Raw genomic sequence first — 113,336 nt, 5'->3', positions numbered from 1 at the left:
CGCAGCGTGAAACTGGATCTGCAGCCGTTCACGCTAGTCGGCGCGACCACGCGCGCGGGCATGCTGACGAACCCGCTGCGCGACCGCTTCGGCATCGTGTCGCGGCTGGAGTTCTATAACGCGAGCGAACTGGCGCGCATCGTGTCGCGATCGGCGTCGTTGTTGAAGGCGGAGATCGTGCCGGAAGGCGCGCTGGAAATCGCAAAGCGCTCGCGCGGCACGCCGCGTATCGCGAACCGGCTGCTGCGCCGCGTGCGCGATTACGCCGAAGTAAAGGCGAACGGCATGATCACCGCCGACGTCGCCGACAAAGCGCTGAAAATGCTCGACGTCGATCCCGTCGGCTTCGATCTGATGGACCGCAAGCTGCTCGAAGCCATCCTGCACAAGTTCGATGGCGGGCCGGTCGGCGTGGATAACCTCGCTGCGGCTATCGGCGAGGAGCGCGACACGATCGAGGACGTGCTGGAGCCGTATCTGATTCAGCAGGGCTTTTTGCAGCGCACGCCACGCGGACGGGTCGCGACGATGCTCACGTATCGGCACTTCGGTCTTGCTGCGCCGGATGCGGGGCCGATTCGGGATCTTTGGGATACGAACAACGGCTAGGCCCGCTTGCGCAGATTGTCGTCGTCCGTGTCCGTCGACAGATGCGCGATATCGCCCCACGACGCGACCTTCGCGCCGCCATCGGCATAGTCCACCACGTTCACGCTGCAATTGAGCAGCGGCCAGTTGCGCGGCTCCTGCAACGGCAGGTTCATCGCGAACCTGTACACACAATCGAGCACGCCGCCATGCGCGACGACCGCGATGCGCCCGCCCGCGTGCGCCGCGACGATCGGTTCCATCGCATGCACGATGCGGTGATAAAACACGCGCTGCGATTCACCGTCGCCGGGTGGCGAGAAGCCGGGGTCGCGCGTCTGCCATTCGATATATTCGGCGGGAAACTTGTCGTTGATCTCGTCGCTGTCGTGGCCTTGGAACGCGCCATAGAAACGCTCGCGCAAGTTCTCCGATAACCGCACGTCGAGCCCGAGCGCATCCGCGAACGGACGCGCCGTCTGCTGCGCGCGTTGCAGATCGCTCGAATAGACCGCGTCGATGCGCCCGTCGTGCGCCAGACGCCGGCCGAGCTGTTCCGCCTGCAGAAAGCCATGTTCGGACAACGGGATGTCAATATGCCCTTGAATGCGCTTGATGCGGTTCCAGTCGGTTTCGCCGTGTCGAATAAAGAGAACCTGAGTCGTCATGGTCGTACCTGAAGCCAGAAAGTGACTGGCCCGTCGTTCACGAGCGACACCTGCATTTCCGCGCCGAACTCGCCCGTTTCGACGACGGGATGCTTCGCGCGCGCTTGCGTCACGAAATAATCGAAGAGCCGCTTGCCTTCGTCGGGCGGCGCGGCGGGCGTGAAGCTCGGGCGCAAGCCGCTGTTCGTGTCGGCGGCAAGCGTGAACTGCGAGACGAGCAGCAAGCCGCCGGCAACGCCTTGCACCGAGAGATTCATCTTGCCCGCTGCATCGCTGAACACGCGGTAGCCGAGCATCTTCGCGAGCAGCTTGTCGGCGGCGGCTTCGTTGTCGCCGCGCTCGGCGCAGACCAGCGCGAGCAGGCCCGCGTCGATCGCGCCGGTCACGCGCTCGCCCACGCGCACATCGGCGCGCTTCACACGCTGAATGAGCGCGATCATCGGCTTACGCCGTCAGCGTGACGCGCGCGAAGCGGCGCTTGCCCACCTGCACGACGAACTCGCCCGCTTCGACCTTCAGCCCCTTGTCGGAGACCGTCGCGCCGTCGATCTTCACGCCGCCCTGCTCGATGTTGCGCAGCGCTTCGCTCGTCGACGGCACGAGTCCCGCCTGCTTGAGCAGCTGGCCGATCGCGACCGGCGCGCCTGCGAGCGTGACCGTCGGAATGTCGTCGGGCACGCCGCCCTTTGCGCGATGATTGAAGTCTTCGAGCGCACGCTCGGCATCCGCCGGCGAGTGAAAGCGCGCGACGATTTCCTGCGCCAGCATCACCTTGAAGTCGCGCGGATTGCGGCCGCCTGAGGCTTCGCGCTTGTAGCCTTCGATTTCGCTCATCGGGCGGAACGACAGCAGTTCGAAGTAACGCCACATGAGCACGTCCGAAATGCTCATCAGCTTGCCGAACATCTCGGTCGGCTTCTCGCTGATGCCGACGTAGTTGTTCTTCGACTTCGACATCTTTTCGACGCCGTCGAGACCTTCGAGCAGCGGCATCGTCAGAATGCACTGCTGTTCCTGGCCGTACTGCTTCTGCAACTCGCGGCCGACGAGCAGATTGAACTTCTGGTCCGTGCCGCCGAGTTCGAGATCCGCGTTGAGCGCGACGGAATCGTAGCCCTGCATCAGCGGATAGAGGAATTCGTGGATCGAAATGGGCACGCCGCCCTGGAAGCGCTTCGTGAAGTCCTCGCGCTCAAGAATGCGCGCGACCGTGTAGCGCGATGCGAGCTTGATCATGCCGTCGGCGCCGAGCGGCATCGACCATTCGCTGTTGTAGCGGATTTCGGTCTTTTCGCGATCCAGCACGAGCGCCGCCTGCTCGAAGTACGTCTTCGCGTTCATCTCGATCTGCTCGCGCGTGAGCGGCGGGCGCGTCGCGTTGCGGCCAGACGGATCGCCGATCAGCGACGTGAAATCGCCGATCAGAAAAATGACCTGGTGGCCGAGATCCTGCAACTGGCGCATCTTGTTCAGCACGACCGTATGGCCGATGTGAATGTCGGGCGCGGTCGGATCGAGGCCGAGCTTGATACGCAGCGGCTTGCCCGTCGCGGCGCTTCGCGCGAGCTTCTGCGCGAATTCGTCTTCGATCAGCAGTTCGTCGCAGCCGCGCTTGGCGATGGCGAGCGCGCTTTTGACATCTTCGGTGATCGGGAAGCTGGGCGCGTTGGAATCAGTGGTCATGCTTGCGGCTTGTGAAGTCAAAAGGGTTCGATGACCGGCGATGCGGTGGCGTGGCCTGCGCAGATGCCGCGTCGAGAAGTGGGGCGCGGAAAATGACGAAATCGCGCGCAATTGCTTGTTCAGGCTCACGATTTTACGCGATGACGCGGGCATTCGCGCCCTTTCGTGTCTGATCGCGCGGTTTTGCGCGGCATTCGGCGCTCAGGAGTGTGGAATCGCGTCTTAACGATTCGCCCCGTAACGCGGATAATCGCCGCTGATTGGCAACATCGGCATCGACGAGGAGATCAGCGTGGGAAAGAAAACCGAAGCAATCGAAACCGGCAAGGCGGACGGCGTGTACTTCGGTTTGATGTCCGGAACCAGCATGGACGGCGTCGATGGTGTCGCGGTCCAGTTCGCGACGGGCAAGCCGCCCGTCGTGCTCGGCGAGGCGCATGTCTCCTTTTCCAAAGGCTTGCGCGATGCGCTGTTCGAATTGCAGTCGCCCGGCGACAACGAACTCGAACGCGAAGCGCTCGCCGCGAATGCGCTCGCGACACGCTATGCCGTCTGCTGCCACGAACTGCAGAGCATGAGCGGATGCTCGGCGACGAAGGTGCGCGCGATCGGCGTGCACGGCCAGACGGTGCGGCATCGGCCTGACAAAGGCTACACACGGCAGATCAACAATCCGGCGTTGCTCGCGGAGATGACCAGCATCGACGTGGTCGCCGATTTCCGCAGCCGCGATGTCGCCGCGGGCGGCCAGGGCGCGCCGCTCGTGCCGGCGTTCCACACGACCGTGTTCGGCGAAAAGAACGAGACGCGCGTCGTGTGCAACCTCGGCGGCATCAGCAACATCACGATTCTCGCGGCGAACGGAGACGTGCGCGGCTTCGATTGCGGCCCGGCCAACGCGCTGATCGACGAATGGGCTTTGCGCCACACACAGCGCGCCTATGACGACGGCGGGCAGTTCGCAGCCAAAGGCCGAATCGATCAATCGCTTCTCGACGCGCTGCTCGACGAACCGTTTTTCGACCTCGCGCCGCCGAAGAGCACAGGGCGCGATCTGTTCAATCCGGCGTGGATGGACGCGAAGCTCGCAGCCTTCGCGAACCTCGCTCCCGCCGATGTCCAGGCGACGCTCACGGCCCTCACCGCGACGACCGTCGCGCGCGAGATCGCGCGACACGCGCCGGACACGCGCGCCGTGTACGTGTGCGGCGGCGGCGCACGCAATCCTGTGTTGATGAAGATGCTCCAGCAGGCGCTCGAAGACAGCAAAATCGCAGGCGTTCCCGTGATGACGACCGAGGCGCTCGGCGTGCCGCCGCAACAAGTGGAAGCGCTTGCTTTCGCGTGGCTCGCGATGCGCTGTGTCGCGCGCGAGCCGGGCAATCTGCCCGCGGTGACCGGCGCGGCGGGCGAGCGCGTGCTCGGCGCGATTTATCCGCGTTAACAAAAAACGGAGCCGCTGAGGCTCCGTTTTCTTCAGCGTCAGAAATGCACGCTTAGACCGAGAACGACGAACCGCAACCGCAAGTCGTCGTGGCGTTCGGATTCTTGATGACGAACTGGGCGCCGTTGATGTCGTCCTTATAGTCGATCTCCGCACCGACGAGATACTGATAGCTCATCGAATCGACGAGCAACTGCACGCCAGCCTTGTCCATGACGGTGTCGTCTTCGTTCACTTCTTCGTCGAACGTGAAACCGTACTGGAAACCCGAGCAGCCGCCGCCTTGCACGAACACGCGCAGCTTCAGATCCGGATTGCCTTCTTCATCGATCAATGACTTGACCTTTTCCGCGGCCGCGTCGGTGAAGACGAACGGCATCGGCATTTCGGTCGTGGGGGTGTCGCTGACAGCGCTCATTCGAATTCTCCAATTAAGCTTCTAGCCGCTATTGTAGGGCTGATCTCAATATCGTGCCGAATGTCCATGGAATCAATGGGCTATATGAAAATTCGACATGGTCCAGCCCAAACGCGCCAAAACGAAAAAAGCCGCCTGCACAGGGCGTGCGGGCGGCTTTTGCAGCTTCGCCGGAACCCGTCCGGCAAGAAGCGCTTAACGCTTCGAGAACTGCTTGCGGCGGCGTGCCTTGTGGAAACCGACCTTCTTACGTTCCACTTCACGCGCGTCACGCGTGACGAAGCCTGCGTTCGACAGTTGCGACTTGAGCGTAGCGTCGTAGTCCATCAGCGCGCGGGTGATGCCGTGGCGAACCGCACCGGCTTGACCCGTCTCGCCGCCACCGTTGACGTTGACCTTGATGTCGAACGTGGTGGCGTGGTTCGTGAGTTCGAGCGGCTGGCGCACGATCATCAGCGACGTTTCACGCGAGAAGTAGTCGGCGATGGGCTTGCCATTGACGATGATTTCGCCCTTGCCCGACTTGATGAAGACACGAGCGACGGCGCTCTTGCGGCGGCCCGTACCGTAGTTCCAGTTACCGATCATGTGGGCTCCCCTTAGATCTCGAGCGCTTTAGGCTGTTGAGCCGTATGCGGATGCGTTGCTTCGGCGTAGACCTTCAGCTTCTTGATCATCGCGTAGCCGAGCGGACCCTTCGGAAGCATGCCCTTGACAGCCTTCTCGAGCGCGCGGCCCGGGAAACGCTCTTGCATCTTGCCGAACGTCGTTTCGTAGATGCCGCCCGGGTAGCCCGAGTGACGATAGTACTTCTTGTCCGTGGTCTTGTTGCCGGTGACCTTCAACTTGCCGGCATTGACGACGATGATGAAATCACCGGTGTCGACGTGCGGAGTGAATTCAGGCTTGTGCTTGCCGCGAAGACGGCGTGCCACTTCGCTGGCGACACGGCCGAGAACCTTATCCGTCGCGTCAATCACGTACCATTCGCGCGTCACCTCTTCGGCTTTTGCGGAAAACGTCTTCATGATCGATCCAAAAAATTGATCTGCCCTTGAACTGTGTCTTGTTCGGCCCTGCTTATATGAGTGCGCTCAGGTCGAAACCGGGCGCGTGCAGGCTCTCACAAGCCTCTCTCCGCGGGCGTGTGGCGAAGAGAACTTTGAATTATAAAGGGAATTTGGTCGCCGCGTCAAAAGAATGCTTCGACAGGCGCGAGGACGAAAAAAAGCCCGAGCAGCTTGGCTCGGGCTTAATCCACCAAAGGAGGAGGTGGAGGAGACAGGAACGAGTATAGGCACGGTCATGCTGCAAAGCAAGAAGATTTGCATTGTGGAAGACGATTTCATAATATGGAATCTGAGCACAGTGGACAGGTCCCCCGAAGCCCTTTATTTTCAGATGTTTACGGGCCGCGACTGCTTGGACGCCGTCGCGATGAGCCTTTAGAGCCCGTCCTCGACTGGCGCGCTCACGGCCAGCATCAGAATCGCCGCGCCGATTTACGCTTCGTCAACCGGTAGATGCTCGTAAGCAGCGACCGGTGGAAAAATTCCGAACCGCTACAATGTAGCCTCTGTAACGACGCGCTGAACAGCTGGAGCCTGAGCATGGAATGCAAAGTTAGCTGGATGGGACAAGACGGCATGGCCTTCGCCGCCGAAACGGGAAGCGGCCATCTCGTAAACATGGACGGCGCACCGGAAGGCGGCGGCCGCAATCTCGCGCCGCGCCCGATGGAAATGGTGCTGCTCGGCACCGGCGGATGCACCGCCTACGACGTCGTGATGATCCTGAAAAAGAGCCGTCAGGAAATCCAGGGCTGCTCGGTCACGCTGAAGGCCGACCGCGCGAGCGAAGACCCGAAAGTCTTCACGAAGATCCACTTTCACTTCACCGTGACGGGCAAGAACCTGAACCCGGCGACCGTCGAGCGCGCGATCAACCTGTCGCACGACAAATATTGCTCCGCGTCGATCATGCTGGCGAAATCGGCGGAGCTGACGCATTCGTTCGAGATCGTCGAAGCGTAAGTTTCATCGGAAGCAAAAACGAAAAGAGCCGACGTCGCGAGACGCCGGCTCTTCTCTTTTGAATGACGACAAAGCGGGCCGATAAGCCGGATTCTGTGCACGCGCCGCCCGAAAGCGACGCGCGTGGCAATCATTCCTCTAGACGCGTCATTACTGACGCGCTCAAGCTTCCTACCCGCAGACGAACGGGGGCCCCGTCCTGCATCGCGAAGATGCGCGCCTGCCTATTTGGAATTGCTCCGGGTGGAGGTTACCGTGCCGGAACGTCTCGCGACGTCCGCGGTGCGCTCTTACCGCACCGTTTCACCCTTACCTGATCTCCGGACTTGCGCCCGGAGCCATCGGCGGTTTGCTTTCTGTTGCCCTGTTCCGCGTGTCGCCACGGATGGCCGTTAGCCATCACCCTGCCCTGTGGAGTCCGGACTTTCCTCGCCCTCTTCGGCTTTCACCTCGGAGGCCGCGATTGCCTGGCCCGCTTTGCAACTCGTCATTTTAGCATCCGCGCGATCGGCGGCCCGGTCGAAAGACGGAAACGTCGTCGTAGAAATCGGGCGATGCATTCGCGTCCCACCAGCCCGGCACGCCCAGCACCGGCAGCGGCGCGAACGCGCGGCTGTCGATCGGCGCGGCGTTCAGCCGTTCGGACACGCATCCGTCGATGAACGCGCGGCGCGCGGCATCGTCGAGCGAAAAATAGTCGGCGGGAACATCGACGATCCACGCGTGCCCCGTACACGCCTTGTACGGCGCGACGAGCTTTTCCAGCAACGCGTGCCCGAAAATGCGCGCCTCGCAGCGCGTGCCCCACGCCGCGCGCTCGCCGACGAAGAGCGTGCGCCAGCCGAAACCGCGCAGCGCGCGTCCAAGCGATGCATCGGCGCAGGCGAAGAACGCCGCGTTTTCATCGAAGAGCGTGAGCGCGTCGCGCACGCCGCCGCGCGTCGGTCCGATGCCGAGCGTATCGATCTGCTCGGCCTGCCGCGCGTTGAGCGCCGCCTTGATGCGCGGATACGCGAACCACATCGAGGCGTTGAAGAAATCGTGGAGATTGTGGCGCGTCGGCACGCAGCCGGTCTGCGCGATGTGACCTTCGTACGACGCACCCGAAGGCAGCGCTTCCTGCGCGATGAATGCAAGCGGCTTGCCGCGGCCCGTGACCTGCGCGGCGGCCGTGGCGTCGTCGTTCAATGTCGCGAGATAGTTGTCGTAACCCGCGAGCGCCGCCGTCTGCCAGCGCCTGCCGCGCGCTTCGATGGACGCGAGCCAAGGCCGCGCCCAGTCGATATCGGCGAAACCCGCGCTCACGTCGGCGTGCTTACTGCGCGTCCACGAAACGCCAGCCGATCGATTCGCCGCCACGCAGCGGCACGACGGTCGAATCGCCGGCGGTGAATTCGGCGGGCAACGTCCACGAACCGCGCTCGATCGTCACCGATTCCTTGCTGCGCGGCAGACCGTAGAAGTCCGCGCCGTGGAAGCTCGCGAAGCCTTCGAGCTTGTCGAGCGCGCCGGCTTTGTCGAAGGTTTCCGCATAGAGTTCGAGCGCGTGCAGCGCCGTGTAGCAACCCGCGCAACCGCACGCGTGCTCCTTCAAGCCCTTCGGATGCGGCGCGCTGTCCGTGCCGAGGAAAAAGCGCGGATTGCCCGACGTCGCCGCTTCGACGAGCGCCACGCGATGCGTCTCGCGCTTCAGCACCGGCAGGCAGTAGTAATGCGGACGCATGCCGCCGACCAGCATGATGTTGCGGTTGTACAGCAGGTGATGCGCGGTGATCGTCGCGCCGATCTCGCCGTCCGCGTCGCGCACGTAATCGGCGGCGTCCTTCGTCGTGATGTGCTCGAACACGACTTTCAGCGCGGGAAAATCGCGGCGCAGCGGCGTCATCACGCGGTCGATGAACACTTTCTCGCGATCGAACACGTCGATGTCGCTATCGGTCACTTCGCCGTGAGTCAGCAAGGGCATGCCGACTTCCTGCATCGCTTCGAGCGTTTTCGCACATTTGCCGAGCAGATCCGTCACGCCTGCGTCGGAATTGGTCGTCGCGCCCGCCGGATACAGCTTCACGCCATGCACGAAGCCGCTTTCCTTCGCGCGGCGGATTTCGTCGGGCGGCGTGTTGTCGGTGAGATAGAGCGTCATCAACGGCTCGAAGCGCGCGCCCTTCGGAAGCGCCGCCAGAATGCGCTCGCGATAGGCCGCGGCCATTTCCGTCGTCGTCACGGGCGGCTTCAGATTCGGCATGATGATTGCGCGGCCGAACTGGCGCGCCGTGTGCGGCAGGACGGCCGCGAGCGTCGCGCCGTCGCGCACGTGCAGATGCCAGTCGTCGGGACGCGCGATCGTGAGCGAATTGGGCGAGGATGAAGTAGCGGACATGGCGAGATGACGGGGAACGTTGGAATGGCGCAAGTCCACGCAAGGACCGGAAAAAATCGCCGTGGAATTTCCACAACGCGCGCATCGACGAGCGTTTGCGCGTTTTTTTCGATTCGGTCTCGGTGATATGCTTGTCGGACGTATTGTAACAACAGGCCAAAAGCCGACCGCCTCAGCATCATGTGCCAACTTCTCGGAATGAACTGCGCCGAACCGACCGACGTGACGTTCTCGTTCACCGGTTTCGCGGCGCGCGGCGGCGTCACCGATCATCATGCCGACGGCTGGGGCATCGCGTTTTTCGAGGACAAGGCGTGCCGGCTTTTCATCGATCATCAGTCGTCCGCCAGTTCGCCGCTCGCGGACATGGTGAAGCGCTATCCGATCAAGTCGAAGAACACGATCGCGCATATCCGCAAGGCGACGCAGGGGCATATCCTGCTCGAGAACTGCCATCCGTTCATGCGCGAACTGTGGGGCCGGCACTGGATCTTCGCGCACAACGGCGACCTCAAAGGCCACGCACCCGAACTCACCGGCGTATATCAGCCGGTCGGCACGACGGACAGCGAGCTTGCCTTCTGCGCGCTCCTGCAAGGCTTGCGGCGCGCGTTTCCGTGCTCGCAGCCGCCGCTCGACGAACTGTTCGACGCGCTCGCCGAACTCACCCGCGACATCACGCAATACGGCGTCTTCAACTTTCTGATGTCGAACGGGCAGGCGCTCTTCTCGCACTGCTCGACGCATTTGTACTACCTGGTGCGTAGCTGGCCGTTCTCGACCGCGCATCTGATCGATGCCGACATGTCGATCGATTTCGCCAAGTACACGACGCCGGAAGACCGCGTCGCCGTGATCGCGACGTCGCCGCTCACCGACAACGAAATCTGGACGCGCTTCGCCCCCGGCGATCTCGCGATGTTCCAGTGCGGCGATCTCGCCCGCGCGACGAATATTCCGGTGCCGGAGGAAGTGGCGAGGAAAGCGGCCGAGCCGCTCGCGAAGGCGTGCATCGGATCCGCGCTGAAGATCGACGAGATACGGACGACAGCGGCGATGGAATCGGAACTCGGGATCGAATAAAAAACGGCGCTTCTTTTCGGAAGCGCCGTTTTGCTTTGCCGAGCCGAGACTCAGTGCAGGATCTTCGCGAGGAAATCCTTCGCACGATCCGACTTCGGATTCGCGAAGAACGCTTCCTTCTGGTCGTCCTCGACGATGAGCCCGCGATCCATGAAGATCACGCGATTCGCCACCTTCTTCGCAAAGCCCATTTCGTGCGTCACGCACATCATGGTCATGCCTTCCTGCGCGAGTTCGACCATCACGTCGAGCACTTCGTTGATCATCTCCGGATCGAGCGCGGACGTCGGCTCGTCGAAGAGCATCGCGATCGGGTCCATCGACAGCGCGCGCGCAATCGCCACGCGCTGCTGCTGACCGCCGGACAACTGGCCCGGAAACTTGTCCGCATGCGCGCGCAGGCCGACGCGATCCAGCAGCTTCATGCCCTTCTGCGTGGCTTCGTCGCTCGAACGGCCGAGCACCTTGATCTGCGCGAGCGTCAGGTTCTGCGTGATCGTCAGATGCGGAAACAGCTCGAAGTGCTGGAACACCATGCCGACCTTCGAACGCAGCTTCGACAGATTCGTCTTCTTGTCCGTCAGCGACTGGCCGTTGATCGTGATTTCGCCCTTCTGGAACGGCTCCAGGCCGTTCACGGTCTTGATGAGCGTCGACTTGCCCGAACCCGACGGGCCGCACACCACGACGACCTCGCCCTTCTTCACTTCGGTCGTGCAGTCGGTGAGCACCTGGAACTGCCCGTACCACTTGGAAACATTCTTGATAGAGATCATCTTGCGACCTTTTTCTGAAGACTTTTGACGAGCGCCGACGCCACCACGCAAATCACGAAATAGCACGCGCCCGCGAACAGAACCATTTCGACGGACGTGCCGTCTCGATCCCCGATGTTCGTCGCCGTGCGGAAGAAGTCCGCGAGACTGATGACGTAGACGAGCGACGTATCCTGAAACAGGACGATCGCCTGCGTGAGCAAGAGCGGCACCATCGCGCGGAAGGCCTGCGGCAGCACGACGAGCTTCATCGCCTGGCCGTAGGTCATGCCGAGCGCGAACGCCGCGTTCACCTGACCGCGCGGCACCGCTTGAATGCCGGCGCGGATGATTTCCGAATAGTACGCGGCTTCGAAGAGCGAGAACGCGACCATCGCCGAGGCAAGACGGATGTCGATGTCGGCCGACAGTCCGAGCACGTTTTGCAACAGCTGCGGCACGATCAGGAAGAACCACAGCAGCACCATCACGAGCGGAATCGAGCGGAACAGCGTCACGTACGCGCTCGCGAACCATTGCAGCGGCTTCACGCCCGAAAGGCGGAACAGCGCGAGAATCGTGCCCCAGATGATGCCGACCACGATGGCGAGCACGGTGATCTGCAGCGTGATCTTCGCGCCCGTCATCAGCGTGGGCCACGACGCGAGCACACCGCTCCAGTTGAACTGATGCATTTATTTGCCTCCGATGTAGCCAGGCAACCGCGTCTTCGCCTCGACCCAGCGCATCAGTTGCATCACGACGAGGTTGATGAGCATGTAGGCGATCGTCACCGCGATGAACGATTCATACGTCTGCGCCGTGTAATCGACGAGCTGGCGCGCCTGAGCGGACAGATCCAGCAGACCGATGGTCGACGCGACCGCCGAGTTCTTGAACACGTTGAGGAACTCGGACGTGAGCGGCGGCACGATGATGCGGTACGCGACCGGCATCAGCACGTAGCGATACGTCTGCCATTGCGTGAAGCCCATCGCGAGACCCGCGTTGCGCTGTCCGCGCGGCAGCGCGTTGATGCCCGAGCGCACCTGCTCGCACACGCGTGCGCCAGTGAAAAGCCCGAGACAGATGATCGACGACGAAAAGAACTGCGCGGTGGGCGGCAGTTGCTTGAACCAGTTGCCGATGGAAGGCGGCAGCAATTCCGGTATCACGAGATACCAGACGAAGAACTGCACGATCAGCGGAATGTTGCGGAAGATCGCGACGTAGACGGTGCCGATGCCCGCCAGCGTGCGATTCGGGACCGTGCGCAAGATGCCGAACAACGAGCCGACCACGAGCGCGATCACCCAGGCCGCGAGCGACACGGTGATCGTCACCCAGAAGCCGGAAATCAGCCAGCCGAGATAGGTGGTGGGCTCGCCGGTCGAAACCGGACTCAGCAGGATGCCCCAGTTCCAGTGATAAGACATGGACTCACTCCAAAAAGAAACGGAAGAAGCAAGCTCCTTCCGTTTCGTCTGTTCGATTACCGAACCGGTTAGTCGATTGCCTTGTCATTCGGGCTCTTGTAGAGAGCCTTCATGTCTTCACTTTCGGGGAAGTTGAGGTTGAGACCCTTCGGCGGAATCGGGCTTTCGAACCACTTCTTGTAGATCTTGTCCGCTTCGCCCGAGGTTTCGACCTTGGCGATCGCGTCGTCGACGACCTTCTTGAACTCCGGATCGTTCTTGCGGATCATGCAGCCGTACGCTTCATGCGATTGCGGCGCACCGACGATCACGAAATCGTTCGGGTTGTTCGACTTCGCGCGCTCGCCCGCGAGCAGCGCATCGTCCATCATGAACGCGACGGCGCGGCCGGTCGACAGCGTCAGGAACGACTCGCCGTGATCCTTCGCGCTGATGATGTTCATGCCCATGTTCTTGTCCTGATTCATCTTGCGAAGCAGGCGCTCGGACGTGGTGCCGGCGGTCGTCACGACGGTCTTGCCCTTCAGGTCGGCCCAGTCCTTCACGCCCGAATCCTTCTTGGTCATGAGGCGCGTGCCGATCACGAAGATCGTGTTCGAGAAGGAAACTTGCTGCTGACGCTCGGCGTTGTTCGTCGTCGAGCCGCACTCGATATCGACGGTACCGTTCTGCACGAGCGGAATGCGGTTCTGCGAAGTGATCGGCGTGAGCTTCACCTTCAGGTCGGACATGCCGAGCTTCTGCTTGACCGCGTCCACGACCTTCAGCGCGAACTCATGCGAGTAGCCGACGACTTGCTGCTTGTCGTCATAGTAGGAAAACGGAATGGACGATTCGCGATGCCCCAGCGAGATCACGCCCGTGTCCTTGATTTTCTTCAGCGTGCCGGCGTCTTGAGCGTATGCGCCGGTGGCGAGAAACCCGAGCGCGGCGACGAGCAGCGCAGCCTTTTTAACCTTCATGTGTTCGATCTCCTGTGGCGAAAAACCGGGGCAAGTTTAGCAGGGTAATTATTCTGAAAGAATGATTGTTAACCCACGACCGTCTTATTTCTGAGACGCTGTCGCCGTAAGGGTGCAACCCGGTGCGACCGCGCATATTACTGGCGTTTTTGTGACCATGCTTGACCGAATGCAGCGAGTCGGCCGACTTGTCGCTTTCATGCAAATGCGGGCGGCATTCCGAATGAAATGCCGCCCGCAATCAATTAAAGGGCACGACCGCCTGACACCGAATCAGGGATACAGCCCGCGCATCTCGCGCGCCTGCAGAATGCGCGTACACGCGACGATGAACGCCGCCGTGCGCACCGATACCTTGTGCTCGCTCGCGACCTGCCACACGCCCGCGAACGCTTCGCGCATCACGCGCTCGAGACGCTGATTGATCTCGTCCTCGGTCCAGAAGAAGCTCGAGAAGTCCTGCACCCATTCGAAGTACGACACGGTCACGCCGCCCGCATTCGCGATCACGTCCGGGATCACGAGGATACCCTTGTCGTTGAGGATGTCGTCGGCCGCGGTCGTGGTCGGGCCGTTCGCGCCTTCGACGACGATCTTCGTGCGGATCTTCGACGCGTTCTTCTCGGTGATCTGGTTTTCCAGCGCGGCCGGAATGAGGATGTCGCTTTCGATCATCCAGAATTCTTCCGCCTGTACCGGATCCGCGCCCGCGAAGCCGCCCACGCCGCCGTTCTTCGCGACGTGATCGAGCAGCGCGACGGTATCGATGCCCTTCGAGTTATGAATCGTTCCCGTGTGATCCTGCACGGCGATGACCTTCGCGCCCGCTTCCTGGAACAGCTTGGCCGCGATGCCGCCGACGTTGCCGAAGCCCTGCACCGCGATGCGCGCGCCTTCGATCTCCATGCCGATGCGCCGCGCCGCTTCCGTGCCGACGACGAACACGCCGCGCCCCGTCGCTTCCTTGCGGCCGAGCGAGCCGCCGAGCGAAATCGGCTTGCCGGTCACGACGCCGGTTGCCGTCTGGCCCTGGTTCATGGAGTAGGTGTCCATCATCCACGCCATGATCTGCTCGTTCGTGTTCACGTCCGGCGCGGGAATGTCCGTGTTCGGCCCGATGATGATGCCGATCTCGCTCGTATAGCGACGCGTCACGCGTTCCAGTTCGCCACGCGACAGCGTGCGCGGATCGACACGAATGCCGCCCTTCGCGCCGCCGTACGGCACGTTTACCGCCGCGTTCTTCACCGACATCCACGCGGACAGCGCCATCACTTCGGAGAGCGTCACGTCCTGGTGGTAACGCACGCCACCCTTGCCGGGACCGCGCGACGTGTTGTGCTGCACGCGATAACCCTCGAAATGCGCGACGGTGCCGTTATCCAGCTCGATCGGGCAATCGACGACGAGAATGCGCTTCGGGCGCTTGAGGGTTTCGAGCCAGCGGGAGAGAGAACCGAGATACGGGGCAACGCGATCGACCTGTTGCAGATAGTTTCCCCAGGGACCGAGATCATCGGCATGGAGATACGACGGGATAGCGTGTTTTGCGTCCGGCGCTTGCACAGGTTGCTTCGAGGCAGACATTGATGCTCCAGCGGTGAAGGAATTCGCTCATTGTCGAAAAACGTCGTTTCCAAATCCAATGCCGTTTCCTTATCCCGTCATGCAAAACTTGCATAACGTCGCCGAGCCTTATGCCGCGGGCTTCTCCGGCTGCGCCTTCAGCAATTCCTCACCGACCGCGTCCCATAGCGCGCGCATCAATGCCTGTCGCGGCTCTTCGCCCTGCGCTGCGAGCTTGTCGCGATAAAGGCGGATTTCCATCGTCAGCGTGAACTGGCCGGCGGGCGTGCCGCGCGTGCCGCGATCGAGGCGCACGAGCCGCCCTTCTTCCACTGCATCCTCGACAGCGCTGTGCGGCAGGAACGCGACGCCATGACCGGCGAGCGCCATCGCTTTCAGACCTTCGGCCATGTCGGTTTCATAGACCTTGTCGAGATAGAGGCGCGTCGGCGCGGTCGCGATGATGACTTCCGTCATGCGCCCGAGATACGCATTAGGCGTGTACGACAGATACGGCACCGGCGATTCGGCCGTCGCGGGCAGCGTGAAGCGCGCGCGTCCGCCTTTGGTCACGGCGGAAAACGGGCTGATCGGTTCGGCGCCGAGCGTGAGCATGTCGTAGCGCGCGGGATCGAGCGCAACCGGATGACTCGGATGGTGATAGCCCATCACGAGATCGACACCGCCTTCGACGAGCGACAGCACCGCATCGTGCACATTGAGCGCGCGCAGCCGCGTGCGGATGCGTCCGAGCCGCGCCTCGATGTGTTCGAGCCAGCGCGGAAAATACGTGAGCGAAAGCGTGTGCGGCACGGCGAATTCGATGGTCGCCGACGGCACGCCGCCTTGTCCGCGCAATAGCGTGCGCGCTTCGTGGAACTGCGAGAGCATCGCGAGCGCCTGCTCGTAGAACACGTTGCCGGCTTGCGTGAGGCGCGTCGGATACACCGACCGGTCGATGAGTTCCGTGCCGAGCCACGCTTCGAGCGCCTGAATGCGTCGCGAGAACGCGGGCTGCGTGATGTGCCGAAGCTCGGCGGATCGACTGAAGCTGCGCGTCTCCGCGAGCGACACGAAGTCTTCCAGCCATTTCAGTTCCATGCGTTTCTCGGGCGCGCGCGGCGCTTCCTTGGCAAAGAACGCATTCTAGCCGGCGCATGAGCCGTGCGAAGGCGCGGCGCACCATTCGCATGCGGTCACGCACGGACGCGGTGCTGTCGGTTTGCGGGACGCGGAACCTCACGCGTGCTCTGATCCCTCGCCGACCCTTGCGCTACCCGGCGCATCGGTAAATATGCATTCCATTGGCATGATGCTTGCAATTTTCGGGGCCGTCGCGTGCTCATTCGGCAGCACGCGCATATACGGAACCCGCAATGTCCAATCTGATCGCATCGCTCAAGAGCGGCAACTGGCGCTCGCTCCTCGCCTGCTTCCTCTACTTCGATACGGGCTTTACCGTCTGGGTACTGTTTGGGCCGCTCGCGCCGTTCATCGGACGCGACGTGACGATGTCCGCCGCGCAGCAAGGCTTTCTCGTCGCGGTGCCGGTGCTGGCCGCCGCCATTCTGCGCGTGACGCTCGGCAACCTCTATCAATCGACCGATGGACGGCGCGTCGCGCTGATGGGCGTCCTGCTCTCGTCGATTCCGTCGATCGTGCTGCCGCTCATGCCCGGCGTGCCGTCGTATGCGGTGTTGCTTGTGCTCGGCGTGTTCCTCGGCATGGGCGGCGCGAGCTTCGCCGTCGCGTTGCCGATGGCTGGCAGCAACTATCCGCCGAAGGTGCAGGGCCTCGTGCTCGGACTCGCCGCGGCAGGCAACATCGGCGCGGTGCTCGACGGCTTCCTGTTCCCGCATCTCGCCGATGCCTTCGGCTGGCAGATGTCGACCGCCGCCGCGCTGCCGCTGCTCGCGATTACGGGCGTCGCGCTCTTCGCATGGGCGTCCGATGCCGGCGTGAAAACCGGCAGCACGATGCGCGCGCTGTCGAGCTTCGCGGTGACGCTCGTGAGCCTGATCGTGCTGGTGCTCGCGGTCAACGCGGGCGTGTTCGGCGGCGGCAAGGCGGGCGTGCTGCTCTTGCCGGTGATCGGCGCGCTCATTGCGATCGCGGTGCTGCCGCGGCATTATCGGTCGGTGCTCGGCGAGCGCGATACGTGGGTCATCATGCTCATTTACAGCATCACGTTCGGCGGTTTCGTCGGCATGTCGTCGTATGTGACGCTGCTGCTTACCTCGCTTTATCAGATGCCGAAGCTCGAAGCCGGCCTCTTCATGTCGCTGCTCGCGTTTCTCGGCGCGATCGTGCGTCCGTTCGGCGGTTATGTCGCCGATCGCGTGACCGGCGTGCGTGCGCTGCTCGTGCTGCTCGCGGCCATCGCCATCGGCGACTTCGCGTTCGCGATCTGGATGCCGCCGGTCGCGGGCGGTCTCGCGATTCTCATCTGCCTGTATATCGCGTTCGGCCTGGGCAACGGCTCGACGTTCCAGCTCGTCCCGCATCGCTGGAAGGGCAAGACGGGATTGCTGTCGGGAATCGTCGGCGCAGCGGGCGGTATCGGCGGGTTCTATCTGCCGGTCATCATGGGCATCGCGAAGGAAAGCACGGGCAGCTATCAAATGGGCTTCGCCACGTTCGGCGTGCTCGCAACGTGCGCGTTCGGCGCGCTCTTCGCGCTGCGCGGTCAGTGGCTGCGCTGGTCGTCGACGGCTTCGCAATCGCACGATGGCGTCGCCATCGGCGGCGCGCACGCGATGGAGTGAGGACAGCGCGTCATTCGCCCAGTGTCGCCAGCGCCGCCTCTCCTTCGCCGGAGCTGGCGGCGCGCTGTTGCTGAAGCGCCCACATCTGCGCGAACAGCCCGCCCGCACGCAGCAACTCCGCATGCGTGCCACGCTCGACGATGCGCCCGTGATCCATCACGATGATCTGCTGCGCATGCACGACCGTCGATAGCCGATGCGCGATGATGAGTGTCGTCCGCTCGCGCGCGATCGAGTCGAGTTCGTGCTGAATCGCGCGCTCGGACTTCGAATCGAGCGCGGACGTGGCTTCGTCGAAGATCAAAATCGGCGGATTCTTGAGCAGCGTGCGCGCGATCGCGACGCGCTGCTTCTCGCCACCCGACAGCTTTAATCCACGCTCGCCGACGGCCGTGTCATAGCCCGCCGGCAACGCCTCGATGAAATCGTGGATATGCGCCGCGCGCGCCGCCGCGATCACTTCGTCGCGGCTCGCCGAAGGACGCCCGTACGCGATGTTGTAATAGATCGAATCGTTGAAGAGCACGGTGTCCTGCGGCACGATGCCGATCGCCGCGCGCAACGAATCCTGTGTGACGTCGCGAATGTCCTGCCCGTCGATGCGAATGCTGCCGCCCTGCGCGCGATCGAGATCGTAGAAGCGAAAGAGCAGCCGGCCGAGCGTCGATTTGCCCGAGCCGCTGTGTCCGACGACCGCCGTCGTCGTGCCCGCGGGAATCGTGAAATCGACGCCATGCAGGATCGGCCGCGCCTTCTCATACGCGAAGCTCACGTTCTCGAAGCGCACTTCGCCGCCGCGCACGGCAAGCGCGGGCGCGTTCGGCGCATCGGGCACTTCGCGGCCCGCGCCGAGCAGCGTGAACATGCGATCCATGTCGGTCAGCGCCTGCTTCAGTTCGCGATACACGACGCCGAGAAAATTCAGCGGAATGTACAACTGCAACATGAAGGTGTTGATGAGCACGAGATCGCCGAGCGTCAGACGCCCCGCCATCACGCCCTGCGTCGCGCGCCAGAGGATGAAAACAAGCCCCACGCCGATGATCGTCTGCTGCCCGAAGTTGAGCATCGACAGCGAGCGCTGCGACTTGATCGCGGCCGCGCGATAGCGCTGAAGATTTTCATCGTAACGGCGCGTTTCCCACTCTTCGTTGCCGAAGTATTTCACGGTCTCGTAGTTGAGCAGCGAATCGATCGCGCGCGAATTCGCTTTCGAATCGAGATCGTTCATCGTGCGGCGAAAGTGCGTGCGCCACTCCGTCACCTTCACCGTGAACACGATATACGTGACGAGCGCGATGAACGTGACGATCGCGTAATACGCCTCGTACTTCGTCACGAAGAACGCGAGCACGAGCCCGACCTCGACGAGCGTCGGCAGAATGCTGTAGAGCGAATACGAAACGAGCTGCTGGATGCCGCGCGTGCCGCGTTCGATATCGCGCGACATGCCGCCCGTCTGTCGCTCCAGATGAAAGCGCAGCGACAGCGAATGCAGATGCCGGAACACTTGCAGCGCGAGTTGCCGCACGGCGCTTTCCGTGACCTTGGCGAAGAGCAGTTCGCGCAACTCGGTGAAGAGCGACGTAGAAAGCCGCGCGGCCGCATACGCGACGACGAGCAGCCCGATTCCGCCGATCAGCACGATGCCCGGCGAATCGTTCGCGCGTCCGAGCGCGGTGAGATGCTGCACGGAAGCGAGGCCGTCGACGATGCGCTTCATCACGATCGGCACGCCGAGGTTCGCGACCTTCGCGCCGATGAGGCACGTCAGCGCGAACGCGACGCGCCATTTGTACGTCGTGAGATAAGGCAGCAGCGAGCGGATCGTCTGCCAGTCGTTGCGCGGGCCTTGCTGCGCGGGCCCGGGCTCTGCGTTCGGGAAGCGGCGCATGAGTTCGTATCGTTCGAGCGCGTCGCGCGAATGGAGTCGGGCGCGGCGTGGGGAAGGTTTTTATCGTCGAAACGGGCGCAACTTCGTCTGGATGCTTTCCCGTACAATTTGCTGCAAGCCCCTGGCGCGACGTCGCGCGCAATCGGGCTCATTCATAAATAGGCATTGTCGCAGAAGGTTCAAGAGGCCGCTCACGCGCGCCAGCCTTCGCGCCGCCTTGCAAACCGGAACGCCTCCCATGACCGACCATCCCAATCTTCCTGAGAAACACGTCGCGCTGCGCGTCGTGCCGCAGCCCGCCGACGCCAATGTCCACGGCGACGTGTTCGGCGGATGGATCATGGCGCAGGTCGATATCGCCGGCTCCATTCCGGCGAGCCGCCGCGCGAACGGCCGCGTCGCGACCGTCGCCGTGAATTCGTTCCTGTTCAAGCACCCGGTTTTCGTCGGCGATCTGCTGAGCTTTTACGCCGACATCGTCAAGACGGGCAACACGTCCATCACGGTGTCGGTCGAAGTCTGGGCGCAGCGCATGAGCCTCGCCGAAGAAGTCGTCAAGGTGACGGAAGCGACGCTCACCTACGTCGCGACTGACCGCGATCGCCGCCCGCGCGTGCTGCCGTCGCTGGACTGATAAAAATCGATTAGTGGGGCAGCACGCCCTGCTGCAAAAGGCCCGGAATCGCCTCGTGCGGCATCGGGCGCGAGAAAAGGTAGCCCTGCATTTCGTCGCAATCGCGCTCGCGCAGGAAATCGTGCTGCGCGTGCGTTTCGACGCCCTCCGCGATCACCTGCATCTCGAGCGAATGCGCGAGCGCGATGATCGCCGACGTGATGGTTTCATCGTCGCCCGACGAGCCGATATCCGCGACGAACGAGCGATCGATCTTCAGCCGATGCACCGGAAAGCGCTTGAGATACGACAGGCTCGAATAGCCGGTGCCGAAGTCGTCGATTGCAATACCGATGCCGAGCGCCGATAGCTCCGAGAGCATCGTGATCGCTTCCTCGGCGTTGCGCATGATCGCGCTTTCGGTGAGTTCGAGTTCGAGATAGCGCGGCGCAAGGCCCGTCTCTTCGAGCACCGAAGTCACGAGCCGGGCGATGTCACGCTGCTGGAAATGCCGCGCCGACAAGTTCACCGACACGCGCGCCGGCGGCAGCCCCGCATCCTGCCACGCCTTGTTCTGCCGGCACGCTTCGCGCAGCACCCATTCGGAAAGCGGTCCGATCAGCCCGCTCTCCTCCGCCACCGGAATGAACGACGCCGGCGACACGAGCCCTTGCTCGGGGTCGTGCCAGCGCACGAGCGCTTCGATGCCGACGATCTGACGCGTCGACATGTCGACCTGCGGCTGATAGTGCAGCAGGAATTCGCCGTCGCGCAGCGCGCGCCGCAAGCGCCGTTCGAGATTCATGCGCGCGCCGACGCTCGCGTTCATCTCCGGCTGATAAAACTGATAGTTGTTGCGGCCCATGTCCTTCGCGCGATACATCGCGAGGTCGGCCTTCTTCATCACGGTTTCGGCGTCGTCGCCGTCTTGCGGATAAAGACTCGCGCCCATGCTGCAGCCGACATACAGCTCGGTGTCGTCGATCCACACCGGTTCGGAGATCGCCGCGCGCGTGCGCTCCATCCACACGATGAGACCGGCTTCGTCGGTGATGTCCGGCAGCACGACGACGAACTCGTCGCCGCCGTGACGCGCGACCGTATCGCTCGTACGCGCCGAGCGCGCGAGCCGCTCCGCGATCACCGCAAGCAGACGGTCGCCGACGCTGTGGCCGAGACTGTCGTTGACGTTCTTGAAGCCGTCGAGATCCATGAACACGACTGCGATCTTCGCATCGCGCCGCCGCGCCGTTTCTATCGCGTGCTGCAGGCGATCTTTCAGCAGATTGCGATTCGGCAGGCGCGTGAGCGTGTCGTAATTCGCCTGATATTCGAGCTCTTCCTGATAGCGCATCAGATCGGTCACGTCGTTGATGATGCCGATGTGATGCGTGGTCATGCCCTGCGCGTTCGGCACCGGCGCGACGAAGAGCTGGTTCCAGAAGAGCGCGCCGTCCTTGCGATAGTTGCGCACGACGACGCTCGCTTCCATGTTCGCATCGAGGGCGCGGCGGATCGACGTGAGCCCTTCCTGATCTCCGTCCGGGCCGTGCAGGAAGCGGCAATCCTGGCCGATGACCTCGCTCGGGTCATAACCCGTGATGCGCTTGAACGCCGGATTCGCATACTCGATCACGTTCGCGCCATCGACGACGCCGGTGATCAGAATCGCGTTCACGCTCGCGTCCAGCGCGCGGCTTTGCAGACGCAGCGCGAGTTCGGCGCGCTTGTGATCGGTGACGTCGTGATACGAACCGAGCACGCCGATGGTCTGCCCTTCGCCGTCGAGCAACGGCAGCTTGCTCGAAACGACGGTGCGCAACTGGTCGCCCATCACGATGTCGCGCTCGTGATGCATCTTCGGCACGGTCGTGACGATGACCTCTTCGTCGTCCGCGCGCACCAGATCCGCGAGCGCGCTCCACGGCAAGTCGAAATCCGTCTTGCCGATGACCTGCTCGTTGTACGCGAGACCCGCGTCGCGCGCGAACGCATTGTTGCAGCCGAGATAGCGCAGTTCGCGGTCCTTCCAGAACACGCGCTGCGGAATGTTGTCGATGACCGCTTCGAGCATCTCGTTCGAGCGGCGCGCTTCGGCTTCCGCGTTGATGCGGTCGGTCACGTCGTTCGCCAGCATGAAGATGCCCGGCCGGCTCGAGTAGATGAGCGAGTGATGCGACACGTCCGCGCCCACGATCGATCCGTCCTTGCAGCGATAGCGCCAGACGCCCGCCGAACCTCGTCCCGACTGAGCGCGCTCGCCCCGCTCGCCGCCTTCGCCGCCGCTGCGCGCAAGACGCGCGGCGAAGCTGTCGAAGTCGTCCGCATGATGCAGATCGCGCAGCGTCATGTTCATGAACTCCGGCTCGTTGAAGCCGAAGTGTTCGATCGCGGCCTGATTCACGGCAACGAAGCGCATCGTCTCGCTATCGACGATCCACATCGGCACCGGATGCGCCTCGAACATGCCGCGAAAGCGCTCGTTGCTGCGCTGTCGCGCGCGCGCCGCGCCGAGCTTCTCGCGCGATTGCCGCTCGCGGCTCGCGAAGAGCCAGATCAGCACGGCGCTGCCCGCGAGCATCGTGAAGACGAGCAGCAGCATGGCGCCGCTCGACGCCCGCGCGGACTGATCGAGCGCGCCGATCGTCGCGTTGTCGATGCGCGAGCGCACCGCCGCGAGCTCGTCGTCGACGCCTTGCTGATCCTCGCCGAGCGTAACGAACGCCGCATCGGCCCATGCGCGGGACGCGTCGGGGCTCGCGTTCTTCGCGCGCTCGAAGGCGACGTCGGCGTCGTGCCGCATGACGGCGGCGCGGGCGGCGAGCGCATCGAATGCGCCCATCATGCCGGGCTCCATTTCGAACTGCGCGCGCAGGCCGCTTTCGAGCGCGTCGAGATGCGCCACGCGTTCCTGATGGCCCGCTGCGGTTTCCGCGATGCCGGTGGCTTCGAAGCGGCTCAGTTGCGTCAGCGATTCGCCGAGCGTGCTGCGATAGTTCGCGAGGTCGCGCAGCAGGCTCATCGAGCGCAAGGTGCGCGCGTCGCTTTCACGCAGACCGCCGATCCGCTCGCAGGCGACGAACGCGTTGGCGCCGAGCGCGGCCAGCACGACGGCAATGTTGACGAGCAAACCTCTGGAGAGGAATCGAGTCATGAAGAGCGGGCTAATCCCTTTGATGCGCGCACATCGAACGCAATGCGCGGCGTGGCGAACGGCTCCACGCCCGATTAATGGATAACGTCCATTAACGGCGCCTCTCGCCCGACATTTAGGGCTCACCCGCAAATAATCTGATTAAAGCGGTTGCTTAACGTTTGCGAGCCGCGTGCTCACTCCGTGAGACCGAACTCTTTCATCGCGGGAAGGAAATCGTGATTGACCTTGTCCGTGTTGCGCGAGAGTTTCGCGAGCGCGTAACGCTGGAAACGATCGAGTTGGCCCCAGCGATCGAGACTCGGCGCGCTGATCCCGGAGAGGCTGCTTTGACGGATCACGGTTTCCGGCACGGCATCGGCGTGCATCCACACCGGATCGGGGTCGCGTTCGATCTTTTCGGGCGCGGCATTGGCGTGCGTCTTCAGCATCTCTTCAAGCGCGAGGTCGAAGTTCTTCTCGAGCTCGGCCTCTTCTTCGATCGGAAAGCGCGCCAGCAACGCGCGATCTTCGTAAGGAAGCTGCTGCCATTGGTCAAGCGAGATGCGCATGCCGAAGCGGTCGAGATTGAAGCGCACGGCAAGCGGAATGAAGCGCAGATTGTCAGAGGATTCGACTTCGAATCCGAAGAGACGCGCGGCGTCGTAAAGTCCCATAGCGAAGCCTCGTTGGATTGAAGCGGGCGGCGCGGCGCGCGATGCCCGCTTAAGTTATTGTAGGGCCTTGGATCTGGCTGGAACCATTGCAATCTAGCCGCTGTTCGCGTCGCGATGCGTGCGGACAGCAACTTTTGGCAGCAAGTCACATACCCGACTTTACTCGAAGTGAGCGGTCAGGAGCATTGAAGTGGAACAACTCGAAACCGACGACCAACCCGGCTTCGTCGAGCGCCAGGTGCGCAGGCATCGCAAGAACGAAGTTGCGATCGCCGCTGACAACGTCGGTCAGGAATGGCCCGTCGCGCTGGTTTTCAACGGCATTTCGCACGCGGTGATGATGTGCACGCCACGCGATCTCGAAGCGTTCGCAGTGGGCTTTTCGATGACGGAAGGCATAGTTGAGCGCGGCAGCGATATCCACGATATCGAGGTTTATTTGCGGGATGACGGCGTCGCGTTGCCGCATGCGGAAGTGCATCTGCAGGTCGTGCAGCAGGCTTTCGCGTCGCTGAAGGACAAGCGGCGCGCGCTCGCCGGGCGCACCGGATGCGGCGTGTGCGGCATCGAAAGCATCGACTTGCTCGATCTTCAGCCGGAACGCGTGCCGGAGACCGGCTTTCTGAATCGTCTCGCGTCCGATGCGATCGAACGCGCCGCGCGCGAATTGCCCGCGCATCAGCAATTGACGAAGCTGACGGGCGGTCTGCACGCCGCCGCGTGGTGCGACGAAAACGGCGCGGTGCGCTACGCCTTCGAGGACGTCGGGCGGCATAACGCGCTCGACAAGCTCATCGGCCAGTTGATCCTGCGCCGCGAGGACACGACGCAAGGTTTCGTGTTCCTGTCGAGCCGCGCGAGCTATGAACTCGTGCGCAAATCGGCGCGCGTCGGCGTGCCGATGATCGCGACGATTTCCGCGCCGACCTCGCTCGCCATTTCGATCGCGAAGCAGGCGGGCCTGCGGCTCGTCAGCTTCGCGCGCGAGAACAGCTTCGTCGAATACGATGTCGAGTGAAGCGCGCTATTCGAACTATCCGAGCTATTCGAACTTACTGAAGTCCGGCTTGCGCTTCTCGAAGAACGCCTGAAACGCCTCGCGCGCTTCGGGCGCGACGAGCATCCGCGAGAAATGCGCGGCTTCGTCTTCCATGCGCGCGGTCACTTCCTGCGCGTGCGCGCCTTTCATCAGCGACTTGGTCACGCGCAGCGACGACGCCGGCAGGAGCGCGAGCCGCTTCGCCTTGTCGAACGCGTAGGCGTCGAGTTCGGCGGCATCGATCGCGCCGTTGAGGAAGCCCATGCCGATCGCTTCGTTCACGTCGAACGCTTCGCCCAGCAAGAGCTTTTCCGCCGCGCGCTGATAACCCGCCGTGCGCGGCAGCAGCAGGCTCGACGCCGCTTCCGGACACAGCCCCAGTTGCGAAAACGGCAGCGAGAACTTCGCGTTCGGGCTCGCGTAGACGATGTCGCAATGCAGGAGCATCGTCGTGCCGATGCCGACCGCCGTGCCCGCGACCGCCGCGACGATCGGCTTCGGAAAGCCGGCGATGCGCCGCAGGAACTGGAAGACGGGCGCGTCGAGTCCCTTCGGCGGATCGTTCAGGAAGTCATCGAGGTCGTTGCCGGCGGAGAACGTCGTGCCGTTCGCGCGGATCAGCACCGCGCGCACGGTCGGGTCCATCTCGGCTTCGTAGAGGCCGTCGGCCATTTCCTGATACATCGCCGCGGTGATCGCGTTCTTCTTTTCCGGACGATTGAGCACGATGCTCAGCACGCCGTCCGCGCGTTCGATCTGAATCTCCATCCGCTGTCTCCTTCGTGTCGGTCCGCGAGCTTTCGGCACTCGCGGACCGTTTGCGTCAAAGCCGCTCGATGATGCCCGCCGCGCCCATGCCGGTGCCGACGCACATCGTCACCATGCCGTACTTCAGGTTGCGGCGACGCAGGCCGTGCACGACCGTCGACGCGCGGATCGCGCCCGTCGCGCCGAGCGGATGGCCGAGCGCGATCGCGCCGCCGAGCGGATTGACCTTGGACGTATCGAGTCCGAGATCGCCGATCACCGCGAGCGCCTGCGCCGCGAACGCTTCGTTCAGCTCGATCCAGTCGAGATCGTCCTGCTTCAGGCCCGCCGCCTTCAACGCGGCCGGAATCGCTTCCTTCGGCCCGATGCCCATGATCTCGGGCGGCACGCCGCGCACCGCGAAGCTCACGAAGCGCGCGAGCGGCGTGAGGTTGAACTGCTTCAGGATCTTTTCCGACACGACGATCAGCGCGCCGGCGCCGTCCGACGTCTGCGAGCTGTTGCCCGCCGTCACCGAGCCTTTGTTCGCGAACACGGGACGCAGCTTCGCGAGACCTTCGACCGACGTATCCGCGCGCGGACCTTCGTCGAGCGCGATCTCGCGCGCGTTCACGCGAACTTCGCCCGATGCGAGATCGGGGAAGCGCTCGTTCAACGTGTATGCGGCGATTTCATCGGCGAATTCGCCCGCTTGCTGCGCGGCCAACGCCTTGCGATGCGACTCCGCGGCGAACGCGTCCTGCGCCTCGCGGCTCACCTTCCAGCGTTCCGCGACGCGCTCCGCCGTCAGCCCCATGCCGTACGCGATGCCGACATCTTCGTTGCGATCGAAGATATGCGGCGACAGCGAAGGCTTGTTGCCCATCATCGGCACCATGCTCATCGACTCGCAGCCGCCGGCGATCATCGCATCGGCTTCGCCGACGCGGATGCGGTCCGCCGCCATCGCGAGCGCCGTCAGGCCCGACGCGCAGAAGCGGTTCACCGTGACGCCGCCGACGGTGTTCGGCAAGCCCGCGAGCAACGCGCCCATGCGCGCGACGTTCAGTCCTTGCTCGGCCTCGGGAATCGCGCAGCCGACGATCGCGTCCTCGATCACGTTCGTATCGAGCCCCGGCACCTGCGCGACGGCCGACCTGATCGCGTGGACGAGCAGCTCGTCCGGGCGCGTGTTCCTGAACACGCCGCGCGGCGCCTTGCCGATCGGCGTGCGGCTCGCGGCGACGATGTATGCGTCTTGAAGTTGTTTGCTCATCTTATGCAGCTCCGCTTAGTTACGCACCGGCTTGCCGGTCTGCAACATGCCCATGATTCGCTCTTGCGTCTTTTGCGTGCCGAGCAGCTCGACGAACGCGCGGCGCTCCAGCGCCAGCAGCCATTCTTCGTCGACGAGACTGCCCGCTTCGACATCGCCGCCGCACACGGCTTCGGCGATACGGCTCGCGATCAGATAGTCGTGATCGCTGATGAAGCGCCCGTCGCGCATGTTGACGAGCGACGCCTTGATCGTCGAGATCGCCGAGCGGCCCGCGACCGGCACCTGCTTCACGCGCAACGGCGGACGATAGCCCGATGCGCTCAATGCGCGCGCTTCCTTCTTCGCGATGTCGAGCAGTTCGTGCACGTTGAAGACGATCGTGTCGGACGGCTTCAGATAGCCCATCGCGCGGGCATCGAATGCGGAGGACGACACTTTCGCCATCGCCGCGTTTTCGAAGGACTTCTGCAGGAACTTGAGCAGATCGCTGGTCGCGTTGACGGCGCTCGCCGCTTCCGCCGCGCGCAGTGCCGCTTCCTTGAGACCGCCGCCCGCCGGCACGAGACCGACGCCCACTTCGACGAGACCGATATAACTCTCGACATGCGCAACGCGCTTCGCCGAATGCAGCAGCAGCTCGCAACCGCCGCCGAGCGCAATGCCCGAAACCGCCGACACGACCGGCACGTTCGCGTATTTCACGCGCATCATGCCTTGCTGGAACTTTTTCACGAACGGCTCGATGCCCTTCGCGCCGCCCATCATGAACGCGGGCATCGCTTCTTCGAGATTCGCGCCCGCCGAGAACGGACCGCCCGGCGCGCCGAGTTGCAGCGAAGTCGGCTGCCAGATCACGACGCCACGGTATTCCTTCTCCGCGAGTTCGATGGCTTGCGTGAGGCCCTCGATCACGCCCGGACCGATGGTGTTCATCTTCGACTTGAACGACACGATCACGACATCGCTTTGATCGTCGTCGAGCCACGCGCGCACGTTTTCGGTTTCGAAGAGCGTCTTGCCGTAGGTCTTCGGATCGGCGCCCGTCTCACCGACGAGCGGCGCGCGGAACACCTGCTTCTCGTACACGGGCAGCGTCGAGCGCGGCTCGAAACGGCGCGCGGCGGGCGACCACGAACCTTCGTCCGTGTGCACGCCGTTCTTCTCGGCGACGGGACCATCGAGCACCCACGCGGGCAGCGGCGCGTTCGAGAGCGCCTTGCCTGCATCGATGTCTTCCTGGACCCACTTCGCGATCTGCTGCCAGCCCGCGGCTTGCCAGCTTTCGAACGGTCCCTGGTTCCAGCCGAAGCCCCAGCGGATCGCGAGATCGACGTCGCGCGCGTTGTCCGCGATCGATTCCAGATGGACCGCGATGTAATGGAACACGTCGCGGAAGATCGCCCAGAGGAACTGCGCCTGCTTGTTGTCGGTTTCGCGCAAGAGCTTGAAACGCTCGGCTGGCGGACGCTTCAGAATGCGGCCGATGAGTTCGTCGGCTTTCGCCCCGCCATCGACATAAGAAGCCGTCTTCGGATCGAGAACCTTGATCGCCTTGCCTTCCTTGCGATAGAAACCCGCGCCCGTCTTCTGGCCGAACGCGCCGTTCTTGACGAGCGCGTCGAGCACGGGCGGCGTCTTGTAGACGGCGAAGAACGGATCGTCGGGCAGGTTGTCCTGCATCGTCTTGATGACGTGCGCCATCGTGTCGAGACCGACGACATCGGCTGTGCGGAACGTCGCGGACTTCGCGCGGCCGAGGCGCGAGCCGGTGAGATCGTCGACTTCGTCGAAGCGCAGGCCGAACTTTTCGGCTTCGGCGATGACCGCGAGAATCGAGAACACACCGACGCGATTCGCGATGAAGTTCGGCGTGTCTTTTGCGCGCACGACGCCCTTGCCGATCACGCTCGTCAGGAACGTTTCGAGTTGATCGAGGATCTCGGGCTTCGTGGATGCGGTCGGGATCAGCTCGACCAGATGCATGTAGCGCGGCGGATTGAAGAAGTGCACGCCGCAGAAGCGCGATTTGAGTTCATCGGAGAAGCCGTTCGACAGCTCCGTGATCGACAGGCCCGACGTGTTGCTCGCGAAGATCGCGTGCGGCGCGATGTGCGGTGCGACCTTCTTGTAGAGATCGTGCTTCCAGTCCATGCGCTCGGCGATGGCTTCGATCACGAGATCGCATTCTTTCAGTTTCTCGATGTCGTCGTCGTAGTTCGCGGGTTCGATGTACTGAGCGTCGTCTTTCACGCCGAACGGGGCGGGCGACAGCTTCTTGAGGTTCTCGATGGCCTTCAGCGCAATGGCGTTCTTCGGGCCTTCCTTGGCCGGAAGGTCGAAGAGCATGACCGGGACGCGGGCATTGATCAGATGGGCGGCGATCTGCGCGCCCATCACGCCCGCGCCGAGCACGGCGACTTTTTTGACGTTCACGGTGGGGTCACTCCGGGGTTCGTGAATGTTTGGGGTTTCGTCTTGCTGCGGCTTTCGCTTTTTTGTTCGCTTTCGCTTTCGCTCGGGTTCGCTTCCGCCTTCGTGCAATCCTGTTTTCGCGTCGGTCCATTAGCACTGCCGCCCCGCACAGGGGCAACGCTAATAGACCGACACGAAAACGGGATCACCCGAAAGCGAAAGCAGAAGCGAAAGCAAAAACATCAAAACAACGCTTCGTCGTAATCCATCATAGGCTTGGCACCGGCCCGAGCAGCGCGAATCGTAGAAGCGGTCTCAGGCAGCAGCTTGGCGAAATAGAACCGCGCGGTGGCCAGCTTGGCCTTATAGAAAGCATCACCGCCAGAGGCACGATCGAGCGCAACCCTCGCCATCCGCGCCCAGAAATAAGAAAACACGAGATGCCCGACAGTGCGCAGATAGGGCACAGCAGCAGCCCCGACCTCATCGGGATTCTGCATGGCCTTCATGCCGATCTCCATCGTGAGCTTCTGCACCTTCTCGCCGATATCCGCGAGCGGATTGATGAACTCCTGCATCTCCGGCTTCACGCCTTCCTGCTCGACGAAGTCCGCAACCAGCTTGCCGAAGCGCTTCAGCTTCGCGCCCATGTCGCCGAGAATCTTGCGGCCCAGCAGGTCCAGCGCCTGAATGGAATTCGTGCCCTCGTAGATCATGTTGATGCGCGCATCGCGGACGTATTGCTCCATGCCCCATTCGGAGATGAAGCCATGTCCGCCGTAGATCTGCATCGCCATGTTCGTGCCTTCGAACGCGTTATCGGTCAGGAAAGCCTTGATGACCGGCGTCAGCAGCGCGACAAAATCGGCGGCTTCGGCGCGCACGGCTTCATCCGCATGCGACAGTTCCTTGTCGATATTCAACGCCGCCCAGTACGTGAACGCGCGGCCCGCCTCGGCATAGGCCTTCTGCGTGAGCAGCATGCGACGCACATCCGGATGCACGATGATCGGATCGGCGGCCTTCTCCGGCGCCTTCGGGCCGGTCAGCGAGCGCATCTGCAGACGCTCTTTCGCGTACACGAGCGAGTTCTGATACGCGACTTCAGTCAGCCCGAGACCCTGCATGCCAACGCCCAGACGCGCGGCGTTCATCATCACGAACATCGCGTTCAAGCCCTTGTTCGACTCGCCGACGAGCCAGCCCTTCGCGCCGTCGAGGTTCATCACGCAGGTCGCGTTGCCGTGAATGCCCATCTTGTGCTCGATCGAGCCGCACTTGATGTCGTTGCGCGCACCGACCGCACCGTTCGTGTCCGGTACGAACTTCGGCACGATGAAAAGCGAGATGCCCTTGGTGCCCATCGGCGCGCCGGGCAGACGCGCGAGCACCAGATGAACGATGTTCTCGGCCATGTCGTGCTCGCCGCTCGAAACGAAGATCTTCGTGCCGGTGAGCGCGTACGAGCCGTCGGTATTCGGCTCGGCCTTCGTGCGCAGAATGCCGAGGTCCGTTCCGCAATGCGGTTCCGTGAGGCACATGGTGCCGGTCCACTCGCCCGAGACGAGCTTCGAGAGATACGTCGACTTCTGCTCCGGCGTGCCGTGCGCATGCAGGCATTCGTAGGCGCCGTGCGACAGGCCCGGATACATCGTCCAGGCCTGATTCGCCGAGTTGAGCATTTCGTAGAGCGCGTTGTTCACGAACGCGGGCAAGCCCTGGCCGCCGTACTCGGGATCGCATCCGAGCGCGGGCCAGCCTGCATCGATGTACTGCCGATAAGCTTCCTTGAAGCCGGCAGGCGTCTTCACGACGCCATCGCCCCCGTAAGTGCAGCCTTCGCGGTCGCCGCTCTGATTGAGCGGGAACACGACTTCGGAGCAGAACTTCCCGGCTTCCTCGAGCACCTGATTGATGGTGTCGGCGTCGAGGTCGGCATGCTTCGGCATGCTCTTCAATTCGGCTTCCACGTTCAGCACTTCGTGCAGCACGAACTGCATGTCGCGAAGGGGGGCGGCGTACTGTCCCATGAGTCTCTCCAGTTTCTTCAAGCGTCTGGTTGCGCGCCGCCGAACCCTTTGTCGATTCGAACGGCGCCGCTAACGGCTGTCGGTCTGTTGCGATGTCAGATTCGTGGCCGGGATCGGAGTCGGCTGCGCAACGCTTCCATTCGCGCCCGCACTCGACGTCTGATACGACTGAATCGTCTTTTCCAGCGCGTCCCGCGTCAGTTGCACGGCTTCCGGCAGATGCAGGAAGCGCGCGTCGTGATGCAGGCCGAGCGTAAAGCTGTACAGCTCGAACAGCATCAGATGCGGATCGGTTTCCGCCTTCAGATGCCCTTCGTCCTTCGACTGGCGGATCGCGCGCAGCAGCGCCTCGCGCCACATGCTCACGCTATGCACGAGCTGCTCGCGCACGGCGCTCGCGGCGCGGTCGTCGTACTCCACCGCTCCGCTGATATAGATACAACCCGTGGTCACTTCCTGGATGCGTTTCTCCATCCAGCGATTCATCATCGCGCGCAATCGCGGCAGGCCTCGCACCTCACGCAGGCTCGGAAAGAACACCTCATCTTCGAAGCGCCTGTGGTACTCGCGCACCACTTCCACCTGCAAGTCCTCGCGCGACCCGAAATGCGCAAACACACCGCTCTTGCTCATTTGCATCCGTTCGGCCAACAGGCCGATCGTCAGCCCTTCCAGCCCGTCCCGACTTGCCAACTCCAGCGCTGCGTCGAGAATCGCGGCCCGCGTCTGTTCGCCTTTTCGCATGATGTCCCTACCGTTCTTATGTGACCCGTAAAATCGAACGGCCGTTCTATTATTATGGCCGAACGTTGGTGATACAAGCAGATTTTTAGACACGCATTTCTAAAACGCCAAGCCTTGTCTATAGGATAAATCTCAACAATGTCCGGGTTCATTGTCGCGTTTTATGTACGGACTGCCTGTAAGTGACTGCCCGAATCTCCCGATTCGTGGGAAGCCTTCTCCAGCGCTGCTTGTCGGTATGTATTTTTGCGCAATCGCTGCTAAAAGGCAGGTTAATCGTACTGCCCGATGGTGATCACCTTCATCATCAACCGGTACGTGTTATAAGCCAGCCAATTAAGCGTGCGCTCCGTAACGGGCCGCGCCGCATAGTGTTTTTCATCGATGGGGCGGCCTTCGTCAAAAGCCTGAAGAATGGCGTCGTGCAACCCCGCGATCTCGGAATGATTGACGAGCACCATGTTGGCCTCGTTGTTGAGCACGAGCGAAAGCGCATCGAGATTGGATGAGCCGATGGTCGCCCAGTCCGCGTCCACTACCGCGACCTTGCCGTGAAGCATCGTCTTCTCATACTCGGCGATCCTCACGCCATGCTTGAGCAGATTGCCGTAGAGAAACGGCGTCGCGTAATCGAGCGCGACGAACTCCTTACGACCGATGACGAGGGACACGCGCACGCCGCGCTCCGCCGCGTTGACAAGCGCGCGCCGCAGTTTGCGACCCGGCATGAAGTAAGGATTCGCCAGCAGGACTTCGCTCTCGGCGTTCGCGATCGCCCGCAGATACGCCTTTTCGATCGCGCGCCGGTTGAGCAGATTGTCGCGCGCGACGAACGCGACGCACGGGCGATCGACCGCGTGAATCTCGCCGAGACGCGCGCGCCGGCGTGCCAGCATGGCGCGACGGGCGTTCCATCGGCCGGGCGCGCGATCGCTCTCTTGCGTTTCACAACCCGGCTGCGACGGCTGACGCGGCTTCACGCCGAGCCGGATGCGCTGCCATTGGAGATCGAACGCTTCGCGCACGTCCTTGACGACGGGGCCTTGCGCCTCCATCGCGAAATCCCAGCGCGGACGCTCCAGACGCGTGCCGTTCTGGTCGTAGTCGTCGACGATATTGATGCCGCCGCAGAACGCAAAGGTTTCGTCGATCAGCGCGAGCTTGCGATGCGTGCGCGACCAGCCTTGCGGACCGAACAGCAGATGCGGGTTATAGATGCGATGCTCGACGCCGCGCGCCTTCCAGAGCTCGAACATCGGCAGATTGCTTTCCGTGCCGATGCCATCCGTGATCACGCGCACCGTGACGCCGCGCTCGGCGGCGCGCACGAGCGCATCGGAGACGGCGCGACCGATGTCGTCGTTGGCGAAGATGTAGGTTTCGAGCGACACCGATTTGCGCGCGTTGTCGATCCGCTCGATCAACGCCGGAAAGAACTGCACGCCACCTTTGAAGAGCCTGACGTGATTGCCCGTCGTGAAGCATAAGCGCGGCGGCCGGCGGCCGGAGAACAGCGCCTGGCGCAGCCGCTTGAAACTGCGCCGGGGACGCAGTCCGATCATCGGTTATGCGCCGCGAGGCGCTCGGGCAATTGCAGGATCGCTTCCCGGTTCGACCACGAGAAGCATCGGTCGGCGGCCTCGCGAAACGGCAGCCAGAGATGCGCGGTGTGTTCGCGCGGCGCGAGCGTCACTTCGAGACAATGTGGCACGAGCAGGCTGAACTGATGCTCAGTGTTGCGCATGATCCCTTCCGCGTAGCGATGCCGCCATTGCGGATAAATCTCGTACTGAATGCTGTGATGCCAGTCGAGCAGCGCGTTCTCGGGCACGAGCGCGCTGCCTATCACGATGCCCGTCTCTTCCTGCACCTCGCGCGCGGCGGTCTCGATGAGCGGCTCGTCGATGTGATCCTTCGAGCCCGTCACCGATTGCCAGAAGCCCTTGTGATCCGCGCGTTCGATGATGAGCACGTCGAGCTCGGGCGTATGAATGACGACGAGGACGGATTCGGGAATTTTGGGCGGCTTCTGCATGAGCTTTTGAACGCGCGTTTCTTTATCTGTTTATGCCCAAAGACTGTAACGCAAAAAACGAAAAAGGCGCACCCGGCGCCTTTTTCATCACATCGACAACGAAAGCTGCTTATTGCGCTTTCTGCTCCGGCTGACGCAGACGGATGTGCAACTCGCGCAACTGGCGCTCGTCCACTTCGCTCGGGGCCTGCGTGAGCAGATCCTGCGCGCGCTGCGTCTTCGGGAACGCGATCGTGTCGCGGATCGAATCGGCGCCGGACATCAGCGTGACGATGCGGTCCAGACCGAACGCGATGCCGCCATGCGGCGGCGCGCCGTACTGCAGCGCGTCGAGCAAAAAGCCAAACTTCAGGCGGGCTTCTTCAGCGCCGATCTTCAGCGCGCGGAACACCTTGCTCTGCACGTCTTCCTGGAAGATACGCACGGAACCGCCGCCGATTTCCCAGCCGTTCAGCACCATGTCGTACGCCTTCGCAAGGCAGCGGCCCGGGTCCGTTTCCAGATACTCGAGGTGCTCGTCCTTCGGGCTCGTGAACGGGTGATGCGCGGCCACGTAGCGGTTCTCTTCCTCGTCGTACTCGAACATCGGGAAGTCGATGACCCAGAGCGGCTTCCAGCCGGTTTCCAGCAGGCCGTTCGCCTTGCCGAATTCCGAATGACCGATCTTGAGACGCAGCGCGCCGAGGCTGTCGTTCACGACCTTCGCGCGATCCGCCGCGAAGAAGATGATGTCGCCGTCTTCCGCCGCCGTGCGCTCCATGATCGCCGCGAGCGCCGCGTCATGCAGATTCTTGACGATCGGGCTTTGCAGGCCGTCGCGGCCCTTGGTCTTGTCGTTGACCTTGATCCACGCGAGCCCCTTCGCACCGTAGATGCGCACGAATTCCGTGTAGCCGTCGATGTCGCCGCGCGACAACTCGCCGCCCTTCGGCACGCGCAGCGCCGCGACGCGGCCGTCCTTCGAGTTGGCCGGCATGCTGAACACCTTGAAGTCGACGTCCTTCACGGCATCCGTCAGGTCGGCGAATTCGAGCTTCACGCGCAGATCCGGCTTGTCGGAGCCGAAGCGGCGCATCGCTTCCGAGTACAGCATGACCGGGAATTTCTCGGGCAGCGCGACTTCCATCGTCTCCTTGAAGACGTGGCGGATCATGTTCTCGAACAGATCGCGGATTTCCTGCTCGGTGAGGAACGAGGTTTCGCAGTCGATCTGCGTGAATTCCGGCTGACGGTCGGCGCGCAGGTCTTCGTCGCGGAAGCACTTGGTGATCTGGTAGTAACGGTCGAAGTTCGCGACCATCAACAATTGCTTGAACAATTGCGGCGACTGCGGCAGCGCGAAGAACTGACCCGCGTTCACGCGCGACGGCACGAGGTAGTCGCGCGCGCCTTCCGGTGTGCTCTTGGTCAGCATCGGCGTTTCGATGTCGATGAAGCCCTGCGCGTCGAGATACTTGCGCACTTCCATCGCGACGCGATAGCGCAGGCGCAGATTCTTCTGCATCTGCGGACGGCGCAGGTCGAGCACGCGATGCGTGAGGCGCGTGGTCTCCGACAGGTTGTCGTCGTCGAGCTGGAACGGCGGCGTCACCGATGCGTTCAGCACCACGAGTTCGTGGCATAGCACTTCGATCTTGCCGCTCGTGAGGTTCGCATTGACGGTGCCTTCCGGACGGTTGCGCACGACGCCCTTCACCTGCACGCAGAACTCGTTGCGCACGCCTTCGGCCACCTTGAACATCTCGGCGCGGTCCGGGTCGCAGACGACTTGAACGAGGCCTTCGCGGTCGCGCAAGTCGATGAAGATAACGCCGCCGTGATCGCGCCGGCGATGCACCCAGCCGCACAGCGAGACGGTTTCGCCCAGTCGGGCCTCGGTCACCAGACCGCAGTATTCAGATCGCATCGACATGATGTTGTGTCTTTCGTTGTTCGTTAATCAACGGCTCGCGCGCTCGGGTCATGCTCTCTCGCGGCTGACTCTCGCTGCGCGCGCGCCGGCATTACATCGGCGGCTCGGTGGGGCGGCGGGCTGGCGCGACCGGTGTCGGTGCGCTCGGCGAAGGGGCCACCACGCCCATCGAGACGATGTACTTCAGTGCGGCGTCGACGGTCATGTCCAGTTCGACGACTTCGCTTTTCGGCATCATCAGGAAGAAGCCGGACGTCGGGTTCGGCGTCGTCGGCACATAGACGCTCACGTGCTCTTCATCGAGATGATTCAGCACGTCGCCGCCCGGAATGCCCGTGAGAAATCCGATGGTGTACGAGCCTTTGCGCGGATACTCGATCAGGAGCGCCTTGCGAAACGCGTTGCCGCTCGAAGACAGCAACGTGTCCGACACCTGTTTCACGCTCGTGTACAACGGGCCGACGACCGGAATGTGACGAAGGATGGCGTCCCACCATTTCACGAGCTTCTGGCCGACGAAGTTCTGCGTCAACAGCCCGACGATGAAAATGAACGCAAGCGTCAGCACCGCGCCCACGCCCGGCAGATGAAAACCGACGATCCGCTCGGGCTGCCACGATTGCGGCAGCAGAAGCAGCGTCTGGTCCATCGTTCCGATCACGAGCCCGAGCACCCACAAGGTGATGGCGAGCGGCACCAGCACGAGCAGGCCGGTGAGGAACACGGTTTTCAGCGTAGTCTTTTTCGTGGTCATTTACACGGGGCGAAGGCTGCGCCGGCTCTCGAGTGCGTCGGAGATTCGGCTTGGCAGGCGGGTCGCGCTCGGCTGAGCGCGGTCTACGAGGTCATCGGCGCGGCATGTGGCCGGCCGCGCCGGCCGTCTGGCGCTCAGGCGGCGCTCGACGACGCGGACGCGCCCGCGGCGGGTTTGGCGGCATCCGAGGATGATGGCGTGCTCGCCGGCGTCGCGCTATCGCTCGAATTCGAGTTGCCGGAACCGGCCGAAGCGGCATCGTCCGATTTCGCCGCCGATGCGTCAGACGCGGCCGCGTTGCTCTTGTTGCCGGCATTGCTGTTTCCGCCACGGAAGTCGGTGACATACCAGCCTGAACCCTTCAACTGGAATCCGGCGGCAGTCACCTGCTTCGAAAAAGTGTCCTTCCCGCAGGCGGGACACTGCGTGAGCGGCGCATCGCTCAGTTTCTGAAGCACGTCTTTTTCGTGGCCGCAGTCGGCGCAACGGTACGCGTAAATCGGCATGGCACTCTTCCTACAATGATCTGTCGACGCTTGCAAAGCCTTGAATTATAGCCGCAAACCGATATTGGCCCGCCATTTTCGGGACCGCGGGCGCAAGATTAACCGCGCAATATTTCAGGGCGTCGGCGGCGAATTTCAAGCCGGCTGGCTCAGATTCGCCGCCACGTCATCCAGCGCTCGCGGCCGGCGAATACGGGTATCGAGTGGCTCACCTCGCGGTCTTCGATCAATTCGAAGTGCGGCGACAGCAGTGCATCCAGTTCGGCGCGCTCGATTCCGAAAGGCGGCCCTTTCGGCGTCGCTCCGATGAAAAAGAAGCCCGCCAGCAGCGCGCCGGGCGCAAGCAACGCCGCCATCCGGCTGGCGTAATCCTGCCAGCGGGTCTTCGGCAGCGCGCAGAGAAACGCGCGCTCGTAGATCCAATCCGGCGAAAACGGCGGCACATACGCAAAAAAATCCGCCTCTTCGACGACGCCCGCATGCGCGCCGAGTTGCGCGCGCGCCGCCTCGACAGCGGCCGGCGAGAAGTCGATTGCGCGGACCGGCCAGCCGCGTTCGGCAAGATGGAGCGCTTCGTACGCGCTGCCACAGCCCGGAATCAGCACACTCTGCGCACTGCGCGACGCGACGAAACTCTTGAACCTCTCCGGAACGCCGGCCTGATCCCACGGCGTGAAGTGCTGACCGAAACGTTCATCCCAGAAACCCGGAGAGTTCGGATCGCGGTTTTCGAAATCGGGAACGTTTGAGTTCGTCGGATCGCTCATGCTGCGCGCCCTCAGGGATGGAGCCAGAACTGCGCGATTACGAAGCCCGCGCCCGCCATCGCGACGACACCGGCAACGAGCACCGCGACGAGCAGGCGGTTCGTGCGCTTCTGCTCCGCAAGGAGCATTCGCATCAGTTCGTCGCTGCCGCTTTTCGGCGCGTCGTGGCGCTCCGCCAGAATATGGTGAATCAACCGCGGCAGCTGCGGAATCGTCTTGCTCCACTGCGGCGCTTCCATTTGAAGCCGCTCGTACCAGCCGCGCCAGCCGATCTGCTCGTTCATCCAGCGCTCGAGATACGGCTTGGCCGTTTTCCACAGATCCAGCTCCGGATCGAGCGAGCGCCCGAGTCCTTCGACGTTGAGCATCGTCTTTTGCAGAAGCACGAGTTGAGGCTGAATCTCGACATTGAAGCGTCGCGACGTCGAGAAAAGGCGCATCAGCACCTGCCCGAGCGAAATGTCCTTCAGCGCGCGATCGAAATAGGGCTCGCAGACCGCGCGGATCGCGCTTTCCAGTTCCTCGACGCGCGTGCTCGGCGGCACCCAGCCGGATTCGAGGTGCAGCGTCGCGACGCGGTGATAGTCGCGCTTGAAGAAGGCGAGGAAGTTCTGCGCGAGGTAGTTCTTGTCGAAGTCCGAAAGCGCCCCGACGATGCCGAAATCCAGCGCGATATAGCGCCCGAACGTCGCCGGATCGAGGCTCACCTGAATGTTGCCGGGATGCATGTCGGCGTGAAAGAAGCCGTCGCGGAACACTTGTGTGAAGAAAATCTCGACGCCTTCGCGCGCCAGCTTGGGAATATCGACGCCCGCGGCGCGCAAGGTCTCCACCTGGCTGATCGGCACGCCGACCATGCGCTCCATGACGAGCACCGTCGGCGCGGACAAGTCCCAGTACATCTCCGGCACGAGCAGCAGATCGAGCCCCTGGAAATTGCGGCGCAACTGGCTGCCGTTGGCGGCCTCGCGCATCAGATCGAGCTCGTCGTGCAGATATTTGTCGAACTCCGCGACCACTTCGCGCGGTTTCAGACGCCGGCCGTCCGCCCAGAGGCGCTCGGCCCACGTCGCGATGTCGCGCAGCAGGGCGAGGTCGGAGTCGATCACGGGCAGCATGCCCGGGCGCAACACCTTCACCGCGACGGCCTTTCCCGCGTGCTCGCCGTTCCTGATCTTCGCGAAATGCACCTGCGCGATCGACGCGCTCGCCACCGGCACGCGCTCGAAATCGTCGAACAATTCGTCGATGGGCGCACCGAGCGATTTCTCGATGATCGACACGGCCACCGCCGAATCGAACGGCGGCACCTGATCCTGAAGCTTGGCGAGCTCGTCGGCGACATCGACGGGCAGAAGATCGCGCCGCGTCGACAGCACTTGCCCGAACTTCACGAAGATGGGCCCGAGGCTTTCCAGCGCGAGCCGCAAGCGGATGCCGCGCTCGACGTCGAACCTGCGGCCGAACGTCGTGATACGCATGAGGTAGCGCACGCGACGATCGTCGATGCCGCTCATCACCAGCTCATCGAGACCGAATCGGACGATCGTGAAAAAAATCTTGAGGAAACGCAGAAAACGCATGGTTCGAATTTGCTTCAGCTCGTTATTCGTGCGAGTCGCGCACAGACTCGCCGCCGGATCGCGCTGAGGCGCCGCTCGCCGGCCGGGATTGTTCGGTTTGCCGTTCGATTCTTTCGATGCGCTTTTCGACGCGCGCCAGTGCATCGCGCGCTTTCGAAAGCTCGGCATTGAATGCGTCGAGCGCGCTCTTGCGCACGAGTTGCGGGCGCTCGTCGAGGAAATACTCGGTGAAGGTGTCAAGAAGATTGCGCCCGGTGCGCTGCGCCTGCTCCTGCACCGCCCGCGCGATGATGCCAACGCGATGCGCGGGCGCGTCGCCGATTACGCGCGCCAGTTCCTCTTCCGGATCCCAGCGCAGATGTTCGGCCAGCTTGGCGAGCGTCGTCGCGAATTCGGCGTCGCCCTCGATGCGAACGTGTTTCATCACCGCCGCCTGGCCGCCTTGCAGGAACGCGGGCAGCGCGTCGAGCGGCACGGCGATCGTCACGTCGAATGCGCCCGCTTCCGCTTCCGTGGTTGCCGCGAAGAGACCGTCCGGCTGCACGACGAGCGCGATCGAAACCGGCCCGCACGACAGCTTCACGCGCTTGCCTGCATAAGGCTTGAGCCGCTCGAGCGCCCAGGGCTCGCGCACGAGCAGATGGTTCACGGCGGCCGCGAATCCACTGGACGCGGTCTTCAAGGCGGGATTTGCTGCGGGACGGGCGGATTCGTCTGCGTTCGTCATCGGCTGTGAGATGAAAAAACCCGCGCGGGACACTTCTCGCGCGGGTTTCTATTCTACCTTCGCAACCGGCCATCACACCGACGGTTGCCGGCGCCCTGGCCATTCGGCCAAGGGCATGGTCAAGCTCAACTGACCTGCTGAATGCCCGCCAGCAGCCAGCCTTCGTTGCCCGACTTCTGCTTCGACAGGTTCCAGACCTCGACGAACGGTTCCGCCGCCGCCCCTTCCGACTCGCGGATCAGGCCGTGGAAGCGCACGCTCGCGAGATACTCGGACGCGCGGTCCTCGACACCGAGCACATCGGCGTTGAGCTGAACCACGTCGGTACGGTTCGGCGCGCTGCCGCGTGCGTCGACGTCGAGTTTCACCTCGGCGAACATCTCGGGCGTCGTGAACTCGCGGATGTCGTTGACGTTGCCGCGATCCCACGCGTCCTGCAAACGCACGAAGTAGACCTTCGCGTTACGCACGAATGCTTCGGTGTCGAAGCCCGCCGGCACGTTGGGATTCGCGACCGCTTGCGTCGCCGGCGATTCGATGTAGTTGGCACCGAAACCGGTCGGCTGCTGCGGCATTTGCGGCGGTTCCTGATTCAGGCTCTGGCGCGCGGCCGCGCCGTACGGCGAACCCGAAGCAGATCCGGCACCCGCGTATGCCGGCGTGTTGTTGCCCTGACGCTTGCGCATGATGAAGCGGAACAGCATGACGGCCGCCAGCACGATCAACGCGATCATGATCATGTTGGCCATCGCGCCGGCGAACGCCTCGCCCAGCCCGAAGTGCGACAGGAGCGCCGCGATGCCGAGACCCGCCGCGAGACCGGCGATCGGCCCGAGCCAGCGATTGCGCGCGGGTTGCGCCGCGGCGGGTGCGGCCGGCGCGGCCGGCGCGCGTTGTGCCTGCGCTGCGTTGTTCTGCTGCATCGATTGAGACTGCGAAGGCGGCGTCGCCTGATGCTGCTGCGTTGCCGTGGCCGACTGACGGCCCATGCTGCGGCCGCCGCCCATGCGCTTGGCTTCCGCCGTTTCCGCGAAGATTGCGCCGGCCGCAATAACGCCAGCCAGCGCCAAGATTCCGGCCTTCCTGAAGAAGAGGTTCAGGAAACCCCGGGATTGGGGTTTGCGCGAATCGAACATATCGAATCCTTAAGAGAGTGGAACATCAAAATTTGGTCCCGACGTGTAACGCTACCACGCCACCTGACAAATTGTAATATTCGACTCGATCCAGGCCCGCTTGTTCCATCATTGTTTTGAGAGTTTCCTGGTCCGGGTGCATGCGGATGGACTCGGCCAAGTACCGATAGCTATCCGCATCTTTGGCCACTTTTTCGCCAAGCCACGGCAAAATCTTGAAACTGTAGACATCGTACGGCTTCTTTAGCGGCTCCCATACTTTCGAAAATTCCAGCACGAGCAGCTTTCCACCGGGTTTCAGCACGCGCGTCATTTCGGCCAACGCGCGATCCTTGTGCGTCATGTTACGAAGACCGAAGGCAACTGTAACCACATTGAAATAATTGGCCGGGAACGGAATCTTTTCGGCGTCGCAGAGCAGCGCGGGCGTCAGCACGCCTTTGTCGATCAGCCGGTCGCGGCCTACGCGCAGCATCGATTCGTTGATGTCCGTGTGCCAGACTTCGCCGGTCTCGCCGGCCTGCTTGGCAAACGCCATCGCGAGATCGCCCGTGCCGCCGGCGATGTCCAGCACCTTGTAGCCCGGCCGCACCTTGGCCTGCCCGATCGTGAAGTGTTTCCAGATCCGATGCAGTCCGCCGGACATCAGGTCGTTCATCAAGTCGTAGTTGCCCGCGACGGAATGAAACACGCCCGCCACTTTCTTCGCCTTGTCCTGCTCTTCGACCGTTTCGTATCCGAAGTGGGTCTTGCTCATCGCGCGTTTTCCTCGCCTGTTGTTCGTTCTATGTCTGCGCAAAACTCGCGCCGGCTACGCGGCGTTATGCCGCAGCCCTATTGCTCAGTGACAGTGTCCGCCGGATGGTTTTGCGGCCATCGGCGCGTCTCGGTCCACGCCGGCGGCTTCCAGCTTCGCCAGATACTCGCGCCACAGTTCGTCCTGACGCGTCGCCAGGTCGTGCAGGATGTCCCAGGAATAGATGCCGGTATTGTGACCGTCCGAAAAATTGAGTTGCAGCGCATAGTGCCCGACCGGATCGACGCCGATGATCGTCACCTCGCGCTTGCCCGTCTGCAGCGTTTCCTGTCCGGGGCCGTGGCCCTGCACTTCGGCGGACGGCGAATAGACGCGCAGAAGCTCGAACGGCACGCGATACGACTCGTCGCCGTATTGCAGCTCCAGCACGCGCGATTTCGAATGCACGACGACGCCGGTGGGAATCGGCGTCGTGGAAGTGAGTCCGCTCATGATCTCGTCTTATTGATGGCCGAAGGCCTGGTTCAGCTCGTTGCGCACCTGTTCGCGCAAAAGCGTGGCCTGCGCGCGGCGCTTCGATAGCTGCGATTCGGACACCGTGCGCTGGCGCGGCGCCCAGATCGGCAGAGGAAAGCGGGAATCGTTGGAAAAGCGTGGAATGACGTGCCAGTGGACGTGCGGCACCTGATTGCCGAGACTTGCCAGATTGATCTTTTCCGGCACGAGCACGCGGCGCATCGCGCGCTCGACGCCGTTGACGGCGGTCATCACGCGCACGCGGTCGGCATCCGGCAAATCGGACATTTCGGCGACGTGCGCGCCCCAGATCACGCGACACAAGCCCGGCCAGTCGGGCTCATCGGCAAGGACGACGCGCAACGTGTCGTCCGACCACAGCACTTCGCCGCCGTCTTCACGGCAAAACACACAGTCCATCTCATACCTCTAGCGAATCAAACCTCGATTTCGCTATTACACCAGCACGCGCTCGATACCGCCATTGTTCGCGCGTTCGACGTACTGTTCCATCCAGTTTTCGCCGAGCACCTTGCGCGCCATTTCCACGACGATATAGTCCGCCTCGACGTTGGCGTCCTCGTTGTAGCGCGACAGACCTTGCAGGCACGACGGGCAGCTGGTCAGGATTTTCACGTCCGTGCCGTTGGTCTGCGCGCCATCGCCTGCGGAGAGCACCGAACCGGGCGCCGCGCCGGCCGAGCCCGCAGACGCGTTCATCGGATTGATCGCGTTCGAGCCCGCTTCCGCGACGAGCGGAATGCCGCGCAACTTGGCCGCGCCCTTGCGAATCTCTTCTTCCTTGCGGAAGCGCACTTGCGTCGAGATGTCCGGACGCGTGACCGCCAGCGTGCCCGATTCGCCGCAGCATCGATCGTTCTTCTCGATCTTGTAGCCGTCGTTCTGCGAACCCATCAGATCGTTGACGAGCTTGACCGGGTCCATCGTCTTGATCGGCGAGTGACACGGATCGTGATACATGTAGCGCGTGCCGGTCACGCCGTCGAGCTTCATGTTCTTCTCGAGCAGGAACTCGTGAATGTCGATGATCCGGCAGCCCGGGAAGATCTTCTCGAATTCATAGCCCGCGAGCTGGTCGTAGCACGTTCCGCACGACACGACCACGGTCTTGATATCGAGATAGTTCAGCGTATTCGCGACGCGATGGAACAGCACGCGATTGTCGGTGACGATCTTCTCGGCCTTGTCGTACTGGCCGGAACCGCGCTGCGGATAGCCGCAGCACAGATAGCCCGGCGGCAGCACGGTCTGCACGCCCGCTTCCCACAACATCGCTTGCGTCGCGAGCCCGACTTGCGAGAAGAGACGTTCCGAGCCGCAGCCGGGGAAATAGAACACGGCTTCCGAATCGACGGTGGTCGTCTGCGGATTGCGGATGATCGGAACGATCTTGTTGTCCTCGATATCCAGCAGCGCGCGCGCCGTCTTCTTCGGCAAATTGCCCGGCATCTTCTTGTTGACGAAGTGGATCACCTGCGTCACGACCGGCGGCTTGCCGACCGTCGCGGGCGGCTGCGCCGTCTGCTTCTTGACGATCTTCTTCAGCACATCGTTGCCGAAACGCTGCGCCTTGTAGCCGAAGTCCATCATCACGTTGCGCGCGAGATTGATGGTCTGCGGATTGGTCGCGTTCAGGAAGAACATGCCCGCCGCGTTGCCGGCGTTGAACTTCTTCTTGCCCATCTTGCGCAGCAGATTGCGCATGTTCATCGACACGTCGCCGAAATCGATCTTCACCGGACACGGCGTCACGCACTTGTGACAGACCGTGCAGTGATCGGCGACGTCGTTGAACTCGTCCCAGTGCTTGATCGACACGCCGCGGCGCGTCTGCTCTTCGTACAGGAACGCTTCGACGAGCAGCGACGTCGCGAGAATCTTGTTGCGCGGGCTGTAGAGCAGGTTCGCGCGCGGCACGTGCGTCGCGCAGACCGGCTTGCACTTGCCGCAGCGCAGGCAGTCCTTGATCGACTCGGAAATCGCGCCGATATCCGACTGCTGCATGATGATCGACTCGTAGCCCATCAGCCCGAACGACGGCGTGTAGGCGTTGCGCAGATCGGCGCCGTCGAACAGCTTGCCCTTGTTGAAGCGGCCATGCGGATCGACGCGCTGCTTGTACGCGCGGAAATCGCCGATTTCGTCTTCGGTCAGGAATTCCAGCTTCGTGATGCCGATGCCGTGCTCGCCCGAGATCACGCCGTCCAGCGAACGCGCGAGCTTCATGATGCGCGCGACCGCGTGATGCGCGTCCTGCAGCATCGCGTAGTTGTCGGAGTTGACGGGAATGTTCGTGTGCACGTTGCCATCGCCCGCATGCATGTGCAGCGCGACGAAGACGCGCCCGCGCAGCACTTGCTTGTGGATGGCCTGCGCTTCGTCGAGGATCGGCTTGAACTCGCCGCCGTTGAAGATCTGGCGCAGTTCCGCGCGGATTTCCTGCTTCCACGACACGCGCACCGTACGGTCCTGCGCGACATGGAACACGTTGGCGTCAGGCTGAATGTCGACGCGATCCGCGAACTTTTCCGCGAGCGCTTCGTAGCCCAGATTGACGAGATAGTGCTGCGCCTCGCGCAAGGACATGTCGAGCTTGTCGCCGACGAACGTCCAGCGCTCACGCACGCGCTTCAGCAGATCGAGCGCCTGCTGCACGCGGTCTTCGAGCAGTTCGGCGCTCGGAATTTCGTTCGCGTCGTCGGACTTGCCGAGCGGCAGCTTGCCGTTGCGGAAGAACGCTTCGAGCGCGTCGACGAGTTGCAGCTTGTTCTTCAGCGACAACTCGATGTTGATGCGCTCGATGCCGTCCGTGTACTCGCCCATGCGATTGAGCGGAATCACGACGTCTTCGTTGATCTTGAACGCGTTCGTGTGCTTCGCGATGGCGGCCGTGCGCGAGCGGTCGAGCCAGAAACGCTTGCGCGCCTCGGCGTTCACCGCGACGAAGCCTTCGCCGCTCTTGCCGTTCGCCATGCGCACGACTTCCGATGTGGCGGCGGCGACGGCATCGGCGTCATTGCCGACGATATCGCCGATCAGCACCATCTTCGGAAACGCGTTGCGCTTGCTCTTGGTCGCGTAGCCGACCGCGCGCAGATAGCGTTCGTCGAGATGTTCGAGGCCGGCGAGGATCGCGCCGCCCTGCTTCGACGTCTCGAACAGATAGTCCTTGATTTCGACGATGCTCGGAATCGCATCGCGCGCCTGGCCGAAGAATTCGAGGCAGACGGTGCGCGTATGCGCGGGCATCTTGTGCAAAATCCAGCGCGCGGACGTAATGAGACCGTCGCAGCCTTCCTTCTGCACGCCGGGCAGCCCGGCGAGGAATTTATCGGTGACGTCCTTGCCGAGCCCTTCCTTGCGGAACGTGCGCCCGGCGATGTCGAGGCTTTCGGTGCGCAGCAGCTTCTCGCCCGGCGGACGATTGCCGTCGAACCAGTCGAGCCGGAAACGCGCCACTTCGACGTCGTGAATCTTGCCGCAGTTGTGATCGAGACGCGTGACTTCGAGCCAGTTGCCTTCCGGATCGACCATGCGCCACCACGCGAGGTTGTCGAGCGCCGTGCCCCACAACACCGCCTTCTTGCCGCCCGCGTTCATCGCGACATTGCCGCCGACGCACGACGCATCGAGCGAAGTCGGATCGACGGCGAACACGAAGCCCGCCTGCTCCGCCGCTTCGGTGACGCGCCGCGTGACCACGCCCGCGCCGGAGAAAATCGTCGCGACCTTGTGATCGACGCCCGGCAGATCCGTCATTTCGACGGGACCGAGCTGTTCCAGCTTTTCCGTGTTGATGACCGCCGAAAACGGCGTGAGCGGAATCGCGCCGCCGGTGTAGCCGGTGCCGCCGCCGCGCGGAATAACGGTGAGCCCGAGTTCGAAGCACGCCTTGATGAGTCCGGCGATTTCGGCTTCGGTGTCCGGCGTCAGCACGACGAACGGGTATTCGACGCGCCAGTCGGTTGCATCGGTGACGTGCGCGACGCGCGACAGGCCGTCGAACTTGATGTTGTCCTTCTGCGTTTCCTTGCCCAGAACACGCGACGCGCGGCGGCGCAAGTCGGCCATGCGGCCGAACTCGGCGGCGAAATCATCGACGGCGCGGCGCGCGGCGGCGACCAGCAACTGCACGCGCTCGGCGCGTTCGCGGCTGCCGGCTTCGTCGCTATGCGCGGTGAGATCGGCGCTGCGGCGCTTTTCGATTTCGGCGAGACGGTGATTCAGCGCTTCGACGAGCAGCGCCCGGCGTTTCGGATTGTCGAGCAGGTCATCCTGCAGATACGGATTGCGCCGCACGACCCAGATGTCGCCGAGCACTTCGTACAGCATGCGCGCCGAACGGCCGGTGCGGCGCTCGTTGCGCAGTTCGTCGAGCACGGCCCAGGCTTCGTCGCCGAGGAGCCGCATGACGATTTCACGATCGGAAAACGACGTGTAGTTATAGGGAATTTCGCGGAGACGCGGCTCGATATCGAGCGCCAAGGCGGCATGGGCGCCGTTCGGATCGAAGGCTTGAGGTGCGTTCATGTTCGACGGTTCGGTGTGCCGGCGCTCGCGCTAGAAAAGCGGAAATGCCGGCGATGCGCGTGGGGGCGCAAATTTTCGAATGAAACTTCTCTTGGCGAAGGCCGCCGGGCTCGTCACAGCGCCTTCGGTGTGCCCTGGATCAACGCCACGATCGCGCGTGGCGCGCATGCCTTTCCGCCGCGGGATGCGACTCGCGGGAAACATGCGCCAGAAAATCGATCCGAAGCTGCCGGTGCATCTGCCGATCCTGATTGCTGATTCGTAAAAGGAAATTCTAACCCATCGGGCAAACGCGCGTTTGCGGGCGCTAGCAGCGAGAAGGGGCTTTTGCGTGCGGATTCGCGACGCGTTCATGTCATTTTCGACGCTTTTTTACACGACCGTCCGGACGGTCGAAGCACACGGCGCGCCCGGAACGCGCGCGGATGGCGCTATCATTGATGCTTTCGCTCTCAAAAACCTGCGCGCATCGCGGCCGCCTGACGATTTCTCGCATGACACATCCCGACTACCTGAAAAAAGTGCTGACCGCGCGCGTGTACGACGTCGCGCGTGAAAGCGAGCTCGAACCCGCGCGCAACCTGTCCGCGCGCCTGCGCAACTCCGTGTTCCTCAAGCGCGAGGACAATCAGCCGGTTTTCTCGTTCAAGATTCGGGGCGCCTATAACAAGATGGCGCAGCTCCCGGCAGATGTGCTCGCACGCGGCGTGATTACGGCGTCGGCGGGCAACCACGCGCAGGGCGTGGCGCTGTCGGCGGCGCGGCTCGGCTGCCGCGCGGTGATCGCCGTGCCGACGACGACGCCTCAAGTGAAGATCGACGCTATTCGCGCGCACGGCGGCCCGACGGTCGAAATCGTGCTCGCGGGCGAGTCGTACAGCGACGCCTACGCGCGCGCCGTGCAGCTTCAGGAAGAGCGCGGCCTGACCTTCGTGCATCCGTTCGACGATCCGGACGTGATCGCCGGACAAGGCACGGTGGCGATGGAAATCCTGCGCCAGCATCAGGGTCCGATCCACGCGATCTTCTGCCCGATCGGCGGCGGCGGGCTGGCTGCGGGCGTCGCGGCGTACATCAAGGCGGTGCGCCCGGAGATCAAGGTGATCGGCGTGCAGACCGAGGATTCCTGCGCGATGGCGCAGTCGATCAAGGCGGGCGAGCGCGTGACGCTCTCCGAAGTCGGCCTGTTTTCGGACGGCACGGCGGTGAAGCTCGTCGGCGAGGAAACGTTCCGGCTGTGCAACGAGTTGCTCGATGAAGTCATCACCGTCGATACCGATGCCCTTTGCGCCGCGATCAAGGATGTCTTCCAGGACACGCGGAGCGTGCTCGAACCCGCCGGCTCGCTCGCGGTCGCGGGCGCGAAGCTGTACGCGGAGCGCGAGGGCATCGAGGGCAAGACGCTCATCGCGGTGACGTCGGGCGCGAACATGAACTTCGACCGCATGCGCTTCGTCGCGGAGCGCGCGGAAGTCGGCGAGGCGCGCGAGGCCGTGTTCGCCGTGACGATTCCCGAAGAGCGCGGCAGCTTCCGGCGCTTCTGCGAGCTCGTCGGCACACGCAGCGTGACCGAGTTCAATTACCGCATCGCCGATGAAAGAGCCGCGCATATCTTCGTCGGCGTGCAGATCAAGTCGCGCAAGGAAACCGCGCAGATGATGTCGTCGTTCATCGAGCATGGTTTCGCGACCGTCGACCTTTCGCACGATGAGCTCTCGAAGCAGCACATTCGCTACATGGTCGGCGGACATTCGCCGCTCGCGCGCGACGAACGTCTGTTGCGCTTCGAGTTTCCGGAACGTCCGGGCGCGCTGATGAAGTTCCTTTCGTCGATGGCGCCCGACTGGAACATCAGCCTGTTCCATTACCGGAATCAGGGCGCGGATTACAGCTCGATTCTCGTCGGCATTCAGGTGCCGCAGTCGGACAACGCGGAGTTCGAGCGCTTCCTCGCGACGCTCGGCTATCCGTGGTGGGACGAAGGCGCGAATCCGGTCTACAAGCTGTTTCTGGCGTAAATCGAAATGCCGAAGTTCACGCTCGAAGACAAGCTCGTCGTCGCGATTTCGTCGCGCGCGCTGTTCGATTTCGAGGAAGAGAACCGCGTCTTCGAGACCGGCGATCTCGCGCAATACGAAGCGCTGCAACGCTCGCGGCTCGACACGCCCGCGAAACCCGGCGTCGCGTTCGGGCTGATCCGCAAGCTGCTCGCGCTGAACGCGGATGAACAGCGCGTCGAAGTGGTGATCCTGTCGCGCAGCGATCCGATCAGCGGGCTGCGCGCGTTTCATTCGTGCCGCGAACACGGACTTGCGATCGAGCGCGGCGTGTTCACGCGCGGCCGTTCGCCGTTTGCGTATCTGAAACCGTTGCGGGCGTCGCTGTTTCTATCGGCGAATCCGGACGATGTGCGCGACGCGCTCGCCGCCGGTTTTCCCGCCGCGCGCGTGCTGCCGGAAACGCCGCGCGCCGCGAGCCGTTACGCGGACGAGATCCGCATCGCGTTCGATGGCGACGCCGTGCTCTTTTCCGACGAAGCCGAGCGCGTGTTTCAAAGCGATGGTTTACATGCGTTCGTCGGGCATGAATTGGACAAACGCGAGTCGCCGCTGCCGGACGGTCCGCTTAAGCCGCTGCTCGCCGCGCTCAACAAATTGCAGCGCATCGCCGACGATCACGACGATCAGCCGATGCACATCCGCACGGCGCTCGTCACCGCGCGGTCCGCGCCGGCGCACGAGCGCGCGATCCGCACGCTGATGGCGTGGAACATCGAAATCGACGAAGCGATGTTTCTCGGCGGACTCGACAAGGGAGAATTCCTGCGCGAATTCGAGCCCGACTTTTTCTTCGACGATCAAATTCGCCACTGCGAATCGGCTCGCGTCGTCACCGCGACGGGGCACGTTCTCAGCGGCATAGCGAACGCATCATGACACCCGATCAATCTCCGCTCGGCAAGCCCGTCCATTACACCGAACAGTACGATGCGTCGCTGCTGTTTCCGATCGACCGCAAGCGCGCGCGCGATGCGATCGCCGTGCCCGCGCGTCTGCCGTTCTTCGGCACGGATATCTGGAACGCGTATGAGCTGTCATGGCTGAACAAGCGCGGCAAGCCGCAGATCGCGGTCGCGACGTTCTTCGTGCCGGCGGATTCGCCGAACATCGTGGAATCGAAGTCGTTCAAGCTGTATCTCGGCTCGTTCGCGCAGACGCAATTCGATTCGATCGACGACGTGCGCGCGGCAATCAAGCGCGATGTGTCCGCCGTCTGCGGCGCGACCGTTTCGGTGCAACTCGCCGCGCCGGCCGATTTCGGCAAGCTCACGATGGAAGAGTTCGATGGTTTGTCGCTCGACCGGCTCGATCTCGATTGCGATGTTTTCTCGCCGGATCCTTCGTTATTGAAGGCCGCGCACGATGAAGCGCCCGTCGACGAGACGTTGTTTTCGAACCTGTTGAAATCGAATTGCCCGGTTACGGGACAGCCGGACTGGGGCAGCGTGCAGATCCGCTATTACGGCGGGCAGATCGATCACGCGGGATTGCTGCGGTATATCGTGTCTTACCGCGAACATACGGGGTTTCATGAGCAATGCGTCGAGCGCATCTTCATGGACATCATGCGGGAGTGCAAACCGGAACGGCTCGCGGTGTATGCGCGTTATACGAGGCGCGGCGGGCTGGATATCAATCCGTTCAGAACGAATTTCAACTTGCCGATGCCGGATAATGCGCGGCTGGCGCGGCAGTGAATAACGACGCGGCTCTGCTTCACAGGCATCAGAGCCGCGATCGCATGTTCGCCTTCTTACGCCTTCTTATAAGCCACGCAATCCACCTCGACCTTGCAGTCGATCACCATCGACGACACCACGCAAGCCCGCGCCGGCGGATTCGCGCCGAAGTACTCCTTGAACACCTTGTTGAACGACGCGAAATCGCGCGGATCGTCCAGCCACACGCCGCAGCGCACGACGTGCTCGGTGCCGTAACCCGCCTCCTTCAGAATCGCGATGACGTTCTGAATCGCCTTGTGCGATTGCTCGACGATGCCGCCGTTGATCACTTCGCCATCTTCCATCGGCGTCTGGCCCGACACGAACAGCCAGCCATCGGCCTCGACCGCGCGTGCGAACGGCATATGCGCGCCGCCTTGTCCCTTGCCACCTTCCACGCCATAACGCTTCATCTTTCAGACTCCTTTTCCTGACTCGAATCAGTGCTCAAAACGCGCCGGCCGCATCCAGCTTGGATGCCGAACCGCGCGCCACGAAACGTCCCGCTCGCGCGCCGGTCACGGCCTGCTCGCGATACGTCAAAACGCCATTCACCCACACCGCGTCGATGCCGTCCGCCGCCTGCTGCGGATTCGCGAACGTCGCCGAATCGATCACGCGCTCCGGATCGAACACGACCAGATCCGCGTGATAGCCGACCTTCACTTCGCCGCGCTCCGCGATGCTGAAACGCCGCGCCGACAGGCTCGTCATCTTGCGCACGGCTTCTTCGAGCGTCAGCACGCCTTCGTCGCGCGCATAGTGGCCGAGCACGCGCGGAAACGCGCCCCACAAACGCGGATGCGGCAGCGGATCGTTCGGCAAACCGTCCGAACCGACCATCGTCGCGGGATGCGAAAGAATGCGCCGCACGTCGTCTTCCGACATGTTGTGATACACCGCGCCCGCCGGCTGCAAGCGCTTCGCCGCTTCCTGCTGCGTCACCTTCCATTCGTCGGCGACTTCGCGGATCAGCTTGCCGGCCATCTCCGGATGCGGCGTCGACCAGGTGATCGTGATGTCGATATCGCCCGTCACCTGCTTCAAGTCCAGCGTCGATGAACTGCGGTTATACGGATAACAATCGCATCCGACCGGCTGCCCGTCGCGCGTCGCTTCGATCGACTTGAGCACTTCCGCGCTGCGTCCCCAGTTCGACGGCCCCGCGCACTTCAGATGCGAAATCACCACCGGCACGCGTGCATGACGCCCGACGCGATACGCCTCGTCCATCGCGTCGAGAATGGCGTCGAACTCGGTTCGCATGTGCGTCGTGTAGAGCGCGCCCGCTTTCGCGAGCGGCTCGGCGAGCGCCTGCACTTCCTCGGGCGGCGCGCTGAACGCCGAGCCATACGCCAATCCGCTCGACAATCCGAGCGCGCCGTTACCCAGCGCTTCTTCGAGCTGCGCGCGCATCGCGGCGACTTCATCGGCGGACGCGCCGCGATCCAGCCGGTCCATATGATTGTTGCGCAGCGCCGTATGGCCGATGAGCGCGCCGACATTCACCGTCGGGCGCGCGGCATTCACGGCATCGACGTAAGACGCGAAAGTCGGGTACGCGAACGCGGCGGCGTCACCGAGCAGGTTCATCGGATCGGGCGGATCGCCCTTCAGCGTCACCGGCGACGCGCTGATCCCGCAATTGCCGACGATCACCGTCGTCACGCCCTGCGTGATCTTCGGCATCATCTGCGGCGAGCGGATCACGTGCGTGTCGTCGTGCGTGTGGACGTCGATGAAACCGGGCGCGAGCACTTTGCCTTGCGCGTCGAACACGTCGTCGGCGGTCCAGTCCGCGAGACCGCCCGGCGCCTCGATCGCAACGATGCGTCCGTCGCGCACGGCGACATCGCGTTCGACGGCGGGCGCGCCCGTGCCGTCGATCACGCGCGCGCCGACGATCAGCGTGTCGGCCTTCAACGATTCCATGATCAGTCTCCCAAGGGTTGACGCTCGCCGCCGCCGCGATGCGAATCGAGCGCGTGCTTCATGCGGCGCAACAGTTCGCGGCTGTGATCGGCCTGCTTGACGGCCAGTTCGGTGACGAGCAAATCGAGCGCCATCATCATCGCGTAACGCGACGACGAGGGCTTGTAGATGAAATCCGTTTCGATCGCGATGACCGGAACCAGCCAGTCCGCGAGCGCGCCGAGCGGCGATGCGGGCGCGGTCAGCGCGATCACGCGCGCGCCGTACTGCCTCGCCAGCGCGCAGCTTTCGACGATCTCGGGCGTCTGCCCCGTCACCGAAAGCGCGACGACCACATGTTCCTTCGATAACGTCGACGCCACCATGCGCTGCAACAGCCCGTCCTGATACGACGCGACCGGCCGCCCGAGCCGCACGAGGCGAAAGCGCATTTCGTCGGCGAGCGCCGTGGAGCCGCCGCCCATGCCGAACACGTAGATCATCGACGCGGCCGCGAGCGCATCCGCGGCTTCGGCGATCGGCGCGGCGGCGAGCGCGCCCTGATTCTGCGCGAGCGTCGCCTGCACTTCCTCGAAGATGCGCGCGGCGAGCGAATCGGGCACGGCGTCCGCGTCGCGCCGGAAGAAACGCTGTCCGACGCCCGCCGCCTGCGCGAGCCGCAGCTTCAGTTCGCGCACGTCCTCGCAACCGACGGCTTTCGCGAAACGCGTCACCGTCGCGACGCTGACCTCGGCCTTGTCCGCCAGCGCGCCGATGCTCGCGCGCGACGCGCTCACGATGTCGTCGAGAATCAGCGCGGCTACCTTGCGCTCGGCCCCGCGCAACTCGGGCGCCCGCTCCGCGATGCGTGCGACGATGTCGAAACTGAGCGTGTCGGCGTGGCCGTTCATGGTTTACGATGAGCCCGTGTTACTAAATAACATTTCCTTCCCGGATGCTACTTTGGTTAACATGGCACCGTCAACCTTGACGCACATCGCACTGCGCGCGGGGTTTATTTAAACGGACGATGGAGTGGCAGCACATGAAAGTTACAAACTATCAGAACGCGACGATCGACCCGTTCGGCAAGGGCCTCGGCATGGTGCCCGGCACGGGCATCCAATTGAACGACGCGTCGCGCCTGCAATGGAATCTGCTCGAAGAGGACGTGAGCCTGCCCGCCGCCGTCCTCTATTCGGATCGCATCGAACACAATCTGAAGTGGATGCAGGATTTTGTCGGCGAATACGGTGTGAAGCTCGCGCCGCACGGCAAGACGACGATGGCGCCGCAACTTTTCCGCCGTCAGCTCGACACCGGCGCGTGGGGCATTACGCTCGCGACCGCGCATCAGGTGCGCGCGGCGTATCGCGGCGGCGTGCATCGCGTCCTGATGGCGAATCAGCTCGTCGGCAAACGCAACATGGGCATGATCGCCGAATTGCTCACGGACGCGAGTTTCGAGTTCTTCTGTCTCGTCGATTCAGCCGATGGCGTCGATCAGCTCGGCGAATTTTTCAGCTCGGTGCGCAAGAAGCTGAACGTGCTGATCGAACTCGGGGTGCCGGGCGGACGCACCGGCGTGCGCGATGACGCGCAGCGCGATGCCGTGCTCGCCGCGATCGCGCGCTGGAACGGCACGATCGAACTCGCGGGCATCGAGTTGTATGAAGGCGTGCTGCAGGACGAAACCAAGGTGCGCGAGTTTCTGAAGAGCGCGGTCGATGTCACGCGCAAGCTGATCGGCGAAGGCAAGATCGCGCGCAAGCCGGCGATTCTGTCGGGAGCGGGATCGGCGTGGTACGACGTCGTCGCCGACGAGTTCGCGAAGGCCAACAGCGATGCGATCGAGGTCGTGCTGCGGCCGGGCTGCTATCTGACGCACGACGTCGGCATCTACAAGAAAGCGCAGAACGAGATTTTCGCGCGCAATCCTATCGCGAAGAAGATGGGCCAAGGTCTGAAGCCGGCGCTGCAACTATGGGCGTACGTGCAGTCGATTCCGGAACCGGACCGCGCGATCATCGGTCTGGGCAAGCGCGATTCCGCGTTCGATGCGGGCATGCCGGAGCCGGCGAAGCATTATCGTCCGGGCAACGAAGCGCCGCGTGACGTATCGCCCGACGAAGGCTGGGAGATTTTCGGCCTGATGGATCAGCACGCGTACTTGCGCATCAAGCCGGGCGACGACGTGAAAGTCGGCGACATGATCGCGTTCGATATCTCGCATCCGTGCCTGACGTTCGACAAGTGGCGTCAGATTCTGGTCGTCGACCCGAAGTATCGCGTCACCGAAGTGATCGAAACGTTCTTCTAAGCCTTTTCTTCTAGCGCGGCCGCCGATGCGGCATTCGCGGCCGCCACTTCCTGAAGGCGTCCCTCGAACATGTGCAGCGCGCTCGACAAGGCCTCGATGGCCTCGTCGGGCAGCGAAGCCATCGTGTCGTGAAGGAACGCATTGCGTCGCGGCAAACCATCTTCCGCGATGGCGCGTCCTTGCGCCGTCAGCGCGACATTCGACACGCGATTGTCGCGTGCATCGACGCTGCGCACGATCCAGCCGAGTCCTTCCAGCGTCTTTAGCTGACGCGTCAGCGCGCCTGGGTCGACTTTCAGATGCTCGACGAGCCGCTTCTGCGACAGCACGCCCGCGTGCTCGTGCAACGCGAGCAGAATGCGCCAGCGTGGCATCGGCTGGCCGACGGCCGTCTCGAACGCCGACATGAACGCGCGATATGTGCGCCCGAATTGCTGCACCACGGCGATACGGTCCTGTTCATTCATGCTCTTTCTCTATCATTCGGCGAGGATGACCGGCTCTTGCGGCCCTTTCAGTCGCACCGGCGGAACGCGGCGCGACTGCCACAACGACACCACCGCGATCACCGCCGCGAGCGCGAGACCAATGTGGATCGCGGCGACGAGCGCTTCGCGCGCGGCTTCGAGCAGCATCGCGCCGTTATGCCCCGCCGCGCTCAGTTGCGCAAGCAGCGTCTCCTGACCTTCGCGATTGATGAGGATTTGCGGATCGGAGAGATCGGCGGTCCAATGCATCGCGTGATCTTTTTCCAGCGCGAGATTCACGCCGCTCGCATAGAGATGCGCGACAAGCGTGCCGGTGAGCGCCGTGCCGATCATCCCGCCGATCATGCGCAGCGACTGCAAAAGCGCCGTCGCGATGCCCAGATGCGCGCGGCCCGCGGTCTGTTGCGCGAACACGGTGAGATTCGGCATGACGAAGCCGAGGCCGAGTCCGCCGAGCAGCATGACGACGAGCAGCAGCGAACGCGGCATGTTGTGCGTCGCGACGACGATGCCGAGACACGACACCGCGAGCAGCGCGAAACCGACGTACAGCATCAGATTGGCGTTCTTCAGGCGCGTGACGATGCGCCCGTTCACGATGCTGCCGATCGTGATGAACACGACGAGCGGCGTAATCATCATGCCCGCGTCCTTCGGCGACATGCCGAAGCCGCCCTGGAACAGCAGCGGCGCATAGAAGAGCAGCGAGAACATCGTGAAACCGCCGAGAATCGCGAGCGTGAAGAGCGCGGCGAGCGCCTTGTTGCGAAACATGTCGATGGGCAGGATCGCGTAATCGCAGCGCATTTCCCACTTCCACAGCGCGAAGCCGGCGGCGACGCTCATCGCGAGCAGCGCGACGGATTCCGCGCCGAAGCCGTGTTTCGGCAGCATTTCGACGAACAATTGCAGCGCGCCGAGCGCCACCGCGATCAGCGCGGCGCCGGGCCAGTCGAGGCGCATCTTGCCTTCATGCGCGACGTGCCGCAGATGCGGCAGGAAGCGCCACACGAAAAAGAGCGACACGATGCCCACCGGCAGATTGACGTAGAAGACCGAACGCCAGCCGTAATACTGCGTGAGGAAGCCGCCGAGCGACGGCCCGACCGCGTTCGCGATGCCGAACGCGGAACTCATCAGCACTTGCCAGCGCAGGCGCACGACGTTATCGGGGAAAAGATCGGCGATGCACGCGAACGCCGTGCCGACGAGCATCCCGCCGCCGATGCCTTGCAAGCCGCGCGCGAGCACGAGGAACATCATGCTGTTGGCGAGCCCGCAGAGCACGGAGGCGACGGTGAACACGACGATCGACGCGATCACGAACGGCTTGCGGCCGTAGTAATCGCCGAGGCGTCCGAAAATTGGCACGGTGATGACGGAAGTCAGAAGATACGACGTGGCGACCCACGCGTAGAGATCGAAGCCTTTAAGCTCCGCGACGATCGTCGGCAGCGCGGTGCCGACCACAGTCTGATCGAGCGCGACGAGCATCGTGACGAACGAAACGCCCAGCATCGCCATGAGGGATTCGCGAAAAGGCAGCACCTGCCCGCTGGAATGATGCGCGGCTGTATGAACGGCCATCTTTGTAAGCGCAATGATTGACTAGTCAACGGAAATGGAATCATAGCACGGGCGCGCACTCTAATTCTGCGTGTCAACTTACCTTTTCCCGGATAGAACCCTCGCATGGAACCGACGCCGATCATCACCTCGCCGCTTACGACCGAAGATTTCGCGGCCCTTGCCCGCGCGAAGGAATTGCTGGAAAGCCCGTCGCTGACGATGAAGCTGGCGAGTGTCGTCGGCGCGCCCATCGAAAAGCTGATGGGCCGCTTGCCGGCCGCCGCGCAGGAAAAAGTCGACGACGCGACGCAGCTCGCGCTGAAGAAATGCCTTCAGGTCGCGCTGCGCACGCTCGGCAAGAGCGCGCCCTCCGATTCGCTACTCGCGCCGCCGCCCGACAAGCCGCACAACCTGATGCACAAACTCGCCGTCGCGACGACCGGCGCGGCGGGCGGCGCATTTGGACTGTTCGCGTTGCCTGTCGAGTTGCCCGTTACGACGACGCTGATGTTCCGCTCGATCTGCGATATCGCGCGCAGCGAAGGCGAGGACGTGCATCGAGTCGAGGCGCAATTGCAATGCATGATGGTGCTCGGCATGGGCGGCACCAAAACCGACGACGACAACGCCGATCTCGGATATTTCATCGTGCGCGGCGCGCTTGCGCAGTCGGTCTCGCGCGCGACAAACGAGATCGCCGCCAAGGGTCTGAGCAGTCACGGATCGACGGCGCTGCTCAAGTTCCTGCAGACGGTCGCATCGCGGTTTTCGGTGCAGGTCAGCGAGCAGGTCGCGGCGAAGTCGATTCCGGCGATCGGCGCGGTGCTCGGCGCGATGGTCAACACCGTGTTCATCGACCATTTCCAGCAGATGGCGCATGGGCACTTCACCGTGCGCAGGCTCGAGCGTCGATACGGCGCGTCGGCGGTCGAGCGCGCGTATCAGACGATCGAGGTCATGGGCGGGCGATGAGCATTCGTCGCCGCCGCCGTCGATTCGATGAATGCGGCGGCGTGCGCGAGCGCTTCGCGCGCCTCGGGCATGAACGGCGCCCAGATCTGGAAGATGTGCGGCACGCCGCGCCAGATTTCCATTTCGACGCGCACGCCCGCCGCGCGCGCTTTGGCTGCGACGCGGGTGGCGTCGTCGAGGAGCAATTCCGTATCGCCGGCCTGGACGAAGAGCGGCGGCAAGCCTTCGTAATCCCCGAAAACGGGCGACGCGTAAGGATTGCGCGCGTCCGCCGCGCCGAGATATTGCTCGGCCACTTTGGGAAACGCCGACGCGTGATACATCGGATCGCGGCCGTCGTTGGTTCGCATCGACTCGCCGCTGGACGTCAGATCCGTCCACGGTGAAAACAGCGCGGCTGCGGCCGGAAGCGGATCGCCTGCGTCGCGCAGCGAGAGAAGCGTCGCGAGCGCGAGGCCGCCGCCCGCGGAATCGCCCGCGATGACGATCGATTGCGCCGGCACCCCGTTTTCGAGCAACCGACGATAGGCCGCGACGCTATCGTCGAGCGCCGCTGGAAAGCGATGTTCCGGCGCAAGACGATAATCAAGCGAGAAAACGCTGGCATTCGCGCGGGTCGCCAATCCGAACGTAATCGCTCGATGACTGCGGGGCGAGCAAAAGTAATAACCGCCGCCGTGCAGATAAAGAATCGTTGCGCGCGGCGTTGTCGGCGGGATGAGCCATTCGCCGCGCAGCGGTGCATCGCCGATTGTCTCGCGAATGTCGAGCCGCCATCCTTTCGGCACGCGCGGCGACCAGAGCCGGCGCGACGCGTAGTCGCGCGCGAGTTCGACGTCGAGCGTGGGATGCGCGCTGTGCGGACGCACGCGTTTCGCTACGACCCAGCACGCGAAGGCGCTTTGCCAACTCATCGTCGCCGAGCGTCAATCGGCAGGCACCACCTGACCGCGTATCTCGCCGGTCGGGTTCTCCTGCGTGTGAATATTGAAATACCACTGACCCGCCATGAGATCGGTGACTTGCGGGTCCGTCAGCGTCGCTTGTCCTTTCATCGGGCTCGCGAGCGCTTTCTTGTCGACGGGCACTTGCACCTTCGCGTTCTGCCCGACCGGCGCGGGGCCGTGGAAATGCGCCATCGTCACCGGACCCGATAGCTCCGCATAAGTCGCGGTCCAAGTCAGCACTTTAGTGTCGGTGTCGAAAGTGGCGTCGAGGATGCCGTGGCCTTTGCTCACGCGCGGCGGAACTTCGCTCGAAGGCTGGAGGTTCGCTTTTAGCGCGACGGAGTCGGCGTGAGCGGGGCTCGCGGCGAGGGTCGCGAGCAGCAGAATGGGTATCCAGCGGACATGTGGTCGGCATGTCGAGATCATCATTGCTCTCCTGGTCGCGGTCAGTGCGCGTTTTGCTGGTAGGACCGCATCGCCATGGTAGATCAATTCAAATGCGTGACGCATTTCTCTTCGGTGAAAGCGGGCGCGCCAATGCGAAAAGGGCGCCTCGCGGCGCCCTTCTCTAGCTAGCTACAACAGCTTGGTACTGCTCTGACCGCTTTAGAAGCGGTGACGGATACCCGTCGTCAGGAGAACCTGACGGCTGCTCGAGGAAGCGTCGCCTGCGCCGCTGATAGCAGCGCGCGGGTACACGCCGTCTCCACCGCCGCTCGCGATCTGCACAACGCCTTCAGCATAGATGTCGGTGCGCTTGGACAATGCATAGTCCGTCTGCAAACCGAACTGGTGACGGCGAACGCGCCTGGACTCCTCCAGCGGATCTTCGGTCTTGGCGTACGTGAAGGTGTAAGCCGCACCAACCGACAGTGCCGGGCTAAGTGCGTAGCGGCCGTTGATTTCGTAGTTATTGGTAATCGACGAAGAATCAAGCGCGGCGTTGCTATTGTTGTCGAGGCGGATCTGCGTCCAAACCAGACCGAACGTCATAGCACCGGTCGTGAAACTACCGCCCGCACCGAACGTACGCACGCGTGCTGTGTCTTGATCGGCCGGAGTGAACAGCGTTACCGGAACCTCCGTGATCGCGCCGACGTTGTTCGAGTTGTAACCGTTCGCTTGCGTGTATGCCGCGCCGAACTTGAACGGACCATTCGCATAGCCCGCACCGAGGCTGTATGCACGGTTTGCGGCGAAGCTGCCCGCGGTGTTCGAGAAGCCGTATGCGCCAGCGAACGACAGGCCGGAATAGTTCGCACTCACGAACTTGATGGAGTTGTTAATGCGGAAAGCGTTACCGTCCAGATTGTCCAGATCGCCCGGGTGCGCGAAGTACGTGCCGCCCCACGAGCCGGTCGCGCTCAACGGGCCGAGATAGTCAGCAACAGCGTCGTTCTGACGACCGAGCGTCAGAGTACCCGCTTGCGCCATCGACAGACCGACGTAAGCCTGACGGCCGAACTGGCGACCATCGCTGGTGCCGTTCGCGATGTTGAAACCGTTTTCCAACGTGAAGACGGCTTTCATGCCACCGCCGAGGTCTTCAGCGCCGCGCAAGCCCCAACGGCTGTTCTGCAGATTGCCGCTGGTCACGCCCCACGCGCTTGCCTTTTCGTAGCCTGCGCCGAACGGAGCTTGCACGTTGTTGACGTACGTCAGGCCCGCATCGACCAGACCATACAGCGTGACGCTGCTTTGCGCGCTTGCAGCAGTTGCGAACGAACCGGCCAGAGCGGCGACGGCCGTTACGATCAGAGTCTTTTTCATGTGTATTCCTTTGAGTCTTGAGACTCGATGGGTTGCTTCAGGCCAAACGCCTGTCGAGTTCGGACTCCCGTCTTCGCTCGTCTTGTTCAGCACCGATATTCGGCACGGCAAAGTTTATTGCCCGCTATTTTTGAGAAACCGCCAAAGGAATCACAAAAACCTTTTCGAATAATTCGAAAAGTTCAATTTCGGGATGGGTTAACGCTTAGGCCGCATGGACTTACGCGTCATCCGATTAGCGCCGTGCGAACGCGCCTATGGACACGAGTTGCGTTCATGCCACAGTGGTCACATTGAGACATTCGTCTCCGATCAGAACACTCCGATTCCCCAGCTTGTCATCGCGCTCTAACATCGCGCACGCGAGGCCGCGCTTTAGCCGCCGGCATTTATCGGCATACTCGAAGCGTTCGAAATGCGCTTCTCACATCGATCGCTCAATGAATCAACTCCAGGCGATGCGCGTCTTCCTGAAAGTGGCGGAAACCGAATCGTTCGGCCGTGCCGCCAACGCGCTCGATCTATCCAACGCCGTGATAACGCGCTACGTCTCGTTGCTCGAGGCGCATCTCAACACGCGCTTGCTGAACCGCACGACGCGCAGCGTGTCGCTAACCGAGGCCGGTCGCGCCTATGCGGACGGCTGCCGTGCAGTGATCGAACAGATCGAGACGATCGAAGCGTCAGTGGGGAACAGTTCGGTCGACCCTTCGGGCACGCTCAAGCTCGTCGCGTCGGCATCATTCTCATTGCTCGGACTCACGCCAATGCTGCGCGGATTCCGCGAGCGATACCCGAACGTGAAGTTGCGCTTGACGCTGCTGCATCGTCCGGTCGATCTCGTCGCGGAGGGCTTCGACGTCGGCATCGTCGTGCCGCATCTCGTGAACAGCGGCATGCTGATCAACCGCCCGTTGGTGAGAGTCGCGGCGGTGCTCGTCGCCGCACCGGCTTATCTGGCGCAACGCCGCGCGCCCGTCGGGCCGGCATCGCTGGCGTCACATGAGTTTCTCGCGCCGTCTTCGGATATCCATGGATCGACGTGGTCCTTCATCGGACCGTCGGGAGAGACGGAAAGCGTCGAACTCGATCCGGCATACAGCGTGAACAGTTCGCACATGCTGCGGCAGGCGGCGCTTTCCGGAATGGGAATCGCGGTGCTCCCGGAGAGCTACGTGGCGCAGGATATCGAGGTGGGTTCGCTCGTGCGACTGCTGCCCGGCCATACGCTCAAGGACGCTGACAAGGAAGTGTCCATCGTCTACCCCGGACGCCGGCACGTTTCGGCCAAGACACGCGCGTTCGTCGATTTCGCGCTCGCCTATTTCCGCGATGGCGAACTCGCCGATGCGAGTCCCTGCACACCTACGGAATAAGAAAGCGCCCGGTCAGAGAATTGCGGCGCCTTGCGCGTGGATACGGTCCACGAGCTGCTCGCATCGCGCGATCAACGCAAGTCCCTCGCGACGGCGCACGTCGCGCGATTTCACATGCAGATCGCGACGAAACTCCTCCAGCGCGCCGAGCAGCGGCCGATACTGCAACACGCTCGCCGCCCCGACGACGCGATGATGCCAGTCCCGCAGATCATCGACCGTGCCGCGATCGAGCAATTGCCGAAGCGCCACGAGATCCTCGCGGAACGACGACACGAACGCATCCAGCAATGCCTTGACGGTCGCTTCGCTGCCCCATAGTTGCGCCATGGCGCTCAGATCGAGTTCGTCATCGTCGCGGGCCGGCACATCGGTTCCCTGAGCGGAATGTGTAACGGCTTCGGGCGCAGGATCATTCGTGATCCACCATCGGTTCAGATGCTCCCGCAAGGTAGCGAGCCGGGTCGGCTTCACGAGACAGTGGTCCATGCCCGCCTCACGGCACTTGCGCAATTCGTCGGGCGCCGTGCTCGCCGTGACGCCGAGGATCGGCAAGCGACGCGACGCGCCGGCTTCATCCGAACGGATGCGTCGAGCCAGTTCGTAGCCCGTCATGTTCGGCATGTGGCAATCGGTAATCAGGAATCCGTATCGGGTGTCAGCGAGGGCAGCGTATGCCTCGGCGCCGTCGTGCACGACATCGCACGCGAAACCCAGCAGGGTAAGCTGATTTCGAATCAGCTCCTGATTCACCGGATGATCTTCGGCGACGAGCACGAGCCTGCCGCTGCGCAGCGCGTCTTCCCGGTCGGGCGCCACCATCTTCGCTTCGTGCGAATGCGTGACGCCCGATGCGACCTGCGGCATGCCTGTCAATGCGGCGACGCAGGCCGCGCCGAGGCCGTGCCACGAAATCGGATTGACGCTCACGCGGATGTCGTCTTCGAGAATGCGGTATCCCGTCGGCTTCGGCTTTTCGGTTACGTGGATCACACGCGAAGCGGATGGCGAAGCGTGCTTGTGCGTATCGCTCAGAAAGACGATCTCGATGTCTTCGAGCAACTCGTGTTCTGATCGCGCGAGTTCGTCGGGCGTGTAGCGCAGCAATTGCAGACCAAGCGCCTCGCCATAGTGCACGAGGGCCGCCGCGACGCGATCGTCGTCGATCGCCACGATGCCTCGCTTGCCGCGCAATCCGTCGATCTGATAATGCAAGGTCTCGACGGGCATCGTGAGACGAACGGTCATTGCCGTGCCGACGCCCAGCGCGCTTTCAAGGCTCATCGCGCCGCCCATCAGCGCGACGAGACGATTGCAGATCGTCAGGCCGAGCCCGGTGCCGCCGAAGCGCCGCGTCGTGGAGGTTTCAGCTTGCACGAACGGCTCGAAGAGGCTTCGCTGCGCGTCCGGAGCGATCCCGATGCCCGTGTCTTTCACGCACAGTTCGATCACCTGCGCCGACTCGGTGTGCTCGACCGCGCGAACGTGCAGCGCGACATCGCCCTTGATCGTGAACTTGATCGCGTTGCTCATCAGATTGAAGAGAACCTGCCTGAGCCGCACGCTGTCGCCCCTGACCGCCGCGGCCACTTCGGGCGCCACGTCGACGCGCACGCGCAGGCCCTTTTCGTGCGCTCTTGCGGCGAGCAGGCCCACCGCACTATCGACGAGTTCGCGCAAATCGATCGGCGTGGACTCGATCGTCAGCCTGCCGGCCTCGATCTTCGAATAGTCGAGGAGATCGTCCAGAATCTGCAGGAGCGCGCTCGCCGAATCCTGAATCATGCCGAGCATTTGCGACTGGTCGGGGTTCAGACGCGTATTTTCGAGCACTTCGACGAGCCCGAGCACGCCGTTCATCGGCGTACGGATTTCATGACTCATCATCGCGAGGAAGTCGTCCTTCGCGCGCGATGCGGCTTCGGCGGCGTCGCGCGCGCGGGCGAGTTCGTCGGCGCGGGCGTGCTCGACACTCGCGTCGGCCCAATAGCCGCTCCAGACCACGGCGCCGTCGTCTTCGCGGTGCGCGACGAGATCCGCGCGAATCCAGCGGTGCACGCCTTCCACCGTCGAACGAAACTCGGTGTGCAGCGGCTCGAGTGTCCGCGCCGAAGTTTCGATTTCCGCGAGAAGCCGGGCGCTGTCTTCGTCGTGGACGTGCGTCAGCGCGTGAATCGGATCGTCGGCCAGAGCGGCGACGTCCAGACCGAGCAACTGACGCGTATCGCCATCGATATAAGGAAGGCTGTACGTGCCGTCGCTCGCGCGGCGCAACTGGAACACGACCGCCGGCAGCGATCGCGTCACGTCGTGAAGACGCCGCTCGGTTTGCCGCGCGCGCGTTTCGGCGTCGCGAATATCGGTGATGTCGATCATCGTGCCGACGACGCCCGCTCGCTCCCCGTTCGACGCATTGAACGCGCCCGTCCAGAAAAGCCCGCAGCGCGAGTGATTGCTGTTGTCGGCAAATTCCGCTTCGACTTCCTGACGTTGACCCGTTTTGAGCGTCGTGCTGGTCAACTCGTGAAGCACGCGGCTGTGCGCGTCTCCCCACGCCGTGACTTCGACGCTCGTGCGTCCGAGAACGTCTCCGCGTCGAACGCCGAGCGCTTCTTCGAAGGCACGATTCACCGCGATGTAGCGATTCTGCATGTCCTTCGCGACGAGGGGATACGGCACCACCTCCATCATGGTCTGCTGGAAACTGAGTTGCGTAGCCAGACGCTGCTCGGTCTCCATGCGCCGTCCCATTTCCTGCTGCAATCGGACGAAAGCGCGCAGCGTCACGAACAAGACGGCTGCGATGCCGATGAGCGCAGGCAGCAAGCGCAACGCGGAGATATGCGTGGTCGCGGATGCCGCCTGCCTGGCGACGGCTTGCGTCTCGGCTTGCCTGAACGCCCGCTTGATCAACAGGTCGAGCGGCTGCAACTCGGAATGCATCGCGTAGTTCAAGGTTCCGGGCGGGCTCGGTGCGACGATCATTTCGATTTCGCCGCGTTGAAACGCCGATGCGGCCGTGGGCCAGTCGTTGAATCGCTTCGGCTCGAACGTGACGCCGAGGGACTGTTCGATTTTGGCGAGCGCGACTTCCGGCGGCTGAAGCGGCTGATCCGGACGACCGCGTGACGCTTCTATCAAGCCGACGGCGATCGGATTCAGCGTGCGCAAATAACCGCGCTCGGGCTCATCGAGTTGGACGCTGGCCGTTGCGTCGTTTGTATTTTTTCGAAGTCCAGAAGTCGGCTGGGAAGCGTAGGCATGCGGGTCGGCCGCATTGCCGAACGATGGCGCGATCAGGCTGAAAAGGAGCAAACAACGCGCGAACAGAAATCTCAATTCGAATCCTTCGGATGCGGGCCGGCGCGGCAAGGACCGTTGCTGCGCCGTCTGAGCAAGATCTCGATGACGCCGATTCACGGCTTTTGACCGCTACGAGTCGCCGCGCTTCGTGCTTGCCTGTCGAGTGCAAATGTCTTGAGTCTGAGCCGCTGCGTATCAGGATCGAATCAGAACCGTCCCAATTTGCTCCTAAACCGGGCATCGGCGACGGCTACACCACTTCAGACCAGGCCGACTTGCTGAAAGTAGGCGACCAGCTCCTCCTCGCTATCGAGTCCCAGCTTGCGCATGCCGGCACGCTTCTGCGTCGCGATCGTCTTGCGGCTTCGTCCGAAGTGCTCAGCGATCTCATGGACCAGAAGACCGCGAGCGTAGAGCTGGAAGACCTCCCATTCGCGTCGGCTCAGTACGCCCACGCGCGCCGGCGATGTCGCAGGCAAATGGCGCACGGCCGCCTCCACGGTTGGGGAGAGGAAACAGCCGCCGGCTTCAGCGACGGATATCGCGTCGTGCAGGCATTCGAGTCCGTCGCGCTTGTCGATCACGCCGTCTACGCCGAGCTGAACGAGCCCGGCCAGCATTCGCGTTTGGCAGATCATCGTGAGCACGATGATCTTCGGCCGCTTTTCCTGCCAGGTCAGACGCCTGAGAAAGGTGATCGAGCTGCTTTCCCCGTCGATACCGCGCATACCGATGTCGGAGAAGATGAAGTCACACGGCGTGGTATCGATTGCTTCGGCAAGTTCCAGCGTGTCGCACGCGGTGGCGACCACGCGCACCGCGCCATCTCGCTCGAGCAGGGTTTGAATACCCTTGATGACGACCGGATGGTCATCCGCAACGATGGCGCGTTTCGGCGTTCTTGTTCTCATTCTGTTATGCGTTCTTGCTGGCCTCAGGGCTTGCGCGGCGTGCGCGCTATGCGATGCGTCTAGATCAAGCCACTGTCCGCGATAAATCGATACAAATCCGCGTCTGTCGATAAATCGAGCTTTCGCATGGCCGCGCATTTTTGGGCGCTGATCGTCTTCACGCTGCGATCGAGTTCCTTCGCGATCTCGGTGACATTCGCGCCGCGTGCATAGCGCTCGATCACTTCCAGTTCGCGGCTCGTGAGCCGCTGACGAATGAAACGCGCGTGGCTTTCGGAATCCGCGAGCGCGAGCGTGCGGCGTATTGCGGGCCCAAGATAGGTTTCATTGGCGATGACCGAAACAATCGCGACGTAGATCAGCTCAAGCCGGTCTTCCTTGCTTAGAAACGCGTGGGCTCCCGCTTCCAGCGCCTGCTTGACGAGCGCGGCGTCGCCGCTGCGCGACATGACGACGATCCTGACCTCCGGATACTGGTTCGCCACATGCTGAATCAGCTCGACGCCGTCGCCGTAACGTCCGCCCGGCATGAAATAGTCGATGACGACGACGTCGCACTCGCCGCGAGCAAGCGACTCTTCGAGTTGGGTCGAATTAGCGTGACGACTTACCACCTCTACATTGGGAAAATTCCCAGCGAGTCGCTCGACGGCGAGGATGACGAGAGGATGATCATCCGCTATTGCGAGCCTTATCCGTTTAGCGTGCGAGAACACCTGGTTCCCGTTCCAGAACTCCATTGCCTCAAACCCCTTCTAGTCCTGCGGACCAGAATTCACATCCAAAAAAGAGAAGGTCGATCATCCGGCATCGAAAAATTTAGATACATAAGATGCATCCGAAACCATTTCAGTGCGCCAAAAACTCATCCTAATCCGCGTGCGCGCACAAACGCGAATAACCCGGGATCGTTTCTTACGCCTAGCTTATTCATCGCATCACGTTTCTGACGGCTGATCGTGCGAACATCGCGATCGAGTTCTTTTGCTATTTCGGTAATCGAATGGCCTTTGGCAAACAGGCGGACGACTTCGATCTCTCGCACGGACAGGCGCGGCTCCTCCGGCGAAAATTCGGTCTCCGTGCCCGCTTCCGCAAGCGCCGCGACAAACGAGGCGCTCACGAAACGGCGTCCGACGCTCGCATGCCGCACGGCCGTCACCACGAGTTCGATGGGTTCGGCCTTGTTGACGAGGCTCATCGCGCCGGCATTCAGGATGGAGCGCAAAATCGCGACGTTGCTCACGCTTGTGAGCACGACGATGCAGAGGTCGGGGAAATCCTGGCGCACCTTGCGAATGAGACGGAGACCGTCATTTGCATCCGCTCCCGGCTCGGGCATGGCGAAGTCCGTGACCAGCACATCGCACGGCTTGACCGCGAGTTCTGCCAACAAAGTGCTCGCATTATTTGCCTCGCCGACGACCTCTAATCCGTCTGCGGCGGCGAAGATGGCCTTCATCCCAAGGAGAACGAAAGGATGATCGTCAGCCAGTACTATTCGAAGCTTCAAGGGGCCCCCGGTTATTCTTGGTCTCGGTGAAAATGCTTGTGGGCTGCAACAGCGCGCAACGGATTAATCCACGCGGCACGATTAAGCACGGCTTTCCGATTCGCGTTTACCAGAAACACATAAACCGCAAACCTTCAAAAACCTCAATTAGATGACGACAAGCAAATAAAGATTGCGTTTATTTTCTCGGATAATCGCCTCAAAAATAGAATGTGACCAATTTGCAGGCCATAGGATAAATCCGATTAGACTGCGGAATAGTTGGTGTGCACTTGATGGCGTACGAGCGCGACTATCAGGCGCCGAGCGCTTAATAGGCTCCGGCGCGAGCAATAGATCACACCGCAATCAGGAAGCGCCTCGCCGACTCAAAAAAAAATGGGCCTCAGGCTGTTTCAGCCAGAGGCCCATCTTCCGATGCGCGAATTGCCGGTGATTCTTTAGAACGGGATATCGTCGTCCATGTCGTCGAAGCCGCCGCCTGCCGGCGCGCTCGGGCGGCTGGAACCGCCGCCTGCTGAGCCGCCGCTCGCACGACCGCCTGCGGGCGCGCGTCCGCCGCCGCCGCCGCCACCGCCGCCCGAACGATCCATCGGCGCGCTGCGGCTGTAGCCGCCATCATCGCCGGCACCGGCGCCGCCGCGACCGCCGAGCATCTGCATCTGATCCGCGACGATTTCGGTCGAATAGCGCTCCTGGCCCGATTGATCGGTCCATTTGCGCGTGCGAATACGCCCTTCGATGTAAACCGACGAGCCCTTCTTCAGATATTCGTTGACGATTTCGGCGAGCCGGCCGAAGAACGCCACGCGATGCCACTCCGTGAGTTCCTTGAATTCGCCGGAGGCCTTGTCCTTGTAACGGTCCGTCGTCGCGAGACGAATATTGGCCACGGCGTCGCCGCTCGGGAGGTAGCGGGTTTCCGGGTCGGCGCCCAGATTGCCCACGAGAATGACCTTGTTGACTGATGCCATGATTTCTCCGGTAGATTCCTTGCTAACTGTCAGCCGAAAGATGCGATTGGACCGATCTCGTCTTCAGACGTGGATTCGGTTGCACCCTGTCGGCTCGATTCGATGATTCCAATTTCTCTCAGGCCGCGCGCTCTGTTCTGCGCGGTGGCGGCTTCATCCATGCAGCGACGATGAGCCACGCCAACACCAGCGCCGAACACGCGAAGAAAACCGCGCTCGGCCCGTCGAGCTTCAGCAGCCAGCCGCCGATCACCCCGCCGAGGGCAAGGCCGATCGACTGCGTCGTGTTGTACACGCCCGCCGCCGCGCCCTTTCTCGTGCCCGGCGCAAGCTTCGACACCAGAGACGGCTGCGACGCCTCCAGCACGTTGAAGCCGAGAAAGTACACGAACAGAATGGCTGCCACGGACCACAGCGTATGGGGAGCCGCGCCCAATAACAACTGGCCGATCAGGATAAGCCCGATCGCACTCAGCATCACGCTCTTCATTTTTCCACGTTTCTCGGCGGCGATGATGGCCGGCACCATGAGCACGAACGCGAGCGCCATCACGGGCAGGTAAATCTTCCAGTGCGATGCGACCGGCAACCCGCCGTCCACCAGAATGCGCGGCACGACGAGGAAAAGCGCGGTCTGCGTCGCGTGGAGCACGAGCACGCCGAAGTTCAAGCGCAACAACTCGACGTTGTGCAGCACTTCCGCGAACGGCGCCTTGACGTGAACCGGATGCGCGGGCGGATCGGGCACGATCCAGAACACCACGCCCACCGCGAGGATCGACAGGACGCCGATCACCGTGAAAAGCCCGCTCATGCCGACCCAGTGGAACACGATCGGCGCGCCGACGATCGCCACCGCGAACGACACGCCGATGCTGCCGCCGACCATCGCCATCGCCTTCGTGCGGTTTTCCTCGTGCGTGAGATCGGCAATGAACGCGATCACCGCGGACGAAACGGCGCCCATGCCCTGGATCACGCGCCCGGCGATGATCCACGTCATCGAATGCCCGGCGGCCGCGACGAAGCTGCCCACCGCGAAGACGAGCAAGCCGAACGCGATGACCGGCTTGCGCCCGAGCTTGTCGGAAATCCAGCCGTAGAAGATGTAGAGCATCGACTGCGTGACGCCGTAGGCGCCAAGCGCAATGCCGACGAGCAGCACGTTGTCGCCGCCGGGGATGGTTTTCGCGTACACCGAAAACACCGGCATGATCATGAAAAGACCGAGCATGCGCAGCGCGAAGATGGCAGCGAGCGACACGGTCGCGCGCAACTCCGGCGCAGACAGACGTGTGGACGTGGCAGACGGATTGGACATCAGAAACGGGAAAAGGATGAGGGTCGCGTCTGGCCTGGCCTGCGGCGCAGCCAGGCGCGGCCGCCTTGTTCTTGCTCGAAACGGCACTATATGGAATCGCACGGCTAAAAGCGCGCCGCTCGATGCGTCGGCGCTCTCCCGTACTTGGCCGGCAAGTCCCCGCGCCGGCCGATCGACGCGCATCCGGCCCTTGGGCTCGGGCGCTGCGCCCTTTAAAAGTCGTTATAGTAGCAGGTTTGGCCCCCTCTCTTTCCGCCCGGCAATGGCTTCGTGGCCCGTCCGGACAGATGAAAGCGCCGCTGAAAACATCCGAAAGCACCCGAAAAACGCCGGAACGAACTCGTGGAAGAAATTCGTATTCGTGGGGCTCGCACCCACAATCTGAAGAACGTCAATCTCGACTTGCCGCGCCATAAGTTGATCGTGATCACGGGGCTGTCGGGGTCGGGCAAGTCGTCGCTCGCGTTCGACACGCTCTATGCGGAAGGCCAGCGCCGTTACGTGGAAAGCCTCTCGGCGTATGCGCGGCAATTTTTGCAGCTGATGGAAAAGCCGGACGTCGATCTGATCGAAGGTTTGTCGCCGGCCATTTCGATCGAGCAGAAGGCCACGTCGCACAATCCACGCTCGACGGTCGGCACCGTCACTGAAATTCACGATTACCTGCGTCTTTTGTACGCGCGCGTCGGCACGCCGTATTGCCCGGATCATCTGATTCCGCTGGAGGCGCAAAGCGTCTCGCAAATGGTCGACGCCGCACTCGCGCTGCCTGAAGAAACCAAGCTGATGATCCTCGCGCCGGTCGTCGCGGATCGCAAGGGCGAGCACGTCGAGCTGTTCGAGGAAATGCAGGCGCAGGGTTTCATCCGCTTTCGCATCCGCTCGGGCGGCGGCACGGCGAACGAAGGCGTCGCGAAAATCTACGAAGTCGATTCGCTGCCGAAGCTCAAGAAGAACGACAAGCACACGATCGACGTCGTGATCGACCGTCTCAAAGTGCGGCCGGACATGAAGCAGCGCCTCGCGGAATCGTTCGAAACCGCGCTGCGTCTCGCCGACGGCCGCGCGATCGCGCTCGAAATGGACACCGAAAAGGAGAAGCTCTTCAGCTCGAAATTCGCGTGCCCGATCTGCTCGTATTCGCTGCCGGAACTGGAGCCGCGTCTTTTCTCGTTCAATAATCCGATGGGCGCGTGCCCGGAATGCGACGGTCTCGGACAGATCACGTTCTTCGATCCGAAGCGCGTGGTCGCGCATCCGTCGCTGTCGCTCGCGGCGGGCGCGGTAAAGGGCTGGGACCGGCGCAATCAGTTCTATTTCCAGATGCTGCAGAGCCTCGCGGCATTCTACGAATTCGAAATCGACGCGCCGTTCGAGGATCTGCCCGAGAAAGTGCGCAAGATTCTTCTGTACGGCTCGGGCAAGCAGGCGATTCCGTTTTCGTACATTAACGAGCGCGGGCGCGCGTCGGTCCGCGAGCATGCGTTCGAAGGCATCATCCCGAATCTGGAGCGGCGCTATCGCGAGACCGATTCGGCGGCGGTGCGCGAAGAACTCGCGAAATACCAGAACAATCAGCCGTGCCCGGCGTGCGAAGGCACGCGTCTGCGGCGCGAAGCGCGCTTCGTGAAAGTCGGCGCAGAAGAACAGGCGCGCGGCATCTATGAAATCAGCGGCTGGCCGCTACGCGATGCGCTCGGCTATTTCCAGACGCTGCGTCTGGAGGGCGCGAAGGGCGAAATCGCCGACAAGGTCATCAAGGAAATCGTCGCGCGGCTCTCGTTTCTGAACAACGTCGGGCTGGATTATCTGTCGCTGGAACGCAGCGCGGAGACGCTTTCCGGCGGCGAGGCGCAGCGCATCCGGCTCGCGTCGCAGATCGGCTCCGGCCTTACGGGCGTGATGTACGTGCTCGACGAGCCGTCGATCGGCCTGCATCAGCGCGACAACGACCGGCTGATCGACACGCTCAAGCATCTGCGCGATATCGGCAATTCGGTGATCGTCGTCGAGCACGATGAGGACATGATCCGCATGGCCGATTACGTCGTCGACATGGGACCGGGCGCGGGCGAGCACGGCGGCGTGATCGTCGCGCAAGGCACGCCGGTGCAGGTGCAAAAGGACGGGAATTCCATTACCGGGCAGTATCTGTCCGGCAAGCGCACGATCAGCTATCCCGCCGAGCGCACCGCGCCGGACGAGCGCATGCTGCGCATCGTCGAGGCGTACGGCAACAATCTGAAGCGCGTGACGCTCGATTTGCCCGTCGGACTTCTGACCTGCGTGACGGGCGTGTCCGGCTCGGGCAAGTCGACGCTCATCAACGACACGCTGCAGCACGCGGTCGCGCAGCATCTGTACGGCTCGGCGACGGAGCCCGCACCGTACGAGTCGATCGAAGGTCTCGAACACTTCGACAAAGTGATCGCCGTCGATCAGTCGCCGATCGGCCGCACGCCGCGCAGCAATCCGGCCACTTACACCGGACTGTTCACGCCCATCCGCGAACTGTTCGCAGGTGTGCCGGCGGCGAAGGAGCGCGGCTACGACCCCGGCCGCTTCTCGTTCAACGTGAAGGGCGGCCGCTGCGAAGCCTGTCAGGGCGACGGCGTTCTGAAGGTAGAAATGCACTTTTTGCCGGATGTCTACGTGCCCTGCGACGTGTGTCACGGCAAGCGCTACAACCGCGAGACGCTGGAAGTCCAGTACAAGGGCAAGAACATCAGCGAAGTGCTGGACCTGACGGTCGAGGCCGCGCATGAGTTCTTCAAGGCGGTGCCGGTGGTGGCGCGCAAGCTGAAAACGCTGCTCGACGTCGGTCTCGGCTATATCCGGCTCGGCCAGTCCGCGACGACGCTATCGGGCGGCGAGGCCCAGCGCGTCAAGCTTTCGCTGGAACTGAGCAAGCGCGATACCGGTCGGACGCTATATATCCTCGACGAGCCGACGACCGGTTTGCACTTCCACGACATCGCGCTTTTGCTCGAAGTGATTCATCGATTGCGCGATCAGGGTAATACTGTCGTAATCATCGAGCATAATCTCGACGTAATCAAAACCGCCGACTGGGTCATCGATCTCGGTCCGGAAGGCGGCGCCGGCGGCGGGCAGATCATCGCCCAGGGGACGCCGGAGCAGGTTGCGAAGTCGAAGGCGAGCTTTACCGGCAGATATCTGGCACCCTTGTTGCAACGAGCCAAATCGGCGGCCTGATTCACGGCGCCGGTCTGGCTGCCGAAGCGCTGTCAGCCGGACCGTCGAAATGCGCCGCGCGCGCCGCGGCACGAATAACCGTCGTACGCAGCAGGGGAAAAGGAACGCAGTCATGGCGAAGCGCAACGAAGCGGCCAACGAGGAAGCGCGTGTACGGGACCTGCCCACGCGCCACGTCAGGCTGACGAGCGACATGAGCTTGCCGAAGCTGTCGGCGGTCGAGATCGGCAGCTACGTCCTTGCGCTGCTGGCGCTGTATCTCACGCTCAGGCTGCAATTGCTCGGCGGCCTGCTCGCCGGCATGCTGGTTTTTCAGCTTACGCACATGATCGCGCCGCTGATCGAGCGGCATGTGGTCAGCCGGGGCGCGCGTCTCATCGCGGTCGGGCTGATTTCGGCGATCATCGTCGGCGGGCTGACGGGCGCGACCATCGCCACCATCGAACATTTCGAGCGCGACTTCCCGAGCGTCCAGAAATTGCTCGATCAGCTGATGAGCATCACGTCGAGCGCGCGGCTGTCCGTGCCCGACTGGCTCGCGAATTACCTGCCCGTGGACACCGTGCAGATGAAGGACAAAGCCACCGAGCTGATGCACAAGCACGCCGAGATGCTCCAGCAAGGCGGCAAGGAAATGGCGCGCGGCTTCGGTCATATCGTAATCGGCATGATCGTCGGCGCGATTATCGCGGTGAGCGCGCCGCGGGCGACGCACCATCGGCTGCCGCTTTCCACCGCGCTCGTCGCGCGCGTGTCGCGCTTCTCCGATGCCTTCCGCCGCATCGTGTTCGCGCAAATCAAGATTTCAGCGATCAACGCAGTCTTCACCGCGCTGTATCTTCTCGTCGCACTGCCGCTCTTTCACGAACGGCTGCCGCTTTCGAAAACGCTCGTGCTCGTCACGTTCATCGTCGGGCTGCTGCCGGTGATCGGCAATCTCATTTCGAACACGATCATCGTCGGCATTTCGCTGTCGGTGTCGTTCGGCACGGCGGTCGCGTCGCTCGCGTTCCTGATCCTGATCCACAAGCTCGAATACTTCCTGAACGCGCGCATCATCGGCGGGCAGATCGAGGCGCGCGCGTGGGAACTGCTACTCGCGATGCTCGCAATGGAAGCCGCGTTCGGCATTCCCGGCGTCATCGCCGCGCCGATTTTCTACGGATATATCAAGCGCGAGCTGATTTATCTGCGGCTCGTCTGAGCGTAAAAAAGCCCGCCTGAACCGGCGGGCTTTGTCTTTCCGAAAGCGCGATCTAGCGGAACACGACCGTCTTGTGTCCGTTGAGCAGAATGCGATGCTCGGCATGCCACTTCACCGCGCGCGCGAGCGTCACGCATTCGACGTCGCGGCCGATCGCCGTCAGTTGATCCGGCGTCATGTTGTGATCGACGCGCTCCACTTCCTGCTCGATGATCGGGCCTTCGTCGAGATCGGACGTGACGTAGTGCGCGGTCGCGCCGATCAGCTTCACGCCGCGATCGAACGCCTGATAGTACGGCTTCGCGCCCTTGAAGCTCGGCAGGAACGAGTGATGAATGTTGATCGCGCGTCCCGACAGCTTCGCGCACAAATCCGGCGACAGAATCTGCATGTAGCGCGCGAGCACGACGAGATCGGTGTCGTGCTGATCGACGATTTCCATCACGCGCGCTTCCTGCGCGGCCTTCGCTTCGGACGTCGCGTTGAGCAGCGGAAGATGATGGAACGGGATGTCATAGCTCGCCGCGAGCTGATAAAAATCCTTGTGATTCGAGATGATCGCCGGAATCTCGATCTGCAATTGCCCGGTGCGATAGCGGAACAGCAGATCGTTCAGGCAATGGCCAATCTTCGACACCATGATGACGACGCGCGGCTTGACCGATGCGTCGTGCAGTTCCCAGCGCATGCCGAATTCATCGGCGAGATCGCTGAACGACTTGCGCAGCGCGTCGAGGCCCGGATCGCCGCCGACTTGCTGGAAATGCACGCGCATGAAGAACTCGCCGGTGCGGCTGTCGCCGAACTGCGCGGAATCGAGGATATTGGCGCCGAGATTGAACAGGAAGCCCGACACGGCATGCACGATTCCCGGCCGGTCCGGGCACGACAACTTCAGATAAAAACTATGTTCGGTCGACATGACCTTTCCTCGTTCGGTTCTTTCAAATTTGCGGCGCTTCGAACAGCGCGTCGATGCCTTCGCACGCGTCTTCGTCGATCCACTGATGACGCAGCATGCAATCGAGCGTCGCGAGACTCGCATCGACGGTGAGCTTGCCCTCTTCGATCCAGCGCGCGACGTCCTCGATGCGCGCAAGGCGATGCTCGCCGACTTCGCCGTCCTGATTGTGCGGCGCGAAATCGGGCGGCAGGGAGACGTCGTACACGAAGATCTGCTCGGCCTGCGTGCCTTCCGGAAGCGACTGAAGCACATGAAACGTTCGGCCGGGCGTCGCCGTCGAAGCGAGTTCGGCGCTCATGCCCGCCTCTTCCCAGCATTCCTTCACGAGCGTCGGCATGAGTGCGAAACCCCAGCCGATGCCGCCCGCGACGACGTTGTCGAGCATGCCGGGATCGGTCGCCTTGGTGTCGCTGCGGCGCGCGATCCACAACTGCGGTGCCTTATCCCGGTATTTTACGATGCCGTTCAGATGCACCGCGTAGGTCATCGTGCCGAAGAAGCGCGACGCCGCACGCTCGATGAACGCGAGCGGCGCGGCGTCGAAGCCGTTGCGGATCGCGTAGGTTTCGTCGCGCCAACCGGGAATCTTGCCTTCGGCGAAAAGCGCGCCGATGACCGCGCCGAGCGCGGCGCTGCGCGCGTTCACATCGGCGAGCGCTGCGTGCAGGCGAACCGAAGCGGCGTCGATCACGAAGACGTCCGGCCAGCGGCGCAGCGCGTCGACGTCGGATCGGCGAATCCAGCCGACGCGTTCATCGCCGATAAAGAACGGTAGGTGCGCGGCGGCGTCGAAGCGGCGTGCGGCAACGATCGAAGCGAGCGGCATCTCTCAGTCCTTGAGCGCGACGCGAATGCCGAGCGCGATGAACGTGACACCCGCGAGCCGGTCGAGCCACACGCCCACGCGCGGACGGCGCTTCAGCCACGCGCCGATCATTCCCGCGCCGATGCCGAAAAGCGAAAACACGACGACCGTCTGCAGCATGAAGAGCGCGCCGAGTTCGAACATCTGCAGCATCACGCTTTGCGCGCCGTGCGGATCGACGAACTGCGGCAGGAACACGATGAAGAACAGCGTCACTTTCGGATTCAACATGTTGCCGATCACGCTCTGGCGGAACACGGTCGTAAGCGGCTGGCTCGGGCGCGCGTGCGCGGTCGCGAGGCCGTGGCTGCGCAGCGCCTTGATGCCGATCCACACGAGATACGCCGCGCCCGCCAGTTTCACCGCCTGAAACGCCATCGGCGACGAACGCAGCAGTGCTGCAACCCCGAGCGCCGCGAGCGTCGTATGGAAGATCACGCCGAATGCGAACCCGCACGCCGCGACCACGCCCGCGAGCCGTCCTTGCGAAATGCCGCGGGCGAGCACCTGAAGATTGTCCGGCCCCGGCGCGACGGTGATCGCGACGGAAGCCGCGAGAAAGAGCAGAAAGTTGGGCATGTCAATGTCCGGCGAATTCGCACACGGTATAAAGCGGCACGCCATTTTCGCGCAGCAGTTTCGAGCCGCCGAGATCCGGCAGATCGATGATCGCCGCCGCCTCGACTACTTGCGCGCCGAGCCGCTCCAGCAGGATCTTGCCGGCCATCATGGTGCCGCCGGTCGCGACGAGATCGTCGACGATCACGACGCGGTCGCCCGGCTTGCACGCATCCTCGTGAATCTCGACGGTCGCGCGGCCGTATTCCAGCTCGTACGACTGTTCGAGCGTCTTGTACGGCAGCTTGCCCTTCTTGCGGATCGGCACGAAACCGAGGCTCAGCTCGTACGCGAGAATCGGCCCGATGATGAAGCCGCGCGCGTCCATGCCGGCGATCACGTTCACGTTTTCGTCGATATAGCGCTGCACGAACAGGTCGATCAGCATGCGCAGCGCCTTGCGGTCTTGCAGGATGGTCGTGATATCGCGGAACTGCACGCCGGGCTGCGGCCAGTTATCGACGGTGCGCACGCGCTCCTTGATGAAACGCGCGGCGTCGAGCTGGGCGTGCGAGGGGGTAATGGACATGACTTCTCCGGAGTCCGCGCCGTGAGGCCGCGCGTTCGCCTTGGTGACAAAAGAGGGAAGCTAGGCTGCCCGGCGATTGCGCGAGAGCCGTTCCTCGGCTTGCGCCAGCACTTCGGGCAGGCCGCGCAGCACGACGATATCGTTCGCGCGCAGCTTGGTTTCGGGGTCCGGTGCGACGCCCCGGATGCCGTGGCGCCGGATCGCGGTCACTTCGACACCGTTGCCGACGAGTCCGAGATCGTCGAGCGAATGCCCGACGGCTTCGGAATTTGCGTCGATGGGTACGGATTGTAGCCGGACCTGCTCGTGGCCATCGTCGTCGTCGACGTCGTCGGCGCCGTGGAAATAGCCGCGCAGCAGGCTGTAGCGCGCATCGCGCATTTCCTCGACGCGCCGCACGACGCGGCGCATCGGCACGCCCATCAGGACGAGCGTGTGCGATGCGAGCATCAGGCTGCCCTCGACGATCTCCGGAATCACTTCCGTCGCGCCCGCCGCGGTGAGCTTTTCGAGATCGGCGTCGTCGACGGTGCGCACGATCACCGGCAAAGTCGGCGCGAGTTCGTGGATGTTGTGCAGCACGCGCATCGCGGACGGCGTGTTCGCGTACGTGATCGCGACCGTCGCCGCGCGATGCAGGCCCGCCGCGAGCAGCGACTCGCGCCGCCCGGCATCGCCGAACACGACCGATTCGCCCGCCGCCGCTGCCGCCGCCACGCGATCCGGGTCGAGATCGAGCGCGACATACGAAATGCCCTCTTGCTCCAGCATGCGCGCGAGGTTCTGTCCGGCGCGGCCGTATCCGCAGATGATGACGTGGCCGCTCTGCTTCAGGCTCTGCGTCGCGATTTTCGTCATTTGCAGCGATTGCAGCATCCATTCCGTCGACGAGAGCCGCAGCACGATCCGGTCCGCGTTCTGGATGATGAACGGGGCGGCGAGCATCGAGAGCAGCATCGCGGAAAGAATGGCTTGCAGGATCGTGGAATCGACGAGATGCGAATCCAGAATCAGATTCAGCAGCACGAAGCCGAACTCGCCCGCCTGCGCGAGACCGAGGCCCGTACGCATCGCGACGCCCGGCGTCGCACCGAAGGCGCGCGCGAGACCGGTGATCATCACCGCCTTGAGCAGGATCGGCACGACGAAAAAGCCGAGCACGAGAAACGGATGCTCCCAGATCACGCGCGGATTCAGCAGCATGCCGGTCGTCACGAAGAACAGACCGAGCAGCACGTCGCGGAAAGGCTTGATGTCCTCTTCCACCTGATGCCGATACGGCGTCTCCGCGATCAGCATGCCCGCGATGAACGCGCCGAGCGCAAGCGACAGACCGAACTTGTCGGTGATGAACGCCGCGCCCAGCGTCACGAGCAGCAGGTTCAGCATGAACAGCTCTTGCGAGCGGCGCCGCGCGACGAGGTCGAACCAGCGCGTCATGAACTTCTGGCCGATGAAAAGCAGCACCGTCAACGCGATGACGATCTTCACCGCGGCGATGCCGAGCCACATCGCGAGCTGCGACGACTGGCCGTTGCCGAACGCCGCGATGATGATGAGCAGCGGCACGACCGCCAGATCCTGAAACAGCAGCACGCCGAAGATGTTGCGGCCGTGCTCGGATTCGAGCTCGAGCCGCTCGGCGAGCAGCTTGCTGACGATGGCGGTCGAGGACATGGACATCGCGCCGCCGAGCGCGAAGCTCGCCTGCCACGACATGCCGATCCAGAAATTGGCGATCCAGCCGAAGATCATCGCGAGCGCGATGGTCGCACCGACCTGGCTCGCGCCGAGTCCGAACACGATGCGCCGCATCGAGCGCAGCTTCGAGAGCGAAAACTCGAGCCCGATGGAGAACATCAGGAACACGACGCCGAATTCGGCGAGATGCTGCGCGCGGTCGGTGTCCGGCGCGATGCCCGCCGCGTGCGGCCCGACGATGATGCCGACCGTCAAATAGCCGAGCATCGGCGGCAGGTTGAAATAGCGAAATACGACGACGCCTGCCACGGAGCAGAGCAGCAGCAACAGCGTCATTTCGAGCGGAGAAATCGGCATCCGACTAGCGTCCTCGTTCGTCAGCGTTCCGAGGCGCGTGAATCGGGCGCTCCGGCATCTTAAAAAGGCCCCTGACGACAGGGCTTGCGGGGGCGGATAGACGGCGGCGCACCGGGCTCCGTACGGGGCGGCCCGGAATCGCCTTTGCTATACTCCGCGCATGATAGCGAAAATCAATGGCGACCGGGCGCTGGCGCTGGCTCGCAACGTAATTCAGATCGAAGCCGACGCCGTTCGCGGGCTCTCCGAACTCCTCGACGACAACTTCACGAACGCGGTCGAAACGCTGCTCGGCTGCCGCGGCCGCGTGGTCGTCTCGGGCATCGGCAAGTCGGGCCACGTCGCGCGCAAGTTCGCCGCGACGCTCGCCTCCACCGGCACGCCGGCGTTCTTCGTGCATCCGGCCGAAGCGAGCCACGGCGACCTCGGCATGGTCACCGCCGACGACATCTTCATCGCGCTGTCGAACTCGGGCGAAACCGAGGAACTCGTCGCCATTCTGCCGCTCATCAAGCGGCTTGGGGCAAAGCTGATCGCGATCACCGGCCGTCCCGAATCGAGTCTCGCGCAACTGGCGGACATGCATCTGAATGCACGCGTCGAAAAGGAAGCGTGTCCGATGAATCTCGCGCCGACGGCCAGCACGACCGCCGCCATGGCGCTCGGCGATGCGCTCGCCGTAGCCGTGCTCGACGCGCGCGGCTTCGGTCCCGACGACTTCGCGCGCTCGCATCCGGGCGGCGCGCTCGGGCGGCGCCTGCTCACCTATGTGCGCGACGTGATGCGCGTAGGCGACGAAGTGCCGGTCGTTTCGCTCGACGCAACCGTTGCGGACGCGCTCTTCCAGATCACCGACAAGCGCATGGGCATGACCGCGGTCATCGACGAAAATCGTCACGTCCACGGCATTTTCACCGATGGCGACCTGCGCCGCATCCTGCAGCGCGACGGCGATTTCCGCGCGTTGAAACTCGCCGATGTCATGACCCGTAATCCGCGCACGATTGCGCCGGATCATCTCGCGGTCGAAGCCGTGGAACTGATGGAGCGCTTTCGCATCAATCAGATGCTGGTCGTGGACGCCGATGCGACGCTGATCGGCGCACTGAACATGCACGACCTCTTCTCCAAGAAGGTAATCTGATGGCGCAGAAGCCTCTCACCGCCGCCGAACGCGCGAGCCGTCTGAAGCTGATGGTGTTCGACGTCGACGGCGTTTTCACCGACGGCAGTCTCTATTTCACCGCCGAAGGCGACGCGATGAAGTCGTTCAATTCGCTCGACGGCCACGGCGTGAAGATGCTGCAGTCGGTCGGCGTGCAGACGGCGATCATCACGGGACGGCAATCGGGCATCGTCGCGGCGCGCGCGCGCGAGCTGGGCATCACGCATCTCTATCAGGGCGTCGGCGATAAAACCGTCGCGCTCGCCGAACTTCTCGAAGCCACCGGTATCCCGGCCGACGAATGCGGCTACATGGGCGACGACTGGCCGGATCTCGCGGTGATGCGCCGCTGCGGCTTTGCGGCCGCGCCCGCGAACGCGCATCCCGAAGTAACTCAGCGCGTGCACTGGGTCGCGGAAGCGCGCGGCGGCCACGGCGCCGTGCGCGAAGTCTGCGACGCGATCCTGCGCGCGCAACATCGCTACGACGAACTGCTCGCCGCAGCGCTCGGAGGCTGAGGCCATGCCGCGCCCCGGAAAGCTCGCCTCGCTCCTGCCGCTTCTCGCGGTGGCGGCGCTGGCCGGCATCACCTACTGGCTGCTGCAGGCCACGCTGCCTCCAGCACAGCAGGCGCCCGCGCCCGAGAAGCGCCACACGCCCGACTACTTCGCCAACAACTTTTCGGTTTCCGAGCTCGACGCCACCGGCACGACGCAATATCGTCTGACGGCGAAGTCGATGGTGCATTACGAAGACGACGAGATCAGCGAGCTCACGCTGCCCGCGATGCGAATGTTCCAGCCGATGAAGCCGACCGTCACGGCGACGGCCCAGCGCGGCACGGTCAATGGCGACGTCTCGATCGTCGATCTCTACGACGACGCGCGCATCGTGCGCGCGGCCGGTTACGGAGATCCGCAGATGCAGGCGGATTCCCAGCATTTTCGCGTGCTGGTGAACGACGATGTCATCGAAACGGAAAAACCGGTTAGACTTCAGCGCGGCCCGTCGGTGATGACGGCCTCTGGCATGAACTACAACAACGTGACCCGGGTGATGAAGCTGTTCGGTAACGTGCGCGGCGCGATCGCAGCCACGGATATCAACGGCGGTTCGTCCAAGTAATCCCGGCACTCCCATCCGAATTGTGACTGCATGAACGAAAGGTTCCCTCGTCCCGATGGCGGCCCTGCGCGCGCAATGCTCGCGCGCCGTGCCACGCACGCCGTGCGGGCCGGGCTCGCTGCCGCCCTGACCATCGCGGTCGCGCTGGCCGCGCTGCCGGCGCACGCGGAAAAGGCCGACCGCGACAAGCCGCTCAACATCGAAGCGGACAACATGTCGTACGACGATCTCAATCAGAAGAACATCTTCACCGGTCACGTAGTCGCGACGAAAGGCACGATCGTGATCAAGGCCGACCGCGTCGAGGTGACGCAAGACCCGCAGGGTTATCAGTACGCGACCGGCACGTCTACCGGCAACAATCTCTCGTATTTCCGCCAGAAGCGTGACGGTCTGAACGAGTACATCGACGGCAACGCGGTGCGAATCGATTACGACGGCAAGAACGACTTCACGAAGCTCACGACGCGCGCCGTCGTGCGCCGCCTGCAAGGCCTGACGACCGTGCAGGACGAAGTGCACGGCAGCGTGATCACCTATGACGGCCAGAAGGACTTCTACACGGCGAGCGCGGGCAAGGACCAGGCCGGACCCGGCAATCCGAGCGGCCGCGTGCGCGCGATGCTCGCGCCGCGTTCAGGCGGCGCCGCGCCGCTGAACGGTTCGCCTGCCACGCTTTCTCCGTCGAATACCATTCAAGGAACGCCGCAGCAGTGAATTCGCCCGCCATGCCCCACCGTAAGCCGGAAGGCGAGTCGAGTTCGCTCGTCGTCCGCAATCTGAAGAAGCGTTACGGCTCGCGCACCGTGGTGAAGGACGTGTCGCTCGATGTGAAGAGCGGCGAAGTGGTCGGGTTGCTCGGCCCTAACGGCGCGGGCAAGACCACGTCGTTCTATATGATCGTCGGTCTCGTGCCGCTCGATGCCGGCGAAATCGATCTCGACGGCAACTCGATCAGCCTTCTGCCCATCCACCAGCGCGCGCACCTCGGCCTGTCGTATCTGCCGCAGGAAGCATCGGTGTTTCGCAAGCTCACTGTCGAGCAGAACATCCGCGCGGTGCTGGAACTGCAAACCGATGCGTCGGGCAAACGCCTGTCAAAAGACGCCATAACACAGCGCGCCGAAGCCTTGCTCGACGAGTTGCAGATCGCGCATCTTCGCGAGAATCCGGCGCTGTCGCTGTCGGGCGGAGAGCGCCGTCGCGTCGAGATCGCGCGGGCGCTCGCGACCAACCCGAGCTTCATCCTGCTCGACGAACCCTTCGCGGGCGTCGATCCGATCGCGGTGCTGGAAATTCAGAAAATCGTGAAGTTTCTGAAGCAGCGCAACATCGGCGTTTTGATTACCGACCATAACGTACGCGAGACGCTCGGCATTTGCGATCACGCGTACATCATCAGCGACGGCACCGTGCTCGCGGCGGGCGCGCCGAGCGAAATCATCGAGAACGAAAGCGTGCGCCGCGTCTATCTCGGCGAGCATTTCCGCATGTGAGCGCACCGTCGCAAAGGCCGCATTGATAGTGCGCCGCATCATGCGAAAGTTGCAAAACTTACGTGCCGCCCCCGTGGGCGGCATGCGCTTTTTTGGAATCCCCGCGAGGTTTCGCGCGCGTGGCAAACTCTCTACAATGATTAAAACTTTGCCATGAAAGCCAGCCTCCAACTCCGCCTCTCGCAGCATCTTGCGCTGACCCCGCAACTTCAGCAGTCGATCCGGCTGCTGCAGTTGTCGACGCTCGAACTGCAGCAGGAAGTCGCGATGGCCATCGCTCAGAATCCGCTGCTCGAGAACGACGACGACTGGATTGCGAGCCCTTTGCGCGTCGCCGCGGACGGTTCGCTGATCGCGGCGCCGGCCACATCGAGCGCGCCGCCCGATTCGATGATGAGCAACGGCTCCACGTCGAGCAGTTCCAGTTCCGAGCGTTCGGAAAACAGCGAGCCGCAAGGCGTCGACGAGTACAACGGCCTGGGCTCCGACAGCGGTCAGGACTCGAGTTCATGGAATCTGGAAGACTACGGCCGTTCTAACAACGCTTCCGACGACGACGATCTGCCGCCGCTGCAAATCCACGAATCGACCACGACGCTGCGCGACCATCTGACGGCGCAGTTGCGCATGACCGCGGCGAATCAGCGCGATCGGGCGCTCGTCACGTTTCTGATCGAGTCGCTGGACGAGGACGGGTATCTCACGGCATCGCTCGATGAAGTCCAAACCGATCTTCCCGAAGAACTCGAAGTCGATCTCGACGAACTGAGCGCGGCACTCGCGTTGCTGCAGAGTTTCGATCCGCCCGGCGTGGGCGGACGCTCGGCATCGGAATGCTTGAAACTTCAGTTGCTGCGGCTCGATGGCTCGCCAACGCGCACGCTGGCGCTCGAGATCGTCACGAATCATCTGGAATTGCTCGCCGCGCGCGACTTCACGCGCCTGCGCAAACAGTTGAAGGCAAGCGACGACGCCCTCCGGGACGCACATTTGCTAATCAAGTCGTTGGAGCCGTTTCCGGGCGCGGCGTATGGCAAGAGCGAAGCAGACTACGTCGTTCCGGACATTCTCGTGCGCAAGACGTCGGGCGGCTGGACGGCTGAACTCAACCCGGAGATCGTGCCGAAGCTGCGCATCAACCATTTGTACGCGAACATCCTGCGCAACAATCGCGGCGATCCGGGCAGCGGTTCGTTGCGTCAGCAGCTTCAGGAAGCGCGCTGGCTCATCAAGAACATTCAGCAGAGGTTTGAGACGATCCTGCGTGTCGCGCAGGCAATTGTCGAGCGTCAGAAGAACTTTTTTGCACATGGCGAAATCGCCATGCGCCCCTTGGTTTTGCGGGAGATTGCTGATACGCTGGGTTTACACGAGTCGACGGTTTCTCGTGTGACCACAGGCAAGTACATGCTCACCCCATTCGGGACGCTTGAATTTAAGTACTTCTTTGGATCGCACGTTTCGACCGACACAGGAGGCGCGGCATCGTCAACGGCGATCCGGGCCCTCATCAAGCAACTGATAGGAGCGGAAGACCCCAAAACTCCTCTTTCAGACAGCCGCATCGCCGAACTGCTGGCGGAACAAGGATTCGTGGTAGCGCGGCGCACCGTAGCCAAGTACCGCGAAGCCCTCAAGATCCCGGCAGTGAATCTGCGCAAGTCTCTATGACCCGTCTCTGTAGTCCATCGCGTGTTGCGATGGGCGTTTACCGGCCGCAACGCGAAAGCGCGGACGTGCCGGCCGATGCGCCCCGTTTGTCAAGCGCGCCAGGATGACGCGCCGGCGGGACACATTGCCGACCGGTATCGGACGAGCCGACGTGGCCTAGCGGCCATTAGCTTGGAGAGCAACTATGAATCTGAAGATCAGTGGACACCACCTCGAATTGACGCCTGCGTTGCGCGAGTATGTGATCACGAAACTGGACAGGGTGCTCCGTCATTTCGATCAAGTGATCGACGGCAACGTGGTCCTCTCGGTCGACAATCATAGGGAAAAGGAAAAGAGGCAGAAGGCGGAAATCAACCTGCACCTGAAGGGCAAGGACATTTTCATCGAGAGTTGTGACGCTGATATGTACGCGGCCATCGACCTGATGGTCGACAAGCTGGATCGGCAGGTCATCAAGCACAAGGACAAGATCCAGGGCCACGCCCATGAATCCGTGAAGTACCGCGGCGAGTCGCATGAGATGGAAGCGCCGTCGCCGTGAGCATGAAGCACGGCATGCACGAAGTCTGATCGCCGGATGACAGCAAAACCCGCCGCCACAGGACGGCGGGACTGATTGGAGGGACTCCTCGAATATCCGGAAACGATGGATCGGCGCATGCACCGAACCGAAGCCGCCCCGACTGGCGGCTTTTTTGTTGGATTTCTGCCGCTAGGTGATACAAGCCATTGATTTTCAGGGCTTTGTCCTGCACATTGAATTGAAAACCGTGCCATTGCGCGGCGCACCATCGGGCAGTGCCCTGTTCTATAATGGTCCGGTAATTTTCGGGGTCGCACGACAGGCACGCTGCAGGCAACGCCGCCAGCGCACTTTCCGTTTCACCATCGCCGTGAGCGCTTTCAGACAGCGGCCACGATGAGGAGCTATCAGGCCACGCTTTCGCCTGCCAACATGAATCGTTTAGCCAAATTTCTTCCCATCGAGAACGTGGTTCTCGGACTGTCCGTTACCAGCAAGAAACGCGTATTCGAGCAAGCGGGCCTGATTTTCGAGAACCAGAACGGCATCGCTCGCAGCACCGTCACCGACAATCTCTTCGCGCGTGAGCGCCTCGGCTCGACCGGCCTCGGCGAAGGCGTCGCCATTCCGCACGGCCGCATCAAGGGGCTGAAGCAACCGCTCGCCGCCTTCGTGCGTCTCGCCGAACCCGTCGCGTTCGAATCGCCCGACGGCCAGCCGGTCTCTCTGCTCATCTTCCTGCTTGTGCCCGAACAGGCGACGCAGCAGCATCTTGAAATTCTGTCGGAGATCGCCCAACTGCTCTCCGACACCGAGGCGCGCGAGCGTCTGCACAAGGAAGAAGATCGTGACGCGCTCTATCAGGTGCTCACGCAATGGCAACCGTAATAGCCACCCGAACATAGCGTTGCGCGTCCGTGCCGCCTCCGCGCCGGGCGCGCCTCGCTTACGCAAGGCTTCTGGGGCACAATCGGTCAAACGCAGCGCCATGCAGCGTATCGAAGCGACCCGCTTCGTCGTGACGCAAAGGCTGCTCCCGGCTTCCAACGGAGTTCCGGTCTCATGGATACGTCCAGCATCAACGCCCAAAGCATTTTCGACGACAACGCCGCCGCTCTTAAGCTCAGCTGGCTCACCGGGCATGAAGGCTGGGAACGCGGCTTTTCGAGCGAGACGGTCGCCAACGCGACGTCGAGCGCCGACCTCGTCGGTCACCTGAACCTGATTCACCCGAACCGTATCCAGGTGCTCGGCGACGCCGAGATCAACTACTACCAGCGCCAGTCCGACGAAGACCGCTCGCGCCACATGGCCGAGCTGATCGCGCTCGAGCCGCCGTTTCTAGTCGTCGCGGGCGAAGTGGGCGCGCCGCCGGAGCTCGTTCTGCGCTGCACGCGCTCGTCGACGCCGCTCTTCACGACGCGCATGTCGGCGGCGGCCGTTATCGACAGCCTGCGCGCGTACATGTCGCGCATTCTCGCGCCGCGCGCGACGCTGCACGGCGTGTTCATCGACATCCTCGGGATGGGCGTGCTGCTCACCGGCGACTCCGGTCTCGGCAAGAGCGAGCTCGGTCTGGAGCTCATCAGCCGCGGCCACGGACTCGTCGCAGACGACGCCGTCGATTTCGTGCGCCTCGGCCCCGATTTCGTCGAAGGCCGCTGTCCGCCGCTGCTGCAAAATCTGCTCGAAGTGCGCGGCCTCGGACTGCTCGACATCAAGACGATCTTCGGTGAAACCGCCGTGCGCCGGAAGATGAAGCTCAAGCTGATCGTGCAACTCGTGCGCCGGCCGGACGGCGAATTCCAGCGCCTGCCGCTGGAAAGCCAGACCGTCGACGTGCTCGGCCTGCCGATCAGCAAGGTGACGATTCAGGTCGCCGCGGGCCGCAACCTCGCCGTGCTCGTCGAGGCCGCGGTGCGCAACACGATTCTGCAACTGCGCGGCATCGATACCTTGCGCGACTTCATGGATCGCCAACGCCTTGCGATGCAGGATCCCGACAGCCAGTTTCCCGGCAAGCTGATCTGATCGCGCGCCGAAACGAATCGGGCGCAGGTGCTAAGCTTAGGAAAAGCGAATTTCCCGAGACCCATGCGTATCATCCTGATCACCGGCATCTCCGGTTCCGGCAAGTCCGTTGCGCTGAACGCGCTTGAAGACGGCGGCTACTATTGCGTCGACAACCTGCCGCCGCGCTTTCTGCCCGAACTCGCCGACTATCTCGCGAAAGAAGGCCAGACGCGCCTCGCCGTCGCGATCGACGCGCGTTCGAGTCTCTCGCTCGATGAAGTGCCGTCCATCATCGACAAGCTCTCGAAGGACTTCGATCTGCGCGTGCTGTTCCTCAACGCGAGCACGCAGTCGCTGATCCAGCGTTTCTCCGAGACGCGCCGGCGTCATCCGCTGTCGGGCCCGCCGATGCGCGAAGCCGATGTCGGCGTGCTGAACTCGCTCGCCGAAGCGATCGAACGCGAGCGCGAACTGGTCGCGGGCCTCGCGGAATACGGCCATCAGATCGACACGAGCAATTTGCGCGCGAACGTTCTGCGCGCGTGGGTCAAGCGCTTCGTCGAAACCGACGCCGCCGACCTCACGCTGATGTTCGAATCGTTCGGCTTCAAGCGCGGCGTGCCGCTCGACGCCGATCTCGTCTTCGACGTCCGGACGCTGCCCAATCCGTACTACGACCGCGAATTGCGCCCGTTCACGGGCCTCGACAAACCGATCATCGATTTCCTCACCGCGCAGCCGCTGGTCGGCGAGATGATCGACGATATCGGCGCGTTCGTCGGCAAATGGCTGCCGCGTTTTCGCGACGACAACCGCAGCTATCTCACTGTCGCGATCGGCTGCACGGGCGGCCAGCATCGCTCGGTGTTCATCGCGGAGGCGCTCGCCGCGCGCTTTTGCGAGACGGCAAATGTGATCGTGCGGCATCGTGACGCGCCCATCCCCGCCGGGTAGCGCGATCCACACGCGAACCTGATCGCCGCGCCGGCGGTCCATCCTGGAGGGACGCGATGTCCGCGAATCCTGTTCTGGCCGACTTGCCGCTGTTTCCGCTTCACACCGTGCTTTTTCCCGGCGGCCTGCTGCCGCTCAAGATATTCGAGGCACGCTATCTGGACATGGCGCGCGAGTGTCTGCGCGAGCAGACGCCGTTCGGCGTGTGCCTGCTCAAGAGCGGGCACGAAGTCGCCTCGCCGGGCGATCCGTCGGTGCCGGAAAGCATCGGCTGCCTGGCTGAAATCGCGGAATGCGATGTCGATACCTTCGGTCTCCTGCTCGTGCAGGCACGCGGAACCGATCGTTTCCGGCTCACCGATCATCGTGTCGAGCCGAGCAATCTGATCGTCGGCACGGCCGAGTTGCTGGGTGAAGATCAGCCACTGCAGGGCGCCGAGGCGCTCGCGAAATTCGGCGCGTGCGCAGAAGTGCTGGAGCGCATCATCGACACGATCAAGGAACGCGAGCCGCAGAATCTGCCCTTCGTCGAACCCTTTCTATACGACGATCCCACCTGGGTCTCCAACCGCCTCGCCGAAATCCTGCCGATCCCGATGCGCGCACGCCAGAAGCTCATGGAGTTGATGGACGCCGGCGCGCGCATCGACGTCGTGCATCACTACATGCAGCATCATCAACTGCTTTAGAGGAGCGTGCCTGTCAGCGCGTCGAGCAGCTTGCGCACTGGCGCGGGCACACCATAGGCGTCGATCTTCGCGAGCGACGCCCAGACGGTTTCGAGGTCCATCAAGTCGCGCGGCGCCTGGCGCGCCTCGCCGAGCCGCGGCTCGATATCCAGCTTGAAGTGCGTGAATGCGTGCGACATCGGCGCGAGTCGCTGCAGATGTTCATCGGCGCCGAGACGCTGCGCGACTTGCGCTAGCGCGGCTTCGTCCGCCGCTTCGGGCAGGCTCCACAATCCGCCCCATATTCCGATCGACGGACGCTTCTGCAGCAGGATCGAATCGCCGTCCCTCAGGACCAGCATCCATGTCTTGCGCGTCGGCACGGCTTTCTTCGGGCGCGCGGCGGGCAACTCGCGCTGACGCCCTTCGACCTTCGCCACGCAATCCGATGCGAACGGACAGCGCGCGCAGTCCGGCTTGCCGCGCACGCACAGCGTCGCGCCGAGGTCCATCAGGCCTTGCGTGTAAGCGGTCACATCGTTGTTGTTCGCGGCTTCCGGCAAGAGCGATTCCGCGAGCGTCCACATCGCCTTCTCGACTTTCTTCTCGCCCGGAAAACCTTCGACGCCGAATACGCGCGCGAGCACGCGCTTCACATTGCCGTCGAGGATCGTCGCGCGTGCGCCGAACGCGAACGACGCGATCGCCGCTGCCGTCGATCGTCCGATGCCCGGCAGCAGCGCGAGTTCGTCGACGGTCTGCGGAAACGCGCCACCGTGCTCGTGCGCGACGGCCTGCGCGCAGCGGTGCAGATTGCGCGCGCGCGAGTAGTAACCGAGCCCGGCCCAGAGCGCCATGACGTCGTCGATGGGCGCATCGGCGAGCGCCGATACCGTCGGAAAGCGTTCGAGAAATCGCGCGTAGTACGGAATGACGGTGGAAACCTGCGTCTGCTGCAGCATGATCTCCGACAGCCAGATGCGGTAAGCATCGCGCGTGTTCTGCCACGGCAGGTCGTGACGGCCGTGAATGCGTTGCCACGCGATGAGGCGCGACGAAAAATCGGTGAGAGCGAGCATCGGATATTAGCGTTGGCAGCGCGGGCAGAAGTACGTCGAGCGCTGTCCCTGGACGATTTGCCTGATCGCCGTGCCGCAGACGTGGCACGGCAGGCCCGCGCGATCATAGACGAAATAGTCGAGCTGGAAGTAGCCCGACTCGCCGTTGCTGCCGACGAAATCGCGCAGCGTGCTGCCGCCCTTGTCGATGGCGGCGGCGAGCGTCACGCGCACGGCGTCCGCGAGCAGGTCATAGCGCACGAGAGAGATGCGCCCGGCGGCGGTCGTCGGCCGGATGCCCGCGCGAAAGAGGCTCTCCGACGCATAGATATTGCCGACGCCCACCACGATCCCGCCCGCGAGCAGCGCCTGTTTCACCGACACCTTGCGCCCGCGCGTCTCGCGGAACAGCAGCGCGCCCGAAAACTCCGGCGAAAACGGCTCGACGCCGAGGCTCGCGAGCAGCGGATGTTCGAGCACGTCGCCGTCCGAGCGCGGATGCCAGAGAATCGCACCGAATCGGCGCGGATCGCGAAAACGGAGAATGAAATCGTCGAACACGATATCGACGTGATCGTGCTTCGCCGCCTCGGGCGGCTGCGGCACATGCCGCAGCACCCGCAGCGTGCCGGTCATGCCGAGATGGACGATCAGCCAGCCTTCGACGGTTTCGAACAGCAGATACTTCCCGCGCCGCTCTACTTTGTCGATTTTCAGATGGCCGAGCGTCTTCGGAAGATGCTTCGGGATGGGCCAGCGCAGCGCGGGCGTACGCACGTCGACGTGCTCGACGCGCCGTCCGGCGACATAGGGTTCGATTCCGCGGCGAGTGACTTCGACTTCCGGCAGTTCGGGCATTTTTCTGGAGAGAGACTTGCTCTGGCGTTTGTGCCGGTATTTTAGCGACCGCGTTACAATCGACTGAAACATCGTCTGGATTTCCATGAACTCGTTCGTCATGAAGCTGTTTGCGAAGCGTCAGTCCAGTTCGACGCATTCGTTCGCCATGCCAATGTCGCGAATCGCCGGCGCCGTTGCGCTCGCGATGGCCGCGCTCGCGTTCGCGCCCGCGCACGCCCAGGCGCAGAACGCCACGCCCGTTCCGAGCGCCGACGATCAGGCCGACGCGCAAAACGCCGCCGATCTGCTGACCGCGCCCGTCAGCGGCGCGGAGACACAGGATCTGCCGAATGTGACAATGTCGAGCCAGATCGTGTTCCAGGTTCTGGCGGCCGAAGTCGCATTGCAGCGCGGCCAGCCCGCGCCCGCATTCCAGACCTATCTCGCGCTCGCCCGCGACACGCACGATCCGCGTTTCGCGCAGCGCGCGACTGAAATCGCGATCGCCGCGCAAAGCCCGAACGACGCGCTCACGTCGGCGCAGCTCTGGCAGCAGTTCGCGCCGCATTCCGATCGCGCGGCGCAGTTGAGCGCATCGCTGCTAATCGTCGGCGGCAAGCCCGAAGACGCGAAGCCGACGCTCGAACGCGAACTCGCGAAGGTGGCGCCGGACCAGCGCGGCGACGCCATACTTTCTCTTCAGACCTTACTCGCGCGCGGGCCGAATCGTGTCGGTGGCCTGAACGTGCTCAAGGACCTGACGCAAAACGATCAGAACCGGCCCGAAGCGCAACTCGCGCTCGCACGTCAGCAGCTCGTCGCGGATGATCCGCCGGGCGCGAAGGCATCGCTCGAAAAGGCGTTGCAACTCAAGCCGGACTACCTGCCCGCCGCGCTGACGCTTGCGCGCATGGGCCCGGAAGAGCGCAAGGAAGGCATCGCGTCGTTCGAGAAATACGTCGACAAGAATCCGAAATCGCATGACGCGCGGCTCGCGCTCGCGCAGTTGTATCTGTCCGCCGACAGGCTCGACGACGCGCAGAAGCAGTTCGAGATCATGCGCAAGAACGACCCGAAGGACCTGACGCCGTTGATGGCGCTCGCGCTCATCAACATCCAGAAAAAGCAGTTCGACAAGGCGCAGGACTTCTTGAACCAATACGCGAAGGCGGCGGAAAACACGCCGGGCGCGGATCCTGGTCAGGCCTATATCTATCTCGCGCAACTGGCGCTGGAACAAAAGAACGACGACGCCGCGAGCCAGTGGCTCGACAAGATTCCGCGCACGAGCCAGCAGTATTTGCCTGCGCAGATCACGCGCGCGCAACTGCTCGCGAAGCAAGGCAAGGTCGACGATGCACGCGCGCTGATCGGCAATCTGCAAAGCTCGGATCCGCGCGATCTGGCGCTGCTCGCACGCACCGATTCGGCGATTCTTTTCGAGGCGCATCGCTACAAGGAAGCGGAGGCGAATCTCGCGAAGGCGGTCGCCGCGTTCCCCGACGATCCCGATCTGACGTACGACTACGCAATGGCCGCCGAGAAGAACGGTCACTACGACGTCATGGAAACGCAGCTTCGCACTTTGATGCGGACGCAGCCGAACAACCCGCAAGCGTACAACGCGCTGGGCTATTCGCTCGTCGATCGCAATCAGCGGCTCGACGAAGCGGTGAAGCTGATCGAACGAGCGGTTTCGCTCGCCCCGAACGACGCGTTCATCATGGATAGTCTCGGCTGGGCGCGCTTCCGTCAGGGCAATGCGGCCGAGGCGGAGAAGATCCTCAAGAACGCCTACAACCTTCAGCCGAACGCCGAAATCGGCGCGCATCTGGGCGAGGTGCAGTGGAAGTCAGGGCAGCAGGATCAGGCGCGCGCCACATGGCGGCAAGCGCAGAAGCTCGAACCTGACAACGACACGCTCGTCAAAACGCTGAAACGACTTCAGGTGAACGACCTTTGATCGCATTCGATTCATTCGCCGGCGCATCGCTTCGACGTGGCGCGCTCGGCATCGCGGCGGCCGCCGCGCTGGTAATGTCCGGTTGCGCGCTGGAACCGCGCGTTCCCACGACGACGAACGCATCCACGTCGCTCGCGACGCAGACGAGCCGCATGTATCACGGACGCTTCGCCGTGCAGTACAACGACCAGAACGGCACGCCGCGCAACGCCTACGGCAATTTCGACTGGCAGGAGACAGGCGACACCGTCACGCTGCAGTTGCGCAATCCCCTCGGCCAGACGATGGCGATCGTGACTTCATCGCCGTCGCTCGCGACGCTCGAATTGCCGAACCGGCAACCCGTCAGCGCCGACAACGTATCTCAACTCATGCAGAACACGCTCGGCTTCGCGCTGCCGGTCGAAGGGTTGCGCTACTGGCTCCAGCCGTCGGCCGCGCCTAGCTCGCGTGCACAGACCACGCTCGATCCGGGCGCGGACAACGGCCGTCCGAAAGAAATCAAGCAGGACGGATGGACGATCGACTATCTCGCCTATGCCGACGCGCCGGGAACCGGCGTGAAGCGCGTGAATCTCACGCGCAGCGAACCGCCGCTCGACATCAAGCTCGTGCTCGATCAATAACTCAGCCGCTTTCGGTTCAAAGCATCACGCATGTCCTCATCGAACGAAACGCTTCGTGACTGCCTCGCGCCCGCGAAGCTGAATCTTTTCCTGCACATCACGGGCCGCCGTCCGGATGGCTACCATTCGCTGCAGACCGTTTTCCAGTTGCTCGACTGGGGCGACCATCTGCACTTCAGGCGTCGCGACGACGGCGTCATCATGCGCAAGACCGACGTGCCGGGCGTGCCCGAAGAACACGATCTCGTCGTGCGGGCCGCACGTTCGCTCCAGCAGCACACGCGGACGAAGTTCGGCGCGGAGATCGAGATCGACAAGCGTTTGCCAATGGGCGCGGGCCTCGGCGGAGGCAGTTCCGACGCGGCGACAACTCTTTTAGCGTTAAATCGTCTCTGGGGTGTTGATCTTTCGCGTGAGATTCTGCAGAATCTCGGCCTGCAACTCGGCGCGGACGTGCCGTTTTTTGTCTTCGGGCAAAATGCTTTCGCAGAAGGTGTAGGTGAGGCGCTCCAGGCAGTCGATCTGCCGAAACGTTTCTTCCTCGTAGTAACGCCTGATGCTCACGTCCCCACCGCGGCGATTTTCTCCGAAAAAAGCTTGACACGGGATACGAAAGTCGTCACAATGATGGACTTTCTTGCACAGCAAAGGTCAGACACAAACTGGCCAGACAGCTTCGGTCGAAACGACATGCAGGCTGTGGTTGCAGGAAAGTACGCGGAAGTTGCAAAGGTGCTCGAGTGGTTTTCCAATCTCGCACCGGCGCGAATGACCGGATCTGGAGCAAGCGTGTTTGCCGCTTTCGCCAGCCGAGCCGAAGCAGAAATGGCGCAAGCCAAACTGCCGGCAAGCTGGAAGAGTGTGGTAACGGCAAGTCTGGATTCTCATCCTCTCTTCGCTTTCGCGTCATAGGTTTCGTTTTGCCGGGTATGTCCTACACTTCCCGGCGAGACTCAGAGTTGTGTAGGGGAGTCGCCAAGTTGGTCAAGGCACCGGATTTTGATTCCGGCATGCGAGGGTTCGAGTCCTTCCTCCCCTGCCATTCCTTTTCTCGCGTTTTTCCTCTCGCCTCCAGCCGCAGACAGGTGCACGATGAGCAGTGACGGCCTGATGGTTTTTACTGGCAACGCTAATCCCGCGCTTGCACAGGAAGTCGTCAAAATCCTTGGTATTCCTCTCGGCAAAGCGATGGTCAGCCGCTTCTCAGACGGCGAGATCATGGTCGAGATTCAGGAAAACGTTCGGGGCAAAGACGTATTCGTTCTGCAGTCCACCTGCGCTCCCACGAACGACAACCTGATGGAACTGATGATCATGGTCGATGCGCTCAAGCGCGCATCCGCAGGCCGGATCACCGCAGCCATCCCCTACTTCGGCTATGCGCGCCAGGACCGCCGTCCGCGTTCCGCGCGAGTGGCCATCTCGGCGAAGGTCGTCGCGAACATGCTGGAAATTGCCGGCGTCGATCGCGTGATCACCATGGACCTTCACGCCGACCAGATTCAAGGCTTCTTCGACATCCCCGTCGACAACATCTACGCAACACCCGTTCTTCTCGGCGATCTGCGCAAGCAGAACCATGACCATCTGCTGGTCGTGTCGCCGGACGTCGGCGGCGTGGTGCGCGCGCGTGCGCTCGCCAAGCAGTTGAACACGGACCTCGCGATCATCGACAAGCGCCGTCCGAAGGCGAATGTCGCTGAAGTGATGAACATCATCGGTGAAGTGGAAGGCCGCACCTGCGTCATCATGGATGACATGGTCGACACCGCCGGCACGCTGTGCAAGGCCGCGCAAGTATTGAAGGATCGTGGCGCGAAACAGGTTTTCGCATACGCGACGCACCCCGTTCTGTCGGGCGGCGCGGCGGCGCGCATCACGGCGTCGGAGCTGGACGAACTCGTCGTCACGGACACGATTCCCCTTTCGGCCGAATCGCTCGCGTGCGCGAAGATCCGTCCGCTGTCGAGCGCGGGTTTGCTCGCGGAGACGTTCTCCCGAATCCGGCGCGGCGACTCGGTGATGTCGCTCTTCGCCGAAGGTTAATCAGAATCGAGCAAGGAACGCGAAGCAGAGGCTTCGCGTTTTTGCATGATCGGCGCGAACGGACGAAGGTTCGCGTCGCTTGTTGTGGGATCACCCGTTTTCGATGATCCCGGTTTCCCTGCCTGGTCGCGGGCAGATATAGGAGTCGAATATGAAAGTCGTCGCTTTCGAGCGTAGCAAGCAAGGTACGGGTGCGAGCCGCCGCCTGCGTAACTCGGGCAAGACCCCGGGTATCGTGTACGGCGGTGAAACGGACGTTCAACTGGTCGAACTCGACCACAACGCCCTGTGGCACGCCCTGAAGAAAGAAGTTTTCCACTCGTCGATTCTCGACCTGGAAGTGGCCGGCAAGTCGCAACAAGTTCTGCTGCGCGACGTGCAATACCACCCGTTCAAGCAGCTCGTGCTGCACGTGGACTTCCAGCGCGTCGACGCGAAGAAGAAGCTGCACACCAAGGTGCCGCTGCATTTCATGAACCAGGAAACCAACCCGGCCGTGAAGCTGTCGGGCGCGGTGATCTCGCACGTCGTGACGGAACTGGAAGTGGAATGCCTGCCGGCAGACCTGCCTGAGTTCCTGGAAATCGATCTGGCGAAGATCGAAGCCGGCCAGACGATGCACGCGAAGGACATCCCGCTGCCGAAGGGCGTGAGCCTGACGATCTCCGTCGAGGCGGAAAATCCGGTGGTGGCTTCGGCGACCATTCCGGCTGCCGTCGTGTCGGAAGGGACTGGCGAAGCTGAAGGCGACAAGCCGGCAGCCGAGTAAGCACGCGGAATATCGCTATCCTCTCGATCCGTTCGCAAGAACGGTCGACGTGACCCGCCGGCGCGCAAGCCCCGGCGGGTTTTTTTTCGTTCTACAAGACTCGACATGATCAAGCTGATCGTCGGCCTGGGCAATCCGGGCGCCGAATACACGGCGACGCGGCATAACGCGGGCTTCTGGTTCGTCGACCAGTTCGCACGCGACGCCGGCGCCACGTTGCGCGAAGAGCGCCGTTTCCACGGTTTCTACGGCAAGGGACGTCTGCACGGCCACGAAGTGCATCTGCTCGAACCGCAGACGTTCATGAATCGCTCAGGGCAATCGGTCGTTGCGCTCGCGCAGTTCTTCAAGATTCTCCCCGACGAAATTCTCGTCGCGCACGACGAACTCGATCTTCCGCCCGGCACCGTCAAGATGAAGCTCGGCGGCGGCAGCGGCGGCCACAACGGCCTCAAGGACATCTCCGCGCATCTTTCGTCGCAGCAGTACTGGCGGCTGCGCATCGGGATCGGGCATCCGCGTGATCTGATTCCCGAAGGCGCGCGCGCGGGCGCGAAACCCGATGTCGCGAACTTCGTCCTCAAGCCGCCGCGCCGCGAGGAACAGGACGCGATCGATCAGTCGATCGAGCGCGCGCTCGCCGTGATGCCGTTCGTCGTCGCAGGCGAAACCGAGCGTGCGATGATGAACCTGCACCGCAATTCTTGATTTGGAGCCGACAGTGAGCCGTTTCTGGAGCGATATCGTCCATCGTCTGACGCCGTATGTGCCGGGCGAGCAGCCCGCGCTGGCGCATCCCGTCAAGCTGAACACCAACGAGAATCCGTATCCGCCGTCGCCGCGCGTCGTCGATGCAATCCGCCACGAGCTCGGCGCGGACGGCGCGTCGCTGCGCAAATATCCGGATCCGACCGCGCGTGCATTGCGCGAGGCCGTCGCGAACCATCACGGATTGCGCATCGAGCAGGTTTTCGCGGGCAACGGTTCGGACGAAGTGCTCGCGCACGCGTTCCAGGCGCTGCTCAGGCACGACAAGCCGATCCGCTTTCCCGACATAACCTACAGCTTTTATCCCGTGTACGCGCAGCTTTACGGCGTCGAATACGAGACCGTGCCGCTGAACGCCGATTTCGCCATCGATGTCGACGATTACCGCGCGCCATCCGGCGGCGTGCTGCTGCCGAATCCGAATGCGCCGACGGGCCGCGCCCTGCCGCTGTCGGAAATCGAAGTGCTGCTGAAGGCGAATCCGGATGCACCCGTCATCATCGATGAAGCGTATGTGGACTTCGGCGCGGAATCGGCCGTGAATCTGATCGACGCCTATCCGAACCTGCTCGTCGTGCAGACGACGTCGAAAGCGCGTTCGCTGGCGGGTATGCGCGTCGGCTTTGCGTTCGGCGATCCGGCGCTCATCGAGGCGCTCACGCGCGTGAAGGACAGCTTCAATTCGTATCCGCTCGACCGCCTCGCGCAAGTCGCGGCAATCGCGTCGTACGAAGATCAGGCGTGGTTCGAGGAAGGTTGCGCGAAGGTGATCGCGAGCCGCGAGAAGTTGAGCGCGCAGCTACAGACGCTTGGATTCGATGTCGTTCCGTCCGCAGCCAACTTCGTCTTCGCGAAACATCCCGCGCACGATGCCGCGACGCTCGCCGCGGCGCTAAAGTCGAAGGAAATTTTCGTGCGCCACTTCAAACTGCCGCGCATCGATCAGCATCTGCGCATTTCCATCGGCACGCCGGCCGAATGCGATGCGCTCGTCGCTGCATTGACGGATATCGTCGCTTAGGAATTGCCCTTCGCGGCCATCAGCGCGTGGTACTTGGCCATCAACTGTTCGGGCGATTCGGCGTGCGCAGGATCGCGCGGAATGCATTCCACCGGGCACACTTGCTGGCACTGCGGCTCGTCGAAATGGCCGACGCATTCCGTGCATTTGTTCGGGTCGATGACGTAAATCTCGGGACCCATCGAAATTGCGTCGTTCGGGCACTCGGGCTCGCAAACGTCGCAGTTGATGCACTCGTCGGTAATGATCAGGGACATGCTTCACTCTCTTCTTGCCGGATGGCTTCCGGCATAAACCCGCGCACCTTCGCAGATAAGTGCGCGGGCCCGGCGTCTCAAGGCGCCGCCGGATCTTTCTGCGTCTGCTCGCCGACCTTGTCCATCAACCGCTTTTCCACCGACGGGAACACGAACTTGCTCACGTCGCCGCCAAGCTGCGCGATCTCGCGCACGATGGTGCCGGAGATGAACTGATATTGATCGGACGGCGTCATGAACATCGTCTCGACATCGGGCAGCAGATAGCGGTTCATCCCGGCCATCTGGAATTCATACTCGAAATCGGAGACGGCGCGCAATCCGCGCACGATCACGCGCGCGTTGTTCTTACGCACGAAATCCTTCAATAGCCCGGTGAAACTGCTCACCTGCACGTTCGGATAATGCCCGAGGACCTCGTGCGCGATATCGAGCCGTTCCTGCAGCGAGAAAAACGGCTTCTTCGCGCGGCTGTCCGCGACGCCCACGACGAGCTGATCGAAAATGCTCGATGCGCGCCGCACGATGTCTTCATGCCCGCGGGTGAGCGGGTCGAACGTACCCGGATACACGGCGACAACCATGAGCTTCTCCTCTTCTATTTACACTGGGCCGCGTGGCTGCGACGACCAGCTCTGCCTCGTTTCCCGCGAAATCGGCTGCGTCGAAATCGGGAACGCGCATTATTCCTCATTTTCGCGGCGCAGCAAATGATAGCGGACGGCGCCCGCCTTGCCCTCGCGCACGACGCTCCAGCCGGGGAGCGCATCGATGCCGGACATGTCCAGCGCATCGCCGCATTCGACGTAAATCGCGCCATCGGGCGAAGCGAGCGGCGCCGTCAGTTCGAGCGCGCGCAATAGCAACGCGTGATCGCCGAAAGGCGGATCGAGAAAGATCACGTCGAACGAACCGGGCGCGAGGCTCGCGACGAGCCGCAGCGCATCGGCCTCCGCGATCTCGATGTTGCGCGCGCCGAGCTTGGCCTGATTCGCGCGGATCTGAGCGGCCGCCTTCGCGCTTCGTTCGATCATCAGCACGCGCGCCGCGCCGCGCGACGCGGCTTCGAAACCGAGCGCGCCGCTACCGGCGAACATGTCGAGACAACGTTGTCCGGAGAGATCCTGGCCGAGCCAGTTGAAGAGGGTCTCACGCACGCGATCCGGCGTGGGCCGAAGGCCATCGAGATCGAGCACGGGCAGCGGCGTGCGCTTCCAGTCTCCGCCGATGATGCGGATCGTGTGCGGTTTGCCGCCGCGCGATGGCGTGTGGCTGGTCAGGGCGGAGCGGGTAGCGGACGAGCGAGGCATAAAAGGAAGGTGGGAATCGGGCGCGCCGGGCGTGTTTTTGCTTGAGATCGGATGGCGCGAGCAATGAAAGCCAACGTTACCACACGCACGCCATGACGGGAGCCGCACGGGCGCGCACGGCAGCGCCTGATAAAATATGCCGCTTCCATCCCATCGCGCGGGCCTCGCGCAAAAACGACTCGAAAGCGCGCACAGGGCCATCGGATCACGCGCGCATCATCGTCACACATCCATGTTCAGCTTCTTCAAGAAATTCAAAAAGCCGGCTGATGCGCCGCTCGACGCGCCTCAGGACGAATCCGTCGAGGCGGCCGAAGACGAAGAAATCTCCGACGCCGAGCTGGAACGTCAGGCGCTTTCCGCCGAAACGCCGTCGGAGGAAGTGCAGCCGGAGGAACCGGCGCCCGCGGAACCCGTCGCTCCCGCTGCGCCCACGCCGCCCGCCGCACCGCCCTCGGAGGAATCGAAGGAATACTGGCAAGGGCGCACGCAATCGCAATGGGCGCGCGGCCCAGAGACGGATCAGGCGAGCGAGGAAGTCGTGCCGCCGCCGACGCTCGATGCGGCCGCGAAAAAATCGTGGATCTCGCGTCTGCGGCACGGTCTTTCGAAGACGAGCTCCAATCTGACGGGGATTTTCGTCAGCGCGAAGATCGACGAGGATCTCTACGAAGAGCTCGAAACCGCGCTGCTCATGTCCGACGCCGGCGTCGATGCAACGGAATTCCTGCTCGAATCACTGCGCGAGAAGGTGCGCGCGGAACGCCTGACGGACGCCTCGCAGGTCAAGAAGGCGCTGCGCGAACTGCTCGTCGATCTGCTGCGCCCGCTCGAGAAATCGCTGATGCTCGGACGCGCGCAACCGCTCGTCATCATGATCGCGGGCGTGAACGGCGTCGGCAAGACGACGAGCATCGGCAAGCTGGCGAAGCATTTGCAGCGCTTCAATCAGTCGGTGATGCTCGCCGCCGGCGACACGTTCCGCGCCGCCGCGCGCGAACAGCTGACGGTCTGGGGCGAGCGCAACAACGTGACGGTGATCGCGCAGGAAAGCGGCGACGCCGCCGCCGTGATCTACGACGCGGTCGGCGCGGCGCGCGCACGCAAGATCGACGTGATGATGGCCGACACCGCCGGACGTCTGCCGACGCAATTGCATCTGATGGAAGAGCTGCGCAAGGTGCGCCGCGTGATCGCGAAGGCAATGCCCGATGCGCCGCACGAAGTGCTGCTCGTCATCGACGCGAACACGGGTCAGAACGCGCTCGCGCAGGTCAAGGCGTTCGACGACGCGCTCGGTCTCACCGGCCTCGTCGTCACGAAACTCGACGGCACCGCGAAGGGCGGCATTCTCGCGGCCATCGCGCGTCAGCGGCCGGTGCCGGTGTATTTCATCGGCGTGGGAGAGAAAGTCGAGGACTTGCAGCCGTTCAGCGCCGAAGAATTCGCCGACGCGTTGCTCGGCTGAACGTGAAACGAGCGCCCGCGTGGCGCTCTTTTTTATCGCGCGAAGAGCAAGGAAGCCGCGATCCACCACATCACGCAGCCGACGATCACATCGAGCACGCGCCACGACACGTCTTTCTCGAACCACGGTTCCAGAAGACGCGCGCCGTAGCCGAGCGCCGTGAACCAGACGATCGACGAAGACATCGCGCCGGCCGCGAACCACGCGTCGCCCGGCCAGCCGCGTTGCGCGCCGATGCCGCCGAGCAGCACGACGGTATCGAGATAAACGTGCGGATTGAGCAGCGACAAGGCGAGCACCGTGGATGCCGCGCCCACCGCCGTCTGCGAATCGCCATCCGATGCGTCCAGATGCCCCGGCCCGCGCCACGCCGCGATGAACGCGCGCAAGCCGTACAGGAACACGAAGATCGCGCCGGCCCAGCGGATCACGTCGAGCAGGACGGGCGCACGCGAAATGAGCGCCCCCATGCCGCCGACGCCGAGCCCGATCAACATCACGTCGATGAACGCGCAGATCGACACGACGATTCCTACGTGACGTCGCTTCAAACCCTGCCGCAACACGAAGGCGTTCTGCGCGCCGATCGCGACGATCAGGCTCGCGCCCAATCCCGCCCCCGACAGAAAGCTCGGGAAATCGGCCGTCATTCGGCGTCCGGTTGCTGCGCGGGAGCGGCCCGCGCGAAGGCGTCGATCGTGCTGGCGTGATCGGCGATGCGCGAAATCGTCGGATAAGCGCTCACGTCGATGCCGAAGCGCCGCGCGTTGAACACCTGCGGCACGATGCACAGATCGGCAACGGTCGGCGTGTCGCCGAACGTGAGCGCGCCGACGCGCCTGTCGGCGGCCAGCCGCGTTTCGAGCGACGTGAAACCCATCTCGACCCAATGCCGATACCACGCGTCCTTCACGTCATCCGGCACCTTCACCTGATGCTTCAGGTACTTGAGCACGCGCAAATTGTCGAGCGGATGAATCTCGCACGCGACCTGCATCGCGACCGAACGCACGAAGGCGCGATCGGACGGATTCTTCGGCAGGAGCGCCGGCTCGGGATGCGTCTCCTCGAGATACTCGATGATCGCGAGCGACTGCGTGAGAACGTCGTCGCCATCGACGAGCGCCGGCACAATGCCGTCCGGATTCACCGCGCGATATTCGGGCTTCAACTGCTGGCCGCCGTCGCGCAGCAAATGCACGCCCTCGTACTCGTAATCGAGCCCCTTCAGATTCAGCGCGATACGCACGCGATACGCCGCCGAGCTGCGGAAATAGCTGTAGAGCTTCATGGTCGCGGACTCAGACGACGCGCACGGAGAATTCGCCGATGCCGTCGACGCCGCCCTTCAGCACGTCCCCCTTCACGACCGCGCCGACGCCTTCGGGCGTGCCGGTGAAGATGAGATCGCCGGGGAAGAGTTCGAAGAGCGTCGACAGATACGCGACCGTCTCGCCGACCGACCAGATCAGTTGCGAGATGTCCGAGCGCTGCTTTTCCTCGCCGTTGACCGTCAGCCAGATCGCGCTCTTTTCCAGATGCCCGACCTTCGATACGGGATGAATCGGGCCGATCGGCGCGGAGCGGTCGAAACCCTTCGCCGTGTCCCACGGACGGCCGAGCTTCTTCGCTTCGGCTTGCAGGTCACGGCGCGTCATGTCGAGCCCGAGCGCGTAGCCGTAGACGTAGTCCAGCGCCTTATCGGCGGGAATGTTCTTGCCCTGCTTGCCGATCGCGGCGACGAGTTCCATCTCGAAGTGCAGATTCTTCGTCTGCGACGGATACGGGAATTCCGCCGTCGAGCCCGGCGCAACGTTCAGCACGGCATCGGCGGGCTTGCTGAAGAAGAACGGCGGCTCGCGATCCGGATCGTGGCCCATTTCGCGCGCATGGGCTTCGTAGTTTCGCCCGACGCAGTAGATGCGGCGCACGGGAAACTGCTCGTTCGAACCATCGACGGGCACGGCTGCTGCCGGCGCCGGAGGAAACACATAACTCATCCCGCTCTCCTGATGCTGTTTTGATTCGCAGATTTCCGGACGAATGCGTCGGCGTTCACGGCCGGCGAGAACAAGGAGTGTAACGTGCGCGCACAAATCGTGGCGAAGCTTGTCGGGCTTGGCTCTGCGAGCTTTCGACCGGCCTTCGGAGCTGCGGCTGGCGCGGTGGTTTTAGTAAGCATCGGCGGAAAAGCGCGCGAAACGTTCGATGGGCAAACCTTGCCAGCGCTCCTCAAATGCGGTACTCAATAGCATTCCTGCACCTTAAAAAGCGCAACGGCATCGCTCAGATTACGGAATTGAGCGCCCGATCGCGCACCTCTCCGATGACCGACTCCGCTTCCCCCACTTTCGCCTGCGCACGCTACATCAAGGAAATCGGCCGCGGGCCGAATGGCGCGCGCGCACTTTCGCACGAGGATACTTACGCGCTCTACGAAGCGATGCTCGACGATCGCGTGCCCGAACTCGAACTGGGCGCGGTGCTGCTGGCCTATCGCGTCAAGGGCGAAACCGCCGCCGAGCTTGCCGCGATGCTTTCCGCCGCGCATCGCTCGTTCGAGCCGCTGCATGTCCAGGATGGCCGCGAGCACGCACGGCCCGTCTCGATCCCGAGCTACAACGGCGCACGCAAGACGCCCAATCTCGTGCCGCTCCTGTCGCTGCTGCTCGCGCGCGAAGGCGTACCGGTCCTGGTGCACGGCGTCACCGGCGATCCCGGCCGCGTGACGAGCGCCGAAATCTTCGCCGAACTGGGCATCGCGCACGCGGCTTCGCACGATGAAATCGAAGACAGCCTCGCCTCGCGCCGCCTCTCCTTCGCGCCGATCACCGTGCTCGCGCCGAAGCTCGCGCGATTGCTCGCGCTCAGACGCCGCATGGGCGTGCGCAATTCGACACATACGCTCGTGAAGATCCTTCAACCGTTCGCGGACCCGGGCCTGCGGCTCGTCAACTACACGCATCCCGAATATCGCGAGAGTCTCACCGGGCTTTTCACCGCGCATCCGGACGCGGCGGCGGGCGGCGCACTGCTCGCGCGCGGCACGGAAGGCGAAGCCGTCGCGGACACGCGCCGCCAGGTGCAGGTCGACTGGTTTCACGACGGCCACGCCGAAACGCTGATCGCGCCCGAGCATTCGCAGCCGGACGCCCCGCGTGTCGAGCTGCCCGAGACGCTCGACGCCGCGACCACCGCGCGCTGGATCGAATCCGTGCTGCGCGGCGATGTGCCGGTGCCGCCCGCGGTCGCGCGCCAGGTTGAAGTCATCGCCAATGTGGTGCGCAAGCCGGTCGCCGGTCAGGAAAATCCCGTTTGACACACTATTCAACGCTGGTTTAAAGTCGAACGCATGCGCTTGACCCAGTTTTCCTCCCTCCGAATTATTTCGGGCCGCCTAGCGCGGCCCCTATCGCTACGTCTAGCGTAAGTCGCCAGACGTAGCGCCGTGCGTTCGCAAGTCGCGCGGTCCTCCAGAAGTTTCCCGCAGTACCTTTTCTTACCAACCTGTAGTCGTCAGCTTTTCGTTCGCGCATCCCGCGAAACGGAAACGCGAGGGTCACATGCACGCTGCTTCGCGCACGTTCACGTTGGTCGCAGGCGTCACCATCGCCGGTGATTCGTGTGAACGCGCGCGCCGCCCGGTCTTACGTGCATGCCGCCACGCCCGGCCAGCCGCCGGACACGGCCTCTCTCGCAGACGCTACGCAAACCGTCCGAAGAGAGATCGACGATCATGATGCCGAACCCCGCCGAGAAATACCGTCCGTTTCCGCAAGTCCGTCTGAATGGCCGCCGCTGGCCGAACCGCACGATCGAAAAAGCGCCCGTCTGGATGAGCACCGATCTGCGCGACGGCAACCAGTCGCTCATCGAGCCGATGAGCATCGCAGCGAAGCTCGAGTTCTTCGAGATGCTGGTGAAAATCGGGTTCAAGGAAATCGAGGTGGGCTTCCCGTCGGCATCGCAGACGGATTTCGACTTCGTGCGCAAGCTGATCGACGAAAAGCGCATTCCGGACGACGTGACCATCGAAGTGCTCGTGCAGTCGCGCCGCGAACTGATCGAGCGCACGTTCGAAGCGGTGGAAGGTGCGAGCAAGGTGATCGTGCATCTCTATAACGCGATCGCGCCGTCGTTCCGCAAGATCGTGTTCAACCAGTCGAAGGACGAAGTGAAGGCGCTGGCGGTCGAAGGCACGCGCATCATCAAGGAATGCGCGGCGGCGCGGCCGGACACGCACTGGATCTATCAGTACTCGCCCGAAACCTTCAGCATGACGGAGCTGTCGTTCGCGCGCGAAGTCTGCGATGCCGTCGCGCAAATGTGGCGTCCGACGCCCGATCACAAAATGATCGTGAATCTGCCCGCGACCGTCGAAGCGGCAACGCCCAACGTCTTCGCCGATCAGATCGAGTGGATGGACCGCAACATGGGCTTTCGCGACAGCATCGTGCTGTCGGTGCATCCGCATAACGATCGCGGCACGGCCGTCGCGGCGGCGGAAATGGCGTTGCTCGCTGGCGCGGATCGCATCGAAGGCTGCCTCTTCGGCAACGGCGAGCGCACCGGCAATGTCGATCTCGTGACGCTCGCGATGAATCTTTACACGCAAGGCGTCGATCCGGGCCTCGATTTTTCCGATATCGACGCCGTGCGCCGCGTCGTCGAGCGCTGCAATCAGATTCCGGTGCATCCACGCCATCCGTACGCGGGCGATCTCGTGTTCACCGCGTTTTCGGGTTCGCATCAGGACGCGATCCGCAAGGGCTTCGCGCAGCGCGTGCCGGGCACGGTGTGGGAAGTGCCCTATCTGCCGATCGATCCGGCCGATCTCGGCCGCAGCTACGACGCCGTGATCCGCGTGAACAGCCAGTCCGGAAAGGGCGGTTCGACGTATCTGCTCGAACGCGGTCTCGGCTTCACGCCGCCGCGCCGCGTGCAGATCGAATTCAGCCACGCCGTCCAGAAAGTCACCGATGCATCCGGCGCGGAAATCAGCGGCGAAGCGATCTGCGAGCTCTTCAAGCGCGAGTATTTCGATGCGGGCGGGCCGGTATCGCGCATCGACGTTTCGACGCTTACGGTATTCGAAAGGCGCGTCGCATTACCGGCCGTAGTGGCTGCGACGAGCGGCGACGCTCACGCGCAGGCGGTCGCCGCCGCGCTCGGCGTGGACGCGAGCGTGAACTGGTTCGAGACGTCCGTGACGGCGAACGGCGACACGGCGGCGTTCGTCGGCTGTCGTGTCGGAGACGGGCCGACGCGCTTCGGCGTCGCGGTGCATGCGAATCCGGCGCTCGCGGTCGCCGATGCCGTCGTGAGCGCGGTCAACCGCTCCGGGCGCGTCGTGGACAACCTGCGGCAAGACGAAGCCGTGGAAGCGTGATGGGCGGCGCGCGTGGCTATTCGAGCGCCACGCGCGTCGCCTGCAGGGCGAGCAGCTGCCATTGGCCTTCGGTCTGCACATGGACGGCGGTGTAGGCGATCGGAAACAGCAGCGCGCCGTTCTTCGATTCCATCTCGATCAGCGCACGGCCCGACACGAGGCACGTATCGCGGCCGGCGGGCAGCACATCCTGCGACTGAATTTCGATCTGCCGATAGCGGCGGCGGCCCGCGGTGATCGCGTCGATGAACTGGCGCTTCGTCTCCCGCTTGCCGTTCGTGTGGACGTAGCTGACGTTCTCGGCCAGCAGCGCGTCCAGCGCCGGGCCGTCGCCCTCGACCATGGCACGGAAGCGATCGCGCTCGAGGCCGCGGATGGCCTCAATGGTTTTTGCCGGCATCTGTCGATTCCCCTTGTGTCGAGGAACCGATGCGCCGGCGCCTCGTCAGAAGTTGTATTGCAGATATAGCTGGCTGAAATTTATACCAGGATTCGGCTCTTTGATACCGCCGTTCGACAGATGCTGAAAGCGAAATCCCGCTTGATAGCTCTGCTTCGACCCGAAGATCATGCCGACGCCCACCATGTCCGCGAACTGGAACGCCGACCCGACGCTGAAATCCTCGGTGATGCGCGTGTGCGAGAGCAGCCGCACGCCGACGCCCGCCTCGATGAACGGCCGGAAGTAGCCCGAGCTCTTCACGAAGCGCAGCACTGGCGTAATGCCGAATTCCCATATGTTCGGATGCACGGCGTTGTCCTCGGTCGTGTGCCAGTAGGACACGTGACCTTCGCCGATGAGCGTGAAGTGAAAACCGCCGATCTCCCACCAGGTGAGGCCCGGATCCCAGGACAGGCCGAGATCGGCCTTCTTGATGTCGTGGTCGGCGACGCCGCCGGCGATCTGGACACCGAATCGGTCGGCATGAGCCGCCGCCGACGCGAGACCCAATGCGGTACAAACCGCCACGCGCGCTAGCGGGCGGGGCCACGAACTCTTGTTTTTATGCATTTGCACCCCAATTTGCTCGGATAGCGGGTGTGTTTCGTAAATTGCTGTCGCTTGGCGATTCTAGTGACGTTTTAAAACATTTGCAGAAATCGCATCAGCGCGCCCCCGTTTGTAGAATTTCTGATCGCGACAGTGGGCAAGCAAGGTAAATCATGCGAAAACGTTTCAGCCTCCGGTAGTTTCTTCCGCTGCTCGCGCAACAGTCCGTCCTATTGGACCCGCAAATTCGATAGTTTTTGTGGGAACTCCCACATTCCCCTCTGCTCTAACACTTAGCACTCGATGGACTGGAGTGCTAATATCGTGTCTGACTTGCCGCGGTCGTTAAGCGGCACGTGAATTGTTGATAAGGAGCTTATGAGCGTGACCAATGCGATGACCCTTCCGAATGTTGTGAGCTCGGCACCTGCCAAGGCATCTTCGGCAGGCGCGCTGACGTACGCACAGTCGTCGATGCTGACCGGCCAGATCGGCAACATCGATTCATACATACAAGCAGTGAACCGTATTCCGATGCTTTCGCAGGCGGAGGAACGACAGTACGCCACCGAATTCCGCGAGCAGGGCAACCTGAACGCCGCGCGCCAGCTGGTGCTTTCGCACCTGCGCCTCGTCGTGTCGATCGCCCGTAACTATCTCGGTTACGGCTTGCCGCACGCCGACCTGATCCAGGAAGGCAACATCGGTCTGATGAAAGCGGTGAAGCGCTTCGACCCAGAGCAAAACGTGCGCCTGGTGTCGTATGCGATGCACTGGATCAAGGCCGAGATTCACGAGTACATCCTGCGCAACTGGCGCATGGTGAAGGTCGCGACAACCAAGGCGCAGCGCAAGCTGTTCTTCAATCTGCGCAGTCACAAGACCAGCCATTCGGCGTTCACGCCGGACGAGATCGAAGGTCTCGCGAGCGAGCTGAACGTAAAGCGCGAGGAAGTCGCGGAGATGGAAACGCGCTTGTCGGGCGGCGATATCGCGCTCGAAGGCCAGGTCGAGGATGGCGAGGAAGCGTACGCGCCCATCGCCTATCTGGCCGACTCGCACAACGAGCCGACTAACGTCATCGCCGCGCGGCAGCACGACAGGCTGCAAAGCGACGGCCTCGCCGATGCACTCGAATCGCTCGACGAACGCAGCCGCCGCATCATCAAGGCGCGCTGGCTCGACGTGCAGGACGACGGCTCGGGCGGCAAGACGCTGCATGAACTGGCCGACGAGTTCGGCGTCTCGGCGGAGCGCATTCGCCAGATCGAGGCGAGCGCGATGAAGAAGATGCGCTCGGCGTTGCATGACTACGCGTAACAATTGACTGTGCCATTGCATAAATTGCAAAGCCCGCCGTCGACGAGACGGCGGGCTTTTTCTTTGGCACTTCGCTGAAAACACAAACGGCGCCCGCGGGCGCCGTTTGTTATCGAGCTTCGATTACCGCTTCAGGCAGGCATCGGTGCAGCGCCGCCGCCGTTGCCGGACAAGCGCGTGGACAGTTGCGCCGCATAGCGCTGCGCCGCCGCGCCCACGACGATGTGGAACGTATCCGCCGACACCCACGCCACATCCAGCGACGACAAACGCTGACGATCCACCGACGACGGATCGCGCACGACCACGCGCAGGCGCGTCTGCGCAACCGCGTCGAGCGATACCACGTTGGTCGCGCCGCCGAACACCGCGAGCCAGCGGAACGGGTCCGGATCGAGCGGGCCGGGCGTCTGGTCGCCGCTCACCGCTGCCGCGACCGGTTGCGCCGGCGTCGACGATGCGGGCGTTGCGCCGCGCGTCGACGAATGCTCGAGTTCGCTGCGGATTTCATCGGCGATCAGATCGGCTTCCGGCCCGATGATCACCTGGACGTTGGTCGCGCCGCGCTTCAACACGCCGCGCGCGCCGATGCTCTTCAACTGCGGCTCCGACACCTTCTCCGAATCCACGACCGACAGACGCAGACGCGTCGTGCAGGCATCGACGAGCGTCAGATTGGATGCGCCGCCGAGCGCCGCGACGTACTTCGCAGCGCGCGTGTTCGACACGGCTGCTGCCGCGCCGGGCACGGGCGGAATCAGGCCGCCATCGACGGTTTGCGCCACGTCGGTTTCGGCGTCGGTCGTGGCCGGCTCGCGGCCCGGTGTCGCCATGTTGAACTTGCGGATAAAGAAGCGGAACAGGCCGTAATAGATGACGAAGTACACCGCACCGACCACGAGCGCCAGCCAGCCGCGCTGCGACAGACCGTAGTTCAGCACGTAGTCGATCGCGCCCGCCGAGAACGTGAAGCCCAGGTGGATGCCGAGCGCCGAGCAGATGGCGAGCGACAGGCCCGTCAGCACTGCGTGGATGCCGTAGAGCACCGGAGCCAGGAACATGAACGAGTATTCGATCGGCTCGGTCACGCCCGTCAGGAATGCGGTCAGGGCCATGGAGAACAGCAGGCCGCCGACGATCGCGCGGCGCTCCTTCGGCGCTTCATGGAACATCGCGAGGCACGCGGCCGGGAGACCGAACATCATCACCGGGAAGAAGCCCGTCATGAAGCCGCCCGCCGTCTTGTCGCCCGCGAAGAAGCGATGCAGGTCGCCGTGCACGATCGCGCCGCCGTCGGGCGGCGTGAACGAGCCGAACACGAACCACGCGAGCGAGTTGATGATGTGATGCAGACCCGTAACCAGCAGGATGCGGTTCAGCACGCCGAACACGAAGGTGCCGAGCGCGCCGGCGGTCGTCAGCCAGTTGCCCGCGCCGTCGATGGCCGCCTGCACCGGCTGCCAGATGTAGCCGAAGACGATGCCGAGCACCAGACACGCGACGCCTGTCACGATCGGCACGAAGCGCTTGCCGCCGAAGAATGCCAGATACTCGGGCAGCTTGATGTCCTTGTATCGGTTATACAGATAGCCGGCCACCATACCGGCGATGATCCCCGACAGCACGCCCATGTTGAGCTTGTCGTTGATGTCCTTCATCACGGCCACTTCGATGAGGTAGCCGATCGCGCCGGCGAGACCCGCCGTGCCGTTGTTGTCCTTCGCGAAGCCCACCGCCACGCCGATCGCGAACAAGAGCGGCAGATTGGTGAAGATCGCGTCGCCGGCGTCCGCGATCATCTTGATGTTGAAGACATCGGGCTGGCCGAGACGCAAAAGCAGGCCGGCCACCGGTAGTACGGCGATCGGCAGCATCAGCGCGCGGCCTAGTCGCTGCATCTTTGCAAACGGGTTGGCGTCCATCGGGTTCTCCAAAAAATATAGGTCTTGTCTTTGCTGCTTCGAGGATTGCTGAAAAGGCATCCGTGAAGCTGGCTGCAGGGAAGACGTTCAGTCCTGCGGCCAGATTTCGCGGCTTGCCGCTCTTACTGCCTGAGCCGATTCGAGCGCGAGGCAATCCTCGGCGCGCTGACGGCACAGTTGGTAATCGAGATTGCGCACGCGTGCCTTGATGCCGGGCACCGACACCGGATCGACCGACAATTCCGTCACGCCGAGTCCGATGAGCAAGGGCGCCGCGACCGGATCGCCGCCGAGCGCGCCGCACACGCCGACCCACTTGCCGTGCTTCTCCGCGCCCTGCACCGCCGCCTTGATGAGACGCAGCACGGCCGGATGCAGGCCGTCGGATTGCGCGGCGAGATCGGGCTGGCAACGGTCCATCGCGAGCGTGTACTGCGTGAGATCGTTGGTGCCGATCGAGAGGAAATCGGCGTATTTCGCCAGTTGGTCGGCAAGCAGCGCCGCCGACGGCACTTCGATCATCACACCCACTTCGACCGGATCGGTGCGGCCCGCTTCGCGCGCCAGTTCGTCGATGCGCGCACGCAAGCGCTGCAGTTCGCCGGAATCGGTGACCATCGGCAACAGGATTCGCAGCGCGCCCGCCGGCTTCACGGCGAGCAGGCCGCGCAACTGGTCATCGAGCAGATCGGGGCGCACTTGCGCGAGCCGGATGCCGCGCAGCCCGAGCGCCGGATTTTCCTCGGGCGGCAGCGTCAGATAATCGACTTCCTTGTCCGCGCCGACATCGAGCGTGCGGATGATCGCGGTGCGGCCCTGCAAGGCATCGACGATGCCCTGATAGCTTTGCGCGTGCTCCGCGACCGTCGGCGCCGACTGGCGATGAATGAACAGCAGTTCGGTGCGCAACAGGCCGACCGCATCGGCGCCGTTTTCGACGGCGGCTTTGGCGTCGTCGAGCGTCGCGATGTTCGCGGCGACTTCGATCGCGCGGCCATCCTTCGTCGATGCCGCTTCGCGCGACAGCTTGCGGTTCGCTTCACGCACGCCCGCGAGCCGCTCGCGCTCGCTGCGTGCGCGCTCGACGTCGAGCGCGGTCGGCGCATGCTCGATGCGTCCCGCCGATGCATCGACGACGACTTGCGTGCCTTCGGGAATCGCGTGCAGCGCATCGCCGATCGCGACGAGCGCCGGAATGCCGATCTGCCGCGCGATGATCGCCGCGTGCGAGGTCGCGCCGCCGCGCGCCATCACGAGCGCGGTGACGCGGGTGCGGTCGAGCGACGACAGATCCGACGGCGTGAATTCCGTGGCGGCGAGCACGGCTTCCTGAGGCAACTCGAGCGCCGCCGTGTTGTTGAGGCCGAGCGCGCGCAACACGCGCTTTTCGATGTCGCGAAGATCGGCCGCGCGCTCGGCGAGCAGTTCGTCCTGCACGTTCGAGAGCAGCGCGATCTGCGCGCGGATCGCCTCGCGCCATGCGAAGCCCGCGCTCTTGCCGAGGCTGATGAGATCGCGCGCGGCGTCGAGAAGCGTCGGATCTTCGAGCAGCACGCGATGCACCGCGAAAATGCCCGCTTCGCCGACCGCGCCGCGCTGCGACGCGGTACGCACGGTTTCGCCGAGTTCGGCATCGACCTGGGCGATGGCTTTATCGAGCGCGCGGCTTTCCGCCGCCGATGCGCCGCTCGCCTGTTCCGGCGGCACGATTTCCTGATCGTCCCAGCGCACCAGCTTGCCGATCGCGATGCCCGGCGCCGCGCACAC

At 63.0% G+C, this 113,336-nt stretch carries 104 protein-coding genes, 1 tRNA gene and 1 other RNA gene (2 of these 106 cut by a window edge); 39 read left to right on the top strand and 67 right to left on the bottom strand.

The features are described 5' to 3' along the window. A protein-coding gene (gene ruvB / locus NCS02_RS02180; protein ID WP_008351556.1) for a Holliday junction branch migration DNA helicase RuvB crosses the window boundary here: on the top strand, positions 1-609 show its 3' portion. Its footprint begins 453 nt before the window's first position; only the last 609 of its 1,062 coding nucleotides appear in the window; the start codon falls outside the window, past its left edge; the stop codon is at positions 607-609. Here the strand turns inward: ruvB and NCS02_RS02175 are convergent. The 3 genes from NCS02_RS02175 to tyrS are packed head-to-tail and all read right to left on the bottom strand — an operon-like array spanning position 606 to position 2,939. Then, positions 606-1,256, bottom strand: a complete 651-nt coding sequence (locus tag NCS02_RS02175; RefSeq protein WP_034470613.1) for a histidine phosphatase family protein — start codon at positions 1,254-1,256, stop codon at positions 606-608. The genes ruvB and NCS02_RS02175 overlap by 4 nt on opposite strands. After that, complete coding sequence (gene dtd / locus NCS02_RS02170) at positions 1,253-1,696, bottom strand: D-aminoacyl-tRNA deacylase (RefSeq protein WP_175979793.1); 444 nt, start codon at positions 1,694-1,696, stop codon at positions 1,253-1,255. Before dtd ends, NCS02_RS02175 begins: the two co-directional genes overlap by 4 nt. A 4-nt stretch (positions 1,697-1,700) precedes the next feature. Next, positions 1,701-2,939 (bottom strand): tyrosine--tRNA ligase, encoded by a 1,239-nt coding sequence (gene tyrS / locus NCS02_RS02165; protein WP_034470608.1) that lies wholly within the window; start codon positions 2,937-2,939, stop codon positions 1,701-1,703. A 313-nt stretch (positions 2,940-3,252) separates the two neighbouring features. On the opposite strand from tyrS, the gene NCS02_RS02160 reads away from it, so the two are divergent. Next, positions 3,253-4,383 carry an anhydro-N-acetylmuramic acid kinase gene (locus NCS02_RS02160; protein ID WP_033536581.1) on the top strand — a complete coding sequence of 377 codons (1,131 nt, stop codon included), beginning with the start codon at positions 3,253-3,255 and terminating at the stop codon, positions 4,381-4,383. Positions 4,384-4,435: 52 nt separating this feature from the next. Here the strand turns inward: NCS02_RS02160 and erpA are convergent, their stop codons facing one another. The 3 genes from erpA to rplM form a co-directional block, all read right to left on the bottom strand. Further along, positions 4,436-4,801: an iron-sulfur cluster insertion protein ErpA gene (gene erpA, locus NCS02_RS02155; RefSeq protein WP_008351567.1), complete on the bottom strand. Its 366-nt coding sequence runs from the start codon at positions 4,799-4,801 to the stop codon at positions 4,436-4,438. A 195-nt stretch (positions 4,802-4,996) separates the two neighbouring features. Further along, positions 4,997-5,389, bottom strand: coding sequence for a 30S ribosomal protein S9 (gene rpsI / locus NCS02_RS02150; RefSeq protein WP_008351569.1), 393 nt, complete (start codon positions 5,387-5,389; stop codon positions 4,997-4,999). Between the two features lie 11 nt (positions 5,390-5,400). Then, positions 5,401-5,829, bottom strand: a complete 429-nt coding sequence (gene rplM, locus NCS02_RS02145; protein WP_008351572.1) for a 50S ribosomal protein L13 — start codon at positions 5,827-5,829, stop codon at positions 5,401-5,403. Positions 5,830-6,411: 582 nt separating this feature from the next. Here rplM and NCS02_RS02140 point away from each other — a divergent pair. Then, entirely contained in the window at positions 6,412-6,834 is a 423-nt protein-coding gene (locus NCS02_RS02140) for an OsmC family protein (RefSeq protein WP_014190403.1), read from the top strand. 66 nt (positions 6,835-6,900) lie between these two features. Here the strand turns inward: NCS02_RS02140 and rnpB are convergent. The 3 genes from rnpB to pyrC form a co-directional block, all read right to left on the bottom strand. Further along, positions 6,901-7,313, bottom strand: an RNA gene (gene rnpB / locus NCS02_RS02135) — RNase P RNA component class A. A gap of 13 nt (positions 7,314-7,326) precedes the next feature. Continuing rightward, a complete protein-coding gene (locus tag NCS02_RS02130) occupies positions 7,327-8,139 on the bottom strand; it encodes a DUF3025 domain-containing protein (RefSeq protein ID WP_250481457.1) in 813 nt (270 codons plus the stop codon). A gap of 10 nt (positions 8,140-8,149) precedes the next feature. After that, a complete protein-coding gene (gene pyrC / locus NCS02_RS02125; RefSeq protein WP_175979792.1) occupies positions 8,150-9,214 on the bottom strand; it encodes a dihydroorotase in 1,065 nt (354 codons plus the stop codon). A gap of 180 nt (positions 9,215-9,394) precedes the next feature. On the opposite strand from pyrC, the gene NCS02_RS02120 reads away from it, so the two are divergent. Further along, a complete protein-coding gene (locus tag NCS02_RS02120; protein WP_075583487.1) occupies positions 9,395-10,297 on the top strand; it encodes a class II glutamine amidotransferase in 903 nt (300 codons plus the stop codon). 50 nt (positions 10,298-10,347) lie between these two features. Here NCS02_RS02120 and NCS02_RS02115 read toward each other — a convergent pair whose 3' ends face one another. The 6 genes from NCS02_RS02115 to NCS02_RS02090 all read right to left on the bottom strand — a co-directional run bounded on the left by NCS02_RS02115 (position 10,348) and on the right by NCS02_RS02090 (position 16,117). Continuing rightward, positions 10,348-11,073, bottom strand: coding sequence for an amino acid ABC transporter ATP-binding protein (locus tag NCS02_RS02115; protein WP_033536539.1), 726 nt, complete (start codon positions 11,071-11,073; stop codon positions 10,348-10,350). Beyond that, positions 11,070-11,747 (bottom strand): glutamate/aspartate ABC transporter permease GltK, encoded by a 678-nt coding sequence (gltK, locus tag NCS02_RS02110; protein WP_008351586.1) that lies wholly within the window; start codon positions 11,745-11,747, stop codon positions 11,070-11,072. The genes NCS02_RS02115 and gltK overlap by 4 nt, the downstream gene beginning before the upstream one ends. Beyond that, on the bottom strand, positions 11,748-12,488 hold the full coding sequence (locus NCS02_RS02105) for an amino acid ABC transporter permease (protein WP_008351587.1): 741 nt from the start codon (positions 12,486-12,488) through the stop codon (positions 11,748-11,750). 68 nt (positions 12,489-12,556) lie between these two features. Beyond that, positions 12,557-13,450, bottom strand: coding sequence for a glutamate/aspartate ABC transporter substrate-binding protein (locus NCS02_RS02100; protein ID WP_008351588.1), 894 nt, complete (start codon positions 13,448-13,450; stop codon positions 12,557-12,559). A 273-nt stretch (positions 13,451-13,723) separates the two neighbouring features. After that, the gene (locus NCS02_RS02095) at positions 13,724-15,037 is read right to left on the bottom strand and encodes a Glu/Leu/Phe/Val family dehydrogenase (RefSeq protein ID WP_008351589.1); all 1,314 of its coding nucleotides are present in this window, start codon (positions 15,035-15,037) and stop codon (positions 13,724-13,726) included. 108 nt (positions 15,038-15,145) lie between these two features. Then, positions 15,146-16,117, bottom strand: coding sequence for a LysR substrate-binding domain-containing protein (locus NCS02_RS02090; protein WP_008351590.1), 972 nt, complete (start codon positions 16,115-16,117; stop codon positions 15,146-15,148). 275 nt (positions 16,118-16,392) lie between these two features. Between NCS02_RS02090 and NCS02_RS02085 the strand changes: the two genes are divergently transcribed. Continuing rightward, positions 16,393-17,781 carry an MFS transporter gene (locus tag NCS02_RS02085; RefSeq protein ID WP_008351591.1) on the top strand — a complete coding sequence of 463 codons (1,389 nt, stop codon included), beginning with the start codon at positions 16,393-16,395 and terminating at the stop codon, positions 17,779-17,781. Between the two features lie 10 nt (positions 17,782-17,791). On the opposite strand, the gene NCS02_RS02080 is transcribed toward NCS02_RS02085, so the two are convergent. After that, a complete protein-coding gene (locus NCS02_RS02080) occupies positions 17,792-19,675 on the bottom strand; it encodes an ABCB family ABC transporter ATP-binding protein/permease (RefSeq protein WP_008351592.1) in 1,884 nt (627 codons plus the stop codon). A gap of 238 nt (positions 19,676-19,913) precedes the next feature. On the opposite strand from NCS02_RS02080, the gene NCS02_RS02075 reads away from it, so the two are divergent. Continuing rightward, entirely contained in the window at positions 19,914-20,309 is a 396-nt protein-coding gene (locus NCS02_RS02075; RefSeq protein ID WP_008351593.1) for an acyl-CoA thioesterase, read from the top strand. Between the two features lie 10 nt (positions 20,310-20,319). Here the strand turns inward: NCS02_RS02075 and NCS02_RS02070 are convergent, their stop codons facing one another. Both NCS02_RS02070 and NCS02_RS02065 read right to left on the bottom strand, forming a co-directional pair. Beyond that, the gene (locus tag NCS02_RS02070; RefSeq protein WP_175979790.1) at positions 20,320-23,442 is read right to left on the bottom strand and encodes a sensor domain-containing protein; all 3,123 of its coding nucleotides are present in this window, start codon (positions 23,440-23,442) and stop codon (positions 20,320-20,322) included. A 176-nt stretch (positions 23,443-23,618) separates the two neighbouring features. Beyond that, entirely contained in the window at positions 23,619-24,098 is a 480-nt protein-coding gene (locus NCS02_RS02065) for a nitrate reductase associated protein (RefSeq protein ID WP_008351596.1), read from the bottom strand. Positions 24,099-24,288: 190 nt separating this feature from the next. Here NCS02_RS02065 and fdhD point away from each other — a divergent pair, with 190 nt between their 5' ends. After that, complete coding sequence (gene fdhD, locus NCS02_RS02060) at positions 24,289-25,116, top strand: formate dehydrogenase accessory sulfurtransferase FdhD (protein WP_250519299.1); 828 nt, start codon at positions 24,289-24,291, stop codon at positions 25,114-25,116. A 24-nt stretch (positions 25,117-25,140) separates the two neighbouring features. Here the strand turns inward: fdhD and NCS02_RS02055 are convergent, their stop codons facing one another. From NCS02_RS02055 to NCS02_RS01970, 18 genes are all read right to left on the bottom strand, one after another. Then, a complete protein-coding gene (locus NCS02_RS02055) occupies positions 25,141-25,905 on the bottom strand; it encodes an enoyl-CoA hydratase (protein WP_250519298.1) in 765 nt (254 codons plus the stop codon). Between the two features lie 55 nt (positions 25,906-25,960). Beyond that, positions 25,961-27,160, bottom strand: coding sequence for an acetyl-CoA C-acyltransferase (locus NCS02_RS02050; protein WP_034470589.1), 1,200 nt, complete (start codon positions 27,158-27,160; stop codon positions 25,961-25,963). Between the two features lie 15 nt (positions 27,161-27,175). After that, positions 27,176-29,596, bottom strand: a complete 2,421-nt coding sequence (locus tag NCS02_RS02045) for a 3-hydroxyacyl-CoA dehydrogenase/enoyl-CoA hydratase family protein (RefSeq protein ID WP_350029925.1) — start codon at positions 29,594-29,596, stop codon at positions 27,176-27,178. Between the two features lie 221 nt (positions 29,597-29,817). Beyond that, positions 29,818-31,605 (bottom strand): acyl-CoA dehydrogenase C-terminal domain-containing protein, encoded by a 1,788-nt coding sequence (locus NCS02_RS02040; RefSeq protein ID WP_250519296.1) that lies wholly within the window; start codon positions 31,603-31,605, stop codon positions 29,818-29,820. Between the two features lie 69 nt (positions 31,606-31,674). After that, positions 31,675-32,349 (bottom strand): TetR/AcrR family transcriptional regulator, encoded by a 675-nt coding sequence (locus NCS02_RS02035; RefSeq protein WP_008351607.1) that lies wholly within the window; start codon positions 32,347-32,349, stop codon positions 31,675-31,677. A 272-nt stretch (positions 32,350-32,621) separates the two neighbouring features. After that, positions 32,622-33,911 carry a phospholipase D-like domain-containing protein gene (locus tag NCS02_RS02030; RefSeq protein WP_034470584.1) on the bottom strand — a complete coding sequence of 430 codons (1,290 nt, stop codon included), beginning with the start codon at positions 33,909-33,911 and terminating at the stop codon, positions 32,622-32,624. Then, positions 33,908-34,384: a dihydroneopterin triphosphate diphosphatase gene (gene nudB / locus NCS02_RS02025; protein ID WP_008351611.1), complete on the bottom strand. Its 477-nt coding sequence runs from the start codon at positions 34,382-34,384 to the stop codon at positions 33,908-33,910. Before nudB ends, NCS02_RS02030 begins: the two co-directional genes overlap by 4 nt. Positions 34,385-34,493: 109 nt before the next feature. Then, positions 34,494-36,296, bottom strand: coding sequence for an aspartate--tRNA ligase (gene aspS, locus NCS02_RS02020; RefSeq protein WP_008351612.1), 1,803 nt, complete (start codon positions 36,294-36,296; stop codon positions 34,494-34,496). A gap of 91 nt (positions 36,297-36,387) precedes the next feature. Then, positions 36,388-37,050 (bottom strand): DUF502 domain-containing protein, encoded by a 663-nt coding sequence (locus NCS02_RS02015; protein ID WP_008351614.1) that lies wholly within the window; start codon positions 37,048-37,050, stop codon positions 36,388-36,390. A 134-nt stretch (positions 37,051-37,184) separates the two neighbouring features. After that, a complete protein-coding gene (locus tag NCS02_RS02010) occupies positions 37,185-37,556 on the bottom strand; it encodes an FmdB family zinc ribbon protein (RefSeq protein ID WP_008351617.1) in 372 nt (123 codons plus the stop codon). A gap of 149 nt (positions 37,557-37,705) precedes the next feature. Next, positions 37,706-38,323 carry a methyltransferase gene (locus NCS02_RS02005; protein ID WP_250519295.1) on the bottom strand — a complete coding sequence of 206 codons (618 nt, stop codon included), beginning with the start codon at positions 38,321-38,323 and terminating at the stop codon, positions 37,706-37,708. A gap of 11 nt (positions 38,324-38,334) precedes the next feature. Further along, on the bottom strand, positions 38,335-39,906 hold the full coding sequence (ubiB, locus tag NCS02_RS02000; protein WP_008351622.1) for a ubiquinone biosynthesis regulatory protein kinase UbiB: 1,572 nt from the start codon (positions 39,904-39,906) through the stop codon (positions 38,335-38,337). 22 nt (positions 39,907-39,928) lie between these two features. Then, the gene (locus NCS02_RS01995; RefSeq protein ID WP_502799840.1) at positions 39,929-40,633 is read right to left on the bottom strand and encodes a ubiquinone biosynthesis accessory factor UbiJ; all 705 of its coding nucleotides are present in this window, start codon (positions 40,631-40,633) and stop codon (positions 39,929-39,931) included. Between the two features lie 125 nt (positions 40,634-40,758). Next, complete coding sequence (locus NCS02_RS01990) at positions 40,759-41,769, bottom strand: Tim44 domain-containing protein (RefSeq protein ID WP_008351625.1); 1,011 nt, start codon at positions 41,767-41,769, stop codon at positions 40,759-40,761. A gap of 25 nt (positions 41,770-41,794) precedes the next feature. Continuing rightward, on the bottom strand, positions 41,795-42,526 hold the full coding sequence (gene ubiE / locus NCS02_RS01985) for a bifunctional demethylmenaquinone methyltransferase/2-methoxy-6-polyprenyl-1,4-benzoquinol methylase UbiE (protein WP_008351628.1): 732 nt from the start codon (positions 42,524-42,526) through the stop codon (positions 41,795-41,797). An 84-nt stretch (positions 42,527-42,610) separates the two neighbouring features. After that, entirely contained in the window at positions 42,611-43,018 is a 408-nt protein-coding gene (locus NCS02_RS01980; RefSeq protein ID WP_008351631.1) for a gamma-butyrobetaine hydroxylase family protein, read from the bottom strand. Between the two features lie 9 nt (positions 43,019-43,027). Then, a complete protein-coding gene (locus NCS02_RS01975) occupies positions 43,028-43,462 on the bottom strand; it encodes an HIT family protein (RefSeq protein WP_008351633.1) in 435 nt (144 codons plus the stop codon). Between the two features lie 36 nt (positions 43,463-43,498). Next, a complete protein-coding gene (locus NCS02_RS01970) occupies positions 43,499-47,593 on the bottom strand; it encodes a DUF3683 domain-containing protein (protein ID WP_034470575.1) in 4,095 nt (1,364 codons plus the stop codon). Between the two features lie 494 nt (positions 47,594-48,087). Here NCS02_RS01970 and ilvA point away from each other — a divergent pair, with 494 nt between their 5' ends. The 3 genes from ilvA to queF are packed head-to-tail and all read left to right on the top strand — an operon-like array spanning position 48,088 to position 51,350. Beyond that, a complete protein-coding gene (gene ilvA / locus NCS02_RS01965; RefSeq protein WP_008351636.1) occupies positions 48,088-49,611 on the top strand; it encodes a threonine ammonia-lyase, biosynthetic in 1,524 nt (507 codons plus the stop codon). A gap of 6 nt (positions 49,612-49,617) precedes the next feature. Further along, complete coding sequence (locus NCS02_RS01960; protein WP_008351638.1) at positions 49,618-50,529, top strand: 5'-nucleotidase; 912 nt, start codon at positions 49,618-49,620, stop codon at positions 50,527-50,529. Next, positions 50,526-51,350 carry an NADPH-dependent 7-cyano-7-deazaguanine reductase QueF gene (gene queF, locus NCS02_RS01955; RefSeq protein ID WP_008351640.1) on the top strand — a complete coding sequence of 275 codons (825 nt, stop codon included), beginning with the start codon at positions 50,526-50,528 and terminating at the stop codon, positions 51,348-51,350. The genes NCS02_RS01960 and queF overlap by 4 nt, the downstream gene beginning before the upstream one ends. 56 nt (positions 51,351-51,406) lie before the next feature. Here the strand turns inward: queF and NCS02_RS01950 are convergent, their stop codons facing one another. The 3 genes from NCS02_RS01950 to NCS02_RS01940 are packed head-to-tail and all read right to left on the bottom strand — an operon-like array spanning position 51,407 to position 54,196. Continuing rightward, positions 51,407-51,787, bottom strand: a complete 381-nt coding sequence (locus tag NCS02_RS01950) for a RidA family protein (RefSeq protein WP_008351642.1) — start codon at positions 51,785-51,787, stop codon at positions 51,407-51,409. A gap of 34 nt (positions 51,788-51,821) precedes the next feature. After that, positions 51,822-53,306 (bottom strand): N-acyl-D-amino-acid deacylase family protein, encoded by a 1,485-nt coding sequence (locus NCS02_RS01945; protein ID WP_034470570.1) that lies wholly within the window; start codon positions 53,304-53,306, stop codon positions 51,822-51,824. A gap of 2 nt (positions 53,307-53,308) precedes the next feature. Next, positions 53,309-54,196: a MurR/RpiR family transcriptional regulator gene (locus tag NCS02_RS01940; RefSeq protein ID WP_250519293.1), complete on the bottom strand. Its 888-nt coding sequence runs from the start codon at positions 54,194-54,196 to the stop codon at positions 53,309-53,311. A gap of 134 nt (positions 54,197-54,330) precedes the next feature. Between NCS02_RS01940 and NCS02_RS01935 the strand changes: the two genes are divergently transcribed. After that, positions 54,331-55,605: an amino acid deaminase gene (locus tag NCS02_RS01935; RefSeq protein WP_008351648.1), complete on the top strand. Its 1,275-nt coding sequence runs from the start codon at positions 54,331-54,333 to the stop codon at positions 55,603-55,605. On the opposite strand, the gene NCS02_RS01930 is transcribed toward NCS02_RS01935, so the two are convergent. Next, positions 55,602-56,072, bottom strand: a complete 471-nt coding sequence (locus tag NCS02_RS01930; RefSeq protein ID WP_008351651.1) for a MarR family winged helix-turn-helix transcriptional regulator — start codon at positions 56,070-56,072, stop codon at positions 55,602-55,604. The genes NCS02_RS01935 and NCS02_RS01930 overlap by 4 nt on opposite strands. Positions 56,073-56,084: 12 nt before the next feature. Beyond that, positions 56,085-57,680 carry an MFS transporter gene (locus tag NCS02_RS01925; protein WP_250519292.1) on the bottom strand — a complete coding sequence of 532 codons (1,596 nt, stop codon included), beginning with the start codon at positions 57,678-57,680 and terminating at the stop codon, positions 56,085-56,087. 105 nt (positions 57,681-57,785) lie between these two features. Here NCS02_RS01925 and NCS02_RS01920 point away from each other — a divergent pair, with 105 nt between their 5' ends. Next, a complete protein-coding gene (locus NCS02_RS01920; RefSeq protein ID WP_008351653.1) occupies positions 57,786-58,634 on the top strand; it encodes an EcsC family protein in 849 nt (282 codons plus the stop codon). Here NCS02_RS01920 and NCS02_RS01915 read toward each other — a convergent pair. The 3 genes from NCS02_RS01915 to NCS02_RS01905 form a co-directional block, all read right to left on the bottom strand. Then, the gene (locus NCS02_RS01915) at positions 58,604-59,548 is read right to left on the bottom strand and encodes an alpha/beta hydrolase (protein ID WP_250519291.1); all 945 of its coding nucleotides are present in this window, start codon (positions 59,546-59,548) and stop codon (positions 58,604-58,606) included. The two genes, NCS02_RS01920 and NCS02_RS01915, sit on opposite strands and share 31 nt — an antisense overlap. 12 nt (positions 59,549-59,560) lie before the next feature. Further along, positions 59,561-60,007, bottom strand: coding sequence for a CHRD domain-containing protein (locus NCS02_RS01910; RefSeq protein WP_008351655.1), 447 nt, complete (start codon positions 60,005-60,007; stop codon positions 59,561-59,563). 180 nt (positions 60,008-60,187) lie between these two features. Further along, positions 60,188-61,351 (bottom strand): porin, encoded by a 1,164-nt coding sequence (locus tag NCS02_RS01905; RefSeq protein ID WP_175979781.1) that lies wholly within the window; start codon positions 61,349-61,351, stop codon positions 60,188-60,190. Positions 61,352-61,791: 440 nt separating this feature from the next. Here NCS02_RS01905 and NCS02_RS01900 point away from each other — a divergent pair, with 440 nt between their 5' ends. Further along, positions 61,792-62,727 carry a LysR family transcriptional regulator gene (locus NCS02_RS01900; RefSeq protein ID WP_008351657.1) on the top strand — a complete coding sequence of 312 codons (936 nt, stop codon included), beginning with the start codon at positions 61,792-61,794 and terminating at the stop codon, positions 62,725-62,727. A gap of 12 nt (positions 62,728-62,739) precedes the next feature. On the opposite strand, the gene NCS02_RS01895 is transcribed toward NCS02_RS01900, so the two are convergent. Beyond that, a complete protein-coding gene (locus tag NCS02_RS01895) occupies positions 62,740-65,898 on the bottom strand; it encodes an ATP-binding protein (protein WP_250522867.1) in 3,159 nt (1,052 codons plus the stop codon). Positions 65,899-65,988: 90 nt separating this feature from the next. On the opposite strand from NCS02_RS01895, the gene NCS02_RS01890 reads away from it, so the two are divergent. Further along, positions 65,989-66,156 (top strand): hypothetical protein, encoded by a 168-nt coding sequence (locus NCS02_RS01890; protein ID WP_250433626.1) that lies wholly within the window; start codon positions 65,989-65,991, stop codon positions 66,154-66,156. Between the two features lie 134 nt (positions 66,157-66,290). Here NCS02_RS01890 and NCS02_RS01885 read toward each other — a convergent pair whose 3' ends face one another. From NCS02_RS01885 to NCS02_RS01865, 5 genes are all read right to left on the bottom strand, one after another. Continuing rightward, complete coding sequence (locus tag NCS02_RS01885; RefSeq protein ID WP_008351659.1) at positions 66,291-66,941, bottom strand: response regulator; 651 nt, start codon at positions 66,939-66,941, stop codon at positions 66,291-66,293. Positions 66,942-67,000: 59 nt separating this feature from the next. Further along, positions 67,001-67,681: a response regulator gene (locus NCS02_RS01880; RefSeq protein ID WP_033536541.1), complete on the bottom strand. Its 681-nt coding sequence runs from the start codon at positions 67,679-67,681 to the stop codon at positions 67,001-67,003. A 125-nt stretch (positions 67,682-67,806) separates the two neighbouring features. Continuing rightward, complete coding sequence (locus NCS02_RS01875; RefSeq protein ID WP_034470552.1) at positions 67,807-68,454, bottom strand: response regulator; 648 nt, start codon at positions 68,452-68,454, stop codon at positions 67,807-67,809. A 440-nt stretch (positions 68,455-68,894) separates the two neighbouring features. Then, the gene (locus tag NCS02_RS01870) at positions 68,895-69,428 is read right to left on the bottom strand and encodes a single-stranded DNA-binding protein (protein WP_175979779.1); all 534 of its coding nucleotides are present in this window, start codon (positions 69,426-69,428) and stop codon (positions 68,895-68,897) included. 118 nt (positions 69,429-69,546) lie between these two features. Further along, positions 69,547-70,749 (bottom strand): MFS transporter, encoded by a 1,203-nt coding sequence (locus NCS02_RS01865; protein WP_075583486.1) that lies wholly within the window; start codon positions 70,747-70,749, stop codon positions 69,547-69,549. A gap of 342 nt (positions 70,750-71,091) precedes the next feature. Between NCS02_RS01865 and uvrA the strand changes: the two genes are divergently transcribed. After that, positions 71,092-73,965 (top strand): excinuclease ABC subunit UvrA, encoded by a 2,874-nt coding sequence (gene uvrA / locus NCS02_RS01860; RefSeq protein ID WP_175979777.1) that lies wholly within the window; start codon positions 71,092-71,094, stop codon positions 73,963-73,965. A 112-nt stretch (positions 73,966-74,077) separates the two neighbouring features. After that, positions 74,078-75,169, top strand: coding sequence for an AI-2E family transporter (locus NCS02_RS01855; protein ID WP_008351668.1), 1,092 nt, complete (start codon positions 74,078-74,080; stop codon positions 75,167-75,169). A gap of 52 nt (positions 75,170-75,221) precedes the next feature. On the opposite strand, the gene purU is transcribed toward NCS02_RS01855, so the two are convergent. Genes purU through NCS02_RS01830 form a run of 5 tightly spaced genes read right to left on the bottom strand, consistent with a single transcriptional unit; the run spans position 75,222 to position 80,203 of the window. Beyond that, a complete protein-coding gene (gene purU / locus NCS02_RS01850; RefSeq protein ID WP_008351670.1) occupies positions 75,222-76,091 on the bottom strand; it encodes a formyltetrahydrofolate deformylase in 870 nt (289 codons plus the stop codon). Between the two features lie 22 nt (positions 76,092-76,113). After that, complete coding sequence (locus NCS02_RS01845; protein ID WP_008351671.1) at positions 76,114-76,959, bottom strand: NUDIX hydrolase; 846 nt, start codon at positions 76,957-76,959, stop codon at positions 76,114-76,116. 3 nt (positions 76,960-76,962) lie between these two features. After that, entirely contained in the window at positions 76,963-77,577 is a 615-nt protein-coding gene (locus NCS02_RS01840) for a LysE family translocator (RefSeq protein WP_008351673.1), read from the bottom strand. Position 77,578: 1 nt separating this feature from the next. Next, complete coding sequence (locus tag NCS02_RS01835) at positions 77,579-78,145, bottom strand: adenine phosphoribosyltransferase (RefSeq protein ID WP_008351675.1); 567 nt, start codon at positions 78,143-78,145, stop codon at positions 77,579-77,581. Positions 78,146-78,205: 60 nt separating this feature from the next. After that, complete coding sequence (locus tag NCS02_RS01830) at positions 78,206-80,203, bottom strand: monovalent cation:proton antiporter family protein (protein ID WP_008351676.1); 1,998 nt, start codon at positions 80,201-80,203, stop codon at positions 78,206-78,208. A 160-nt stretch (positions 80,204-80,363) separates the two neighbouring features. Between NCS02_RS01830 and kdsD the strand changes: the two genes are divergently transcribed. From kdsD to NCS02_RS01775, 11 genes are all read left to right on the top strand, one after another. Further along, positions 80,364-81,347, top strand: a complete 984-nt coding sequence (gene kdsD, locus NCS02_RS01825) for an arabinose 5-phosphate isomerase KdsD (RefSeq protein WP_008351678.1) — start codon at positions 80,364-80,366, stop codon at positions 81,345-81,347. Continuing rightward, positions 81,347-81,886: a KdsC family phosphatase gene (locus NCS02_RS01820; protein WP_175979774.1), complete on the top strand. Its 540-nt coding sequence runs from the start codon at positions 81,347-81,349 to the stop codon at positions 81,884-81,886. Before kdsD ends, NCS02_RS01820 begins: the two co-directional genes overlap by 1 nt. Positions 81,887-81,890: 4 nt before the next feature. Next, positions 81,891-82,493: an LPS export ABC transporter periplasmic protein LptC gene (lptC, locus tag NCS02_RS01815; protein WP_008351682.1), complete on the top strand. Its 603-nt coding sequence runs from the start codon at positions 81,891-81,893 to the stop codon at positions 82,491-82,493. Positions 82,494-82,523: 30 nt separating this feature from the next. After that, complete coding sequence (gene lptA / locus NCS02_RS01810; RefSeq protein WP_033536543.1) at positions 82,524-83,210, top strand: lipopolysaccharide transport periplasmic protein LptA; 687 nt, start codon at positions 82,524-82,526, stop codon at positions 83,208-83,210. Between the two features lie 11 nt (positions 83,211-83,221). Beyond that, positions 83,222-83,989 carry an LPS export ABC transporter ATP-binding protein gene (lptB, locus tag NCS02_RS01805; protein ID WP_085955336.1) on the top strand — a complete coding sequence of 256 codons (768 nt, stop codon included), beginning with the start codon at positions 83,222-83,224 and terminating at the stop codon, positions 83,987-83,989. Between the two features lie 153 nt (positions 83,990-84,142). Then, a complete protein-coding gene (locus tag NCS02_RS01800; protein WP_034470542.1) occupies positions 84,143-85,660 on the top strand; it encodes an RNA polymerase factor sigma-54 in 1,518 nt (505 codons plus the stop codon). Between the two features lie 184 nt (positions 85,661-85,844). After that, positions 85,845-86,204 carry a ribosome hibernation-promoting factor, HPF/YfiA family gene (hpf, locus tag NCS02_RS01795; RefSeq protein ID WP_008351690.1) on the top strand — a complete coding sequence of 120 codons (360 nt, stop codon included), beginning with the start codon at positions 85,845-85,847 and terminating at the stop codon, positions 86,202-86,204. A 414-nt stretch (positions 86,205-86,618) separates the two neighbouring features. Next, positions 86,619-87,074 (top strand): PTS IIA-like nitrogen regulatory protein PtsN, encoded by a 456-nt coding sequence (gene ptsN / locus NCS02_RS01790; protein WP_008351691.1) that lies wholly within the window; start codon positions 86,619-86,621, stop codon positions 87,072-87,074. Between the two features lie 174 nt (positions 87,075-87,248). After that, complete coding sequence (gene hprK, locus NCS02_RS01785) at positions 87,249-88,217, top strand: HPr(Ser) kinase/phosphatase (RefSeq protein WP_008351692.1); 969 nt, start codon at positions 87,249-87,251, stop codon at positions 88,215-88,217. A gap of 63 nt (positions 88,218-88,280) precedes the next feature. Then, positions 88,281-89,153, top strand: coding sequence for an RNase adapter RapZ (rapZ, locus tag NCS02_RS01780; protein ID WP_008351693.1), 873 nt, complete (start codon positions 88,281-88,283; stop codon positions 89,151-89,153). A gap of 56 nt (positions 89,154-89,209) precedes the next feature. After that, positions 89,210-89,842: an LON peptidase substrate-binding domain-containing protein gene (locus NCS02_RS01775; RefSeq protein WP_008351694.1), complete on the top strand. Its 633-nt coding sequence runs from the start codon at positions 89,210-89,212 to the stop codon at positions 89,840-89,842. On the opposite strand, the gene mutY is transcribed toward NCS02_RS01775, so the two are convergent. Continuing rightward, on the bottom strand, positions 89,839-90,900 hold the full coding sequence (gene mutY, locus NCS02_RS01770) for an A/G-specific adenine glycosylase (protein WP_034470540.1): 1,062 nt from the start codon (positions 90,898-90,900) through the stop codon (positions 89,839-89,841). The two genes, NCS02_RS01775 and mutY, sit on opposite strands and share 4 nt — an antisense overlap. A gap of 6 nt (positions 90,901-90,906) precedes the next feature. Then, positions 90,907-91,737 carry a bifunctional DNA-formamidopyrimidine glycosylase/DNA-(apurinic or apyrimidinic site) lyase gene (mutM, locus tag NCS02_RS01765; protein ID WP_008351696.1) on the bottom strand — a complete coding sequence of 277 codons (831 nt, stop codon included), beginning with the start codon at positions 91,735-91,737 and terminating at the stop codon, positions 90,907-90,909. Positions 91,738-91,822: 85 nt separating this feature from the next. Here mutM and NCS02_RS01760 point away from each other — a divergent pair, with 85 nt between their 5' ends. The 8 genes from NCS02_RS01760 (at position 91,823) to hisC (ending at position 98,912) form a co-directional block, all read left to right on the top strand. Next, on the top strand, positions 91,823-93,682 hold the full coding sequence (locus NCS02_RS01760; RefSeq protein ID WP_175979773.1) for a tetratricopeptide repeat protein: 1,860 nt from the start codon (positions 91,823-91,825) through the stop codon (positions 93,680-93,682). After that, positions 93,679-94,308, top strand: a complete 630-nt coding sequence (lolB, locus tag NCS02_RS01755; protein WP_008351698.1) for a lipoprotein insertase outer membrane protein LolB — start codon at positions 93,679-93,681, stop codon at positions 94,306-94,308. The genes NCS02_RS01760 and lolB overlap by 4 nt, the downstream gene beginning before the upstream one ends. A 30-nt stretch (positions 94,309-94,338) precedes the next feature. Further along, positions 94,339-95,220, top strand: coding sequence for a 4-(cytidine 5'-diphospho)-2-C-methyl-D-erythritol kinase (ispE, locus tag NCS02_RS01750; RefSeq protein ID WP_250481455.1), 882 nt, complete (start codon positions 94,339-94,341; stop codon positions 95,218-95,220). A gap of 53 nt (positions 95,221-95,273) precedes the next feature. Beyond that, positions 95,274-95,350, top strand: a tRNA-Gln gene (locus NCS02_RS01745). Between the two features lie 50 nt (positions 95,351-95,400). Next, positions 95,401-96,354, top strand: coding sequence for a ribose-phosphate pyrophosphokinase (locus tag NCS02_RS01740; RefSeq protein WP_008351701.1), 954 nt, complete (start codon positions 95,401-95,403; stop codon positions 96,352-96,354). A gap of 151 nt (positions 96,355-96,505) precedes the next feature. Further along, entirely contained in the window at positions 96,506-97,123 is a 618-nt protein-coding gene (locus NCS02_RS01735) for a 50S ribosomal protein L25/general stress protein Ctc (RefSeq protein WP_034470532.1), read from the top strand. Positions 97,124-97,228: 105 nt separating this feature from the next. Then, a complete protein-coding gene (gene pth / locus NCS02_RS01730; protein ID WP_250481454.1) occupies positions 97,229-97,831 on the top strand; it encodes an aminoacyl-tRNA hydrolase in 603 nt (200 codons plus the stop codon). Between the two features lie 13 nt (positions 97,832-97,844). Next, a complete protein-coding gene (hisC, locus tag NCS02_RS01725; RefSeq protein ID WP_250481453.1) occupies positions 97,845-98,912 on the top strand; it encodes a histidinol-phosphate transaminase in 1,068 nt (355 codons plus the stop codon). Here the strand turns inward: hisC and NCS02_RS01720 are convergent. The 3 genes from NCS02_RS01720 to rsmD form a co-directional block, all read right to left on the bottom strand. Continuing rightward, complete coding sequence (locus NCS02_RS01720; RefSeq protein ID WP_008351708.1) at positions 98,909-99,169, bottom strand: YfhL family 4Fe-4S dicluster ferredoxin; 261 nt, start codon at positions 99,167-99,169, stop codon at positions 98,909-98,911. The genes hisC and NCS02_RS01720 overlap by 4 nt on opposite strands. A 77-nt stretch (positions 99,170-99,246) precedes the next feature. After that, entirely contained in the window at positions 99,247-99,753 is a 507-nt protein-coding gene (gene coaD / locus NCS02_RS01715; RefSeq protein ID WP_008351711.1) for a pantetheine-phosphate adenylyltransferase, read from the bottom strand. A gap of 99 nt (positions 99,754-99,852) precedes the next feature. Further along, on the bottom strand, positions 99,853-100,479 hold the full coding sequence (gene rsmD, locus NCS02_RS01710) for a 16S rRNA (guanine(966)-N(2))-methyltransferase RsmD (RefSeq protein ID WP_250481452.1): 627 nt from the start codon (positions 100,477-100,479) through the stop codon (positions 99,853-99,855). 232 nt (positions 100,480-100,711) lie between these two features. Here rsmD and ftsY point away from each other — a divergent pair, with 232 nt between their 5' ends. After that, positions 100,712-101,947 carry a signal recognition particle-docking protein FtsY gene (gene ftsY / locus NCS02_RS01705; RefSeq protein ID WP_250456619.1) on the top strand — a complete coding sequence of 412 codons (1,236 nt, stop codon included), beginning with the start codon at positions 100,712-100,714 and terminating at the stop codon, positions 101,945-101,947. A 32-nt stretch (positions 101,948-101,979) separates the two neighbouring features. On the opposite strand, the gene NCS02_RS01700 is transcribed toward ftsY, so the two are convergent. Genes NCS02_RS01700 through NCS02_RS01690 form a run of 3 tightly spaced genes read right to left on the bottom strand, consistent with a single transcriptional unit; the run spans position 101,980 to position 103,947 of the window. Then, positions 101,980-102,597 (bottom strand): LysE/ArgO family amino acid transporter, encoded by a 618-nt coding sequence (locus NCS02_RS01700; protein WP_008351716.1) that lies wholly within the window; start codon positions 102,595-102,597, stop codon positions 101,980-101,982. Beyond that, positions 102,594-103,238, bottom strand: coding sequence for a maleylacetoacetate isomerase (gene maiA, locus NCS02_RS01695; RefSeq protein WP_008351718.1), 645 nt, complete (start codon positions 103,236-103,238; stop codon positions 102,594-102,596). The genes NCS02_RS01700 and maiA overlap by 4 nt, the downstream gene beginning before the upstream one ends. 10 nt (positions 103,239-103,248) lie before the next feature. Beyond that, positions 103,249-103,947 carry a fumarylacetoacetate hydrolase family protein gene (locus tag NCS02_RS01690; protein WP_239294308.1) on the bottom strand — a complete coding sequence of 233 codons (699 nt, stop codon included), beginning with the start codon at positions 103,945-103,947 and terminating at the stop codon, positions 103,249-103,251. Positions 103,948-104,273: 326 nt separating this feature from the next. On the opposite strand from NCS02_RS01690, the gene ybiB reads away from it, so the two are divergent. Both ybiB and leuA read left to right on the top strand, forming a co-directional pair. Beyond that, a complete protein-coding gene (gene ybiB, locus NCS02_RS01685; protein ID WP_008351722.1) occupies positions 104,274-105,266 on the top strand; it encodes a DNA-binding protein YbiB in 993 nt (330 codons plus the stop codon). A 417-nt stretch (positions 105,267-105,683) separates the two neighbouring features. Continuing rightward, on the top strand, positions 105,684-107,336 hold the full coding sequence (gene leuA, locus NCS02_RS01680; protein ID WP_008351725.1) for a 2-isopropylmalate synthase: 1,653 nt from the start codon (positions 105,684-105,686) through the stop codon (positions 107,334-107,336). Positions 107,337-107,352: 16 nt separating this feature from the next. Here the strand turns inward: leuA and NCS02_RS01675 are convergent, their stop codons facing one another. Both NCS02_RS01675 and NCS02_RS01670 read right to left on the bottom strand, forming a co-directional pair. Next, positions 107,353-107,736, bottom strand: coding sequence for a nuclear transport factor 2 family protein (locus NCS02_RS01675; protein ID WP_008351729.1), 384 nt, complete (start codon positions 107,734-107,736; stop codon positions 107,353-107,355). A gap of 45 nt (positions 107,737-107,781) precedes the next feature. Next, entirely contained in the window at positions 107,782-108,348 is a 567-nt protein-coding gene (locus NCS02_RS01670) for an acyloxyacyl hydrolase (protein ID WP_034470522.1), read from the bottom strand. 363 nt (positions 108,349-108,711) lie between these two features. On the opposite strand from NCS02_RS01670, the gene rpoH reads away from it, so the two are divergent. Continuing rightward, positions 108,712-109,647 (top strand): RNA polymerase sigma factor RpoH, encoded by a 936-nt coding sequence (gene rpoH, locus NCS02_RS01665; RefSeq protein ID WP_008351733.1) that lies wholly within the window; start codon positions 108,712-108,714, stop codon positions 109,645-109,647. 131 nt (positions 109,648-109,778) lie between these two features. On the opposite strand, the gene nagE is transcribed toward rpoH, so the two are convergent. Beyond that, positions 109,779-111,569, bottom strand: coding sequence for an N-acetylglucosamine-specific PTS transporter subunit IIBC (gene nagE / locus NCS02_RS01660; protein WP_034470518.1), 1,791 nt, complete (start codon positions 111,567-111,569; stop codon positions 109,779-109,781). An 87-nt stretch (positions 111,570-111,656) separates the two neighbouring features. Then, positions 111,657-113,336: the 3' portion of a phosphoenolpyruvate--protein phosphotransferase gene (gene ptsP / locus NCS02_RS01655; RefSeq protein ID WP_250481450.1), read on the bottom strand. 909 nt of this gene lie beyond the right edge of the window; only the last 1,680 of its 2,589 coding nucleotides appear in the window; the start codon falls outside the window, past its right edge; its stop codon occupies positions 111,657-111,659.

This window comes from Caballeronia sp. NCF2, from assembly GCF_023631205.1.
GTDB lineage: Bacteria > Pseudomonadota > Gammaproteobacteria > Burkholderiales > Burkholderiaceae > Caballeronia > Caballeronia zhejiangensis.
Note: the sequence above shows the minus strand (reverse complement) of the source record. Positions and strands in the feature narration are given on the sequence as shown.

Bases quoted from the DNA above. Each gene is read 5' to 3' on its own strand.
- NCS02_RS02175 (WP_034470613.1), bottom strand. From the start codon at position 1,256: ATGACGACTCAGGTTCTCTTTATTCGACACGGCGAAACCGACTGGAAC.
- dtd (WP_175979793.1), bottom strand. From the start codon at position 1,696: ATGATCGCGCTCATTCAGCGTGTGAAGCGCGCCGATGTGCGCGTGGGC.
- tyrS (WP_034470608.1), bottom strand. From the start codon at position 2,939: ATGACCACTGATTCCAACGCGCCCAGCTTCCCGATCACCGAAGATGTC.
- erpA (WP_008351567.1), bottom strand. From the start codon at position 4,801: ATGAGCGCTGTCAGCGACACCCCCACGACCGAAATGCCGATGCCGTTC.
- rpsI (WP_008351569.1), bottom strand. From the start codon at position 5,389: ATGATCGGTAACTGGAACTACGGTACGGGCCGCCGCAAGAGCGCCGTC.
- rplM (WP_008351572.1), bottom strand. From the start codon at position 5,829: ATGAAGACGTTTTCCGCAAAAGCCGAAGAGGTGACGCGCGAATGGTAC.
- NCS02_RS02140 (WP_014190403.1), top strand. From the start codon at position 6,412: ATGGAATGCAAAGTTAGCTGGATGGGACAAGACGGCATGGCCTTCGCC.
- pyrC (WP_175979792.1), bottom strand. From the start codon at position 9,214: ATGTCCGCTACTTCATCCTCGCCCAATTCGCTCACGATCGCGCGTCCC.
- NCS02_RS02120 (WP_075583487.1), top strand. From the start codon at position 9,395: ATGTGCCAACTTCTCGGAATGAACTGCGCCGAACCGACCGACGTGACG.
- NCS02_RS02115 (WP_033536539.1), bottom strand. From the start codon at position 11,073: ATGATCTCTATCAAGAATGTTTCCAAGTGGTACGGGCAGTTCCAGGTG.
- gltK (WP_008351586.1), bottom strand. From the start codon at position 11,747: ATGCATCAGTTCAACTGGAGCGGTGTGCTCGCGTCGTGGCCCACGCTG.
- NCS02_RS02105 (WP_008351587.1), bottom strand. From the start codon at position 12,488: ATGTCTTATCACTGGAACTGGGGCATCCTGCTGAGTCCGGTTTCGACC.
- NCS02_RS02100 (WP_008351588.1), bottom strand. From the start codon at position 13,450: ATGAAGGTTAAAAAGGCTGCGCTGCTCGTCGCCGCGCTCGGGTTTCTC.
- NCS02_RS02095 (WP_008351589.1), bottom strand. From the start codon at position 15,037: ATGTCTGCCTCGAAGCAACCTGTGCAAGCGCCGGACGCAAAACACGCT.
- NCS02_RS02090 (WP_008351590.1), bottom strand. From the start codon at position 16,117: ATGGAACTGAAATGGCTGGAAGACTTCGTGTCGCTCGCGGAGACGCGC.
- NCS02_RS02085 (WP_008351591.1), top strand. From the start codon at position 16,393: ATGTCCAATCTGATCGCATCGCTCAAGAGCGGCAACTGGCGCTCGCTC.
- NCS02_RS02080 (WP_008351592.1), bottom strand. From the start codon at position 19,675: ATGCGCCGCTTCCCGAACGCAGAGCCCGGGCCCGCGCAGCAAGGCCCG.
- NCS02_RS02075 (WP_008351593.1), top strand. From the start codon at position 19,914: ATGACCGACCATCCCAATCTTCCTGAGAAACACGTCGCGCTGCGCGTC.
- NCS02_RS02070 (WP_175979790.1), bottom strand. From the start codon at position 23,442: ATGACTCGATTCCTCTCCAGAGGTTTGCTCGTCAACATTGCCGTCGTG.
- NCS02_RS02065 (WP_008351596.1), bottom strand. From the start codon at position 24,098: ATGGGACTTTACGACGCCGCGCGTCTCTTCGGATTCGAAGTCGAATCC.
- NCS02_RS02055 (WP_250519298.1), bottom strand. From the start codon at position 25,905: ATGGAGATTCAGATCGAACGCGCGGACGGCGTGCTGAGCATCGTGCTC.
- NCS02_RS02050 (WP_034470589.1), bottom strand. From the start codon at position 27,160: ATGAGCAAACAACTTCAAGACGCATACATCGTCGCCGCGAGCCGCACG.
- NCS02_RS02040 (WP_250519296.1), bottom strand. From the start codon at position 31,605: ATGGGACAGTACGCCGCCCCCCTTCGCGACATGCAGTTCGTGCTGCAC.
- NCS02_RS02035 (WP_008351607.1), bottom strand. From the start codon at position 32,349: ATGCGAAAAGGCGAACAGACGCGGGCCGCGATTCTCGACGCAGCGCTG.
- NCS02_RS02030 (WP_034470584.1), bottom strand. From the start codon at position 33,911: ATGATCGGACTGCGTCCCCGGCGCAGTTTCAAGCGGCTGCGCCAGGCG.
- nudB (WP_008351611.1), bottom strand. From the start codon at position 34,384: ATGCAGAAGCCGCCCAAAATTCCCGAATCCGTCCTCGTCGTCATTCAT.
- aspS (WP_008351612.1), bottom strand. From the start codon at position 36,296: ATGTCGATGCGATCTGAATACTGCGGTCTGGTGACCGAGGCCCGACTG.
- NCS02_RS02015 (WP_008351614.1), bottom strand. From the start codon at position 37,050: ATGACCACGAAAAAGACTACGCTGAAAACCGTGTTCCTCACCGGCCTG.
- NCS02_RS02010 (WP_008351617.1), bottom strand. From the start codon at position 37,556: ATGCCGATTTACGCGTACCGTTGCGCCGACTGCGGCCACGAAAAAGAC.
- NCS02_RS02005 (WP_250519295.1), bottom strand. From the start codon at position 38,323: ATGAGCGATCCGACGAACTCAAACGTTCCCGATTTCGAAAACCGCGAT.
- ubiB (WP_008351622.1), bottom strand. From the start codon at position 39,906: ATGCGTTTTCTGCGTTTCCTCAAGATTTTTTTCACGATCGTCCGATTC.
- NCS02_RS01995 (WP_502799840.1), bottom strand. From the start codon at position 40,633: ATGACGAACGCAGACGAATCCGCCCGTCCCGCAGCAAATCCCGCCTTG.
- NCS02_RS01990 (WP_008351625.1), bottom strand. From the start codon at position 41,769: ATGTTCGATTCGCGCAAACCCCAATCCCGGGGTTTCCTGAACCTCTTC.
- ubiE (WP_008351628.1), bottom strand. From the start codon at position 42,526: ATGAGCAAGACCCACTTCGGATACGAAACGGTCGAAGAGCAGGACAAG.
- NCS02_RS01980 (WP_008351631.1), bottom strand. From the start codon at position 43,018: ATGAGCGGACTCACTTCCACGACGCCGATTCCCACCGGCGTCGTCGTG.
- NCS02_RS01975 (WP_008351633.1), bottom strand. From the start codon at position 43,462: ATGGACTGTGTGTTTTGCCGTGAAGACGGCGGCGAAGTGCTGTGGTCG.
- NCS02_RS01970 (WP_034470575.1), bottom strand. From the start codon at position 47,593: ATGAACGCACCTCAAGCCTTCGATCCGAACGGCGCCCATGCCGCCTTG.
- ilvA (WP_008351636.1), top strand. From the start codon at position 48,088: ATGACACATCCCGACTACCTGAAAAAAGTGCTGACCGCGCGCGTGTAC.
- NCS02_RS01960 (WP_008351638.1), top strand. From the start codon at position 49,618: ATGCCGAAGTTCACGCTCGAAGACAAGCTCGTCGTCGCGATTTCGTCG.
- queF (WP_008351640.1), top strand. From the start codon at position 50,526: ATGACACCCGATCAATCTCCGCTCGGCAAGCCCGTCCATTACACCGAA.
- NCS02_RS01950 (WP_008351642.1), bottom strand. From the start codon at position 51,787: ATGAAGCGTTATGGCGTGGAAGGTGGCAAGGGACAAGGCGGCGCGCAT.
- NCS02_RS01945 (WP_034470570.1), bottom strand. From the start codon at position 53,306: ATGGAATCGTTGAAGGCCGACACGCTGATCGTCGGCGCGCGCGTGATC.
- NCS02_RS01940 (WP_250519293.1), bottom strand. From the start codon at position 54,196: ATGAACGGCCACGCCGACACGCTCAGTTTCGACATCGTCGCACGCATC.
- NCS02_RS01935 (WP_008351648.1), top strand. From the start codon at position 54,331: ATGAAAGTTACAAACTATCAGAACGCGACGATCGACCCGTTCGGCAAG.
- NCS02_RS01930 (WP_008351651.1), bottom strand. From the start codon at position 56,072: ATGAATGAACAGGACCGTATCGCCGTGGTGCAGCAATTCGGGCGCACA.
- NCS02_RS01925 (WP_250519292.1), bottom strand. From the start codon at position 57,680: ATGGCCGTTCATACAGCCGCGCATCATTCCAGCGGGCAGGTGCTGCCT.
- NCS02_RS01920 (WP_008351653.1), top strand. From the start codon at position 57,786: ATGGAACCGACGCCGATCATCACCTCGCCGCTTACGACCGAAGATTTC.
- NCS02_RS01915 (WP_250519291.1), bottom strand. From the start codon at position 59,548: ATGAGTTGGCAAAGCGCCTTCGCGTGCTGGGTCGTAGCGAAACGCGTG.
- NCS02_RS01910 (WP_008351655.1), bottom strand. From the start codon at position 60,007: ATGATCTCGACATGCCGACCACATGTCCGCTGGATACCCATTCTGCTG.
- NCS02_RS01905 (WP_175979781.1), bottom strand. From the start codon at position 61,351: ATGAAAAAGACTCTGATCGTAACGGCCGTCGCCGCTCTGGCCGGTTCG.
- NCS02_RS01900 (WP_008351657.1), top strand. From the start codon at position 61,792: ATGAATCAACTCCAGGCGATGCGCGTCTTCCTGAAAGTGGCGGAAACC.
- NCS02_RS01890 (WP_250433626.1), top strand. From the start codon at position 65,989: ATGCGGGTCGGCCGCATTGCCGAACGATGGCGCGATCAGGCTGAAAAG.
- NCS02_RS01885 (WP_008351659.1), bottom strand. From the start codon at position 66,941: ATGAGAACAAGAACGCCGAAACGCGCCATCGTTGCGGATGACCATCCG.
- NCS02_RS01880 (WP_033536541.1), bottom strand. From the start codon at position 67,681: ATGGAGTTCTGGAACGGGAACCAGGTGTTCTCGCACGCTAAACGGATA.
- NCS02_RS01870 (WP_175979779.1), bottom strand. From the start codon at position 69,428: ATGGCATCAGTCAACAAGGTCATTCTCGTGGGCAATCTGGGCGCCGAC.
- NCS02_RS01865 (WP_075583486.1), bottom strand. From the start codon at position 70,749: ATGTCCAATCCGTCTGCCACGTCCACACGTCTGTCTGCGCCGGAGTTG.
- NCS02_RS01855 (WP_008351668.1), top strand. From the start codon at position 74,078: ATGGCGAAGCGCAACGAAGCGGCCAACGAGGAAGCGCGTGTACGGGAC.
- purU (WP_008351670.1), bottom strand. From the start codon at position 76,091: ATGTCGACCGAACATAGTTTTTATCTGAAGTTGTCGTGCCCGGACCGG.
- NCS02_RS01845 (WP_008351671.1), bottom strand. From the start codon at position 76,959: ATGCCGCTCGCTTCGATCGTTGCCGCACGCCGCTTCGACGCCGCCGCG.
- NCS02_RS01840 (WP_008351673.1), bottom strand. From the start codon at position 77,577: ATGCCCAACTTTCTGCTCTTTCTCGCGGCTTCCGTCGCGATCACCGTC.
- NCS02_RS01835 (WP_008351675.1), bottom strand. From the start codon at position 78,145: ATGTCCATTACCCCCTCGCACGCCCAGCTCGACGCCGCGCGTTTCATC.
- NCS02_RS01830 (WP_008351676.1), bottom strand. From the start codon at position 80,203: ATGCCGATTTCTCCGCTCGAAATGACGCTGTTGCTGCTGCTCTGCTCC.
- kdsD (WP_008351678.1), top strand. From the start codon at position 80,364: ATGATAGCGAAAATCAATGGCGACCGGGCGCTGGCGCTGGCTCGCAAC.
- NCS02_RS01820 (WP_175979774.1), top strand. From the start codon at position 81,347: ATGGCGCAGAAGCCTCTCACCGCCGCCGAACGCGCGAGCCGTCTGAAG.
- lptC (WP_008351682.1), top strand. From the start codon at position 81,891: ATGCCGCGCCCCGGAAAGCTCGCCTCGCTCCTGCCGCTTCTCGCGGTG.
- lptA (WP_033536543.1), top strand. From the start codon at position 82,524: ATGAACGAAAGGTTCCCTCGTCCCGATGGCGGCCCTGCGCGCGCAATG.
- lptB (WP_085955336.1), top strand. From the start codon at position 83,222: ATGCCCCACCGTAAGCCGGAAGGCGAGTCGAGTTCGCTCGTCGTCCGC.
- NCS02_RS01800 (WP_034470542.1), top strand. From the start codon at position 84,143: ATGAAAGCCAGCCTCCAACTCCGCCTCTCGCAGCATCTTGCGCTGACC.
- hpf (WP_008351690.1), top strand. From the start codon at position 85,845: ATGAATCTGAAGATCAGTGGACACCACCTCGAATTGACGCCTGCGTTG.
- ptsN (WP_008351691.1), top strand. From the start codon at position 86,619: ATGAATCGTTTAGCCAAATTTCTTCCCATCGAGAACGTGGTTCTCGGA.
- hprK (WP_008351692.1), top strand. From the start codon at position 87,249: ATGGATACGTCCAGCATCAACGCCCAAAGCATTTTCGACGACAACGCC.
- rapZ (WP_008351693.1), top strand. From the start codon at position 88,281: ATGCGTATCATCCTGATCACCGGCATCTCCGGTTCCGGCAAGTCCGTT.
- NCS02_RS01775 (WP_008351694.1), top strand. From the start codon at position 89,210: ATGTCCGCGAATCCTGTTCTGGCCGACTTGCCGCTGTTTCCGCTTCAC.
- mutY (WP_034470540.1), bottom strand. From the start codon at position 90,900: ATGCTCGCTCTCACCGATTTTTCGTCGCGCCTCATCGCGTGGCAACGC.
- mutM (WP_008351696.1), bottom strand. From the start codon at position 91,737: ATGCCCGAACTGCCGGAAGTCGAAGTCACTCGCCGCGGAATCGAACCC.
- NCS02_RS01760 (WP_175979773.1), top strand. From the start codon at position 91,823: ATGAACTCGTTCGTCATGAAGCTGTTTGCGAAGCGTCAGTCCAGTTCG.
- ispE (WP_250481455.1), top strand. From the start codon at position 94,339: ATGTCCTCATCGAACGAAACGCTTCGTGACTGCCTCGCGCCCGCGAAG.
- NCS02_RS01740 (WP_008351701.1), top strand. From the start codon at position 95,401: ATGAGCAGTGACGGCCTGATGGTTTTTACTGGCAACGCTAATCCCGCG.
- NCS02_RS01735 (WP_034470532.1), top strand. From the start codon at position 96,506: ATGAAAGTCGTCGCTTTCGAGCGTAGCAAGCAAGGTACGGGTGCGAGC.
- pth (WP_250481454.1), top strand. From the start codon at position 97,229: ATGATCAAGCTGATCGTCGGCCTGGGCAATCCGGGCGCCGAATACACG.
- NCS02_RS01720 (WP_008351708.1), bottom strand. From the start codon at position 99,169: ATGTCCCTGATCATTACCGACGAGTGCATCAACTGCGACGTTTGCGAG.
- coaD (WP_008351711.1), bottom strand. From the start codon at position 99,753: ATGGTTGTCGCCGTGTATCCGGGTACGTTCGACCCGCTCACCCGCGGG.
- rsmD (WP_250481452.1), bottom strand. From the start codon at position 100,479: ATGCCTCGCTCGTCCGCTACCCGCTCCGCCCTGACCAGCCACACGCCA.
- ftsY (WP_250456619.1), top strand. From the start codon at position 100,712: ATGTTCAGCTTCTTCAAGAAATTCAAAAAGCCGGCTGATGCGCCGCTC.
- NCS02_RS01700 (WP_008351716.1), bottom strand. From the start codon at position 102,597: ATGACGGCCGATTTCCCGAGCTTTCTGTCGGGGGCGGGATTGGGCGCG.
- maiA (WP_008351718.1), bottom strand. From the start codon at position 103,238: ATGAAGCTCTACAGCTATTTCCGCAGCTCGGCGGCGTATCGCGTGCGT.
- NCS02_RS01690 (WP_239294308.1), bottom strand. From the start codon at position 103,947: ATGAGTTATGTGTTTCCTCCGGCGCCGGCAGCAGCCGTGCCCGTCGAT.
- ybiB (WP_008351722.1), top strand. From the start codon at position 104,274: ATGACCGACTCCGCTTCCCCCACTTTCGCCTGCGCACGCTACATCAAG.
- leuA (WP_008351725.1), top strand. From the start codon at position 105,684: ATGATGCCGAACCCCGCCGAGAAATACCGTCCGTTTCCGCAAGTCCGT.
- NCS02_RS01675 (WP_008351729.1), bottom strand. From the start codon at position 107,736: ATGCCGGCAAAAACCATTGAGGCCATCCGCGGCCTCGAGCGCGATCGC.
- NCS02_RS01670 (WP_034470522.1), bottom strand. From the start codon at position 108,348: ATGCATAAAAACAAGAGTTCGTGGCCCCGCCCGCTAGCGCGCGTGGCG.
- nagE (WP_034470518.1), bottom strand. From the start codon at position 111,569: ATGGACGCCAACCCGTTTGCAAAGATGCAGCGACTAGGCCGCGCGCTG.